Raw genomic sequence first — 115,343 nt, 5'->3', positions numbered from 1 at the left:
ATCTATTGGTTATGTTCCTCAGCAAGTAGATTTAGACTTGACTTTTCCAATTACAGCACGTCAAGTTGTAGCTATGGGCTTAAGTAGGAAAACAGGATTTCTTGGTTTGCTTAAAAAAGATCAGAAAAAAGCTGTTGAGGACGCTCTTAAACATGTTGGATTGTTTAATAGAGCTGATGTAAGATTCGGTGATCTTTCAGGAGGTCAACGCCAGAGAATTTTGCTTGCTAGAGCTATTGTTGCACATCCAACGCTTATATTACTTGATGAGCCTTTTAATGGGCTTGACGAGCCAAATCGTAAAGAATTACTTAACATAATGAAATCAGCTAAAAAAGATGGTATTTCGTTTGTTGTTTCAACTCACGATTTAGTTATTGCTGATGCGATTTGCGAAAAAGCTTTGCTTTTAGCTGGGCGTCAGGTTGCTTTTGGATCTCTTCATGAAGTAATGACTAAAGAGAATATTTCTATTGCTTACGGTGGAAGTATTCCTGCTGATAGTGCTGGTCTTACGCTTTATAAGCTAGCTGAAGAGGATTCTAAGATTAGTGATTCTAAATCCGATTTCCCGCAAATTTCCAAAATTACAGAAGTCTGACACATATGCTTGCACAATTAGTTGAGTCGTTAAGAAAAGTTCTTGAATCAATACCCGGCTTTGACTTTATTGCATCTGCGCCTTACATTTTCCGTCCTTTTTGCTTGCTTATAGTTCTATCTATAGCTAGTGGAATTGTTGGAGTATTCGTGAATTTACGATGTGCAGAGTTTAATGCTGAAGCGATAGTTCATGGAATTTTTCCAGGAATTGTGGTTGGTGCTTTATATGGTGGAATAAGTCAAATTATTCCGGGAGCTTCAATATGTGCGATCTTTTTGGTTGCTGCACTAGTTTGGGCTTCTCGTTCTACTCGTATAAATGAGTCTATTATTGCTACTGTTTTAACTACTTTTTTCGCTCTAGGTGTTGTAATTTCTCTTAAAAAAGGAGATATGTCTGGCCAGCTTGAAGCGCTTATGTTTGGTAGACTTCTTGATGTTACAAATGAGCGCATGAGTCAAGCTATCTGGATTTGTTTATTTGCAATTGTTGTTCTTCTAGCAACTTGGAAGAAGCAAATTATAGTTGCGTTTGATAGAGCTTCCTCACCTCTTATGGGTGCAAATACTTTGCTTGTAGATATTGTGTTAAATGTTGGTATTGCTGCTGTTGTAGTTTCAGCATCTTCTGCTGTCGGCGTTTTACTTGTTATTGGATATCTTGTAATTCCTGCTTCTAGTGCTCGATTGGTATCTAGAACTGTAGGACGAATGGTTGCTGTTGCTATTACTGTCGGTATTTTAGGTGTGATTCTTGGAATGTATGTTATGAATCTTGAGCTTGATCATCCTATTTCTCCGCAAGCTGCTGTTGCTTTAAGTATGTGTGCGATGTTTGTAATTGTGTTGATATTTAGATTCTTCTATAGAGTTTTCTGTGCAATGTTGGATTCTAATAGAAATAAAGTTCATCGTGTACTTAAAGAAAATGAAACTAGTGCAGATAGTGCCGATAGTGCAGATAGTTCTAGTGTTTCTTGCTCTAGTGAATCTGATTTTAATAAAGGTATGTGCAAGTAATGGTAAGTATTTGGCAAATTATTGCGCTTCCTATTGTAGAAGCAATTGCTGTAGGAGCTTTATGCGGATTAGTAGGGTCTTTAGCATTGCTAAATCAGCGCGTATTTTTTACAGAATCTATTACGCATGCAGCTTTTCCTGGAGCTGTACTTGGCGTTGTTTGTACATCTTTGTACACAATTGATCAAAATGTGATGTCTACAGGTCTTTTTATTGGTGCAACTTTATCTTGTATTTTTCTTTCTCTTGTTATGCATTTTGTTTCTAAATTAAAAGGTATATCTTCTCAAGCTGCTGCAGGAATAACTTTGACTGTTGGTTTTGCTAGTGGATACTTTCTAAACAAATGGTTTTCTCCTTTGCCTCTTAAAATTGAAGGATTTTTAACAGGTTCGTTACTTAATTGCACTCCAGTTGATGTGACTTTAGCTATATTGTCTTTTGTAATTGCTTTAGGTGTATGGAGTTTTAATTGTTCTAATCTTATTCATTGCTCATTTGATCCTATTGATTACAAAGCATCCGGTGGAAGATATGGTTTAATGCAAGTTGTTGTATTGGCGTTAATTATTATCACAGTTTCGGTTATTATTCCTGCTGTTGGAACTGTTGTGTCTGTATCTTTGATTGCTGCTCCTGCTGCAGCTTTGAAGAATAGGATATCTTCTATAAACAAGTTTGTTTTTACTTGCGTAATTTCATCTATTTTTATATCGCTTGTTGGATTAGCGTTATCAGTAATCTTAAAGCTTTCTGCAGGAGGAACTATTGCAATTGTTGCTGGATCTTTCTTCTTGATTATGAAATTTAGTGAATGGTTTGTTTTTAGTGTATTTAAGAAACAAATTAAATCAGCGTAATATTTAAGTCTTAAGAGTGTCATAGAGTATCAATGAATTGTGCGTGAACAATGCGCATGATTGACGTCGTTTAGCGATTTAATCTTAAAATTTAACCGCATTAAATTCGACGCCACGCAAGTCCAGGTCTGCACATTAGTAACGCAAGACCCCGATAGAAAAGGACAATTATGGCTGAAAATACCATCTCCATCACCGTAAACGAGGAACGCAAGGAGGTGGATGCAAGCTTCACTGGCGTTGAACTTTTCGCGGAAGATAAAAATATTATTGCCGTGCGTTTAAATGGCGAGTTGCGTGATTTGTACACGCCTCTTCATGACGGCGATACCGTGGAATCAGTAGCCCTTGATAGTGAAGATGGCATCGCAATCATGCGTCATTCCGCTACTCACGTGATGGCTCAGGCTGTTCAAGAAATTCGACCAGACGCAAAGTTAGGCGTTGGCCCTGTGATTAAAGACGGCTTCTACTACGATTTTGATGTTGATACTCCGTTTACGCCGGACGATTTGAAGCAAATCGAAAAGCATATGCAGCGCATTATTAAAGAGTCGCAATCCTTCCATCGCCGCGTTGTAACTGAAGATGAAGCGCGAGCTGAAGAAGCAAATCAACCTTATAAGTTGGAGTTGATTGAAGATAAAGAAGCTGCTCTTGATCCTGCTGCCTCTGGAGAAATCAGCAAGCATGAGCTTAGCATGTACGACAACTTGGATCGCGAAGGCAATAAAGTTTGGAGCGATTTGTGCAGAGGTCCTCACTTGCCAAACACGCGTTATATTAAAGCTTTTAAGCTTGAGCGTGTTGCTGCTGCTTACTGGCGTGGCTCTGAGCATAATCCTATGCTTCAGCGAATTTACGGCACTGCATGGCCTAGCAAGGAAGAGCTTAAGGCTTATACAACTCGTATGGAAGAAGCTGCTAAGCGCGATCATCGTAAGCTTGGTCAAGAGATGGATTTGTTCTCATTCCCAGATGAGATTGGCCCAGGATTGGCAGTATTCCATCCAAAGGGTGCTGCGATTATTAACGCAATGGAAGATTATTCTAGAGAGCAGCATCGCAAGCATCATTATAGCTTTGTGCAAACTCCTCATATTACTAAAGGTGGTTTGTATGAAACTTCAGGCCATTTGCAATGGTATAAGGATGGAATGTATCCTCCGATGAAACTTGATGAAGAATGTGACGAAAATGGTAACGTTACTCGTCAAGGTGCTGATTACTATTTGAAACCAATGAATTGCCCAATGCATAATTTGATTTTCAAATCGCGTCAGCGTTCTTATCGTGAGCTTCCTTTGCGCTTGTTCGAGTTTGGTACTGTATATCGTTACGAAAAGTCTGGTGTTGTTCATGGTTTAACTCGTGTGCGCGGATTAACTCAAGATGATTCGCATATTTATTGCACTCGTGAACAGATGCGTGATGAGTTAAAGAGCTTGCTTAACTTTGTGCTTGGTCTTCTTAAAGACTTTGGTTTGAATGATTTCTATTTGGAGCTTTCTACTAAAGATGAGCACAAGTTTGTTGGTTCTGATGAGATTTGGCAAGAAGCAACTAGCACTTTAGCTGAGGTTGCTAAAGAGTCTGGTTTGGAACTCGTGGACGATCCAGGTGGAGCTGCATTCTATGGTCCTAAGATTTCAGTGCAAGCTCGCGATGCAATCGGACGTACTTGGCAGGTTTCTACTATTCAGCTTGATTTCAACTTGCCTGAGCGCTTTAAGTTGGAGTATATTGCAGCTGACGGTAGCCATCAGCGCCCTGTTATGATTCACCGTGCACTCTTTGGATCTATTGAGCGTTTCTTTGCTATTTTGCTTGAGCATTATGCAGGCGCATTCCCAGCATGGCTTGCTCCAGTGCAAGTAACTGGTGTTCCTGTTGCAGACGAGTTTGCTCCGCATTTGCAAAAGTTTATTAGTGATTTGGAAGAGAATATGGTTCGTTGCGAAATGGACAGTTCTGACGATCGCTTTGGTAAGAAGATTCGTAATGCTTCTAAATCTAAAGTGCCATTCACTATTATTGCTGGCGAAGAGGATGTTAATAATAATGCTGTTAGCTTCCGATTCCGCGATGGTAGCCAATTGAATGGTGTTCCTGTTCAGCAAGCTAAAGAGTGGATTTTATCCATTATTAAGCAGCGCGTTCAGGTGAATACTTCTGAAGATTTCGAGCGCTATACTAAATGATTAAGTTATCTAACTTAATAAATAGCTTAATCTTTTGTATAAGTTGAATCTTAAATAACAAAAGCCCACGCTTCTTAACGTTGTGTGGGCTTTTGCTATCTTTTTGCTATTTTCTTACATACTCACGGTACTATAAAAGTGTTAACTGAACACAAGTTTTACTTGTGAATGAGCTAGGAAGGTTTCATTTAATGTTGGAATCATTGCGAAGCGGCTTTAAGCGCATTATTGCTCCGGTTGCAAAATTGCTAGTTCGCCTAGGTGTAAGTGCTAATTCTGTAACAATTGTTGGCACGTTAGCAGTAGTTGTTACAGCATTTGTGACGGCTTTTACGGGTCAACTTATTATAGGAACTATATTACTTACTATTTTTGTACTTGCAGATGGTTTAGATGGCTCTGTTGCATCATTGACAACTGGTGGTACAAAATTCGGTGCATTCCTTGATTCAACTCTTGATCGCATTGCAGATTGGTCATTATTTGTTGCAATAGGGATTTGCTTGTATCGTGCTAAAAATTCTTACGTATGCATTTTCCTTCCATCTGTACTTGGAATTTCATTAAAATATATTGGTTTACTTAGTTGCGCAATTGCTCTAATGGCAGCTTTCGTAACTTCGTATACTCGCGCTCGCGGTCAGTCAATTTCAGTTGATCCTAAAAGTGGATTGATTACTAGAGCAGATCGAGTTGCTGTGATACTTATTTCTATGGCTATTTCTGGTTTAACTAATCAGCTTTTTTGGCTAAGTTGCGCTATGATATTGCTTTCTATTGGTGGTATTGTGACTGTTGTTCAGAGAATTATTGAAGTAAAACAAGGTCTTAAATAAAAATAATAATAAGATTTGTCGCTAAAGTGCATTAAAATCGTCACGTTTGTATAACTGTACATTTGTTAGGAGCATCATGTCAGGTCATTCCAAGTGGGCGACCACAAAGCATAAGAAAGCTGCTATTGACGCTAAGCGTGGTAAGCTTTTTGCTAAGCTTATTAAGAATATTGAAATCGCTGCACGTTTGGGGGGTGGCGATCCTGATGGTAATCCAACATTGTATGATGCCATCGTTAAAGCTAAAAAGGCTTCTATGCCTGCTGATAACATCAAGCGCGCTGTTAAGCGTGGCTCTGGTGAGGAAGCTGGCGGCGCAAACTATGAGGAGATTGTTTACGAAGGCTATGCTCCTGCAGGCGTTGGTTTAATTATTGAATGCCTCACAGATAATAGAAATCGTGCTGCTGCTGACGTTCGTTCTACTCTTACTAAAGGTAATGGTTCTTTGGCAACAACTGGTTCTGTGAGTTTCAACTTTGAGCGTAAAGGCTTGATTGAGGTTTCCTCTGAAGGCGTTGATTACGATAAGCTTTTCGAGGTTGCTGCTGTTGCTGGTGCTGAAGATGTTGCTGATGACGGCGATGTGTATTCTGTATACACTGATCCAAGTGATTTAGTAACAGTTCGTAAAGCTTTGCAAGAAGCCGGTTTTGATTACGATTCTGCAGATATTATTATGCATCCGAATAATGAAGTTGAGCTAAGTTTTGAAGATGCTCAAAAGGTTTCTCGTTTGATTGATAATCTTGATGACCTTGATGATGTCCAGAATATTTATAGTAATTGGACTGCATCTGATGAAGTTATGGCTCAGCTTGAGGAAGCAGAATAGTTTCATATGATGATTTTTGGCGTTGACCCCGGGCTTACTCGCTGTGGGGTTGGCGTGATTGAAGCCGGCGTTTCGCGTCGGCTTTCTTTTATTCACGTCGATGTGTTGAGATCTGATCCGGATCTTTCTCAGGATTTGCGACTATTAAAGATTTACAATGGTCTAGTTGAAAAGATTGAGCGTTTTTCTCCAGACGTTGTTTCTATTGAGAGAGTGTTTGCTCAAGAGAATCGTAATACTGTTCTAGGCACTGCTCAAGTAGCAGGTATTGCTATGCTTGTTGCTGCTCAGCGAAATATTCCAGTTGCTTTACATACTCCTACTGAAGTAAAACTTGCGGTTGCTGGTAATGGAAAAGCTGAAAAAAAGCAAGTTGAGCGTATGGTTGCGCGCCTTCTTGGTCTTAATGTTTTGCCAACTCCAGCTGATGCTGCTGATGCCTTAGCTCAAGCTATTTGTCATGCTCTTCGTCCATCTGGAGCATTGCAAGGAGGAGAGCGAGAGCAGCATCTAACAAATGCCCAGAAACAATGGGCTTTAGCTTCGCGCGCGGCACGCTGCAAATCAAGTGTCGCTCGAGGCATGTAGTATACAAAATAGAACAGATGTTCTACTGCGATTGTTTTCAGAATGTTTGTTGCAACTTTTGTTGTAATTGTTTTGTTGCGATTGTGGCGGCTTTTAGATGGTTTTACAAGTTCTTAGAAGACGAAGGTGAGCGTTTATGATTGGTATGCTTGTTGGGCAAGTTGTGTCAGTTGATTCTCGTACTGCGCTTATTCTTGTTTCGTCAGTTGGCTACGAAACTTATATGTCGTCTCAAGATTTGTCTTCTTTGCATGAAGGGCAGGAAGTTCGTGTTTACACGTCAATGCAAGTTTCTCAGGATGCAATAACTTTATATGGTTTTACATCTCAAGCAGCTAAACGCATGTTTTTGCAAGTTCAAAAAGTTAGTGGTATTGGTCCTAAAGTAGCTCTTTCTTTACTTTCAACTCTTAATGTTGATCGTTTAGTTAAAGCAATTGCGGATGGGGATGTAACTTCGCTTTCAGCTGCTCCTGGTTTAGGTAAGAAGGGTGCTCAGAAGATTATTTTGGAACTTAAAGGGTCGCTTGATTCTGCTTTATTTGCTAGTGATAATAGTGATACTTCTAAGTTGCAAAATAAGAATGTTGATTCCGCAAAGCAGTCTGTTATTTATGGTCTTGTATCTCTTGGTTGGCGCCAAGTAGACGCTCAAAAAGCTGTTGAACAAGTTTGTGCTGAAAATAATATTGTTGCTCCTATAACTGAAGCAGATATGCCTAATGTTTTGCGCATGGCATTGACTTTGCTAGATAGGGGTAGATGATTATGTTGCTTAATAATTATAAAGTATTGGGGGAGTTGAAGTGAGTGATGAATATACTTCTGCGGTAAATACTGGCGTTGCTGAAGAATCATTGCGTATGGTTTCTTCATCTTCTTTAGGAAATGAGCAAGTTAGCGATGAGGAGCTTCGTCCGCACGCTTTAGAAGGTTTTATTGGACAGCCTCTTTTAAAAGCTCAGTTGCAACTCTTTTTAGATGCTGCGAAAAAACGTGACGTTCCGCCTGATCACATGCTTTTAGCTGGTCCTCCAGGTTTAGGTAAAACTACTCTTGCAATGATTGTAGCTAACGAATTGCAAGTTCCTATTCGTATTACTTCTGGTCCTGCTATTCAGCATGCAGGTGATTTAGCGTCAATTTTGAGTTCTCTTGATGAAGGAGAAGTATTATTTATTGACGAGATTCACAGGTTGCCGCGTGCTGCTGAAGAATTGCTTTATATTGCTATGGAAGATTTCCGCGTTGATGTTATGGTTGGTAAAGGTCCGGGAGCGTCTTCTATACCTTTAACTCTTCCACGTTTTACAGTAGTTGGTGCGACCACTAGAGAGGGTATGCTTCCTTCTCCATTGCGAGCGCGTTTTGGTTTTACTGCGCATTTGGATTTTTACCCACACGAAGAGTTGGAAAAGCTTGTTAAACGTTCTTCGTCTGTTCTTGGAGTAAAGCTTCAAAATCAAGCAGCTAAAGAGCTTGCTGTCCGCTCTAGAGGAACTCCTAGAATTGCAAACCGTTTGCTAAGACGTGTTAGAGATTGGGCTATTGTTCACAATCTTAAAGAAGTTAATTGTGATGATGTAATAGAAGCGTTATCTTTGTATCAGATTGATACTCAAGGGCTTGATCGTTTAGATATTTCTGTACTAAAGGCTATTGTTTGCCAATTTAATGGAGGTCCTGTTGGGCTTAATAATCTTGCAGCAATGGTTGGTGAGGAATCAGAAACCGTTGAAACAGTTTGTGAGCCGTATTTAGTTCGTGAAGGATTCTTAATTAGAACTCCTAAAGGTCGTGTTGCAACGCCTAAAGCTTGGAAACATTTAGGTTTAAAAGAGCCTGATAATGTCAGCTCGCTATTTTAAAATAATCATTTTGGACGGCATTTCGCCCGTCTTAGGGTTGGATATTTAAGGAGTTAGTTGTGCCTTCAATCTTTAATAACTATGGTCTTATTATTTTTTTGGTTTTTGCTATTGGCTTATTGTTCTTCCAATCGAGAAGCATGAAAAAACGTCAAGCTGAAGCACGTTCATTCTATGATTCTTTGAAACCTGGTACTGAAGTTATCACTATTGGTGGCATTATTGGAAAAGTTGTTAGCGTGGATACGAAGTATGAGGAAATCGTTATTGATTCTGAAGGAAGTTTATTGCGATTCTCATTCCGCGCTGTGAATAGAGAATATACACGTCCTGCTTTTATTAGCGATGAAGAGTCTGAAGACGATAAAGCAGAGTCCAATGCAGAGTCCAATGTAGAGTCCAATGTAGAGGATTCTAATAAGAATGCTGAAAACTCTTCAGAAAATACTCATGAATCTAATGAAATAGAATCTAGCTTAGAAGTAACTAATAAAACTAGTAAAGATGAATCTATTGAAGATTCTAATGATGACAATACTGTCAGTGAGGAAGAATAGTAGGAACTAATAATTCTTACAATCTTAATAAAAGCATAAAGTATATCTGAATTTTCAGCATTATTCCCTTCGTTTTAATGCAATTGATTAAAAGTTAAGAGTTTTAATATATAGGTTGTTGAAAGTCGAAACAATAATGCTGTTTGATTCCAATTGTGAGAATAAATGCATATTGGAGCCAGTATTCTTCATTAGTTGATATATATGAATTGTTTTCATCAAAATGTTTGAGAGAAAAGAATAGTAGGATTATGCAAATATCGGATGTAAAAGCGGGCAAAACAGCTGATATAACAGTAAAGCCACTTAAAACAATAAGCAAAGAAGATTCTCAATATTTGGCTTCTCTGATTCGTACTGTTCCAGGATTTCCTAGTCCAAATATTATATTCCGTGATTTTCTCCCTATATTTTCTTCTACTCGTGGAATGAATATATTAGTAAATTCTCTTATTGATGCTTTGCCTGTTCCAGTTGATTCTTTTGATTTGGTAGCAGGATTAGAAGCTAGAGGATTTTTATTTGGCCCTCTTCTTGCTGCGCGATTAGGCAAGGGTTTTATAGCTGTTCGTAAAGCAGGTAAATTACCTCCTGATGTTATTAGTGAATCTTATTCTTTAGAATATGGTGAAGCTAAAATTGAGATTGAGTGTAATCTTGTTAAGCCTGGTCAAAGAGTTCTAATTGTTGATGATTTGATTGCTACAGGTGGAACTGCTAAAGCTGCTGCAAAATTGATTGAACGCTCTGGCGGCGTTGTTGCAGGTTTCTCTTTTGTAATGGAACTTACTGGTATCAGCGGTATGGATGATTTGAGATCATATAATTGTTCAAGTTTAATGACTATGCCAGCGTAGATTTTATTTATAATATAAAAATAGTAGGTTGTTGGATTTGTTCGAATGCGACCGAAGAAAATAGGAATAGTTTGTAGTATTCGGAGGCAATTATGGAAAGATTAAAATCTTATGTTATAACTTTCCTTAAAGGAATTGCATCTCCTATTATTACTATGATTGTGTTTGCATTAACAATCGGATTGTTTTTGTCTTTAACATTACTTGTTATTTCTATAGAAGAAGGAACAGGTAATTTTTCTGATTCTGCTATGTCTATTACTTGTGCCACTTTAATGCTTGCTCAAGGTGTTGGGCTAGGATTTGATGGTTTCATTTTAACTATAATTCCGCTTGGATTAACTTTTCTACTTATAGCATTTATGTCTTGGCTTATTAGTCGTTTTAAAGGAAGCATACCTGTTTATATTATTGGTTTAGTTTGTTGGATTATTTTAAATGGAATTATTTCGCGTAATACTTCTATTGAATTGTTAGACTCACTTCCAATATTATTAGTAAAAAGTTCTGTTATATACATAATTTCTTTACTATTTGCTGTAATTCCAAATAGTAAAATTATGAATTTTGTTAAAGATTGGATTAAAAAATATATTCCTTCTATTGCTTGTAAAGCTATTAGACTTTCAGTAATTGGTACTTTAGCTGTAGTAATTGTTTATGCTGTAGTTTCTTGTGTTTTTATTGTACTTTTCTCTGTGTTGGGTGCTGAAAACGTTGAGTCGTATTTTGTGACTTTAGATATGCAACAAGGTTCTAGAATTCTGACTACTATTGCTTGCTTAGCGTGGCTACCTAATGTTGTTTTATGGATTTTGTCATGGATATGTGGTGCAGGTTTTTCGTTTGGCAGCGTTGCTTCTTTTGCACTGAATCATGCATCTTATAAACAAATTCCTCCAGTTCCAGTGTTTGGAATATTTCCGCATGCTGTCACGGGGAATTTACAACAATTGTTGATATTAGGTGCGATTCCTGCATCCATGTTTATATGTGCTTTATTTATATTATTCCTTAAAAATGGATGCAATATACGTTTGCGTTGTAGTTCAAATAAGATTGATTATAAGCAAACTTTTATCGATTTTTCGTTTTCTGCTGTCTGCTTAGTTGCTATTGCATCATGTACAACAATTGTTATGACAATTATTTTTAATTGTTGTAATGGTTCTCTTGGGCAATATCGCCTTAAGAATGTAGGTGTTAATATTATTGAAAGTGTTCATGCTGTTGGCCAATCTACTTTGTTGCCTTTTATTTCAGCATGGCTTGTTTCTTTAATTGGAATCGTATTATTATGCTTAATTCGTCTTTTATTAGACTTTATTAAGAATAAATATTTTCCTCATAAAGATGATAATAAAATCAATTCTTCAGCTTCAGATGAAGAAAAAACTATTATTAGTTCTTCAAGTAATACTAGTGAAAAAAGTTCGAGTGGCTCTAACAGTTCTAACAGTTCTAACAGTTTGAGTACTTCAAGCAATTCGAGTAGCTCAAACAGTTTGAGTAATGCTAATAGTTCAAGCAGTTCGTGTAATACTAATAGTTTGAGTAGTTTTAGTAATACTAATAGTTCGTTTAAGTCACGCGAAAATAATAATGAAGATGTTTCTAAAGAATCATCTGATAATCCACCTTTGTCTTCAAAGCATAATGTTCCTAGAACAGTACGCTCGAAGACTGTAAAAGAATAAACCTCATCCAATATAAGGAGGGAAGACCGCCGTGCAACAGATACAGCGCCATGAATCAGAGGCAGATGTGCTGATAACCACAGGTAAACGGTCAATCAAACGAGTACTGGTTTCAGTGTTTCGTAAAGAGGGACTTGATACGCTTGCAAAAGCGTTTATCCACGAAGGTACTCAGGTGGTATCTACAGGTTCAACAGCTGCATATCTTGAAAAATTAGGTGTTCATGTTGTTGAAGTTTCTACAGTTACAGGTTTCCCAGAAAGCTTGGATGGTCGAGTAAAAACTTTAGATCCTCATATTCATGCTGGTATCTTAGCTGATATGAATAATGCTGAACATGTTCGTCAGCTTAAAGATTTAAATATTGATCCTTTTGATGCAGTAGTTGTTAATCTTTATCCTTTCGTAGACACTGTTAAAAACGGTGGAAATGAATCTCAAATTATTGAAAAAATTGACATAGGCGGACCTTCTATGATTCGCGCTGCAGCAAAGAATCATGCGACAGTAGCTGTTATAACAGATCCAAATGATTATACTTTGCTTGCTCAAAGAGTGCTTTCAGGTGAAGGTTTTAGCTTGGATGAGAGAAAATACTTAGCTCGTAAGGCTTTTGCTCATACTGCTGCATATGATGCTGCTATTTCTCAATGGACTAGTGATAATTGGCTAAAGCCTGAGAGTTTATGTGATGAGTCTTTGAAGGATCAAGAAACTCATGAGAATAATTCGATTATGCCGCATGATTTTACTCGCACGTATCGCATAGAAAATGTTTTGCGATATGGTGAGAATCCTCATCAACAAGCTGGATTATATGTAGATCCTTTGCGAAAAGGTGGATTAGCGCAAGCTGAACTTTTAGGTGGAAAACCTATGAGTTACAACAATTATGTTGATGCTGATTCAGCTTGGCGTGCTGTGTGGGATTTTGCTCCGCGAATCGCTGTTGCTGTTTGCAAACATAACAATCCTTGCGGATTGGCGATTGGCGAAAGTGCGGCTGAGGCTCATAAAAAAGCTCATGCTTGTGATCCTGTTAGTGCTTATGGTGGTGTTATAGCTACTAATACGACTGTTACTCTTGAAATGGCGCAAAGTGTTCGTCCTATTTTTACAGAAGTAATTGTAGCTCCGGATTATGATCCAGAAGCATTAGAATTATTGCGAACTAAAAAGAAGAATCTTAGGATTTTGAAAGTTGCTAAACCGCCTGTTTTTGGTTTGCAACTTCATCCAATTGATGGTGGTGCGTTAGTTCAAACCGCAGATTTGATTGATGATAAAGGTGATAGTCCAGAAAATTGGAAGCTTGTTTCTGGAGATCCAGCAGATGTTGATACTATGCGAGATCTGTTCTTTGCGTGGCGTTCTCTTCGTTGCGTAAAATCAAATGCTGTCTTGTTAGCTAATAACAATGCAACTGTTGGTATTGGAATGGGACAAGTAAATAGAGTTGATTCTTGTAATCTTGCTGTTGAACGTGCAAATACTTTAGCTGATGGAGTTGAGCGAGCGCGCGGATCTGTAGCTGCTTCTGACGCATTCTTCCCATTTGCTGATGGTCCTAAGATTCTTATTGATGCTGGAGTTCGTGCAATTGTTCAGCCAGGTGGATCTATTCGCGATGATGAAGTTTTTGAAGCTGTGCGTAATGCCGGAGTGACAATGTACGTTACTGGTACTCGTCACTTCTTCCATTAAAAAGCATGAAAGAAAAATACTCTTAAAAATTAGTTTGTAAAATTAGTTTGTAGAATTAGTTTTTCGGGTGTTGGTAGTTTCTAGTTGATATTGCTTATTTAAGAGAGCATATTTCAGCGCGAATCTTTTCGACACCCGATTATTTTATATATTTCTACTTTAGTGATTTTATTTTAATTTATATAATTTTTGGGTTGTACTAACCTAATTTTTTGTTGTTTTTGCTTTATAGATTTTCGTTTTGTTGATTTATAGATTTACAACATATTGTATTCTGTATCTTGTTGTAAAAGTATAATATGCATAAATTGTTAGGCGTAATTGTTATGCATAATTGTTAGAGAATAAAAATTATAAAAATATGGTAAGTGGCAATCCTATGAAGCATTTAAATAAGATAGTGAAAGATGAAGCGCAATCAAATAATACTCATCCCTATGTTTCTGAGAAAAAGGAAGGTAAGCCTTACGCAGAGTGGATTGTAGCGTGCTTAGTTGTTTTATGCGCTCTATTAGCTTTTTGTGGATATACATTGATTGCTACTGTTATTATCTCTGTGACTTCTATAGTTCTTGGAATTATGCGAATAATTCTTCAAAAACGCAGCCCTTGGAAAGTAAGAAGTGTTTTATTTGATTCTGTGATTTCAATATTTTTAGGTGTTGGATTGCTTATAACATATTTTTCTATTACGCTATTCTTCTAATTAAACGCTATTTAATAAGTTTTAGTTTAGTTTTAGTTTAGTTTTAGTTTAGTTTTAGTTTAGTTTAAGTTATGCGATTTATTAAACTGATTTGATTATTTAATTGCACTGTATTTTTTAAATAGAGATTTTAGATAAAGTAAATATTAAATTAGCCATTAGATACTTAAATATCTAATGGCTAATTTCGTTTTTGAGAATTTTAGCGACTTTTGCTATCTCAATTTTATCTAACTTAGTTTAATCTAACTTAGTTAGACTTATCTTCGTTTGTTTCAGTGTTGCTATCTTTAGTATCGCTAGATTTAGCGTCATAGAATAGTTCATTGTTTGCTGATGAATCTAATTCTTCGATACGCAAATTTGAATTTGCATCACTTACGTTTGCAACTGTATTCATTGAATAGTCTTTTATCAATTTGCCAAGTAATATTACAAGTCCAACGATTGCAGATGCAAAAATAGGCGCTACCCAGAATACCCATAATTTACTTGATGGAGATTCGAGAAGTGTTTGGGTGAATACTTTGAAAGACTTGAATTTCAGCATATTGCAAGTTATTACAAATGCAATACCAGTTGAGCGAGCAGGATTTAATCCGACTCCTGTAATAGGGTACGTAATCAAAGCGCCTAATGCGTAAACAATACCCATTGTGCTTGAGAAATTCTTTTTGTATTTTCCATTATTTTTAGTCAAAATAATATAAGCTGAAACAATTAAGATAACTGCAATTATTTCTATTACTATAGCTGTAGTAACTTCAAACGATAGATTTACGCTCTTAAGCAGGTTTGCAGACATAGAAGAGCTTCCATAGCCGTTTGCTACTGAAGAGAACCATGTTTTAATCGGTAAAGAATTTGAATGAGGGAGAATCAAAATAAGAACTAAGGCTGAGAATATTGATCCTAATACTTGAGCTACGATGTAAAGTAATTCAATAAGACGGCTTCTGCCAATAAGTATAGAAGTAATAGTTATTGCAGGATTAAAATGCCCGTTTGAAATTCTTCCGAAAGTTCCAAGTACTGCAGCGTATGCGATTGCTGTTGTAACAACAGTAAAAAGAACTCCAACTCCAGTTAAGGACGTGTTAAGACTGTTGAAAACAAAAATAATAGTTGAGAAGAAGTAAATTGTAAAAGTTATAAAAGCAGTTCCAATAAATTCTACACCAAAACGAGTTAAAATATCGATTTTATTTGGTGATTTTTTTGAATCTATAGTGTCCATAAAAATCCTAACTTTCTAATGTGCGATATTTCGCGCGATTGTTAAACGATTGCTATAGTATCACGGCTATGCCATAGGCTAATATAGAAACTCATGATAATTTCATATTTTTAATGAAATTATTACAAATATAATTACAAATATAATTAAAAATAATAAAAATCATGTTTATGAGTAGTAGTTCTGTTGCACTATTTGCTGATATTTATAGATATGAATAATGCAAATAATGCAAAGTGTTACTATTCTTGAGGTCACGTTGGGAGAACGATGCCAAACGCATATTCCCGCGCCAATCAGGCGCAACAAGAAGCCACAAACGCCATTCGACTGCAAAAGCTACTTGCTGAAGCGGGATTTGGTTCACGCCGCAAGTGTGAAGAAATTATTCTAGATGGTCGTGTTGAAGTTGATGATGAGCTAGTTACAACACTTGGTACAAGAGTTGATCCTAAGCGTCAAAAAGTGCGTGTTGATGGTTCGCGAGTTAAATTTAATACAAAACTTGTGACACTTGCGTTACATAAGCCGAAGCGTGTTTTAAGCGCAATGGATGATCCTAAAGGTCGATTTACGCTCAGAGATATTGTTGGTGACAAATACGATCGAATTTTTCATATGGGTCGTTTAGATTACGATTCTGAAGGTCTTATTTTAATGACTAATGATGGTGAGTTAAGCCAGCATGTTATGCATCCAAAATATGAAGTTGAGAAAACTTATATTGCAACAGTAGAAGGAAAAATTAACGGTCTTGTGTGCAGACGTTTAGTTTCACAAGGTGTTAATCTTGAAGACGGTTGGATTAAATTAGATCGTTGTGCAATAATCGATCAAAATCATGATACGACAATTGTAAAAGTTGTATTGCACTCTGGTAAAAATCGTATAGTACGCAGAATTTTTGGTGCTGTAGGTTTTCCTGTAAAGCGCTTAGTTCGCACACAAATAGGTCCTATTAAACTAGGGGACTTAAAAGCTGGATCTTATCGTGTGCTTTCGCAAACTGAAGTGCGCTCGCTTTCTAAGGAGGTTGGTCTGTGATTTGTGTAGCTATTGATGGGCCAGCAGGAGTAGGTAAATCTTCAACTTCTCGTGCTTTAGCTAAATACTATGGTTTTGCGTATTTAGATACAGGTGCAATGTATAGAGCTGCTGCATGGTGGTGTTTGAAGAATGGTATTGATCTAAGTGAACAACTTTCTTTAGACGAAGAAGGTAAGCCAACAAATTCTGCGGATATTGAGCGTTTTAACAAAATAGTTGAATCTGTTGGTGAGTTATTTACAGATGATCATGTGAAGTTTAACGTTGATCCTGAAAATCCTATAGTTGTAGTTGATGGTGAAGATATTAGCGATAAATTGCGTCTTTGCGAAGTTTCTTCTACTGTTTCTACTGTTTCTTCAATACCTTCAGTTCGCAGAATGCTTATTGCTGCTCAGCGTGCATATATTGCTGAACAGTCAGAAGAAGACTCTTTTTCTAAAGGTGAAGGAATAGTTGCAGAAGGTCGTGATATTACTACTGTTGTAGCTCCTAATGCTCAAGTTCGAGTATTGCTTACAGCGCGTGAAGATGTGCGTCAAGCTAGGAGGAATAAACAAGATATTTCGCAAGAGAATTTGCAAAATAACGAGTCTGAAGAAGACAATATTAGCGCTCGCGATGCTAAAGATTCTAAAGTTACGAGTTTCCTCTCTGCTGCAGACGGTGTTACAACGCTTGATAATTCTGATTTAACGTTTGATGAAACTTTGAATGCTCTTGTTGAAATAGTTGATGATGCTATTGAGCAGGATGAGTATGATCGTTATGTAGCAAATCTTGAAGGTTATGATCTTGACGATGAAGATCGTGAGCTTCTTAGCGGAGATTTTGCAAGTAGTGACGAGCAAAAGGATTCTCAAGCTGTTGGTGTAATCGCCGTAATTGGTAGGCCAAATGTTGGAAAATCAACACTAGTAAACAGAATTTTAGGTCACAGAGTTGCAGTTGTTGAAGATACTCCAGGTGTGACTCGTGATCGAGTAAGTTACGATGCTGAATGGGCTGGAACTAACTTTAAGTTGGTTGACACTGGAGGATGGGAAGCTGACGTTGAAGGTATAGATTCCTCTATAGCTCAGCAAGCTCAAGTAGCTGTACGCTTAAGTGATGCTATTATTTTTCTAGTCGATGGTCAAGTTGGTTTAACAGCAACAGATGAGCGTATTGTTTCTCTTCTTCGCGCTGCAGGAAAACCTATTACGTTGGCTGTTAACAAAGTTGACGATGCTAGAAGTGAGTATTTGACTGCAGAGTTTTGGAAGCTTGGAATGGGTGAGCCATATGGAATCTCTGCAATGCACGGAAGAGGCGTTGGTGATTTGCTTGACGCAGCTCTTGCATCTTTGAAGAAAGCTAATAAAACTTCTGGATTCTTAACTCCGCAAGGTCTTCGTAGAGTTGCTTTAGTCGGGCGTCCAAACGTTGGTAAATCGTCGCTTTTAAATCATTTAGCTAATGAAGAACGTGCTGTTGTAAACGATTTAGCTGGAACTACTCGTGACCCTATTGATGAAGTTGTGCGAGTTGATGGCGAAGACTGGCTTTTTATTGATACTGCTGGCATTAAGAGAAGACCGCATAAGCTTACTGGAGCAGAATACTATTCTTCACTTCGTACGCAAGCTGCAATTGAGCGCTGTGAACTTGCTTTAATTCTTTTTGACTCTTCTCAGCCTATTGCGGAGCAGGATTTGAAAGTTATGAGCCAAGCAGTAGATGCAGGTAGATCAATCGTACTTGTGTTTAACAAGTGGGATTTAATGGATGAGTTTTCAAGACAACGTATGGAACGCTTGTGGAAAACTGAATTTGATCGTGTAACTTGGGCTGAGCGCGTGAATCTTTCTGCAAAAACTGGATGGCATACAAATCGTCTTGCGCGCGCTATGCGAACTGCTTTAGACAGTTGGGATAAGCGTATTCCTACAGGAAAATTAAATGCTTTCTTAGGACGTATTCAGTCTGCTCATCCTCATCCTCTTCGTGGCGGAAAGCAAGCGCGAATTTTGTTTGCAACACAAGCTTCAACTAAGCCTCCTCGTTTTGTGATTTTTGCAACAGGATTCCTTGAGCATAGTTACCGCCGTTTTATTGAGAGGTCTTTGCGCGAAGAATTTGGATTCGAAGGAACACCAATTCAAATCTCTGTGAAAGTTAGAGATAAGAAGAAACGTAAATAGCAAATAAAATAAGTGGATATTGTGTGATGTAATTTGCGTGATATCCACTTGCTAATTTTGCAAAATAAATATTTCATAAAGCGTGGGGTAAAGGTGAAATATGACTGTGTTAAGCGAGTTAGCTCTTGATTTGCATCATGCTAGCGAAGATGAAATTTTTCAAGCATTCGTTGATTGGGTTAAAACTAATAAGCATGTAGATTTGTGGCAGCATCAAGAAGAATCCATTATGGATTTACTTGCAGGAGATCATGTAATCTTAAACACTCCAACTGGTTCAGGAAAATCATTAGTTGCACTTGGAATGCATTTTGCTGCACTTGCAACAGGCAGACGCTCATACTATACAGCTCCAATCAAGGCACTTGTATCTGAAAAATTCTTCGATTTAGTATCGATTTTTGGTCGAGATAATGTTGGTATGATCACAGGTGACTCGCATATTAACACAGATGCTCCAATAATTTGTTGCACTGCAGAAATATTAGCGAACCAAGCTTTACGAGAAGGCGCAAACGCTGAAGTTGATTGCGTTGCAATGGATGAATTCCACTATTATGGAGATCCAGAGCGCGGATGGGCTTGGCAAGTGCCGCTACTAACACTAGCTAACACTCAATTTTTACTTATGAGTGCAACTCTTGGAGATGTAACAGATATTGCTGAGCGCTTAGAGAAAACAACAAGACGAAGCGTTGATATTATTGCGAACGCTCCTAGACCAATTCCGCTTGAATATGAGTACACTGATAAGCCTCTTGCTACAACTGTTGAATTATTATTTAATAAAGGTTTAACACCAATCTATGTAGTACATTTTTCGCAAGATTCAGCTCTTGAAACTGCTCAAGCACTCGCTAGTACAGGAGTTTCAAGTAAAGAACAGCGCGATAAAATCGCACAAGCTATTAAAGGCACAAAATTTACTACAGGTTTTGGAAAAATTCTGCAAAGAATTTTAAGGACTGGTGTTGGTGTGCATCATGCAGGCATGCTTCCGCGCTACCGTAGACTTGTTGAACAGTTAGCGCAGCAAGGATTACTTCCTGTTATTTGTGGTACAGATACTTTAGGTGTTGGAATTAACGTGCCAATTCACTCTGTTGTTTTAACTTCTCTTACAAAATTTGATGGAAATCGTAGTCGCAAACTTCGCGCTCGTGAATTTCATCAAATTGCAGGCCGTGCAGGCAGAATGGGATTTGATACTGAGGGCTTAGTAGTTGCAGAGGCTCCAGAGTTCGAGATTGAGAATGCTCGCTCTGTTGCAAAAGCTGGAAATGATCCTAAAAAGCTTAAAAAAGTTAAGAGAAAGAAAGCTCCAGAAGGATTTGTTGTCTGGAGCGAGCAAACGTTTAATAAGCTTATTGAAAGTAATCCTGAAACGTTGAATCCTCATATGGTTGTTACTCACTCAATGGTGTTGAATGAAGTTACTCAAGGTGGGGATGCTCGCGCTAGAGTAGAAAAACTTATTGAAGATAGTGCGCAAAAGATACAAGATAAAGAGAAACTTCTTGAGAGGTGCGATAATATTTTCCAAACTTTATTAGATACAAAAGTAATTGAATGTTTTAAGCGTCAAGATGGAACTTATGATTATGAGCTTGACGTTACTATTCCAGAAGGATTTGCGCTAGATCAGCCGCTTTCTCCATTTTTGCTTGCTGCTTTAGAACTTCTTGACCCAGAGTCTCAAAGTTACTCTCTTGATGTTATTTCTATTGTTGAATCTACTTTAGATGATCCTAAGCCTGTTTTGCGCTCGCAGGAGCGTAAAGCGCGCGATGCAGCTATGTCCTCTATGAAAGATGATGGCATTGATTATGAAGAGCGCATGGAGCGTTTAGCTGAAGTTAGCTATCCTAAGCCACTTGAGGATTTGCTAACTCCTGCTTTTTTGCAATATCGTAATGATGTTCCGTGGGCTAATGATTATTGGATTAAGCCTAAATCTGTTCTTCGAGATATGGTCGAAACGGCTTGCGATTTTAATGGTTATATTTCGCGTTATGGCATTGCTAGAAGTGAAGGAACGTTGTTGCGTTATCTTTCAGATGCTTACCGTTCTCTTGCGCGTACTGTGCCAAAAGACAAGCTTAATGATGAATTGCGAGATATTATTTCTTGGCTTCGCATTGTTGTGCGTTCTATTGATTCTAGTTTGCTTGATGAGTGGGAGAGTGCAGGTGGATCGGATGCTGAAGCTAATGCTGTAACTACGGCAGCTCCATCAACTTCAGAATCTGTGGTTGAAGATCGAAGAGGACTTATTGTTCTTATTCGAAATGCTATGTTTCGTAGAGTTCAACTTATGGATCTAGAAGATTCTGATACTCTTGGTGAGCTTGATAAAGCTTGGGGTTATGGTGTTCACGAGTGGAATGATGTTCTTGATGAATACTATGAGGATCACGAGTATGTTGGTATTGATGCTAAAGCTCGTAGTGGTGACTTGTTTATTTTGGATGATTCATTAGAGAAAAGTGAACATACTTGGAAAGTTCGACAGATAATCGATGATTCAGACGGCGATCATAATTGGGCTATTACTGGAATTGTAGATTTAGATGCTACACAAGATACAGGCGAAGTTGTGTTCTTTGACTACAGTGTGTCGCATGTATAGCATTGTTTTATATATGTTTTTAGTAAAATCTAAAAAATATCGAACGTTTGTTCTATAGATTGTGTATACTTAGATTATGGTTCAGGATTTGTTTTCGTCAATGAGCGCGTCTAGTGATGTAACTCGCCCTCTTGCTGTTCGTATGCGTCCAAGTGCAATTGAAGATGTGCTTGGTCAATCGCATGCTCTTAAGCCCGGTTCTCCTTTGCGTAGACTTGCTGATCCTCAATCTGAATATTGTCTTACTTCTCCAAGTTCTATTATTTTGTTTGGACCTCCGGGAGTTGGTAAAACTACTCTTGCTCATATTGTCGCTCGGCAATCTGGACGTGTTTTTGAAGAGCTTTCTGCTGTAACTTCAGGAGTAAAAGATGTGCGAGAAGTATTAGATCGAGCTCATGAGCGTTTAGTTAGCAAAGGTCTAGAAACAGTACTGTTTATTGATGAAGTGCATCGTTTTTCTAAATCTCAGCAAGATGCTTTGCTTCCAAGCGTAGAAAATCGTGATGTAACTTTTATTGGAGCTACTACAGAAAATCCAAGTTTTTCAATTATTAAACCACTACTTAGTAGATCTGTAGTTGTTAAGCTTGAATCGCTAAGTGTTGAAGATTTACATGAGCTTATTAAGAGGGCTATTGTTAGCGAGCGCGGTTTTAATAATCAAATTGAAATTGAAGATGATGCAATAGATTTTATTATTCGCTTGAGCGCAGGGGACGCTCGTAAGACTCTTACTATTTTAGAAGCTGCAGCTGGAGCGATTACAGGAAATTCTATTCACAAGCCTGGTGAAAATAAGCCTGTAATTAGTGCGGATATTGTTTCAAGAGTAGCTGACGTAAATATTGTCAGATATGACAAAGATGGTGATGACCATTACGATGTCATTTCTGCTTTTATTAAGTCAATGCGAGGAAGTGACGTAGATGCATCTTTGCACTATTTAGCTCGCATGATTAGAGCAGGTGAAGATCCTCGTTTTATTGCAAGACGAATTATGATCGCAGCTGCTGAAGAAGTTGGTATGGCAGCTCCGCAAATTTTGCAAGTAACTGTTGCTGCAGCTCAAGCTGTTGCGCTAGTAGGTATGCCTGAAGCGAGAATTATTCTTTCAGAGGCTGTTATTGCTGTAGCTACAGCTCCTAAATCTAATGCTAGTTATAATGCTATAAATCAAGCTTTGCAAGATATTGATTCTGGCAATATTGGTCAAGTCCCACTTCATTTGCGTAATGCTCCAACAAAATTGATGAAAACTTGGGGTAATCATGAAGGTTATAAATATGCGCACGATTATCCTGGAGCAATAGTTTCACAACAATACTTGCCTGATGAATTGGTTGGTCGCAAATATTACAATCCTTCAGATCGCGGATATGAACATGAACTATTACAACGTGTATCTCAAATCCGTAATATTCTTAATAAGAGTGATGATTCTGATTAAGCATGTTGGATACTGATATTTGTGTAGAATATTTTATAGTTTTAATTATGCAAAATGTTTCAATGTTTTGCATAAGTGTATTTTATACTTTTAAGCTCGCTTTATAGAAGTGACGAAAGAGAGATGTGGCAATGAAGAAGCACGGTTTTATAATTTATTGCGTTGTTCCTATCGTTTCTATAATTCAAATAGTTATTTCTGCTCTCGTTTTTCGTTCTTCAATAATTTTCTTCGGTGATTATCCGTATTTTATGAGGAGTTTAATAACAAATCCTATTTTAAGCAATCTAAGAGGTCGTAATCCAGAAGATTTGGCTATTGCTGCCGGTAAGGAATATAAGAACGTATTAGAGAATATAAATCAATACGAGTTTAGCGGAGTTCCTCAAGGCGATTACAACTATGCAATATGGGACGTAAATAGCGATGGAATAGATGATTTAATATTAACTGATTTTTATAAAGTAAAAAATGATTCAGGATATTATGTTACTAGATCTGCTACAAAAGTATTTTCTTATGATGGTAAAAAATTGAATGTTATGAATGGAGTTATACATTCAATTCAAAACAAGTTTGAAAGTTCCACTTTGTTCTTTTATAGGAATCATAGAGGATTAGTTCTTTATATTCCTGAAAGTGAACAGTGGTATGAAAAGATGAAGAGTAATACTCTTGGGAAAAATGAAGTATTCCCATGGAGAGAAGTTTCGTATAGATTCTTTGGAACTAAGATTAAAACTAAGACTAAAGTTGTTAAAAATCCTCTTCCTAAGAATGAGAATGATGAAGCTGAAATGTCTGATGTAACTGCGCCATCTTATATTCCAGTTTCTGATTTAACAGATGTAAATAGTCTTATAAATATTAAAAAACGTGATTATTGGACTCAAGTTAATGCTAAACAAAAATTGAAATGGCAAGAAGATGGATACCAAGTTTTTACTGGAGTAGTTGAAAAAATTAATATGTATCAATCGTATGATTTCCCTGGTACTTCTCCTGAAGACTCTGGGATTAGTATTGATAATTATATGAGTTCTTCTTCTGGTTCTAGTAATACTATAGTTTTGACTTTAGATTCTCCTCGCTCAGCTGCATCACATTGTAACGGTACTGAATGCGGGTATAGACCTATGCAGAATGAAATTCGTAAAGTTGCAATAGTGCTTAGTAATAGTAGTAGTGATAAGAATGATGATGATTTCACTCGTTATATTGGCAAGAAAACTATTGTTGCAACTAAAAATATGTATGTTACAGCAGCAGATTTTCCTTGGAATCAGCCAATAATTAGTTCTTCTGAATACACAATAGTTAAGTTAATGAATCCTGTTGAAGATTCTACAGTTTACAATAAGTAGTTTCTACAATAAATGAATTTGCTAAATTTGCAACAGATTCATTGAAGTATTCTATTACTTACCTTATAGAGTAGCTCACAAAGTATCAGTCTATTCTTTAATAAGCATAATATGATTAGTGTTTTCTCGAGGTGATACTCTAAACAGCACAAAACGATTTCCGATAACTTGTACAACTTCAGCTTTAAGTTTTTCTGCTAACTTTATTGCTGCTTCTTTTGCGCTTAATCCTGAACCATCTTGTACAGCGCATTTCATAAGTTCATGATATTGCATCGTTTCATCAGCTTGTTTTATTGCAGCTTCTGTAATATCGTTTTTGCCAATATAAAGCATAGGACTTAAAGTGTTTGCTAAAGCGCGCAATTGTTTAATTTGCTTTTTAGTTAATGGCATATGTCCTCCAAAAGTATACATAATTGGTTTTAAATAATCATGTTAATTTCAATGCTTATCGGATTATACATCTAACCATGCTAATCCAATATTCTATTGTTTTTATTAAAAGTAATTTTGTAAATTTGTATTCATAAAATATTTGTAGTTTTAGCAATAAGAATTGTAATAATTATGCTAAAAATTGCTAAAGCAATATCTCTAAATCTTATTTTTAAAACGTGAAAGTGTGTGCGTGCTTCTTGCGGAATGTAGCATCTAGAATCTAAAGCTAATCCAAGATTATATGCATGCCTAATTACACCTGCAAATCCTGGAATAATAAGAGATGTCATTGCTTGAAGTCTTTTTTTAAGCGATCCGTTTTTTATGCTTCCACCTCTAGCTGTTTGCGCAATTGAAATAGCTTTTGCTTCTTTTGAAAGAGTTGGAAGAAATCGTAATGCTAAAGTCATAATAAATGCTATTTCTTGCGTAGGTAATTTGAATACTTTAAGTGGAGAAATAATAGATGCGCATGCTTGAGTTAGTCTTGTCGGAGTGAAAGTTAATAGAACAGTTAATCCAATAAGCATTGCTAAAGAAAGTCTAGTAGAGAAAAGTATTGTAAAGTTTACTCCATCAAGTGTTATAGGTATTGAAAAAAGATAAAAAAGTATGCGACCTGTTTTCGCGATAAAGATATTTAGAATACTCGAAAATATGAATATTGATATTAGAATATGCAAAAACGATATTAGTTTAGAAAACTGTATTCTTGCAAAAATTGTGAGAATAAGAGTTGCAATACTAAGAATCCCAAGTTGGCTGTAATTAGTGACTCTAAAAGCGCTGAATATTAGAATAAAGCAAGAAATTAATGTGACTCTAGGGTCAAAAGAGCTTAGAAAAGGGCTTGTGGAAGAGCTGTGAGAATAGCTTGTGGAAGAGCTGTGGATATTGCCCTTAAAATGGCTATTTTCTTTAATAGTTGATTTTTTACTTTCATCATCTTTTTCTGTTTTAATTGTAATTATTCTAGCTTTAAGAGCTTTTGCTTCATTCATATCATGCGTAATAAGCACAATAGTTATGCCTTTTTTATGTAAATCTTCTAATATTTTTCTCAATCGCATAGATGATTCAAAATCTAAACCTGCACTAGGCTCGTCTAAAACAAGTATTTTTGGATTATATGCTAAAACTCCAGCTATAGCTACTAGACGTTGCTGTCCTCCTGAAAGTTCAAAAGGAGAAAATTGTGCTAAATGTTCAATATGTAGCATTTTCAAAGTTTCGTTTACTTTAGTATTAAGTTTTTCTCCTTCTAAACCAAAATTTTTAGGACCATAAGATACGTCTTCAAATACTGTTTGCGCGAAAAGTTGCTGTTCTGGGCATTGCATAACGTAGCCAATTGTTTGCCGCAGTTTTTTAGTATTTGTTTTGTTTTCTTTAGCGTTCAAAGGAATACCTTGTATTAGAACAGTTCCAGAATCATATTTAAGTAATCCGCATATTGTTTTTGCTAAAGTTGATTTTCCTGATCCATTTTCTCCTGTAATTGCAACGATTTCTCCATGCTTTACTTTGAGAGAATAGTTATTTATTACATGTTTGGCGCGTTTAGAGTAACTAACGTTAAGATTAGATACTTCGATTGCAAATGTTTCATCATTAGTTTGATTTTGCAATAAATCTTGATTTTTTTCAGTATCAGTTTCTTTTTCGTTATCAGGTTGATTTTCGCATTTTTTAGCGTATTCGGTATCTATCGCATTTTTATAATATTCTTTTAATTCATTAGAACTTATATCGCGAATTTGACCTTTATTTACTAGAAGTATTCGATCTGCGTAAACGCATTCATCAAATTTATGTGTTATGTGAACTATTGTGAATCCGCGTTTTTGCAAATCATCAAATAGTGAATTAACGTATTGCAAAGATTTATAATCAAGCATTGATGTTGGTTCATCAAATATGAGAAGTTTTGGCTTTGTAACAATAGTACTTGCGAGCGCAATTTTTTGTTGCTGTCCTCCGCTCATATCACTAGGGTCATCATACCTGTGGTTTTCCATGCGAACAGATTCTAATGCATTTAGAATCATTTCATTCATATTTGATTGTTTTACGCATAAGTTTTCTAGTCCAAAAGCTATGTCGTCTTCGCTGATCGTTGTTATTATTTGATCTTCTGGATTTTGGAAAAGAGTTCCAATAGATTTTCTTGCAATTTTATACGCATTGGAATCAGCGTGATCTAAATCGAAAACTTTATTGCCGCATAATTGCACGAGTCCTGAATCAGGAGCTATTAAACCTGATAGTATTTTAGACAGTGTAGATTTTCCTGAACCGTTAAGTCCTACTATTACAACTCTTTCTCCATATTTAATTTTAAGATTTATTCCATTAAGAATCCATGTTTTCCCGGAATCATACGAAAAATATACGTCTTTTAATATTGCAGCAAAAGATTCTTGTTTGATATTGTTTTCTTTATTCATTATTTTAAGTTCTATTCTATTTATTAAAGCTTGCAAAAAATATTAAAGAAAGTGAAATTTATTAGATATATTATATTTAATCTAATAAATTTCACAAATACATAAAATTTAATGTTATTTTACTTATAACGCTTTAACAATTTTGAAATCGGCTTATAAATAAGAACAGTCAAAACTATATGAAGTAAAATTTTTGCTGCATTGAACGGTAATAGGATTGGAATAATAATTGATGCAACATCCGCGATAGTAAATTGAGGTAGATACAAAGGAGTAATAATCAAATTTCCAATAATTGCAATTGCAATAGATACTATGGATCCAGCTATAAGACTTAATAAAGCTCCTTTTTTAGTGCGCATTTTCTTATAAATAAATGATGCTGTAACAGATAATCCTAGTGATACTGATATAGCAATAATTGAGCCTAAAGGATTGCTTAGAATGTGTGGAGCAAATCCTAATATGCTTACGATTGCTGCTGCAGCTGGTCCGTAAGCGTATCCTGCTATCAAACAAACTATGCCTGAAGGATCGTATTTAAGATATGAAAATTGTGGTCCAGGAATAATTGGGAATTCAATAAAACTTAAAGCCATAGATAAAGCTACGAAAAGAGCATATTGTGCGATTCTTTTCGTTGACCAATAATTTGAAGTATTAGTATCTGTGCTGTGCTGTGTGTCTAAATAACCCATTAGGGCCTCCGTTTCTTCTATCCGGACTTTAACCGTTGGCTTCGGAATTTGACCGAATCAGCAGATTTTATCCGCTCGCGGGCTTCAAGATTGATCTTGCTACCGCCAGTAAGGATTTTCACCTTCCCTGAAACTACTTTTCCTTTTTATAACATGGAGTGAACAATATAAAATTTGTTAAATTTTTCTGTGGCGAGGGTAAGTGCAAAAATAGGCATTATGAGCAATATGAGTAGTAGTAAATCTAGTAGTAATAACACTAAGACTAGTAGTAATAACACTAAATCTAGTAGTAATAACACTAAGACTTTACTTAAAGATTCAAATAAGAGTATGAACAATAAAGTAAGAGAAAAAATGTTGCAAAGTATTGAACGATTAGCTGTTGTTGTAGTTACATATAAAAGGCAAGAGTTGTTAAAACGTTTATTTGCTTCTTTTGAGAAATTAAAAGAGTGCCCATGGCGCATTATTGTAGTTGATAATGAGAAAAGCGAGCGAACGCGTCAAATGGTTGATTCTTTAAACAAGAGTTTGACTATAAAATGGGGTAGTGCTGATGGGGATGATGACGGTAATTTTGAGCACGTTCTTTATGAGCCTCAAAAAGATAATTTAGGCGGAGCTGGTGGATTTTCCGCTGGTGTTAAAAAAGCTTATGAGATTGGTGCTAAATGGTTCTGGGTTATGGATGATGACGTAGAAACAGTTCCTGAATCTATTTCACGCTTGAGTAAATGGACTAAGAAACATTCTGTGATTCAAGGTAGTAGATTGGATTACGATGGCGGTAAATTCTATTGGCAATATGAGTTTTTAGTTCCAATGGGTATACCAAATCCATTTGCTCCTGCAGCTTTTAGTAAAGCTGGTTACAGAGTTATGAATACTATGTGCTTTGAAGGCGGATTATTCCGCAGAGATGTAGTTGAAAAAATAGGTTTCCCTGATCCTCGTTACTTTATTTATTGGGATGATACAACTTATGGTTATCTTGCTAGTAAAGTCACTAATCCTATTGTAATTCCAGATATCGTTCTACGCCGTACTCGTGATATTCCTAATTGGGATATTGCTGGAATACGCCAATTAAATTCAACATCCGATATGAATAGATATCATATTATGCGTAATCGTGGTTTTATGGCGCGATATTTTATGATTCATGGAGATTATCATCCTCTTATGTTTGCAATAGGCACTATTGCAACAGCTGCAAAAGAGTTTATTCGTTTGCTTGCTGTTGATAGAAAGCACATCATACCTGGATCAATAAGATTATTTAGTGGTTGGATTGCTTCAAGAAAGATTTTGCATGATTCTAATTGGAAACCAATGCCTTCTTTAAAGTAAATCTATAATTTAAAGGATTATCCTGTTTGTTGTTGCTGAGCTCTCGGAGTTTCTCTCATCGCAAGATTTTTACATTGCTCTAAGAGAAACTCCGATAGCTCTTGGCATGTTTAGTCTTTTAATCTTCGGCTAATCACCGAGATTTTTCGATTTTTCTTCTTCATTCGATGAATCACCATCAAAGATGCTGAGGTTCATCTCATTCAGGGCGAAAAATCTTAAATCTCTGCCTAACTAGTAGCAAAGCGTGCGTTGTAAACAAAATCATAATTTTTTTGTAAATGGTTTGCATTTTCGTATAATTTTTGGTTATTATACTGAGAAAAACAGTATTGCAATCGTTGGCAATAATTAAATTTGTTTTACGCGTGTCGTTCTGACGATATTGTAGAATGAACTTGATATTCCATTGTCAACACATTCAGAGGAGAGGTGTTAGCGATGATTAACACTGCACAAGCTTTCGGCGTAGATATCGGTGGTTCAGGCATTAAGGCTGCACCTGTCAATCTCGAAAAGGGTGAATTTGCTGAACCAAGGTATAAAATTCTTACTCCAGCGGTTTCTACACCTCAAGCAGTTGCGGATATTGTTCTTCAGCAACTTGAGCATTTTGAAGTAACTCCTGATATTCCTGTTGGTATTGCTTTCCCAGCTCCGATTAAGCCTGGCAAGAAGCTTGAATATATGGCAAATCTTGACCAGTCTTGGGTTGGTGTTGATGTTACAGAAGTTTTCAGTGAAGCTTGTGGAAGACCTGTTACTGTTGTAAACGATGCTGATGCTGCAGGTTTAGCAGAACAGCATTTTGGTTCTGCAAAAGATAAAGACGGTTTAGTTATTGCTACAACACTAGGAACAGGTATTGGAACAGCGTTGATTTATAACGGAGTTCTTATTCCTAATACTGAGCTTGGTCACATTCAGCTTGAGAAAGGTAAAGGAGATGCAGAAAAGTATGCTGCTTCTTCTGTTCGCGAAAAGTTGGATATGGGTTATAAGAAGTGGGCTAAGCGTTTAACAAAGTACTATGGTTTGATGGAAAAGTACTTCAATCCAGATTTGTTCGTTGTAGGCGGTGGAGTAAGTAGAGTAAGTGAAAAGTTCTTGCCGCATATTGATATAAAGACGCCAATCGTTGTTGCTTCTTTGCATAATGAAGCTGGTATTATTGGCGCTGCATTTTATGCTATGCAACAGCGAGAAAAGTAATGATGTTATCGTAAACGTATTGTGTTTATGTAATAACGCATTATTGAATGTCTTTTTAAGATAAATATTGTTAGCGCTAGGCGTATTCGATTTTTAGTTTTACTAATTGATTTCGTCTAGCGCATTTTTATTAGATTAAATAGAAAATGTTGCGAAATAACCCAAAATAACACAGATTTTGTGTTATTTCACGAAAATTTTAAATCTAATGTTTAAAAGTCTAAACGTAATAGCGATGCTTTAAATTCATATTGGTGCAATGTGTATTAGCTAAAAATAATATATCTTTAATATAAGCTAATGTAGTCATGTGAAATTTTCTTCTCGAGTAGATGTAAGCGAACCTAATCCTATTATCGTAGCTGAAAGGGATGCTTTAGCTTGCAATATCAAATTAACTAAGCTTAATGATTCTAATCCAACATCTCATAATCTTGCTCCTATTTGTTTATCTAGTAAGTATGTTGCAGATCCTCGAGGGCCTATTGAAACTCGCAAAATGCTAGCAGATTTTATAAATAAGCGTGACAATCGTGGTATTTATTCAAGCGAATCTAATGCAAATACAAAAAGTGAAGTTATAATTAAAGATCCTAGTTGTAGTGCTTATTGTGCTAGTGCTCTTAATCCAGAAAATATTTATGTTCTATCTTCTACATCTCAAGCTTATGCATGGCTTATGATGCTTTTATGTGATGCAGGTGATGCTGTTCTTGCTCCAAAACCTGGGTATCCTTTAGTTGAATCTATTGCTCGTCTGAATCTTGTAAAAACAATTCCTTATTCTTTGAGATACGATGGTTCTTGGACTATTGATTTAGCTAATGTACGTTCTTTAATAGAAGATGAATCGAATAATATTAAAGCTTTAGTTCTTATAAATCCCAATAATCCAACAGGTTCTTATATAAAGATGCAAGAAAGAGAAGTGTTGTTGGAATTATGTCATAAGCATGGTATTGCTATTATTGCAGATGAGGTTTTTTATGATTACTCACTTGAGCCTTTTGATTTTAATGCTCGCTTAGCAGGTGAAACTTCGACTCTTGTTTTTGCTTTAGATGGATTTTCTAAAATGCTTGCTGCTCCTCACGCAAAAGTTGGTTGGATTGAAGTTTCAGGACCTGTTGATGACGTTTGTGAAGCAAAAAAACGTCTTGATGTTATAGCAGATGATTTTCTTCCTATTGGTGCGACTGTTTCAGATCATATTCATGAATTGCTTGATTGCGCGTGTGAACAGACGAATAAAGTTCGTTCGCGTATAAAATCAAATCTTTCTACTTTACGCAAAACACTTGCTCAATGGCCTAATTGTTGCGTTGATGCTTTAAGAGCAGAAGGAGGATGGAACGTATTATTGCGAGTTCCATCTTGTATTGATGATGATGTACTCGCGTTGCGTTTGATTCGCGATTATAAATTAGTTTCTCAACCTGGATACTATTTTGATATGCCAAATAATGGATATCTTGCGCTATCTTTATTGCCTGAACCGGATCAATTCAGTAATAATCTTAAGCTAACGCTAAAAACAGTTGATACTTTATTAAATGAGATTATAAGAGATTAAACCAAGCTCGTACGCTATACCATAATTCTGGATTATATTGTATTAGCGAATCTTCTCTACCTATAATAAACCAGCTTAAAAATGTTATAACAAGAGAAAACACAAGTAGAATTGCGATTAACCCTCGTATTGAATAAGAACATGCTTTAGTTAAAATAGTGTCTTGGCTTGTTATTATTGCAGCTTTTTCTAAGAATAATGCGATTCCGATAACAGCGCTTAATCCTATAAGCCAGCTGAAATCTGCTATATATCTCCATCCAATTCCTGCTTTTAAGCTATCGAATATTATAACTATAATCCCCAAAACAATTGATGTTATTGCAAATTCGTTTACATATTTGTTTTTATTACGTTTATAAAAAATGAATGATGCGATTTGACCGAGTAAAGCTAGTGGAGATATGCTAAATATTCCTCCGATCATTGGCTCTGCATATTGCCATTTGCTAAAAGAAATAGGTTGAATTGCAATCCAAGGGAATTTTGTAATAGTTCGTAAAGGTAGAATTAAATAACTAAATATAGAAGGCAATATGTTTTCTGATGGTATATGCATTCTAGTCATATCTGTTACTGTTATTTGATATTCATTTCCAAAATTAAAAGGAGAGCCGAAACGAATCGCATTATAAAAACCAAGTGGTAATGCGATTATTGCTATAGGTATAAGTGTTATCGAAGTAAGTCTAGCTAATTGTTTCCAAGAAGATGGATCATAATATTTTGTAAAAGTATTATATAAAGTATTGAAAATGTAATGTCTGAAAAGTGGTAAAGCTAAAAGTAAAGCAATTGTAAAAGTAGGTCTACATCCTAGATTTAGTGATATGAAAAATGTTCCTAAAGAAAAATAGAATGAGTTTATTGTTATATCGTCTTTGCGCGCTTTAAGCCAACAGCATAATCCTATAGTTGTAAACATTAAAGAAGAAACTATAGGAATTGAATAAAATGATGGTCTAAACCATAAATAAGTTATGTTAGAAGTTATTAAGAATAATGCTACGCATATTACTGTTGTTGCAAGAAGTGGAGATTCTTTAATCTTTTTTATTAAGTTAATTATCAATAGAGATCCTGCTATAAGGAATACAATAATGCAGAATAATGCGACTGCGCTTGTTGGTAGCATTTTTCCATTTGGAACTAAAAGCATGCTTATAGCTCTATATGGTAGGAAGAAGAAGATTGTTGGAATAACGCCAAAGTAAGAATACCAATGTCCTTGATAATATGCGTGATCCCAATAAATATTTCTAACTCCGTTTGATAAAAGTGTATTTCTTGCTGAAGGATCGTATGGGTTAGATAATTGTCGAAGTTCGTGAGGAACAGGCAAATTCAAGTAGGTTTGTCCGCGCAAAATCGCTTGAGCTGTGTGATCGTATTGATCAAAATCGTACGTATAGTTTCCAATTACATCGAAGTGTAGTGGTGTTGAATATATAAAGCTATCAATAATAGATATGAAAGCGTTTATTATAAAAGGCGAAAGAATTACTATAAAAAGTAATCGTTGATAAATACTTGATGTATTAAGTTTTATTTTCCAAAGATGTGACCATGGGTTTAATAATGCAATAATAAATGCTGCTATAGCTAGCATTGCTACGCGACCCCAAGACCAACTGAAAGGTGCTCTAACGTTTGCTCTAGCATCTTCTAAATCTATTATTGAATTAAAAGGATGTTGTATCCAGATTCTTAAAATATTAGGTTTTCCAATAGCTTCTTCTGGTACTGGTATTAGAGCATTGTTTGTAGCTCTTGGATTAGCGCTAGTTAATTTTCCTGCTATTCCATTTACGTCTACTCTTACGTGAATATCGCTAATAATTGGTGTTGTACCAACGTTTTTAGGTTGTTTTATAGCAGGTTGTAAACGTATGTAAGGAGATGAACCGTCTGAAATAACTTCAATATATGCTTCTGAAGGATCTACGATTCTCAATCCTCCTGAGTGCAAACGTTGGATTCCTGCTCCGATGTGATTATGAGCTGAAAAGCTATCTGTGCTACCTGCAACGCTTTTCCAAAATGGTATGTTTCCTATAGTGCATTCAAACAAGACTATAAGTAGCAAAATTGCTAATGGCATGCGCAATATTCGTAGTATATACTTTCTGCGAAAGTATTTTCTTTGCAATGATTCTTGCAAAGTTTGAGATAAAGAAATTGCCATCACATATCCATTCTAACGGATTTTGGCTCTAGCGTTCGCTTAATTATTCTTCTGCAACAAGATCCAAATATTCATCGTTCCATAAATCTTCATCGCCATCTGGCATAAGAAGAACACGTTCAGGTTTTAACGCTTCAACTGCTCCTTCATCGTGCGTAACAAGCACAATAGCGCCTTCATACTTCGATATAGCTTTAAGAATTTCATTTCTAGAAGCTGGATCTAAATTATTGGTTGGCTCATCAAGTAAAAGTACGTTAGCTTGTGAAGTGACTAGAGTTGCGAGCGCAAGACGTGTTTTTTCGCCGCCTGAAAGTACTTTAGCTGGTTTCATTGCATCGTCACCAGAAAATAGGAAACTTCCTAACATTGAACGAGCTTGTGTGTCGTTTAAGTTTGGAGCAACATGTTGAAGATTTTCTAATACTGTTGCATCTAAATCAAGAGTATCGTGCTCTTGTGCAAAATACCCGATTTTGCATCCGTGACCGTATTGTACTTCACCTGTATCTGCTGTTTCTTCTCCTGCTAGAATACGTAGTGTTGTAGTTTTTCCAGCTCCGTTATATCCGAGTATAACTACTCGCGAGCCTTTATCTATAGCAAGGTTAATTCCTGCAAAAACAATATTAGATCCGTATGCTTTAGAAATATCTTTTGCCATAATAGGTGTTTTTCCGCATGGGGATGGTTCTGGAAAACGTATATCTGCAACTTTTTCGCTTCTTTGCGCTTCACTTGTTTCGCTAAGTAAACGTTGTGCTCTTCGCATCATATTTTGAGCTGCAACTGCTTTAGTTGCTTTTGCATGTAAGCGAATACCTTGTTTCATAAGGCGTTCTGCTTTCTTTTCTGCTACTTCGCGTTCGCGTCTTCTGCGTTCTTCGTCAACAACTCGTTGATGTAAGTATGCTTTCCAACCCATAGAATACATGTCTATTTTCGCTAATTGCGCATCTAAATGCCATACTTTATTAACTACTTCATCAAGCAATTCAGTTGAGTGGGATATTACAAGGAATCCACCTTCAAAGCGCTTAAGATAGTTTCTAAGCCATATTATTGAGTCTGCATCAAGGTGATTTGTAGGTTCGTCAAGAATTAAGGTATCTGCATCAGAAAAAAGTATTCGCGCTAGTTCAATGCGCCTGCGTTGACCGCCTGAAAGAGTTCCAAGAGATTGTTGCATAACTTCTTGTGGAAGACCAAGACTACTTGCCATTGAGATTGCTTCAGATTGTACAGAGTATCCTCCTGCTTTCTCGTAATCTTGCATTGCTTTATCGTAACGATTCATTGCTTTCGTCATAACATCCGGATCTGGATCTGTCATTTCTTTTTCAGCTTTGCGGATTCTAGATACGATAGATGCTATATCTCTTGCGCTCATAATTCTGTCAATAACGCTTTGCTCTGGATCTGCAGCATGGGTATCTTGTGGCAAATAACCTAATTTTCCACTGACTCGAACTGAGCCTTGTGATGGGAGCATATCGCCTGTTATTACGCGTGTTAATGTTGTTTTTCCGGCGCCGTTCCTGCCAACTAGACCAATTTTATCGCCTTTAGTAACGTGAAAATCAGAAGAGTTTAATAGCGTACGCGCACCAATTTGTATGGTTAATGCTTGTGCGTCAATAGGCATATTTGTATCCGTTTCATTAAAATAAAGGCTCATAATATATTGGCTAAATAAAATATTAAGCCAAGTGAGAAATTATATCGCGTGGGGTAACGAATTTTCGTTGAGAACTTTACTTTTTCGAACAAGTGTTCTATAATAAAGTTCTTATCTTGTAAGTTGTTCATTTTTATATGTGAGGTGCTAATGAGTGAGGTACAAAAATCAGATGCATTGCAAATATTGCTAGATAAAGCTCCACTGTGCTCATCTCATGGAATTCTTATATCAGATTTGTCTAATGTTCCGTCTGAATGGAAGATAACTATTCAAGGTGCTAGAGAGCATAATCTTAAAAACGTTAGTCTTTCTATCCCTAGAAATCGTATGGTGGTTTTTACTGGTCTTTCTGGATCAGGTAAGTCATCTCTTGCTTTTGATACTTTATTTGCTGAAGGTCAAAGAAGATATGTTGAATCTCTCAGTGCTTATGCTAGACAATTTTTAGGTCGTATGGATAAACCTGATGTTGATTTTATTGAAGGTTTAAGTCCTGCAGTTTCTATAGATCAAAAAACAACTAATAGGAATCCTCGTTCTACAGTTGGTACGATTACAGAAATTTATGATTATTTACGTCTTCTTTTTGCTAGAGTTGCAACACAATATTGTCCTGAATGCGGCAGAAAGGTCAGTGCTCAAACTACTCAACAGATGACTGATACTTTGCTTTCTTTGCCGATGCACACGCGATTGCAAATTTTGTCACCAATAGTTAAAGGTCGTAAAGGTGAATTTAAAGACACTCTTGAACTTTTACGTTCAGATGGTTACGCTCGTGTGATTATTGATAATCAAATGCATGAGCTATCTGAAGATATTAAACTTGCTAAGCAAAAGAAACACACTATTGAAGTAGTTATTGACAGATTAGTTATTAAAGATGGCATTAGAGTGCGTCTTAATGATTCTATTGAAACTGCATTGAAATTATCAAATGGAGTTGTGGTTGCTGATTTCGTTGATGAGCCTCAAGACTCTTCGAATCGTAGGCAGTCTTTTTCAGAACATAGAGCATGCCCTAACAATCATCCTCTAGAGCTTGACGAGATTGAGCCTAGAACTTTTTCTTTTAATGCTCCTTATGGTGCTTGTAAAGATTGCTCAGGAATAGGATATAACTTGGAGATTGATCCAGAATTAGTTATTCCGAATATTGAAAAATCACTTGCACAAGGTGCTATTGAGCCATGGGCTATGAATAAATCTGCTGGCATGTATTATCAACATGTTCTAAAAGGACTTGCTAAAGATTTAGGCTTTAGCATGGATACTCCATGGAAAGATTTGCCTGAAGATGTTAAACATGCTGTTTTGTATGGTCATGATTTTATTGTTACAGTTTCGTATAAAAATAGATGGGGAAGGCAGCGAGAGTATTCTACTGGATTTGAAGGCGTAATTCGCACTCTAATGCGTAAGCATGATGAAACTGATTCAGATCAGATGCGACAATACTACGAGTCTTATATGCGAGAAGTTCCATGTAGAGCTTGCAAAGGTAAACGTTTAAGACCGGAGGTTCTTGCTGTTAAAATTGGAAATTGTTCTATTGCAGATGTATGTGACATGCCTGTTTGTGAGAGTTTGAATTGGATTAACTCGTTGCAATTAAAAGGTTCTCAGGCGCTTATTGCTGGTGAAGTTTTAAAAGAGATTCGCGCTCGCCTTGGATTCCTAAATGATGTTGGCTTGAGTTATTTAACTCTTTCTAGAGGAGCGAAAACATTATCTGGAGGTGAAGCGCAACGTATTAGATTAGCTACGCAAATCGGTTCAGGTTTAGTTGGTGTTATGTATGTTCTTGATGAGCCTTCTATTGGTTTACATCAAAGAGATAATGAACGTTTAATTTCAACTTTACATCATCTTAGAAATCTCGGTAATACTCTTATAGTTGTTGAGCACGATGAAGATACTATTCGTAAAGCTGATTGGCTGGTTGATATTGGTCCTGAAGCTGGAGAGCGTGGAGGAGAAGTAGTATATTGCGGACCGTCTTCATCTATTGCTAATGCAGAGCGTTCTATCACAGGAGATTACATTTCTGGTAGACGTTCAATTCTTATTCCTAAGATGCGTAGAAAAGTAGATCCTCTTCGCATGTTAAAAATTATTGGTGCGCGCGAACATAATTTGAAAAATATTGATGTTTCTATTCCTCTCGGGGTTTTTACTTGCATTACAGGAGTTTCTGGATCTGGAAAGTCAACTTTAATAAATTCAATTCTTTATCCAGTTCTTGCAAATAAATTAAATGGAGCTCGTATAGTTCCTGGAAAGCATAAAGATATAAAAGGTATAGATAAATGCGATAAAGTCGTCCACGTTGATCAAAATCCTATTGGTAAAACTCCGCGTTCTAATCCTGCTACTTATACTGGTGTATGGGATAAAATTCGTTCCTTATTTGCTCAAACATCCGAAGCAAAAGTTAGGGGATATGGTCCAGGGCGATTCTCTTTTAATGTTAAAGGAGGTCGTTGTGAAGCTTGTCATGGTGATGGCACTTTGAAAATTGAGATGAACTTCTTGCCGGATGTTTATGTTGAATGTGAAGCTTGTCATGGTAAAAGATACAATCGAGAAACGTTGGAAGTTAAATATAACGGAAAATCAGTTTCAGATGTTCTAAATATGCCTATTTCGGATGCTGCAATTTTCTTCAAATCGTATCCATCAATATCGCGTTATTTGAAAACTTTAGTAGATGTTGGTTTAGGGTATATCCGATTAGGACAGTCTGCTCCAACGCTTTCTGGTGGAGAATCGCAGAGAGTTAAGCTTGCCACTGAATTGCAACGCAGATCTACAGGTAAAACAGTATATATTCTTGATGAACCTACAACTGGTCTTCATTGTGAAGATGTTAGAAAATTATTGATTGTTCTTCAATCTCTTGTTGATAAAGGCAATACGGTGATTGTTATAGAGCATAATCTTGATGTTGTAAAGTCAGCGGATTGGATTATTGATTTAGGTCCAGAAGGAGGAGATGGAGGAGGAAGTGTTGTAGCACAAGGCACTCCTGAAAGCGTTGCTGAATGTGACTCGAGTTGGACTGGTAAATTCTTAAAGCCAATGTTAAATATCTAATACACGTAAATTTAAATTGATGGAATTTTTAGAAAATTAAAAGAAGGAGGTGAATAAATAATATGGAGGATTTAAGAAATTATGAGGATTTGAATTATTCTTTAGATTCAAACATTTTTAGTGCTTCTAGTGATAGTTATAGTGATAGTTCTACTGATAGCTCTAGTGATATTTCTACTGAATACGCAGCCAATTCTTACAATAGTTCAAGCAGTAGTTCTGTTAGTGCTTCTAGTGATAGTGTTCATTGGCATAAGACTAAGAACGTGTCAGATTCAAAAAGTAGTTTAGGTTTAAATTCTTTAGGAGCTCCATTGCTTTCAGATAGTCGTGATTTATTCAGACCTGCTTCTCGCGATATACCACCTAAACCAGGAGTTTATAAATGGCGTGACGGGGATGGCCGAGTAATTTACGTTGGAAAAGCAAAGAATTTGAGAAATAGATTAGCAAATTATTTTCAACCTTTAGATCAATTGCACCCTCGCACTCGATCAATGGTTTTGTCTGCTCGTAGTTTAGAGTGGACTGTTGTAGAAACAGAATTTGAAGCGCTTACACTTGAATATACTTGGATTAAAACATTTAATCCAAGATTTAATGTTGTTTTTAGAGATGATAAAACTTACCCTTATGTTGCAGTATCTGTTGAAGAAGAATTTCCTAGAGTTTGGATTACTAGAAATCGCTCTTTCAAACGTGCTCGTTATTTTGGACCTTATGCAAAAGTATGGCCACTAAAACATAGTCTTGATTCACTGTTAAAAACTTTTCCTGTACGAACTTGTTCTTCTTCAGTGTTTAGTAGAGCTCATAGAACTGGGCGTCCATGCTTATTGGCTTCTATTGGAAAATGTTCTGCTCCATGTATTGATAATGTTTCTCAAAGTGAGCATAGAAATAACGTAGAACATTTAGTCGGTGTTCTTACTGGAAGTATAGGCTCATCGTATATTTCAAATCTTAACGCTGAGATGAAAAAAGCTAGTGATAATTTAGAATTTGAACGCGCTGCAAAATTGCGTGATGATATTTCATTATTAAATACTGTTTTGCAAAAAAATTCAGTAGTTTTTGATGATGATGTTGAAGCGGATGTATTTGGCTTATCTTCAGATAATCTTGAAGCATCAATTCATGCATTTTTTGTAAGATCTGGAATGATTCGTGGAGAGAAAAATTGGTATGTTGAACGAAATGATGAAGTTGACGATAGTGATCTTCTTGCTGATTTGTTGACGAATGTCTATGCAGAATATGGAAATTCTTATGATTTAAAATCACATAATTGTGCTAACATCAAGCAAATTCGTGATGCGTTTAGTGATATTAAAAATGCTAGTGCAATTGATTCTGTTCTTAGAGCTAAAGCTACTAGAACACGTCATGAGCGACAAGAATCAACAGGTCGCGAAGATTTATTAGCGCCTATATCTCCTGTACCTCGTGAAATTATAATCCCTATAGAATTATGCGAAGAACGACAGAAAGAATTAGAACTTTTATTAAGTAATATACGTGGATCTAAAGTAACTATTCATGTTGCGTCACGTGGAAGTAAGCATGATTTAATGAATCGTGCTAACGAAAATGCGAATCAGGCTTTAGTGCGCATGAAATCAAGTCGAATCAATAGCATTGAAATGCGTACTCAAGCTATGAATGAGATAGCTCAAGTGCTTGGATTGAGTAACGCTCCGTTGCGTATTGAATGTTACGATATCTCTAATACTATTGATGGAACGTATCAAGTTGCATCAATGGTTGTATTTGAAGATGCAATAGCTCGTCCAAGCGAATATAGACGATTTTCTATTCATGGTGAAGATGGAGCTGGTCAATTAGATGATTTAAGTGCTTTATATGAAACTATTAAAAGAAGATTTACATACAATGAAATTGATTCTGGGGAATCTAAAAATAATAGTTCTAACTCTGATAGAAATAAAGTAAAACGACGTTTTGCTTACAAGCCTAATCTCATTATTGTAGATGGCGGCAAACAGCAAGCGATTGCAGCTAAACAAGCTATGTTGGATTGCGGTGTAAATGATGTTTTTGTATGCGGTTTAGCAAAGAAGTTAGAAGAAGTATGGCTTGCCGATGATGATTATCCTATTATTTTTAAACGTGACTCAGAAGGATTGTATTTACTTCAAAGAGCAAGAGATGAATCTCATAGATTTGCTATTGCATATCATCGTAATAAAAGAAGAAAAGGTTTATTGAAATCTACTTTAAATTCAATTCCTGGAATTGGCTTAGCTTACTCTAAGAGATTATTATCTGTTTTCGGAAGCGTTAAGAAAATTTCATCTGCTTCATTAGAAGAATTACAAAAAGTTCCAGGTATCGGATTAGAAAAAGCGAAAAATATATATAATGTTTTTCATAAGTAATCTAAATATTGTTATATTCCGACATTTGTATTCTTTTTAGTCAACATCGAGCATTAGCCTAATAAGTATGTCACAGGAAATTGAAATAGGTTTGGGCAAAAAGGCCCGCGTAGCGTATTCGCTTGATGATATTGCTATTCTTCCTTCTCGCCGTTCGCGCGATCCTCAAGCTGTTTCTACAGCTTGGCAGGTTGATGCATACAGCTTTGATGTTCCAATTATTGCTGCTCCTATGGATTCAGTTACAAGTCCAGATACTGCAATTGCAATGGGACAGATGGGTGCTTTAGGTGTGCTTGATTTGGAAGGACTTTGGACTCGTTATGAGAATCCTGAGCCTTTATTGAAAGAAATTTCTGAATTGCAATCTGAACAAGCTACAAAACGTATTCAAGAGATTTATTCAGAACCTATTAAGCCTGAACTTATTGTTAAGCGTTTGCACACTATTAGAGATGCTGGTGTTACTGTTGCAGGCGCTCTTTCACCACAACGTACTCAAGAATTTTATACTACAGTTCTTGAAGCAGGTGTTGATTTGTTTGTTATTCGTGGTACAGCTGTTTCTGCTGAACACGTTTCTAAAGATCATGAGCCTCTTGATTTGAAGAAATTTATCTATGATTTAGATGTTCCAGTTATTGTTGGCGGTTGCGCTGATTACACATCCGCATTGCATTTAATGCGAACTGGAGCTGCTGGAGTTTTAGTTGGATTTGGCGGTGGAGCTGTTTCTGCAACTATGAACACTTTAGGAGTTCAAGCTCCTTTAGCAACTGCTATTGCAGATGTTGCTGAGGCGCGCCGCGATTATTTAGATGAATCTGGCGGTAGATACGTTCATATCATTGCAGATGGTGGAATGGGTAATTCTGGAAACTTTATTAAAGCTTTGGCAATGGGAGCAGATGCTGTAATGCTTGGAACTCCTTTGGCTCGTGCTACTGAAGCTCCAGGTCGTGGAATGCATTGGGGTGCTGAAGCGCGTCATTCTTCTCTTCCTCGTGGTATGCGTACGAATGTTGGTACTGTTGCTCCTCTTGAAAACATACTATTTGGTCCAAGTCATAAAGCGGATGGAACTACTAATTTTGTTGGTGCATTGCGCCGTACTATGGCTTCTACAGGATATGTTGATGTTAAGAGCTTCCAGCGTTGTAGCGTAGTGTTTAATCCTTTTCATCAAGATATACGATAAGTAATAAACGATTCTTATGGCTGAAATGGTAATTACTGTTTCAGCCATAAGTTTTATATAGGATTTGTTTTACTATAATTTTAAATTTGACTGTTGGTTTATTCTTTGATTTGTCTATTTGTTGGTTTTACTGTTAGCTTATTTGATTTTTAGTTTGACTGTTAGTTAGTTTGACTGTTAGTTTATTTATTGGTTTACATTGTCTTACATTTCAAGACTATCTATAAAGTTTATATATTTTTATACATTTTTATATATTTACATAAGTAACAACACACATTTATAACATGCGTTACATCTTATATACTTGACGATAGTGTTTAAAATACACGTTAAATGAATCTGATTGGGGCTATACATATCGGTTCATTGTATCTATTTGGAAAGAATGGGGATTATGGTTGATAACATGCCACTAAATGCAAGCTATGAGCGTGACGATGAAGTTAGCGAACAAGCAGTATCTAAAAGCATGACTTCATCAAATAATTCTTCTAATTATTTTAATTCTTCAATAAACAATGATTCATTAAGCACAAATCAAGATACGGATGTAGATGTAGATGTAGATGACGAAGATGATTCTTCTGATGATATTTTTGTAAAAGTTCCTATCCTTGCTAAAAAGCATATTTTTAACGATATAAAAGGCTTGCCTGATGGAATAAAATACGGTTGGATTCGTTATTGTGATGTAAAACATAGTAAATCTGAAAATGGCTCTAAGAATATTTTTAGTAGTAAGAATTCTAAGCCAATGATTTCTTTAGGATTATTTGAAGATAATAATAGGAAATTTAGGCAATTAGCTATTGCTGATTATGAAGGTAGAGTTTATTTAGGCAATGATATGACTATTGAAGATATATATTATCGTTTTACGTCACTTTACCTTTTAAAACAGCAAGAAATAATTCTTGAAGATAAATCTAGATTCTACGGGAATAAATTACCTAATAAATTTAGTGCTTTTTGTAAAAATATAAATGAAGCTTTCAAGGAAACTTATGATCCTAAAAGTGATGATAATTTAGCATTTGAAAATTATAAAGATAGTGAAAGTATGGATAAGGAGATTGAAGAAATTTGCTCACAATCTCCTGAACTTATTCACGAAGTAGAAAAAATATCTAAGTTATATGATGCTCCAGATAGATATGACTTCCCATTTTATGACGACACAGATGGTGATTGTGTAGATATAGATTGTGTTGACGAAGATAATGATTTGATTATTACTGGAAGTAATAAAATCGTAGCTTGCGATTGTGCTAACAGTGATGATGAAGATGACTCTATTTATAATAATTTTGACGCGAATCAATTCTTTCAATCTCATGAACTTAATGAAGAAGAAAAAGCTCGTAAAGAGGGTCAAGAAAAAAATAAACTTGAGATAAAAAAATCTCATACTTTTTGGGGTAGAATCAAGTTTTTCATGCATACTTTTTCTCAATTGTGTAAATCTTCAACATTCCGGGTTTTGCGCGGAGATGTTGTTATTCATACAGGTCCTTTTGAAGGTCCAAGATGGGTTGCTTCGTGGCTTTGTGCAGAAAATAATGGTCGTAAATCATATACTATTGAGCAAGCACGTACGCCTTTAGCAGGGTCTCTTAGATATAATCTTGAATACAAAGATGCTATAGCTATAGTATTTTTTGCTACTTATTTAATTCCAAATATTTCAGAGATTTTAACAAGTTTTGGTGTTGAGAATATTTTCCATAGACTTCATACGCAAGCACCTTTGTGTGCTATTAGAAACAGTGTAAAAGATATACAAAATATTCGAGTTGCTGGTCTTAGATATTCTGGATTAGAAGCATATTTTGAGCGTTTAATGCATGAGTCTGGAGCTCTTAATCCTATACGATCTTTAGAGCAAAAGCATGGAGCTGAAGTTTTGCATTTGAATGAATCTAGTGTTTCCAGAAATTATGAGATTTCTTGGGATAATGCTCTTGATCCAGAATCAGCTCTTGTAGTTTTGTCTATTGAAGGTGCATTGAATAGGATTCATGCTATTAGCGATTGTATAGAAGAAAGTTCTTCGTCTGGCAGTAATTTTACAGAAAATGAAGTCACGTATAAGCAGGCAGCACAAATAGATTTTGCTTTGATAGAGGATCCAGCTTTTGGTGCTTACTTAAAATTCATAAATGATTTTGGAAGTCCTTTACAAGACGATAAAATCAAGCCTCTTGAAACTATATGGAAGCAAATTCGTTATGAGAGAAAAAGTTCTATGATCAAAGACTATAGAACTAATAATGAATGGGCGTATAGGCAGAGATTATCGCATTGGATTCGTACTATGCGCACTCCCTTTAGATTCGATGCTGATTTTCGTTCTAATATTGAAGATGGAAATGTTGCTATAGGATTTATGGCTGTTGGACCTTCAGTTATGCCGCGCCGCTCTTACGATGCTTTTAAAAAGCATTGGGTTAATTTGAGCGCTTCAAAAATAGCTACTATGACAACAGAATACAATTTGCGATTGGGAATTATATTAGCTTTAATAGCTTTTGCTGCAAATCCTGCTGTAAAAAATGTATCTGTTAGATTAGATTCGATTTGCTTAGAGGAAATGGTTGCAGCTAATAATAATGCTATTGATAAGCTTTTGAATCGTACTTTAAGCGCGTTAAATGATTTAGTAAATCAACAAACGCATATAAAAGGTGAGCCGAAAGATGGAGATGTTCATGGTAATCCTGAACAAATTCATGAAGCAAAAGCATATGATTCTTCTTGTGATTCTAGTTCTATTAGCTCACGCACTGAAAGCGCTAATAATATAAGCTCTTCTAGCTCTTCTAGTGATTCTACTATTTCTAGTAGTAGTGAATTTGATGATAAAAATAATTCAGATGAATCATCGCGCTCTTTGTTAAATGAAAAATCTCGTAAAACTTTAATGACTGTTACTTTTACTCGTAAAAAATTCGTTGAATATTTACGCTCTAATGGTTTAAAAAATCCAATAAAAACATATAAAGAGTTTTTTGCAAACATGAATATTGATTCTTCTGGTGCATTAAAATCAGTTGATCCAACATTTGATTTAAGAGATACTAAGTTTGCTCCTAGAGGAGCTCAAGAAGAGCCAGAATTCTCAGATCGTCAATTTAATGATTATTTAGAATCAATATTAGGAACTTCTTGTGCTAAAGGTCTTGCAATTCAGAGAGAGGATTTATTGCAACAAGCTGTTTCTGACTTCCATCATATTGCATCAGAGCTTATGCCAACAACTGCTGAAAAAGCTCATATGGCGATGGATATTATCAATTCAATAGATGATCCTGAGTTGAGCGAAAAATCTGGAATTATAACTAAATCTCTTATAGATGAGGATCCTATTCCTGAGCTAGACTTTCATATTTCTAAAGATATAAGAAATATGCGTCTTAAAGCTCATACTCAATTAGAAATGGGTGAAATATCACAAGGTATTGAAGAATATGAGAAAAATGTAGCATATTATGATGCGATGTTTTCTGAAGGTAAATCAATACCAAGGTATTTCAATTCATATGCTGAGAGAGTTATTTATAATCGTATGTTTGCTAATAATAACGAGTCTATGCGTTTAATACCAGATGGTCTATTTTATTCTCATATGGAATTAGCGGACATATACTCGCAATTGCACGATAGCAATAAAACTTTGCAGCATTTGCGCTCAATGGTTGTTTATGCTCCTACATATGCTCTTTCGCATTTGCGTTTAGCTACTGAGTTATCTCGTCATGAGGATTGGGATTCAGTTTTCGCAGCATGTTTGAATGCTTTGAGAGTTGCTCTAGATCAAGATGATGCTGCATTCGCATACTATAGATTAGCTTATGCTGAGTGGATGCGAGATCATTTTGATAGTGCTTTAGCTTCTTATCAAATGGCAGAAAGTATTGCTCCAGAACATATTGAAACTTTAAATATTGAAAAAGAAGAGCTTTTAACGAGAATGAAATCTCAAGGCATGCAAATATTTGACGAGATGGACGATATAATTAGGATTCTTAAAGCAAGAAACATACCTTATTGGCCAGATACAAATGCTCGCTCTATTATAGATTCAGCTGCTAAAGAAACAGTAAATAATGGGATGTTTGTTATCGCTAGGACACTATGCGTTGCTTCAGCTAGAATGAATTATTCTAAAGAAAATAATGACGTTAGCAATGCAATACAAATGCAATTCTTGCGATCTCTTAACGCATAGTAGATTTGCGATTGTAATGCACAGTAATTTGCGATTGTAATGCACAGTAGATTCTAAAAATTGATAATGTGTTTTTATCTAATAATGTGATTTATATAATGATATAACGTTACTTGCGTTGAATTATCATATTGTATAAACGATAGTAATTTGAAAATTGAACTTGTTTATTTATTGGATTTTTTGATAAGAAAGGGATTAGATATGAGTATAAGCAAAAAAGATGCTGCTAATTCAAGTATTCAGCCTTCGCTTTTTGATTTTGATAATAAAACTTATACTCAAGATTCCTTTGATAGTCCTTCTAATGCTGCAGATAGTTTATCTAATGCAGACGGTATTCCTTCTAACGATGCAGATAGTTCTTCTAGTGATGCAGATAGTTCTTCTTCACGCAAAGCTCATATATGGAATCCTAATTTAAATAATGATGAATGGATTGCTAAGTTAGAGCCTACAGATGCAGATGCTCTCGCATTAGAAAATATTCAACTTTCATTCTTTACAACTGAGCAAGCTGCTAAATTGTGGTCTAAACTAGCTGCTTGGGCTCAATCAGATCAAATTGCTTATTATGTTGAAGATTGCCCTACGAGTTCAGATGCAGCTTATGATGCGAGAATGAGAATGTTAAATTCTTTGGAATCTGCTTTTCCGACATTAGACAATCCTCAATCTCCAACACATAGAGTTGGTGGTACTTTTTCAAATGATTTTACTCCTGTAAAGCATCCATCTCGGATGATGAGCTTAGATGATGTGTTTTCTTTCGAAGAATTACATGATTGGTACAATAGCGTGTTAAGAGATTTGCATTGGTCGCAAAATGAACCATTGCCTATGACATGCGAAGTAAAGATTGATGGTTTAGCTTTAAATTTAATTTATCGAAATGGTACTCTTGAGCAAGGTCTTACTAGAGGCGATGGAGTAACTGGTGAAGATATTTCGTTAAACGTTAGAACGATTGATGCTATACCTACGCAATTAAATGCAAATGATCCAGAAGATATACCGGAATTTGTGGAAATTCGTGGCGAAGTTTTTATGTCTTGGAAGGATTTTTATAAGCTTAACGAAGAACAAGAGAATTCAGGTAAATCGCCTTTTGCTAATCCTAGAAATGCTGCAGCTGGATCATTGCGTCAAAAAGATCCTAGAATTACATCAACAAGACATTTAAGTTTTTTTGCTCATGGTTTAGGTCAATTGCGTTGGAATAAATCTACTAGACACGCAAATAGTGAAACAACGTTCAATCAATCAGATGCTTATGAACTTTATAAAAAATGGGGTGTTCCAGTTTCTCCTTATACTCGAAATGTAAATAATTTTGAGCAAATTCAAGATATGATTGATTATTATGGAGAAAATCGTTCTTCTATAATTCATGCTTTAGATGGAATTGTTGTTAAAGTAGATAATCGTGCTTTACAGCGTAAACTTGGTGCAACATCTCGTGCTCCAAGATGGGCTATTGCGTATAAGTATCCTCCTGAAGAAGTTAATACTATTTTAAAAGATATTATTGTTCAAGTAGGTCGTACAGGCAGAGTAACTCCAGTAGCTGTTCTTGAGCCTGTAACTGTAGCTGGTTCTACTATATCTCGTACTACTTTGCATAATCCTTATGAAGTTGAACATAAGGGCGTTTTAATTGGAGATACTGTTGTTGTTCGTAAAGCTGGAGATGTAATTCCAGAGCTTGTAGGACCTGTTTTAGGTGCTCGCAAGGGTCGTGAGCAAAATCTAAGAAGATTTGTGATGCCTGAATTTTGCCCTTCATGTGGAACAAAGCTTGCTCCTGCAAAAGAAGGGGATAAAGATATTCGTTGTCCTAATGTTGAAAATTGCCCTGCACAACTTACAGAGCGAATTATTCATTTAGCATCTAGGCAAGCGTTCGACATTGAGAATTTGGGTGATGCTGCTGCATTAGCATTAGCGAATCCAGAGGATTCTAGGCCTACTACTTGTGAAGTTTATCGCCCTGATATAGATAAAATTACTATTGATAGAGGTTCGTCTTCTAAGCCGAATATTCCGGAAGCTCACTTTAATCTTCCTGATTATCAATCTCCAATTCTTCACAGTGAAGCTGGAATTTTTAATATTAAAGCAGAAGATTTACAAAATGTTATGGTTTGGAAAGAAATTCCTCTTGTTGAACAGTGGAATGAATTAGGGGAAGATGGAAAACTAAAGAAAAGGTCTAAAAAGATTGGCGGATCTGGATTATGGAAACAGGTTTCAGCTTTTTGGACTCGTGAGTTAGAAGCTAAACGTAATTTGTCGAACTTTTCGTCTACTGATTCTCAAGATGAGTTTAATAGTGATTACCCAGATTTTGAAGTTCCTTTAGATGCTTTTGTAACTAGAGTTAAAAATAAACAAGTGCGCAAAAATGGTGATCTTTTGACTATTAGCGTTCCTTGTTATAGGCGTCCGAGTGAAACAACTAGAAGTATGCTAGATGAAATTTCGCAAAAAGGGAAAAATGCTGCATTATGGCGTGTTCTTGTTGCGCTTTCTATTCGACGTTTAGGTCCTCCTACTGCACGACTGATTGCTCAACATTTCGGGTCGTTAGATAATATTTCTAATGCTTCTATTGAAGAGCTTACAAATATTGATGGTGTTGGATCAGAAATTGCAAAAGAAGTATTCGAGTGGTTTGATAAAGCAAAGAATATAGATGATTGGCGATATGAGATATTATCTTCTTGGAAAAATGCTGGCGTTGTTGGCAAATCTGATTCTTCTAGTAGCAATCAGACACAGACTCTTATTGGCAAGACTGTTGTTGTTACAGGTTCTTTAGAGGATTTCACTAGGGATTCTGCTAAAGAGGCAATTATATCTAGAGGAGGTAAAGCTGCTTCTTCAGTAAGTAAAAATACTTATTGTGCGATTGTTGGTGCTAATGCTGGTTCTAAAGCTACTAAAGCTATAGAACTTGGTATACCTACATTAAATGAGAGTCAATTTAAGATTTTACTTACAACAGGTGATGTTGAATTGGCTTTGCGTAACGATATTACGCTTGATTTGCAAAGTGAATCATAGAATATGAGTAATAAGTTGATTGAATTAGAAACTCGTATTTATGATTTGTTGGGTAGTGTTATTGACCCAGAATTAGGAAAATCTGTTACAGAATTAAATATGGTAACAGGTGTTCGTGTAGTTGCGAATCATGATTATTTAGCTAATTTTAATCATTTAGATAATGTTGATAAAAGCTTTGCTAATTCAAATTGCGCTATTGAAAGCTGCGCTATTGAAAGCAATAGTAATAAAAATCGTGTAGCTTATGATGTTTTTGTTGACATTGAGCTTACTGTTCCAGATTGCCCGTTAGCTCAAGTTATTACGCAAAAAATTAAGTCAGCTGTAGAAAAATATCCCTCTGCTCATCTGATTCCTCATGTAAATATAAGTGCTATGAGTAAAGAAAAGCTTTCAAAACTCGTATTGGATTTGAAAGCTGAGCGTAAAGAAAATCCTTTTAATAAAAATGGTAATACTACGCGTATTTTTGCTATCGCATCTGGAAAAGGTGGTGTTGGTAAATCTTCAATAACTGCTAATCTTGCTGCAACTTTTGCATCATTAGGATACGATACTGCAGCTATTGATGCAGATGTTTATGGTTTTTCTTTGCCTGGTATGTTTGGCATACATTCTCAGCCAACTAATCTTAATGGAATGCTTATGCCTGTTGTTTCTTGGGGAGTTAAGCTTATTTCTATTGGAATGTTTGCTGGAACAGATCGAGCGATTCTTTGGCGAGGTCCTCGTTTGCAACGATCTCTAGAACAATTTCTTTCAGACGTCTGGTGGGGTAGCCCTGATGTTCTTTTACTTGATTTAGCGCCTGGTACAGGAGATATGGCATTAGCTGTTGCTCAATCATTGCCCAATGTTGAGCTAGTTGTTGTTACTACTCCTCAGCCAAGTGCTTCAGATGTTGCTGTTCGAGCAGGTCTTATGGCGTTGCAAATTCCTGTTAATGTGCGTGGCGTTGTTGAGAATATGAGTTGGTTTGATAACAATGGTGAGAGATTAGAAATTTTTGGTTCTGGCGGAGGCAAGCGTGTTAGTTCTCAGCTTTGTAGAGCTCTTGATAAAAATGTTCCTCTTCTAGCTAAAATTCCTTTAAATACTTCTATCAGAGAATTGGCAGAGAGTGGGCGTCCTGCAGTTCTAACTAAAGAAGGTAAATTAGCGGATTCTTCTTTAGCTAATACTTTTATTAAGCTTGCTAAAGATTTAATTGAAAAATCTTAAAATTTTTTCAAATCGTGTTTTGATTTAATTTGTTATTTTGATTTTATTTAATCATTATTTGCATAAGTAATTATTATTTCTTTGAGTATTGTTGGTTATTGTTGAGTTTTGTTGAGTCTTGCTTATTTTTCTTGATTTAATATAATGTTTAGCAATAAAAAATGAGGCTACGCGATAACTTGCGCAGCCTCATGAGTTTATATTTTATTTAATAGCGTTGAGCCATTGTTCTTTTGTTGCTTTTTCTGCTTGAAGTTTTGCTTTTCTCTTAGAATCTTTTTCGTTTGCGATTCTTTCATCTAGTTCGTCAAGTTGAGCTTTCAATTGCAAGGCAAAGCTTGATTTACGAGCGTTAGCTTCTGGATCTTTATCTTTCCAAGCAGCTTCTTCAACAGCTTTAATCTTTTTATCAACTTCATTCAAACGGCTTTCAATGCGGCGCATATCATCGCGAGGAACGAATCCGATAGCATCCCACTGTTCTTGAATTTCAGATAAAGCTTTTCGTGCTTGTTTTGCTGATTCTTCATTTTCAACAGGCAGCAAAGCTTCAGCTTGTTTGAGTAGTGACTCTTTTTTAGCTAGATTCTCTTTCTCGCTTGCATTCATCTTTTCACGATCTGCTTGACGAGCGTGATAGAATACGTCTGCAGCTTCACGGAACTTAGTCCATAATTCGTCATCGTGTTGACGTCCAGCATTTCCAGCTTTCTTCCAACGATCCATTAAGGCATTAAACTTCATGGAAGTTTCACGCCAATCTGTAGAAGTTTTTAAGCTTTCTGCTTCTGCAATAATAGCTTCTTTAACATTCTTAGCATTATCGCGTTCGCTATCTCTTTGTTTAACCCAAGCATTACGTGCTGTTGTAAAAGCAGAGCGAGCTTTAGAGAATCGTTGCCATAGTGCGTCTGCATCTGCTTTAGCTAAATGAATACTTGTACGCTGATGTTGCTGCCACTTGTCAAAAAGCGAGCGCAACTTATCTCCTAAAGAGCGCCAATTAGTTGACTCTGTCATATTCTCAACTAACGATTCAGCTTGTTCAACTATTGCTGTTCGCTCTTTAAGAGCTTTTTCGATTGCATCTTTGCGAGCTTTTGCAATTTCTTCTTTTTTATTTTCTCCACGAGCCTTTAATTCGGCGTGTCGCGCTCGTAAAGCAGCGATATCTCCAACAACTGCAGGCTCACTTAATTCGGATTCTAAAGTGTTGACTGATTCGTCAATTTCTTTAGGTTTCACATTTGTTGATGCGAGTCTTTTTTCAAAAAGATCAAGTTTAATCTTTAAATCTAAGTAGCGGTGCACGTAGAAAGTAAGGGCATCTTCTGGTGTACCAGTAGAGTATTGTCCTACTTCACGTTCAGTGTCACCTTCTCGCACGTAAACGGTGCCATTTTCATCAACTCTGCCAAACTTTTCAGCGTTTTTTACGTCTTCCTCACTATAAGAAATAGTAGGGGTTTGAGCTACAACTCGAGTTTTATTAGCAAAATTCGCAGGCGACGGCGCATGCGGTTTTGGTGTAGCATTGAGTTGAGTAGTTTCTTCTGGTTTAGTCTGTTCGCTCACGGGACAACTCCTTACAGCATATGCACGGTAACAGTGTTACGAATAGTATAACTTTTGGTCACAATTTTCCGTAACATCACCTATTATAGTGGACATGGTACAAGGCTCATCAATATCTGGTTTCCCTGAATGGCTTCCTAGTGAACGTGCTGTTGAGCAACGCGTGATTGATACACTTAGAGAAGTCTTTGAACTCAACGGTTTTATTGGCATTGAAACGCGAGCTGTTGAGCAAGGTTCAAGTTTATTAAAAAAAGGTGAAACAAGTAAAGAAATTTATTTATTATCTCGTTTGCAAGAAGTTGGTAATGAATCTAAAACTCCTGTTGAAGAACGTATAGGATTGCATTTTGATTTGACTGTTCCGCTTAGTCGTTATGTTGTTGAGCATACAGGCGACTTGGCGTTTCCGTTCAAGCGTTGGCAAATGCAAAAGGTTTGGAGAGGGGAGCGTCCGCAAGAAGGTCGTTTTCGCGAATTTGTACAAGCGGATATTGACGTTGTTTCTAATGGCGATTTGCCATCCCATTATGAAGTTGAATTACCGTTAGTTATGGTTGAAGCTCTTGAGCGTTTGCGTGAGTTTGGACTTCCTAAAGCCACTGTTCATGCTAATAATCGTAAGCTTTCAGAAGGTTTCTATCGTGGGATTGGTTTAAGTGATATTGAAGGAGTTCTACGAGAAATCGATAAATTAGATAAAATTGGCTACGATGAAGTATTTAAACTTCTTGTAAAAGAATGCGGTGCTACAGATTCTCAAGCTGCTGCTTGCTTAGAATTAGCGCAGCTTCGCGCTAAAACTGGTGAAGAGCTTAAAGAGCGTTTTAATTCTCTATGTGATAAGCATAATATTGTTCGAGATGAAGATAACGAATCATATGCTCTATCTTTACAAGGAGTTGAAACGTTATCAATGATCGTTGATGAAGCATCTAAGATTCGACCTGGTAGTGTTGTTGCTGATTTGAAGATTGCTCGTGGTCTTGATTATTACACTGGCTCAGTTTATGAAACTTTCCTTGATGGTGTGTCATCTTTAGGATCTATTTGCTCTGGAGGACGCTACGATAATCTTGTTTCTCAAGGTAAGAAAAAGTATCCTGGAGTTGGTCTTTCTATTGGATTATCTCGTTTAGTTTCTTATATGCTTCACACGGCTCACGCAACTGTTTCTAGAGTTTCTCCTGCAGCGGTACTTGTTGCAGTGTGGAATGAGGAAGATCGTCCTCATTGCAATGCTATCGCTAAAGCTTTGCGTGATCGTGGTATTGCAACTGATGTTGCTCCTACTGCAGCAAAACTTGGAAAGCAAATAAAGTACGCTGACAAGCTTGGTATTCCTTACGTTTGGTTCCCTGCAGATAGTACCGAATCTGAGTCTTGTCAAGATGAAGTAAAGAACATAATTACAGGAGATCAAGAATCAGCAAATGTCACGTCGTGGCAACCAGATACTGTGTATGCCCGGCAGACAGTTTCCTGTGCTAAATAGTTTGCGCGTATTTTTACTTGCGTAAATAAGCACAGATTTGTGTCAATGGAAAAATGATTACATCATTATTAGAACATAGAGGAAGTGGACTTATGAGCCAAACGGCGTATCGTACGCACCATGCCGTTGAAGTGACTGAAGCATTGGTCGGGCAAAAAGTAACCATCGCAGGTTGGGTTGATCGTCGCCGTGATCACGGTGGCGTTGCCTTTGTTGATGTTCGAGATAATACAGGATTAGTACAAGTTGTTATCTATGACGAAGAAACAGCTAGACCATTAAGAAGCGAATTTGTTGTGCAAATAACAGGCGAAGTTCGTCTGCGTCCAGATGGTAATGAAAATGATCACTTGGCAACAGGTAAGATTGAGATTGTTGCGCAAACAGTTACTGTTCTTTCAAAGTCAGATGCATTACCATTCCAAGTTTCAACAGCTTTGGAAAACGAGTCAGAAAACAAGCTTCCTAGCGAAGATGTACGTTTAAAGTATCGTTATCTTGATTTGCGCCGCCCGTCTATGCAACGCAATTTAAAACTCCGCTCTGATATGGCTAAGGCTGCTCGTCACGCTTTGGAAGATATGGACTTCACTGAGGTTGAAACACCAACATTTATTAAGTCCACTCCAGAAGGAGCGCGTGACTTTGTTGTTCCAGCACGCTTGGTTCCAGGCTCTTGGTATGCTCTTCCACAGTCTCCGCAGCTCTTAAAGCAGCTTCTTATGGTTTCTGGCGTTGAGCGTTACTATCAGCTTGCTCGCTGCTATCGCGATGAAGACTTCCGTGCAGATCGTCAGCCTGAATTTACTCAGCTCGATATGGAAATGAGCTTTGTAAGCCAAGAAGATGTTATGGCTATGGCTGAGCGCGTTATTGCTGCAATTTGGAAGGAAGCAGGACATGAAATTACTCTTCCTTTGCCTCGCATTACTTGGCAAGAAGCAATGGATAAGTATGGTTCTGATAAGCCAGATTTGCGTTTTGGAAACCCACTTATTGAGTTGACTGACTTCTTTAAGGATACTCCATTTAGAGTATTCCAAGCGACATATGTTGGTGCTGTACTCTTTAAGGGTGGTGCTGCAACTCCTCGCCGTCAGTTTGACGCTTGGCAAGATTGGGCTAAGCAGCGCGGAGCTAAGGGATTGGCTTACGTTGTGTTTGGTGAAGATGGCGAGCTGAAAGGTCCTGTTGCTAAGAATCTTTCTGAAGAAGAGCGCGCAGGTCTTAAGCAAGCTGTTGGAGCAGAGGATGGCGATGCAGTGTTCTTCGCAGCAGGAAGCCGCGAATCTTCACAGCTTTTGCTTGGTGCAGTTCGTGTTGAGCTTGCAAGCCGTGCAGGATTGCTACATCCAGATGAATTTGCTTTTACTTGGGTTGTTGACTTCCCACTGTTTAAGCGTACTGATGATCCAGATGATGATGATGTTGCTGTCGGTCACTCAAAGTGGACTTCTATGCATCATCCGTTTACAATGCCATCTGCTGATTGGATTGATAAATTCGATAAAGATCCTGAGCATGCAATGAGTGATTCTTACGATATTGTGTGCAATGGTAATGAAATGGGTGGCGGTTCTGTGCGTATTCACAGAGATGACATTCAAGATCGCGTGCTTAATGTTCTTGGAATTGATAAAGAAGAAGCAGATGAAAAGTTTGGATTCTTGCTTGAAGCTTTTAAGTATGGTGCTCCACCTCACGCTGGTATTGCTTTAGGATGGGATCGAACTGCTGCTATTTTGGCAGGAGCTAGCTCTATCCGCGATGTTATTGCATTCCCTAAGGCTGGTGGCGGTCGTGATCCTCTAACTGGTGCTCCAGCCCCAATTTCAGACGAACAACGTGCAGAAACTGGCGTTGATTACGATCCTGATGAAGAATAAAAATATTTAGTATTTAGCAGATTTTTCATTAAATAATCTGCATATGTTACGAAAAAGTATGCCGTTGATAACAAGAAGTATTGATTCTTCTATATCAGCGGCATATTTGTAACTTAAGAGTTACAAAAAGTAACTGCGTTGATAACTGTGTGTAACACAAATATATTAAGCTCTTTCATATGAGTAAAGAAGAATTAACTACAAATCATATTGAAAAAGATACAATTCAAAGCGACAATCAACCGCGTGAAAATTCTATGCCTTTAGTGGAATTAAGTCATGTTGAAAAATATTTTGGTAAGCTTCATGTTCTTAAAGATATAAATCTTACAGTTAATAAAGGTGAAGTTTTAGTTATAGTAGGTCCTTCAGGATCTGGAAAATCCACTATGTGCAGAACTATAAATCGCCTAGAACCAATCGATTCAGGTGATATACGTATAGATAGTAAGCCTCTTCCTCAAGAAGGTAAAGAACTTACAGCATTACGTGCAGAAGTTGGTATGGTATTTCAATCCTTTAATTTATTTGCTAATAAAACAATTCTAGAAAACGTAACTTTAGCTCCTATTAAAGTTCGACACATGGATCAACAAAGTGCGCAGAGTCTAGCAATGGATTTGCTTAAGCGAGTTGGTGTAGATAGTCAAGCGAATAAAATGCCTTCTCAGCTTTCAGGCGGTCAACAACAACGTGTTGCTATTGCTAGAGCTCTTGCTATGCAACCTAAGGTTATGCTTTTTGATGAGCCAACTTCAGCTCTTGATCCAGAAATGGTCAATGAAGTATTAGACGTTATGGTTGAACTTGCAAAAGAAGGTATGACTATGATTTGCGTTACTCATGAAATGGGATTCGCGCGTATCGCTGCAGATCGTATTGTGTTTATGGCAGATGGTCAAATTTTAGAGCAAGGTACTCCAGAAGAATTCTTCGAGCATCCTAAAACCGATAGAGCAAAAGATTTTCTTTCGAAGATTCTCACTCACTAATAGCGCTTTCATTTTCCTTTTAGCTTAAATACTAAAACTTATAAAAACAGTTCTTCTGAAGGGGAATATATGAAATTATTACATAATCGTATTTTTCGTGCGATATTAGCAATGCTTTGTGCTCTATGTTGTGTTATTCCGCTTACTGCTTGCGATCGTAGTGATGGTAAGAAAGTAATACGCATTGGAATTAAATTTGATCAGCCTGGTATCGGTTTTAAAAAATCTGGAACTTATGTTGGATTTGATGTAGATGTTGCAAAATATATCGCTAGGGAATTGGGTTATTCTGAAGATCAAATTGTTTGGAAAGAATCTCCATCTAAACAGCGTGAAGCAATGTTACAGAATGGCGATGTAGATATTATTGTTGCTTCATATTCCATTACGGATGCTCGTAAGAATACAGTATCTTTTGCAGGGCCTTATTTTGTTGCAGGACAAGATTTATTAGTACGAAAAGATGAAACAAATATCAATGGACCTGAAGATTTAAACGGGAAACGTTTATGCTCTGTAACCGGCTCAACGTCTGCGATAGTTATTAAAGAGAAATTCTCTTCAAAAGTACAACTTATGCAACAGCCTGGTTATGCTGAATGCGCTACTGCATTATTCTCCGGAATAGTAGACGCAGTAACAACAGACGATATTATTTTGGCAGGTTTAGCTACTGCATCAAGAGGACGACTTAGGTTAGTCGGAAAACCTTTTACGGCTGAATATTATGGCATTGGAATTAAAAAAGGGAATAAGAAACTAGCTAAACGCATTAACGAAGCGTTAAAAGGCATGATTAAAAATGGATCATGGAAACGAGCTTTAGATGATAATTTACGTGGAACTAATTTCAAACCAAATTCTACTTATAATCCGCCAACTCCTAAGGAAGGTGAGTGATAATGCAAGATTTTATTCAACTTTTTTCGTCATATAATATTCTTTCTGCTTTCCTTGTTAATATCGAAATAACATTGTGGAGCATATTATTTTCTGTGATTATTGGCATTATTTTGGTAATTATGAGAATAAGCCCTATTGCATCACTTCGTATTGTTGCAAGTGTTTATGTTGAGTTTTTCAAAAATATGCCGCTTACAATAATCATGGTTTTTATGGTTCTTGGAGTTTATGCACAATTAAAACTTGGTTTTTCTAAAATCTTTGATGTTAATTTCTTCTGGCTTGCTATTACAGGATTATCGCTTTATACAGCAGCATTCGTATGTGAATCTTTGAGATCTGGATTGAATACTGTTCCTATTGGTCAAGCTGAAGCGTGCAGAGCTTTAGGATTAAATTTCTTCCAATCTGCTTTTAATGTAATACTTCCACAAACTTTTTGCGGATCTGTTGCTCCTTTAGGAAATACGTTTATAGCATTATTGAAAAATTCAACTGTTGCAGCTGCTGCTTCTGTTGCAACAGAAACTTCAACAATGATGAGTGAGATGATTGAAAGACATTCAGATTTGATTATTCCAATCTTCCTTATTTTTGCTTTTGGCTACATTATTTTGATTATTCCAATAGGTATTCTTACAACGTATCTTTCTAATAAACTTGCTGTGAGAAGATGACAGAAGGTGAATATTATGTCTAATAAAGAACAATCGCTTTTATTTGACGCTCCTGGTCCTAATGCATCTAAAAAAATACGTATCGCTAATATTATTGCGGGTTTCGTGTTTGTTTTAATTGTTATTGCTATTATTGCGCGTTTAACTAATCCTCCTCATGGTGAAAATCAATTATCTTTAGAACTTATCAAACCTGCTGTTGAGTCTGAAGCTTGGATTGATTTTTATCTTCCAGGCTTATGGATGACTTTAAAAGCTTCATTGCTTGCAATAGTAGGGTCTATAGTTTTTGGATTATTCTTTGGATTATGTCGTCTTCTTCCTAATTTTCTTATTAGAAGTGTTTCTGCAATTATTGTAGAATTTTGCCGAGCTGTTCCAGTTTTATTGCTTATGATTTTCTTGTGGAGAGGATTTGCTTTTTCTGGAATAAAAAGCGCATCGTATTGGGCTGTAGTGCTTGCTTTAATCTTATATAATGGTTCTGTTGTTGCGGAATTAGTGCGTTCAGGCGTAGGTAATTTGCCTAATGGTCAGCGTGAAGCATCTCTGGCTCTTGGATTAAGTCATTATCAATCTTTAACTCAAATTGAGATGCCACAGGCTGTTATTGCTATGATGCCTGCTGCTGTAACTCAAATTGTAGTTGTTCTAAAAGATACAGCTTTAGGTTCAATCATTATGTATACAGATTTGTTACAAGAATCTAGACGATTAGGATCTATGTATTTCAATATTTTGCAAACTCTTAGTATTGCTGCAATAATCTACTTCTTGATTTGTTGGGCTCTTTCATGGTTTGCACAATGGTTACCATCTCATATTAAGAATAGAACTGCAGCTCCAACTGAAGCAGAGCCTGTTGCTCCTATTGCAATTATGGATCCTTCTAACGTTAATCAGATTGCTGTAGCTGAAGAAGTTGAGGAATTGCCTCATGGTGGAACTCCTAGAAAGTATCACGTGCATCATCGCGGAACTAATGCTTCTATTCATCATTGGCGTCAAACTCGTTATTTGCAAGGATATGACGAGCATCATTATGGCATGAATGATGATAAAGAGGTTGATAAAGATAGTGCTAAAGATACTAATAAAGAGGTTGATAAAGATATGTAGTAGTAAGCACAGATAGATTGGGTGCTAGAGAGATATAAGAAAAAGGTTACTAAATATAGGTATAAGATAGTGATAAAGATAGATAGTATTTAATGCAATATGCATTACGAATTTAACTAGATTAGTTATAGAATAAAACGATTGTGGATGTTAGCTTGTAAAAATTCTGCAATCGTTTTATTTTTGTTTTAATACAAAATGTCGTGTTATTTCCCAAAAAGTTTTTTGTTGTTTTATGCTTTTTAGTTGCAGTTTTAGTTGTTATTTATTGTGTGTTATGTTTTATGTTTGCGTGAGTTTATATAAAAAGATAAACTATTAAAAGTCATATTTGTAAATGGGGAGGCTAGTTGCTATGGATGAAACATTTGAGTTGTCTGCTTCAAAGATGCGCGATGCTGGAATGAGCGATACTGCAATAGCACAGTTTTCACATTTATATGAAGTATGGCGTAATAACGAAAAAGGATCTTTTATTCGCGAACATGATGTTGAGCCGATTAAAACAGTTCCTAGTTTTCACGAGATTTATGAAACTATCGATCACGATAAAGCAGTTAAGGCGTTTGCAAAAACAGCTTTTATAAAGCTGAACGGTGGTTTAGGAACTTCAATGGGGCTTTCTTGTGCGAAATCCTTACTTCCTGTGCGGCGGCACAAAGCGCGTCAAATGCGTTTCATAGATATTATAATTGGTCAAGTTCTTACTGCTCGTCAACGTTTAGGCGTGGATTTGCCTTTGATTCTTATGAATTCTTTCCGTACTTCTAAAGACACTTTGCAAGTATTGAAAAGAAATCGTAAATTTGTTCAAAACGATATTCCTGTTGAGATTATTCAACATCAAGAACCAAAAATTTTAGCACAAACTGGTGAGCCAGTTTCTTATCCAGAAGATCCGACTTTAGAATGGTGTCCTCCTGGACATGGTGATTTGTATTCAACTATTTGGGAATCAGGCATATTAGACAAATTGTCAGAGTGTGGCTTTTCTTATTTATTCATTTCAAATTCAGACAATTTGGGTGCTCGTCCGTCTAGAACTCTTGCGCAATATTTCGAAAATACTCACGCTCCTTTTATGATTGAAGTTGCTAAACGCACTCAAGCAGATAGAAAAGGCGGACATATTGTTCGAGATATTGAAACTGGACGTATGTTATTACGCGAAATGAGTCAAGTTAATCCTGAAGATAAACGATCTGCTCAAAGTATAAATAAGCATCCGTATTTTAATACAAATAATATTTGGATTCGCATTGATGCGTTGAAGAAAATGTTAAAGAAATATAACGGCGTATTGCCTCTACCTGTTATTTGCAATAATAAAACAGTAGATCCAACTAATCCTGAAAGCGCTAAAGTTGTTCAATTAGAAACAGCTATGGGTGCTGCTGTGTCGCTTTTTGATGATGCAATTTGTGTTGAAGTTGATCGAATGCGTTTTCTGCCTGTAAAGACCACGAATGATTTGTTTATTATGCGATCTGATAGATTCCATTTGACTGATTCATATGAAATGGAGGATGGAAATTACATATTTCCAGATATAGATTTAGATCCGCGTTATTACAGAAATATAGATGATTTTAATGAAAGATTCCCGTATTCTGTTCCTGCTTTAGCTGCTGCTAAGTCTGTTACTATTAAAGGAGATTGGACTTTTGGTAATCAAGTATCTATGTTTGCGGATGCTGTTTTACAAGATTCAGGTGAGCCTAATTATGTTCCTAATGGTAGTTTTGTTGGACCTCAAGGGATTGAGCCGGATTCGTGGGTGTAATTTTTAGTTAGAGTATTTTATTCCCGATTTTTCGCTATTGTTTATTGTGTTTTATTAAATAAATAAGCAATTTTACGTTTGGATTTCAATATTTTATTTGAATAAACAGTTGAAAATAAACGCTAAAAGTCATTTTTATAATAAAATTTATAGTTATTGTTTATTATTTAGGTTTGGGCGTGTCGCAAAAAAAGGGCTTTATATCAACGTTTTTAGCCTGTTTTATTAAAAATATTCAAGAAAAATATAATGATTTTCAAAAATGTCCACACGTATAGGAAAAGCCTATTAAAATAGAGAAGGCATGCTTATGAAGAAAAACCATAAAAAGCTAGTGAAGTTTAGTTTTCTTCTTCCGTGTTAGAGCTTTTTATAGTAGTTTTTTGTTAAGCATGTAGAATATAAAAAGATATCAAGCAACGAGACGTGAGGAATAATGGCAGAAGGAACTAACGGAAGGCGACGTTTTTCCGATAAATGGGGTAAGCATGAGTTAGATGTGCTTGCTGTATTATCTTCCGCGTTTCCGCAATGGCTTACTTCAAGGCAAATAGCTCAACGAGTCAAAGCATACGCTGACTCTTATGGAGAGCTTGCAGATCAAGCTGCTAAAGCTGCATTTGCAAAGCAGTTCCAAAGAGATCGCGCTAAGCTTGCTGCAATGGGAATCGCTATTGAATCTCGTCAACCTGAATATTCTTCTAAATCAGAAGGTCAGGATTTTGCTTCATACCGTTTGCAACTCGGTGATGAGCCTCGTGTGCGTCTTCGTTTTAAGCAAGAGGAGCTTCCTGTTCTTGCTGCAGCTAATTATTTAGCTCGCTCAATGTCGATTTCTTCGTCTGAATCTAATCAACACGAGCAGCAACATACTTCTAGAACAGCTCCTAGAGTTCCACAAGCGCCTATTCCTGGATTAGGTTTAGATTCAATTGCACCCGGATTAGGTACTCAAGTTATTCCAGACGATTTAGTTAAAGTTATTGATTCTAGAAGATTTGCTGCAACTGTTGATGTTGATGGTGAGCATTTGAATGTTGCTTATACTGATTCTGATGATTTAGCTATGTTTGTGCTTGAGCATCCTGGATCTTCTGTTGTAAGCCCTCAAGAAGCTGTAGATGCTTTTAATAGACGTCTTCATGCTGCTTTGAAATTCGAGTCATGCGATGATGAATCTGTTATAGAGCAAGATGAAGAAAGCTCTATGAATAATTGCGAAGATTCATTATCTGAGTGCGAAAACGATAAGCCACGCGCTAAAAAATCCTCTTCTTTCCAAACTGGAAGCGAAGTTGATCGTCGTTTGAGATTGATGTTATTCCTTTCTGCTCATTTAGGCGAAGAATTCCCACTTGATGAGCTTGCTGTTCGTTTTATTGGTAATCCTAAAAATGAAGAAGAGTTACGTCGTTTTGTAGCTATTTTGCAAAAAGATGTGAGCACTCTTCTTACTGTTTCTGACGATGGAGAAATGGCTGGAAGTCAGTTCTTTGAAATTGACTGGTCGCTTTTAGAGGATGAGGGAATAGTTTCTGCAACTAATTCATTGGGACTTGAACGCTTAGCTGGAATATCACAGCAATATATGAGTATGCTTACTGCATCTGTAAATTATCTTGCATATTCTCCATTATTGCCTGATGCTCAAAGAGCTATTGCAGAGTCACTTTATATGCGTTTACGCAAGCATGTTCGTCCTGGTGAAACTCCTTGGTTAAGTCTTACAGGTTATGAGATTGAGCCGCGTAATTGCTCTATTGTTCGTAGCGCTATATCATCTAAATCATTGCTTGATATGGAGTACACTGACGGAGCTGGAAGAATTCGTCGTAAAGTTGTAGCTCCTTCTAAAGTCTTTGTTGATGAAGGTGTTTATTACGTTGCTGTATGGACTGACGTTTTAGAGCAAACTCCTGAAGAAAAGCGTTCTTTAGTTGTTAAAGATACTTCAATTAACAAAGCTAACGGTTTGCCTCGAATTTGGCAAGTTTTGCGTGTAGCTAGAATTGAGCATGCTGAAGTATTAAAGCCGCTTTCTGAAGTTGATATACCTGATATTCCTGTTAGTGAATTGCGTACTTGGAGCTTTGATAACGGTACTGAAACTTCGTTTATAACTGATGAAACAGAGTTGAACTTTGTTAAAAATCTTTCTGGTGCAAGAGTTGAACAGTATGGCGATGGATTGAAAGTTCATTTGGTAGTTTCATCTGATTCTTGGTTCGTTGCTTTTTGTATTGCTCATGCTCGTCATATTAAGGCTGTTTGCCCTGAAACATTGCGTACTATGATTCTTGCTAGAACTAAGCGCGAACTAAGTATTCAACAGGGTAGTGATGAATCTTTTGAAGAAGGTTCGGAGGTATATTGATGCCTTGGTGGATTTGGCTAATTTTAGCTATATTTTTCGTATCAATGTTTTTAATAGGTTCTGTTTATGCATTCATTAAGTTGAATAAAGGTCTTGTTGTTGTATCTGAAAGTGCAGATAAAATATCGGATATTTACGATAGATTCGATACTTTAGATAATAAAACAGTAGATGATAAGCCGTTATTTACTCAGCCGATTGCTGTTGCTGCTCGTAGGTATGAAGAGGCACATAAACGAGTTATTTTGCGCGATGAGCGTAAAAAAGAAATACACAAATTGGTTTGGCAACATTGGAGCAATAAGTCTTTGCGAGAAGAAGAGCTTAATTCTAGCGATTCTAGCGATTCTTCTAATTTACACGATTTACACGATTGATTTTTAATGAGTAGTGATTCATATAATTTATCTAAGTCTTATAATTCATCTATGACATGTGAAAATAGTCTTTCTCCTTCAGCGCGATACGCATCTTTCCGCAAAAATCAGCAATATAAGCAAACAATGGCATCGAAATTTGAAGAAACATTGCCATTTGAACTTGATGATTTTCAAAAAGAAGCGAATGAAGCATTAGAAAATGGTAATAATGTATTAGTCGCAGCTCCTACAGGTGCAGGTAAAACTGTTATAGCTGATTTTGCTGTTTTTCTCGGTCTTACTAGGGGAGTGAAAACCTTTTATACTACGCCTATAAAAGCTTTAAGCAATCAGAAATATCACGATTTATCTGAAAAATTAGGTTGTGACAAAGTAGGTTTGCTTACAGGAGATACATCAGTTAATCCTGAAGCAGATATTGTAGTTATGACTACTGAAGTTTTACGCAATATGCTTTATGAGCGTTCTATTACATTACAGTCACTTGGATATGTAGTTCTTGATGAAATTCATTTCTTAGCAGACAAATTCAGGGGAGCTGTTTGGGAAGAAGTAATAATTCATTTACCTAAATATGTTACTATTATTGGTCTTTCTGCTACTGTTTCTAATGTAGAAGATTTTTCTGCTTGGATTTCTTCTGTGAGAGGAAAAACGCATTTAATTGTAGATGAGCATCGTCCAGTTCCGTTAGAGCGTCATGTAATTATTCAAAAAAACTCTAAAAGTGAGCCTGAAATATTTGATCTTTACGATAAGAAAAAATCTGATAACAATCATGTTAATCCTGCTTTGATTCGTGCTATTTGCGATTTGGAAAATCGTGCTAGCAGAGTAAAACTAAAAAGTTCTAAGAATTTTCGTTCGTCTAAAAAAGTAAATAGTCATTTATTAAAGAGGCAATATCGGACGCGAAAAAATGATGAAGAATCTAAAAGTTTAGCTTTACGTTATACTCCTAAGCGTTGGGCTGTAATTGATGAGTTAGATTATCTTGGAATGCTTCCAGGAATTTATTTTATTTTTTCAAGAGCTGGATGCGATCAAGCTGTGCGTCAATGCATAAACGCTGGTTTAACTCTTACGAGCGACGATGAAATGTATGAAATACGCAAAATAGTTGATTCGATTGTTTCTAATCAATTGAGTAAAGATGATTTGCGCGCGCTTAATTTTGAGTCTTTCAGATATGCATTAGAGCAAGGTTTTGCACCTCATCATGCAGGTATGATTGCATTATTTAGGCATATTGTTGAAACTCTTTTTGAGCGTGGTCTTATTAAAGTTGTTTTTGCGACTGAAACTCTTGCTTTAGGTTTGAATATGCCAGCTAGAAGTGTAGTTGTAGAAAAACTAGTTAAATTTGATGGTACTGGTCATGTTCCTTTAACTCCTGGAGAATTTACTCAATTAACTGGTCGTGCAGGAAGACGTGGAATTGATACGATTGGTCATGCAATTTTAGTAGATTATTCTGATTTTAATCCTTCTAAAGCTGCGTCATTATCAAGTAAGCGTGTCTATCCTTTGCATTCTAGCTTTGTACCTACGTTTAATATGGCTGTTAATTTGTTGAATAATAGTGATGCAGCTACAGCTAGAATAACTTTAGATTCATCATTTGCTCAATGGGAAGCTAATGAGCATGCACAAAGACTTCATTCTAGAATGATTGAATTAACTCAAGCTCTTAAAGCTTATGAAAAGGCTTTTTATTGCTCCTGCGGCGATTTTGCAGAATTTATGTCTTTAAGAATGGAACTTAAAAATGCTCAGTTGATTGGGCGTAAAAAGCTTAAGCATACGATTTTTGAAACTGAAAAAGAAAGGTCTTTAGCGTTTCAAAATTTAGATAATATTATTGCTAAATTGCGCGAGAAAGAAAGAGAGCATCCATGCGCTGGTTGTAAAGATATACAAGATCATTTGCGTTGGGGATATCATTGGGTACGAGAGAAAAAAGAATTACAACAAGTTCAACAACGTTATGAGTCTAGAACTGGTTCTGTAGCTCGTTGTTTCGATAATATTTGTGATGTTCTATATGCCTTAGGCTATTTATCTTCTGGTGACAAAACTAAAGAATCATATTTTGCTGTTAATGAAAAGAACATTGAAAATAGTTCAAATACTAGCATTAGTTTAACTAATAAAGGTCAATTATTGCGTAGATTATATAACGAGCGCGATGTTGTTTTTGCTCAAGCTATTTGTGAAGGATTATTTAACAATCTTTCTGCAATAGAATTAGCATCATGTTTATCTTCATTAGTTTATGAGCCTAGAGGTATTTCTTCTTCAGAGCCTAGAAGATATCCAGGTGGACAAAATGGAGCTGTTTTTAGAACTATTGGAAAACTTAAAGCTTTATTTATGGAAGTAAATAATTTATGTGTTAAGTGTAATTTAGATCCTTTAATGCCTCTTGAATGTGGAGCTTTAGACATGATGTACGATTGGGCGCAAGGTGCAGATTTGTCTATAATTCTGCAAAATTCAGACATTACTGGAGGTGATTTTGTACGTCAAGCTAAGCGTTTAATAGATATTCTTATGCAATTATATTCTGCTGAAGATTATCTTAACTCTATTGAAAGCGTAGATAAATCACTAGCTAGCAAAGCTCGTCAAGCAGCTGAATTATTAAATAGAGGAGTAGTTGCATATTCTGACTTGTAGATAAGTGTTATAAGTGTTATAAGTATCATATTTATTGTATTTATTATATTTATCTTATTTTATGAATTGCAAAAATATGTGCTAATTATATAGAGTTTTTGCTAATAAAAAAGTATTGTATATTAGTCTATAGTTGACTTAGATAACTCGTCCGGCGTAACATTACTCTAGTTTGTATCAGAGTAATTTGTAGATTATAAATTATAAGGAGAAAAATGGCAGAGCGCAGTTTAAGAGGCATGAGTATTGGAGCAAAGTCTTTGGAATCAGATGACAATGTTGATTTTGCTGCTCGTGTTGATATTGCATATGTATGCCCTAAAGGTCATAGAACTATTCTTCCTTTTGCTAAAGGAGCTGATGTTCCTGAAGAGTGGGAATGCAGATGTGGAAATATTGCGCATCGCGAGGGTGATGAAGATAATCAAGATGATGAATTTAATAAGCCATCTAGAACACATTGGGATATGCTTTTAGAACGTAGAAGCGAAGAAGAATTGAAGGCTCTTCTTGAGAAGCGTTTGAAGATGCATAAAGAAGGTTGGATTCCAGATTACGAGTGATTGCTTTCGCAATTTGATTTCAAACTATTGATTATGAGAGTAGTATTATTAGATTTAGACGGGACTATTACTCAGTCTCATCAAGGTATTATTGCATGTGCTAAGAAAGCTATGAAAGAGCTTAACATGCCTATTCCAGATGATGCTGAAATGCGAAGATTTATTGGCCCATCGATTCTTGAGTCTTTTCAGCGAAATCATATGCCTAAAGATTTGCAAGATTTAGGAGTTCAGTTATATCGTAAGTATTATTCTCAAGTACCTACCTTTGAAGATCCGAATAATTCAGGTACGCTTATTACAGGTAATTTTTTAAATCGCCTTTATGATGGAATTGATGAGCAGCTTAATATTCTTCGTGAATCTGGTTTTTATTTGGCGATTGCATCTTGTAAGCCTGAATATCAAATTGAGCCTATAGCTAGGCGTTTTGGTATTGATAAAATGGTTGATGCAATTTACGGTGCTAGTCGTGATATGTCGCGAATTAAAAAAGCTCAAGTTATTCGTTATGCGTTTGAAAATATGAAGTTTGAGCTTAATGAAGATAAAGCTTTAATGGTTGGTGATCGTTGGACTGACGTGGACGGCGCTAAAGAATGCGGAATTGATTGTTTAGGATGCGGATGGGGTTATGCTGAGCAAAATGAGCTTCATTTGCATGGAGCATACCGCATTATAAATAATGTGAATGAACTTGCTTATGCAGTTATTGAATATTTTGATGAATGTAAGTAAATATATCGTTATTTGTTTTGCTTGATTCTATTAGATATTTCCGATAATGTACGTTATGTCAAATTGGATTATAAAATAGCTTTTAATTTTTAACTTTAATATCGTTAAGTTGCATACTTTCTTTTACGCGAATTTGTTTATTCGTTTGTAAATCAGATCCTCTTGCTTTGTAGCAAACGACAAATGGATTATTATAACAGCAATACTAATAATCCATAAAATAATAAAAATGATTACTGAAGAAATAAAAATAAATTCTATTGTTTGTGCAATTTTTGAAGGTGCGACAACACAGCTTTGAAGTATTCTATAAACCATCCCATATGCCATTGCAAATGGCAATGCAAAACAATGAGCTATAACACTAGTCCAGCTAAGTTTTTTTACTTTAACGTCTTCTTTAACGTGTACTTTTGTATGTTCATTTATGTTTTCTTTGACGTCTTTATTTGTATATTGCTTAAGATTTTTAATATTGAATAATAAAAATAAAGATTCTAAAGAACTGGCGATAAGCAATACTATAGAAATAAGCCACATTACGCTTGGGATAGCATATAGTAAAACGCTCATATCTTACCTTTATCTACCTTCTTACCTCTTACCTTTATCTACCTTCTGACGTTAAATTTTACTGATTTAATTCATTAAATGGAGTAAATATTTCAGATTGTAAGTCAGATTCCACGCGTTTACATATCCTACCAACATCAATTGCAAAAACTGCTGAACCAGCTTCAAGCATATCTAAAATATTATTTTTATCACTATCGTATTCTTTTACTGTATTCCCATCGCAAATAATAGTCATTTTATTAAGTGATTCTTCACAATGGCAATAAAGAAAAACAATTGCATTAGTTACATTTTGCAAATTTACGCCAGCATCTAGCAATTTTTTTGCAACTGACATGATTGATATATCTTTGAACGAATACAATCTTCTAGAACCAGATCCATGAGAAGGTGTAATAGAAGGCTCAATAATATGTTTTCTTGCCCAATAATCGAGCTGTCTATACGTTATTCCTGCAATTTTCATAGCAACAGTGCCACGATACCCCCTATCGCTATTTACATTTGTAGAAAAGCTAAATAAAACACCTTGAATAGAAGATTGAGCGGAATATTGTGGATAGTATGTTTCATCTACCATATAATCCCCCAATCGCAAAGATATTTTTACACAAGCGTATATTTTTACACAAGCGTATATTTTTACACAAGCGTATATTTAAAAATGTAATATGTTAGCAATAATCATCATGAAGTTTGAATTATGCTTAATATATGAATAAAGAATTCATGCGCTAAATAGAATAATTCAATATTTTCGCTTATCTATTTAGAAATAGAATCACTTCCAAAGAAAACTAAACGAAACTTTCCAATCATGATTTCATCACCATTATGTAAGACTGTTTCATCAACACGCTCTCTATTAACATAAGTGCCATTCAAACTACCAGAATCTGCGATAGTAAACACATTTCCATTTCTACGAAAAACAGCATGCGCTCTAGAAACAGTAGAATCATCTAAGAGAATATCTGCTCGAGAATCACGGCCTACAGAAATAACGTCTTCATCTAAAAGGTATCGTGATCCTGAAACTGCTCCCCTAGTAGAAATTAGTAATGCTGTTCCAGGAACTAATTTAGAAATAGTGTCTAAATCATCTTTTCTTAAAGGACGATCTTCAGTTGCAGTAATAGGGATATGAATTGCTGGCATACCAATAATGGTTGTTTCTCCAGCTGTAGGAATCGGTTCTGTCATAATTTTTATTGTACATTGTTACTCGACTTGATGAGCATATTGATATTGTTTTGGCTCGCGTGTCGCTTTAATTTCCACTTCGTCTGGTGTCATAACATGAACAAGAGCACCAAATTTAACTTTCAATCTAGATCCTACGCCGCCAGCAATAGTAACAGCATTTTGTAAGTTTTGAGGATCTCCTATTGCTTTAACAATATAAGGCGGATCCATTTCTATACCGTCACAAATTAAGCCATGCTTAGAGTCAGAAATATAACTTGATGTAATAATTCGAATATCGTTAATAGAAATAACTTCAACTCCAGCATTGCGTAATTCTTCAATAAGCCCAAACATTGTGGAGGAATCTATTCGTTCTTTTTCTCCAGCAGTAATATGAATTATTATTCCTTTTCCTATTGCTGGTAGTCTTCCAGATAACAATCCGTTAGTTTCAGCGTTTTGACGAGCGATACGTCTTGCTTCCTCTTGCTTATTAACAGATGCACGCAAAGAGTCTAATTGACCGCTTAATTCACTTTTACGTTGCTCAAGATTTTGTATCTGTGAATTAGTTTCTGTTATAAGTCTAGTTAATTCGTCTTCGCTTAAAGTTTCATATAAAGAAGAGCTGCGATTTACTTGAATCATATAAGCAAACCCCAATAATGCGCACATAAGCATAATAAGAAATCCTGTAAAAATGCGCGCTCTTGTGATTTGAGAGCTTAAAGAATGTTTCGAACGCTTAGGTACAACAGGAAAAGAACCAGTTTGTGTTTGATCGCTTTCGCGATCTTTTGCATGCTGTTGATGTAATTTTCCAATAATATTCTCATCATTTTGCTTATTAGGAAACGCCATAGACTAACTCCTAAATATGAAGCGTCTAATAGCAGACACATTAGAGAATATTCGTATTCCGAGCACTACTATAACTGCAGTTTGAAGTTGAGCACCAACACCAAGCTGATTCCCCAACAAGACTAAAAGAGTAGCTGCTATAACATTAGAGAAGAACGATATAACGAAAACTTTATCCGAAAAGTTTCGTTCAAAATAAGCTCTTGCAGCGCCTAGAAGTGCATCAAGAGCAGCAACAACCATAATAGGAAGATACGGCTGAAGAACTATAGGTATATCTGGATGAACAACAATACCTATTAGCACGCCCAAAATTAAACCGAGAATAGCTGTCATATTTTTTATTCACCTATCTTTCTTCTTTGAGCGAACTGAATATCTCCAGTGCTTGCTACAGATAATTTTAATACATTAGAAGATGAAACTTGCGGATTGATACCAGCGTTTGTAAGAGATGAATACCATGAAGAATATTTTTGATCGGAAATTTTTTTATATAATTTCCCACTATCTCCAATAGCTTCAATAGTATACGGGCTTTGAGTTTGATTTACTCCAATAAGTATTGATTGACCTGCAGTTCTTATAGAAGTTTGAACTCCTAAGCGATGACCATTTACAGCAATAGCTTCAGCTCCACCTTCCCATAAAATTGAAACAAATCGTTGAATATCTCTATCAGTAATTACTCGCATGCGAGCACCAGATGATTCTCTCGGCAGGTTTCCTTCAGAAGAACCGGCTCCTGCAGAAAAAGGATTAGCTAAAGTTATAACTATTCCTGGTCCTTCTACAGGATTGATTCCGTTAGTCATATCATCGTTTTTTGTAACTTGATTTTCTTCAGGAGTTGTAATACGTTTTGATTCGCGATCAACGCTGTTGTGTAATTTTGTTACTTCTTTTAGAAGAGAGTTGAATTTAGTAGTATGACCAGATAATTCATTTGCTAATGACATTCGTATTGTTTTACGCGAGTCAACGTGTAATTTGCGAACAAATTGAGTTCCAATAGTGCCTACAGCTATGCAAACAATAAAAACAACTACTCTAGTAGTCCATAAGCTTAGTGGACTAACTTTTTGAGTATTTAATCTAGAATCCATAAATAAAGGATCAACAGGACGATTGATTAAATCATCAATCAAACGTAGAGAATAATCATCAACATAGCGTCTTCTATCGTGATGTCTAACTAAGCGATTGCGATTATTAGAAGCATGGTGAGAAGCGATATTAAAAATAGATTTAGAGAATGTAGCTCTTCTTCGAATCAATTGAGAACCATCTAAAGCAGGGAAAGATGGCGCTTGGTTGATTATACTCTCATCAAGTGCCTTAATATCGTTAGAATCAATCCCACCCTGTGACATGCAAATAACTTATTCTCTCTCGCTAATAACATTACTATTGCTAAGCAACATGCATGCTTGTTTCACATACAAAAAGCCTGCAATCCAATATAGTACTATTCCCCATATTCCACATGCTATTGCGAAAGCATAAATTATTTGAGTATGCATAAAAGATGTGGAATAAATCATTAAAAGTACTATGAAAAGCATCAATAATGCTGTACCAGTTTTACCCATAAAGTTGACAGGTAAAGGCCCGTAATCGTATTGCGCAAGAATAACAATAAGAACAGCCATAATAACATCTCTAGCTAAAACTAGGAATAAAGTCCACCAAGGTATTATTGATGTAAAAGTTAACGCTAGAGTGCTACAAACAATTAACAAACGATCTGCAATAGGATCTAATATTTGTCCGAGTTTGCTGACTTGATTAAATCTACGAGCTATATATCCGTCAACACAATCTGAAAGAGCTGAGATAGCAAGAACTAAAAGAGCTAAAACCATATTATGTTTTGCAATAAGCCAAGCTAAATATGGTATAGAGCAGATGCGAAGAAAACTTATAAGATTAGGTACAGTGAAAACTCGATTAAGCGCAGCAGGACTATATTCCCTACTAGAAGCAAACTTAACCATTTCATACTTCCCTTAATTTTAATAAAAGTTAATAAAATCAAAATTATATTCGCTGTTTTAAAAATATAGATCGCAACCGAGTTAGCATTAAAACTAAAAAATTTACAAGACTATAAGATTGCGAACAATATAATAAATGTGGGGATCAGACCCCCACATTTATTAAAATATCAATCTTTCCAAGCAGCTTGTGCTATTTTACGTATTGATTCAATAGCTTCACTTGGGCTTTCTGCTCCATAAACAGCAGAGCCTGCAACTAAAACATCCGCTCCAGCTTCAGAAACTGTAGCTGCTGTAGAAGGACTCACTCCTCCATCTACTTGAATATGCGTTTTTAAGCCACGTCTTGTGATTTCATCTCTTAAGCGACGTACTTTACCCATTTGATTACTTAGGAACTTCTGTCCGCCAAATCCTGGCTCAACTGTCATAATTAAAACCATATCGAATTCATCGAGAATATCAAAAATAGGTTCTACAGGTTCTGCAGGACGTACAGCGAAACAAGCTTTGCAACCCATGCTACGAAGCTGACGAGCAAGGCGTACAGGAGCATGTGTTGCTCCCATGTGGAAGCTAACTGAGCAAGCCCCGAGCTTTGCATATTCTGGAGCCCAACGATCAGGATCTTCAATCATTAAATGAACATCTACTGGAAGATTTGTTACTTCACAAATACGCTTAACGATCGGTTCGCCTAAAGTAAGATTAGGAACAAAATGATGATCCATCACATCTACGTGAACAAGATCGGCGTTGGAAATTGCAACAAGATCACGCTCGAGATTGCAAAAATCTGCTGAAAGTATGCTAGGTGCTATCTGTATATTCATGATTCCCATTCTAAGAAAAGCAAAAGACTACTAATTGAAATTGTACTTTTATTTGGATTTTATACTATTCTTCTCATTCTCATAAGACGTAGTATCTAAAAGTTTTTCGCTTAGCGAATCAGTAAAATCACTGTGTCTTTGAAGAAGTATAAAAGCAATCGCAGCGCACATAAATACTCCTATAGAAACCCACACGTTGATTCGAATTCCACAAAAAACATGTGAAAAATCAATACGTAAACATTCAATCCAAGTTCGTCCTAGCGTATACCACATAACATAAATGATAAAAATTGATCCAGCTTTACACTTTTTGAGAATTTTCTTAGAAAGAATAATAATTAAAGCTGCGCCAATAAAATTCCATATCATTTCATATAAGAATGTTGGGTGGAATAACGTTCCTTCAGGGCATGAAAGACCATCGTAACAACTCTCTTTATTTCCAATTGCTCCACCCATATTATTTAGTTTAAGACCCCATGGAAGTGTTGTAGGAGCACCGTAAAGTTCTTGGTTAAACCAATTTCCTAATCTGCCAATTCCTTGAGCTATAAGTAAAGCTGGAGCTGCAGCATCTGCAAGTAATGCTGTAGGATAATGACGATGCTTGCATACTGCCCATGCTGCAAGCGATCCTAAAACCACTCCTCCCCAGATGCCGAGTCCGCCATTCCATATTCTAAACATCTCGACCCAATCACCTGAGTGTGAGAAGAATTTTTCAGGAGTTGTAATAACGTGATAAAGACGCGCTCCAATAATTCCGCATGGAATGCTTATTAAAGCTATGTCTAATATTTGATCAAAATTTCCGCCTCTACGTTTCCAAGTACGAGTAATCATGTACATTGCTAGTAATATTCCTATGAGAATGAAAATAGCGTAAAAACGTATAATAAAAGGACCAAATTTGATATAAGAAATAGTTGGTGATGGAATATAAGCTACAGTCATGGGATTGATACTACACTTAGACCATGATTCTTAAGTTTTCAAAGAAGAATAATTCAATGCGCAAATTGTAATTAGGAAATTGTAACTAGAGAATTATAATTAGAAATTTATATGTCAAATTCCCATGAATTTCATAATTGCCATAAGAACTGGTCCACACAATAAGATTGAGTCAACTCTATCCATAATGCCGCCGTGTCCTTTAAGAAGGTGACCCATATCTTTAATTCCAATATCTCGTTTAAGCATTGAAGCACATAAATCTCCAAATGTTCCAACTATTCCAGAAACTATGCCCATAATCGCTGGAAGCCACCAGAAATCAAGAAACTTCATTCCATAGAAACTAATAACAATTATGTATGCTCCAATTACAGCTAAGAGCATTGATCCTATTAAGCCTTCAACGGATTTTTTCGGCGAAATTCTTGGAGATAATTTATGTTTTCCTAGCCATGCTCCAGCGAATAATCCACCAGTATCACTTAAAGCAGGCAAAAATACTAATAGCATAGCGTGAGCAAAATCATATTTACTTCCTGCTATAGATAGAACAATGCAAGAAGCTAAAAGAGGTATATAAAGTATTACAAACATTGATGCAGCAGTATTAGTAAAAGTACTACTGTTAATTGTTGATTGCGAAGATTTTTGTAATTTCTTTTCAACAGCTTGAAGAGTGCGAGCAGAAATAGTGCTATTAAATGTTGCAAATACAACAGTAAGAATAAGCGATGCTGTGATTCCGCTAGCCATAGCAATAGCATGCCATTTTGAATAATATGTAGCTAAAATTGTTACAACAGAGCATATTGATAGAACTACAAATGGTATTCTTAATCCAATTGTTGCGAAATCAACGTGCAATTCCCATAATGCTCCAACCATAAATAATGCAATCAATATAATAAAAGCATCTCTACTTATTATTAAACATGCAATAATAACAACTACAAGCAAAGCAGCAGTAGCAATAGCTTGTGGCATATTACGTCCTGTGCGTCTGTTTATATCTGTTAAAGTTTCATGCGAGCTATTATTGGAATTATTCTGGGTGTTGCTATTATTCTCACAAGAGGATTCATTATTTGACGATGAAGAAGATACTAATTTTTCATCTATACTTCCTTGAGCTATATTGCTTTTAGAAGATTCAACTATCCCATCACTCTGCTGTTCCATGCAACACCCATCTTCAGAATATATCTAAATTATTAGATGAACTCTACAGTTTATTCTTTATTTTATTCGTAGATAAAGAATCAAACTTCCATGATTTCTTTTTGCTTTCCTTCAAGTAAAACATCAAGAGAATCTGTTACTTGCTTTGTGAGTTTATCTAATTCCTTTTGTAAACGATCGCCTTCATCTTCGCCTAATTCACCATCTTTAACTGATTTATCAATGGATTCTTTAGCTTTACGGCGAATGTTACGGACTGCAACTTTTCCTTCTTCTGCTTTCGTCTTAGCAAGCTTGACGTATTCTTTACGACGTTCTTCAGTAAGTTCAGGCATTGTAACACGAATAACATTACCATCGCGATTAGGGCTTACGCCTAAATCAGAATCACGTATTGCCTTTTCAACAGCATTTGCCTGTGAAGCGTCAAAAGGAGTAACTGCTAAAGTGCGAGGTTCTGGAACACCAATTGATGCAACAGCTTTAATAGGAGTAGGAGCACCATAATAATCAACCATAATTCCATTTAGTAAAGCAGGGTTCGCTCTTCCTGTTCTAATGCCCATAAAGTTTTCTTTAGTAGCTTCAACAGATTTATTCATTTGTTCTTGAGCTTGATCAATAATTGCAGACATGAATTCTCCTTTGTAAATCTCATGCTAATTGTTTTTTAAAAGTATTTTAACTGTTTAGTAAACATCGTGTTTTAATTTTATTCAGCAAATTTGGCTTGAGCGTCAGAAACAAGTGTTCCTATTTCTTCACCAATCAATGCACGTGTCACATTTCCTTTGCCTTCTAAGCCGAAGACTCGGATTTTCTGTTTATTATCTCTAGCCATAGAAAGTGCAGATGCGTCCATAACTGCTAGACCATCAACAAGTGCGCGTTGGTAACTAAGAGTTATGAATTTTTTAGCATTGGAATCTTTACGAGGATCAGCACTATAAACTCCATCAACACCGTTCTTGCCCATTAACACTTCATCGCAATGTATCTCTAATGAACGTTGAATAGACACAGTATCAGTCGAGAAATATGGCATACCTGCACCTGCTCCGAAGATAACAACGCGCCCTTTTTCAAGATGTCGAATAGCTTTTAATGGGATATAAGGTTCTGCAACTTGACCCATAGTAATAGCTGTTTGAACACGAGTAGCTTGTCCGGATTGCTCAAGGAAATCTTGAAGAGCTAAGCAATTCATAACAGTACCAAGCATGCCCATGTAATCTCCACGACTACGATCAATTCCAGCTTGTTGAAGTTCAGCTCCTCTAAAGAAGTTTCCGCCTCCAACAACAATTGCGACTTGCACACCACTACGTACTGCAGTCATAATTTCTTCTGCAATCCTACGAATAATGTGAGTATCAATACCAACGGCACCGCCGCCAAATGCTTCGCCTGAAAGTTTCAAGAGAACTCTACGAGCACCATTATTCTCTTGTTCGATAGTCATACTATTCCTCCTGCTCTATCAGCGAATGCAAGCATATCTTTGCCAGTCTATCTATAAATCGCGACACTGAAAAACTTAAGCTTAAATGCTTAAATTAAGTGCATATAATCGTTGCGCATGCGCTATTTATTAAAAAACTAATATATAACGAAATATGCAAAGTAAGATTATATAGTTATTTGTATAAAAGTTCGATTGATAAAAACAAAATAGGTTGCGCACATTTAAATACGCAACCTATAAATAATATGATTTTATTGTAAGTAATGCTTATTCAGCTGAACCCTTACCAACTTCAAGACGAGCAAAAGCTAAAGCAGTTCCGCCAACTTCCTTGAATAAGTCACCAACTGTTTTAGAAGGATCTTTCACATATGATTGCTCAAGAAGAACTGTTTCTTTGAAGAAAGCGTTCATACGACCTTCAACAATCTTTGGAACAATCTTCTCTGGCTTTCCTTCGGCTAATGACTTTTCAGTAGCAACACGGCGCTCAGATTCCAAAACTTCTTCTGGAACGTCTTCGCGGCGAAGCCACTGAGCACCCATAGCAGAAATTTGCAAAGCTGCTTCATGAGCAACCTTTGCGCCAGCTTCATCAGTAGCAATCATAGAAACGATGCTTGGAGGCAATTCAACAGACTTCTTATGAGCATAAATTTCAACATGTGGTCCGCTTACAGTTGCAACCTGACCAACTTTTACATGCTCTCCGAACAAAGCTGCTGCTTCTTCAACTGCTTCTTTAACAGTTGCGTCATTAGCTTTAGATGCAAGAACTTCTTCAGTAGTAGATGCTGATGCTTCAATAGCATATCCAAGTACAGTTTCAGAAAACTCCACGAACTTTGGTGTTTTTGCAACAAAGTCTGTTTCAGAATTTAATTCGACTGCGTAGCCAGTTTCGCCTTCGCTAGACTTAACTACCTTAGAAGCAATCGTGCCTTCCTGGGCTTTACGACCTTCACGCTTACCAGCTGCTTGGATACCCTTCGCACGAATAATTTCCTTAGCGCGGGCAACATCGCCTTCAGCCTCAGTAAGAGCTTTTTTAACGTCCATCATGCCGGCGCCAGTTTCTTCGCGCACCTGCTTAATCAACGCTGCAGTAATTGCTGCCATTTTGTTCTCCTCATATTATGTACGGCTTTGTGGTATAAGCAAAAACCTATACCACAAAACGCCTTACTATTAAATTTATAGAGTTAAGCTCTATTTGTCACTCAGACTTTTCAGATTCTTCAGATTCTTCCGCTTTTTTGCTTTCAGCAGATTTATCGGAAGTTTCGCCTTCATTAGTAAGTAATTCCTTTTCCCAAGCTGCCATTGGCTGAGCATCAGCACCTTCGGACTTAGAATTCTTACCTGCATGCTCAAGCAAACCCTCAGCTACAGCGTCAGCAATCAAGCTTGTAAGCAATTCGACACCGCGGATAGCATCATCGTTTGCTGGGATTGGATACTCTACAGAATCTGGATCTGTATTAGTATCTACAATTGCAACAACTGGAATGCCGAGCTTGTGAGCTTCTTCAACAGCGAGAGCTTCTTTGTTTACGTCAACAACGAACATTGCAGAAGGAGTGCGATTCATGTTGCGAATACCGCCAAGCTGCTTTGCAAGCTTGTCTTTTTCGCGCTCTAAAAGAAGGAGTTCCTTCTTAGTTAAGCCAGAGCCACGAACGTCACTGAAGTCCATTTCTTCTAGTTCCTTCAAACGCTTAACGCGAGTAGAAACAGTTTGGAAATTGGTCAGCATACCGCCAAGCCAGCGTTCGCAAACATAAGGCATGTTTACGCGAGTAGCTTGATTTTGCACTGCTTCTTGAGCTTGCTTCTTAGTTCCTACGAAAAGAACGGTGCCGTTGTGAGCAACAGTCTGCTTGATGAAATCATAAGCCTTATCGATCATGTCGAGAGACTTGAACAAATTGATGATATGAATACCATTGCGCTGAGTAAGAATGAACTGCTTCATCTTTGGATTCCAGCGACGAGTCTGATGGCCAAAATGTAAGCCAGCCTTCAGCATTTCGCTCATGGTAATTTGCGACATATCTTTTACCTTTCTTGTCGGTTCTTGCCTGGCCATGTCTATTCGCATGCAACTTGAAGATTTTCAAAATCTAAATCAAGCCGACCGACACGAATGGACGCGTACATGGCGCGTATTTGCTTGTCCGGTAGACAATAAAAACGAGCAATCATATAACGCGACATTACTCATGCTCATAATGGACACGCGAAACAGGATTATAACAGAAGAGCGATACTAAATAAAAGAAAATATATAAATTATTTTATGCTTATATTATCTCTAAGTTCTTTTAGTGCTTTCGCGCGAACATCTTTTTCCAAACGATCTAAATAAATATGTCCATCTAAATGATCACATTCATGTTGCAACATTCTAGCCATCAAACCTTCACCTTCGAGTACTAAGGTTTTACCATTAAGATCAATACCTTTAACTCGAGCATATTGCGCGCGGCGAGTCTTGTACCATAATCCTGGAACAGATAAACAACCTTCATCGTCGTATTGCTCTCCACGAGTTTCTTCAATAACAGGATTAAGAATGTAACCGATACGACCATTTATATTATATGAGAAAGCTCTAAGACTTACTCCAATCTGATTAGCAGATAATCCAGCTCTACCAGGGTCATTTACTGTTTCCAATAAATCTTCAACAAGATTATGAATTGAAGGTGTAATCTCACGAATTTCATCGCATGGAGTGCGTAAAACAGGATCTGGCACTACACGAATTTTACGAATAGTCACAATTCTCCTTAATTGCTGTTATTTATTCTAATATTTATTACGTTATATATTGTTTTATTGCGTTATATATATTGTATGTTTCTACTCTTCGGCAGACGAATTTGAATTAGACTCATCTTGCAAGTTAGCGCGAGTTACATCGTGCTTTTCTAACGAAGATTCATCACCAAAATGCATTATTTGACTAGCTGCTTGATCAATTGCTTGACGAACTCTTGGCGTTACAGCTTCTTGAGCTTGACGCATTGTTTCAGTAGTTCTATCAAGGATTTTTACAGTAGCTGGGAATGGTTTTGTATTTGGTTTAGGAGCATACAATTGGGAGTCTATGATATTTGCATAGCGTTTCAATACTTTTGGACGCACAACTTTCATACTTGGAGTAAGAGTTCCAGCATCTTGGGTAAATTCGTCCTCTAAGATAACGAATTTACGTACAGATTCAGCTCTTGAAACAGTGCTGTTAGCTTGATCAATGAATTGTTGTACAACAGAACGAACTGCTTCATTGCTTGAAACTTGGCTCATAGGCATATCTTCAGGCAATCCTTGAGTTTTAAGCCACGAGCGGACCATATCAGGTTCAAGTTCTATAAGCGCGGAAATAAATGGCTTACCATCTCCAACTACAACGGCATGAGAAACAAGAGGGCATTTTGCAATAATACCTTCTAATGGAGCTGGGCTTATATTTTTCCCGCCTGCTGTAATAATAATGTCTTTTTTACGACCAGTGATAGATAGGAATCCTTCATCGTCAATTTCACCAATATCTCCAGAATGAAGCCATCCTTCATCGTCAATTACTTCCGATGTAAGTTCTGGTTTATTGTAATAACCAATAAATACGTTTGGTCCTTTAACAAGAACTTCATTATCTTCAGCAAGGCGAATAGAAATTCCTGGTCCAGGTCTACCTACAGAACCTACTTGATTTGCATGCTCAAAATTAACTACGCACGGCGCAGCTGTTTCAGTCATGCCATATCCCTGAATAAAAGTTATGCCATCAAGTCCATTGAAGAAATGAGCTAAATCTGCACTAATAGGAGCACCTCCGCATGCTAACCAAGCGAGATTAGGTCCTAAAGCAGAGCGAATAGATGAACCAACTGTGTGCATATAGAAATTGTGTTGCATTCTAGCAGATAACGAATGAGCCTTCCCATCTACTTCATCACGCGACCACTCAATAAAATGTCTTACTGCTTTAGCAAAAATTCGACCTCGTATACCTGCTCCAGCTTTTTGAGATGCAGCATTATAAACCTTCTCAAATACTCTAGGTACGCCAAGCAAATATGAAGGTTTGAAACTTCGCAAATCAGCCAATAAGTGTTTAGCGTTAGGAACGTATCCAACTACTCCATTAGATCCAATAGCAACGTATTGTATATAACGAGCAAAGCAATGCGCTAATGGCAAGAATAGCAACAGTCTGCTTGGTTGATACAACATCTCGTTCAAGACATCGTATCCTGCAAAAACTATATGTGTAAAGTTGCGATTTGAAAGCATCGCACCTTTAGGTTTTCCAGTAGAACCAGAAGTATATACAATCGTAGCTAGATCATCTGCTTTAACTTTTTTAACGGCTTCATCTAGCTCATTAGTGTCAACAGATTTACCAAAGTCAATAACAGCTCCTAATCCTCCAGCTTTAAAGTTGAATGTCTTGAAAGCTACTTTATTATTATCATTGCGAACTATTTCTAGTTTTTGCGCATGTTCATCGTCACCTGCAAAAGCGATAACAGGTTTTACTTCCGAAATAATATCATTCGCTTGTAGAGCCGAATCTGTTTCATAAATCGGAACAGACACAGCGCCAATTGACGCACATGCAAAGTCAACTATGCCCCATTCGTAGCATGTTGCTGAATAAATAACTACCTTTGAGCCGTGTTTTACACCAAGTGCAAGCAAGCCTTTAGCGGTAGCGCGTACCTTGGAAAGCATGTCGACAGCAGTAACGTCATGCCATTGGCGCGTATCTTCGTCTTGCCATTGAGCAACAACACTTTGAGGTGCGCGCAATGCTCTATTAGCAAGAAGTGAGTAAATTGTGTCACCGTCTTGAGTTGGGTGAATGGCTTCTACAGTAAATTCTCGGAGCATACTTGTAATTGTACTTTATTGTTTCGTTCAACACGAACGAGTTTCCTACAAAAAATATATTTTTATATTGGAAACTTCTACAAAAGAAAATACCACTTACAGAATTTTCGTATGCTTGCAGAATTTATTTACCCAATATCAACATATGTGCAAATCCATTTACCGAATTTGTATTTCAAAGTCAACGATGTCCAATATTGCTCAGAGCCAGTATTCATTCTTATAACACATTCTAATTGTGTTGGTTTAACCATAACTCCGTTAACTAGGTGAGGATTCGCTGGAAGTCTGCATATTTCGAAATTGAGTACAGGATTATTTATTGCTTGAAGACGCTCTCCTACCATAACCCACATGTTATGTAATTTATCTATGCATTCTTTTGAAATCATCCTACTAGTCGATGGCAAAATAGGATGACCTCTTGCAACATCTAATGCAGCACAAGCAACTCTGCAAGCATGCATTGCAATATGGAACATTTTCTTATCAGAATTTGGATCTTTATAAACAAGGCTTATACGATAAGGAACTTTTCTATTTGAAGATCCAACTAAAAATACCCCATTGTATACGGATAAATTATCTTGATCCTCGTTTACAGGTGGTGGAGCTGTATTATTTTTAGACGAATCATTGTTTTGTGTGTCATTACAATTCTCGTTAGATTCTACATACTCAGAATCATCGAAAGGATCAGAGTCCGCAAAACAAATTTTATTCATTTTTATTCCTCTCTCTATGTGTTGTTTTTATATTTGTTTATGTTTCTAATTTCATTTTTATTTATAATTCCATATTTATTTTTTGTTATTAAATCATATTAAGTTTTTTGAATAGGTATAGCATACACCTAAATGAACAAATAGTAGAGTAAAAAGTAAAATGTGGATAACTAATTACATAGATTTTGTTTTTCCTTGAAATTTCAACGTTTTAGACAAATCACTTATGCACATTTCTATTTTAGTAGCTAATTTTAATAAAATTTTAGCGAATTTTATGACAATTTTATCTTATAACTGTTTTTTATTTTGTATTATGCACAAAAAATAAATATAATTACTTATAAATCAAATTTTTTTAATTAAAATATTCAGTAAGCATTAAAATATTATAATAATTGGAACATGTAATTATTATATATTTTTTGCTTATTACATGCATTTTTTAAGTCAATTAAACTAATCTGAAAAAAATAATAACAAAATTAAAGTAAAAAACACAAAAATTTCTAAATAAATGGAGCGGACAACGGGACTCGAACCCGCGGTCTCGACCTTGGCAAGGTCGCGCTTTACCAACTAAGCTATGTCCGCAAACAAATGAAAATTATAGCTTTATTTTTACTACTACGCAAGTTTTACGTAAAAATTTTTCAAACTTTTTTAATTTCTGCATCATATGAGCGATTTTACGCCAAACTTGTTGTTGTATTTCTATCAATAATTTATGAATATAATAATTATTATCATTATTATAAACTTTTTTATAAAATTTTTTAAATAAAATATCTAATTTTTAACTAAAAAGAATAAAATCATGTAGAATAAAAAATAGCTTTTGCTCAACGTAGGAGCGAAAGGCACTAAAAACATTGTTAAATATAGAACGAGGAGGTATCTATGAAGGCAATTGTTGCTACTAAAGATAAGAAGGCTCAAGTTATTGAGAAAGAATTACGACCACTAGAGTTTGGTGAAGCACTACTTGATATGGAGTGTTGCGGTGTTTGCCACACTGATTTACATGTAAAGAATCAAGATTTTGGAGATAAAACAGGTGTTGTCCTTGGACACGAAGGAATTGGTATTGTTCGCGAAGTAGGTCCAGGCGTAACTACATTAAAGCCTGGAGATCGTGCTTCTGTGGCATGGTTCTTCAAAGGATGCGGACATTGCGAATTCTGCACAACTGGTCGTGAAACTTTGTGCCGTAGTGTTTTAAACGCAGGATATACTGCAGATGGTGGTATGTCTGAGCAGTGCATTGTTGCTGCAGACTATGCTGTAAAAGTTCCAGAAGGCTTAGACCCTGCACCAGCAAGCTCTATCACTTGCGCAGGCGTTACAACATATAAAGCAATTAAAGAGTCTGGCGTACATCCTGGTGAATGGCTCATCCTCTTCGGTCTTGGTGGCTTAGGCAATCTTGCTTTGCAATATGCTAAGAATGTTTTTGGCGCTCACGTTATTGCTGTTGATGTGAACGAAGGACAGCTTGAATTTGCTGAAAAGTATGGCGCGGACTTGTGCGTTAATCCATTAAAAGAAGACGTTGCTGAATTTGCAATGAAGAAGGTTGGCGGTGCCCACGGCGCTGTGGTTACCGCTGTAAATAAAGCAGCATTTAATGCAGCTGTCGATTCTGTTCGTGCTGGCGGAACTATTGCAGCTGTTGGTCTTCCACCAGAGGATATGGAATTAAGCATTCCTCGTTTGGTTCTTGATGGAATTCGATTGGTCGGTTCTCTTGTAGGTACACGCAAAGACTTGGAAGAAGCATTCCAATTTGGTGCTGAAGGAAAGGTTTTGCCACAGTGCCATATGCGCAAAATGGAAGATATTAACGACATCTTCGATGAAATGCTTGCAGGCAAGATTCGTGGACGTATGGTAATAGATCTTTCTCACTGAATAATTTAATATTGCTTGAAATAGTGGCCACTTCCCTACTATAAGGATTTGGTCACTATTTTTTTTAATACTTTTAGAATAAATGTTATTTGAAGGTTATTTCGTAGGATTCTGTACGATTCTGTACGATTCATCAGTAGTTATTTGGGTTATTTACTAAATAAGCGTGAGTAACAAAATAAAGTGTTATTTGAGGGTTAGATGAATGTTATTTGAAGGTTATTTCACAAAATAAACATGAAGACTAGTTCAATATAAGCATTACGATGACTTCTAAATAGATTGAGTGAACGGGTAGCATATCTACACTTTTAACTTTTAGCACTCGCTAAGCCTTGCTACTCAAAGCCTTAAAACTAAAGCAACTAGACTGTACACAATTAGATGCCATCAAAACGCTATTTTAAAACAGTCACGATTTGTAAAGGAGATATACCGATTCCGTATGGACAGGAAGCACAATCAAGAATAAAGAAATCACAGAAAGACAAATGAAAAAAGGAATTAAAAAACAAAAAACGCAGAACTGGTGATTCTGCGTAGCGCGTGGGTGATATAGGAATCGAACCTATGACCCCTTCCGTGTGAAGGAAGTGCGCTAGCCGCTGCGCCAATCACCCGAAATTTTTTTAATTATGCGTGAAAGGCAAACCTCTCGAGTGGGCGATACAAGGTTCGAACTTGTGACCCCTTCCGTGTCAGGGAAGTGCGCTACCACTGCGCCAACCGCCCGGTTGTGATGATAGAAGGAAAACCTTCTAACTTCGAGGTGGGTACGAGAGTCGAACTCATCTATACGGCTTTGCAGGCCGCTGCCTAACCGCTTGGCTAACCCACCGTAAGGTCGAATAACTCATCGGACCTAGAGCGGACAACGGGACTCGAACCCGCGGTCTCGACCTTGGCAAGGTCGCGCTTTACCAACTAAGCTATGTCCGCGATGCTTTTTACTGAAAACTCAGCTCACAAGCACGAGTAACTACTATACTCGAAATATTTGCAAATGCAAGTTATTTCATGTTCTGGCGTGTCGCTATATGTATTTTTCTGCTGATATATCCATATCTAGTTTAAGTATTGCAGTTCACTACTCCTTGTGATTACTCCAATATGATTATCATTTACTACTTCATATGATTACTTATGCACTAATAATTGTTAAAACACTCTAAGAGAAAGACTATAAAAATCATTGTTTTCGGATTTTTAAAGTGAATATAATTATATAGAAACGAAAAAGAAGAAGAGAAAGCCGCGAAAATAAACACTCGTAAATGTTAAGAAGAGAGGAGAAAAAATAATGGACATAATGAAACTTTGTTATGAAATGGCTGAGAAACTTCGTCCATATGGTGAGCCATATATGAGTGAATTTTCCAAAGAATTTGCTAATGATGCTATTGACGCAGGAGAACCGTCAGTTGCAATTGATATTTATTTAGTAGACGCATGGCTGCACAAGAGCGCGCCTAAAGAGTTGTTAATAGAAGCCTATAACCTGCTAGAGCCTTATGAGTGCGGCGATATACATGACGATATAGCAGATGATTTAGGAGTCCAGCGTAAAGTTCATTCCCCAGATGAATAAATAAATTTTGGTCTATAATACAGTAACACTTAAATTTTATATTAAAAACATGTGATATAGACCAAAATAGGGTTATTCCGGGTTATTTCCCTAGAAAATAGTCTTAAACGAAAATTGCGAGGGGACCCCTCGACTAACAATCTGACGTAAACGGCAGCTGCGAGGCCCTCGCGTTAGTTTTATAATAACTCGTACTATATATAAATAAAAAATAAAAGATAACTCTTTACATCGAAATTGGATAAATAAAGAGTTATCTTAAATTTTTAATTAAATGAATTTATTTACTTAATCGTTTGATTTATCAGTAGAAGAATCCTCATTACTATAAGATTCTGGATGCGTTTCGCCACTAGACTCACTAGACTCGCCAGAATCATCAGAATCGTTTGATTCACTAGAATCATCAAGTTCACTCGAAGAATCATTAGAGTGAATATCACAATCCTTCTTCACATCATCAAGCTTAGACTCATCGTCGCTGAAAGGCACTCCTTTAAGAGTAAACTCCCCCAGCAATCCTTCACCTTCAGAATCAACCATAATGCGCTCGCCATCAACAAGATTTCCGCGAAGAATCTGCTCGGAAATTGAATCCTCAATTTCTCTTTGAATAACTCTACGCAAAGGACGAGCACCTAAAAGCGGATCAAATCCTTTTTGTGTAAGCAAAGTCTTAGCATTATCAGTAAGTTCAATCGACATATGATGATCAAATAATCTATCATTAAGATTATTCAAATCCAAATCAACAATTTGTCGCACTTCAGATTCTGTAAGTTGACGGAACACAATAGTATCATCCAAGCGATTAAGAAACTCTGGACGGAAGTGTTTCTTCAACTCAGAATTAACTTGAAGCTTCATGCGTTGATACGTAGAATCATCGTTATTACCCAAAGTAAAGCCAGTTGTAGCAGCTTTAGCAATATCTCTAGTACCGAGATTTGTTGTTAGGATAATAATCGTATTTTTGAAATCTACTTTACGACCTTGTCCATCAGTTAAATGACCATCGTCTAATACTTGTAACAAAGTATTGAAAATATCCGGATGAGCTTTTTCAATCTCATCAAAAAGTACTACTGAGAACGGCTTCCTACGAACTTTTTCAGTTAATTCTCCACCTTCTTCGTATCCTACGTATCCTGGAGGAGCACCGAAAAGACGTGAAGCTGCGTACTTTTCAGCAAATTCAGACATATCAACACGAATTAAAGCATTCTCATCATCAAACAAGAATTGTGCTAAAGTTTTAGCCAATTCAGTTTTGCCAACACCAGTAGGACCTGCAAAAATAAACGAACCAGCTGGTCGTTGAGGATCTTTCAATCCAACTCGAGCACGTCTAATAGATCGTGATAATGCAGAAATCGCTTCGTCTTGTCCAATAATACGCTTATGAAGTTCATCTTCCATATTAAGCAGTTTCTTAGATTCAGCTTGAGTCAACTTAACAACAGGAATACCAGTTGTACTAGATACAACAGATGCAATAACATCTTCATCAACAACCATATTCACGCGTGATTCACCTTCACGCCAAGCTTTTTCTTTAGACTTTCGATCTTCTTCAAGCTTTTCTTGCTCATCTCGCAAATCAGCAGCATGTTCAAAGTCTTGATTTTTAATTGCTTCATCTTTCTTTTTAGAAAGTTTAGAAATCTTATTATCAAGTTCTTTCAACTCAGGAGGCTCAGTTAAACGCTTAATACGCAAACGTGCTCCAGCTTCATCGATAAGATCAATAGCTTTATCTGGTAGATGACGATCTTGAATGTATCTTGCAGACATTTCTGCTGCAGATTGCAAAGCGTTATCAGTAATAGTCACATGATGATGATTCTCGTAACGATCACGCAAACCTTTAAGAATCTCAATCGTTTCAGCAATAGTAGGCTCATGAACCTGAATAGGCTGGAAACGACGCTCTAAAGCAGCATCTTTTTCAATGTACTTTCTATATTCATCTGTAGTAGTAGCACCAATTGTTTGAAGTTCACCACGTGCAAGCATAGGCTTTAGCATATCGGATGCGCCTAATGCGCCATCTGCAGAACCAGCTCCAACGATAGTGTGAATTTCATCAATAAAAAGAACAATATCTCCACGAGTTTTGATTTCTTTCAAAACTTTTTTCAATCGTTCCTCAAAATCGCCTCTGTATCTAGAACCTGCAATCATTGACCCTAAATCAAGTGAATAAACTTGTTTATTTTTTAGAGTTTCAGGAACATCTCCAGCAACGATTTTTTGCGCTAAACCTTCTACAACTGCTGTTTTACCAACACCAGGATCTCCAATAAGAACTGGATTATTCTTAGTTCGTCTAGATAGAACTACCATAACACGTTCAATTTCTCTAGAACGACCAATAACAGGATCGAGTTTAGATTCGCGAGCTTCAACTGTGAGATTTCTACCAAATTGATCTAATAATGCGGATCCGGATTGATTTGCTTTATCTTGCACTCCTCCAGCGTTAGCCAAATCTTTATCGTTTTCAGAAGGAATGCCAGAATTGCCACGAATCATGTCCATGCATGTTCCGCGAAGATCATTGATATCGACTTCCATCTTAATAAGAACTTGAGTTCCTATTCCTTCGCCTTCGCGAATAAGCCCGAGTAAAATATGTTCAGTGCCAATATAGCTATGACCTAATTGCAAAGCTTCTCGTAAACTTAATTCTAATACTTGTTTAGCATGAGGAGTGAAAGGTATATGGCCATTCGGGGATACTGTACCCTTGCCAATCATTTCTTCAACCTGTTTACGAGTACTATCTAACTCTACGCCTTTAGCACTTAAAGCTTTAGCTGCGATTCCTTCGCCTTCGCGAATAAGCCCGAGTAAAATATGTTCAGTACCAATGTAATTATGCTGAAGTGCGCGAGCTTCTTCTTGCGCTAACACAATTACGCGTCTAGCGCGGTCAGTGAACCTTTCAAACATAATTGCCTTTCGTTGTTATCGTTCGTTCTATCGTAACGACTTGCCATGACTCATTATTAACATTTTACAGTTTTGCATGAGTAAGATGACTTTTTATATTGACGTTTTAACAATGATTATCATCGTATCATCAATGTTTTGATGATGTTTTACGTCTTATGCGTTTATTTTCCTTACTATCTTCAATAGCTTCTTCTATTAACTCTACGTCTGCACGTTCTTCTCGTTCAGATTGCTCAATAACATCAATATGGTAGTCGTCATAAGCAGGATCAGATTGAATCCAAAGCTGAGACGGTTCAGGAGGTTCTATATCTGAGTGTTCGCCACACCCGTGATTAAGAGCAACTACTTTGCCATCGTCAGGACTCCATGCATTTGCACAAACACCAAACATATTTCCTAATGCTCCTGCAAGAGGAATCATAAATCCACATGTAGAGCATGCGCTACCGTCTGCAATTCTAGTAGATAATGACTTTGGACCGTGCTGACCTGAATACCATCGTTTAGCTGTTTGCGCTATTGCTTCAGGAGTCATAACTTTTCGTCTAGAAAGATGGAAAGTTTTTATTGCGTCTTCTATATCTTCTAATGAAGTAACACTTTTTTCACAAGCATTAGAGTTTTCACTATTATCGATATTTTCACTGCCGCTATTTTCAGAAGATTCGCTATTCTCATTAGAAGATTCATCACTATGATTATCTTCAGTATTATCATCATGATTATCTTCAGGATTGACTCCACGACTCTCTACTTTTTCGCAATTACTATCAATACTTGAAATATTGCTATTATCTGAATCATTTTCAGATTTACTTTCAATATTGTATTCTCTTTTAAACTCATCATTAGATTCAATATCTTCTATTGATAAGCCATTTTCAAGACGAGAATCATCTTCAGGTGTTCCAATTGAATCTGTAACAGATAAATCAGATGGCTGTAATCTATCTTTCCATGGAATCCATTTAGGCGGCAAAAGTGAATCATCTGTAGGAATAAGAGTTGACTCATTCACAGTCCATTTATCTAATTCCTCATCGTGATACAAAGTAACAGACCATTGCCAACCTTCGTAACCGCGCATAGTACTTTCAAAGCGAAAATCAGTAACATTATCGCCCAAATCTATAGCGCTTACAAAATTCCCAACAGCATTTGCACACTCTGAAGATTCAAGTGCAACTTTATAAGCCAACTCTTTAGGATCCAAAACGTCAACCGACATAAACTAATCCTGAACGTCAAAATTGTCTGCTACAGCTCTTAGTAATGTAGCAAGTTTCTTACTTTCCGCAGTTGAAGGGTAATGCTTTCTACGTAAGCCATTACTTGCAGAATCGAGAAGCTTAATAAGATCTTCTACAATAGCTGCCATATCTTCTGCTTTAGGGCGTGTTGCTTTTACTAATGATGGCGCAGATGCTAATACAGTTAAGCCCATTGCTTGAGGTCCTTTACGACCTTCAACTACTGAAAACTCAACTCGAGTTCCCTTACGTAGATTCTTAACATCATCTGGCACAGCTGCAGAAGGCAAGAAAACATCTTTGCCATCGTCATCTGCAATAAAGCCGTAGCCCTTTTTTGCATCGTACCAACGAATACGCCCATTGGGCATAACACACCTCACTCAATCAATAAATCAATCAATGAAAAAGTTCATGTACATATCTGTAAGATTATACACACTTGTTCTATTGTAGCGCATCATAAAATTATGAGCACGCACAATAATAAATTTATTAGTTTTCTTCTAAAGTTTGTATAGGTAACACAATAGTAAGAGTTAATCCATGAGCACCAGATAAATCTAATTTAGCAGTGCCATTCATTGTATCGTCAATATTTGTGTCACTCGTGTCCCCTACACCACTTTTAGCAGTAGGCGAAATTCCTGGAGCAGATGTAGTCGCGCAAATAAATCCATTATGAGCTTTTACTACAGATTGCACTATAGCCATTCCTAAGCCTGTTCCACCTTTTTCTCTTGCTCTAGAAGGATCAGCACTATAGAATCTCTCAAAAATATGAGGCAATGATTCTTCAGGAACACCTTTACCATGGTCTATAACTCTAATAACAGCATAAGGTATACCGCTTCCAGTTGTCTGGCTCACTTCTATTGCTTCTAAGAATTCCTTTAGAGATTTAGATACAGAATCCATATTAGCTACTTTTTCAGGTTCAATTGAAGCCTTCATTATGCTTATTCCTACTTCGACAGGCGAATCGATAGGAGTATAGCGATGAATATTACCTACAATATTCGTCATAACTTGTCTTAGGCGAGCACCATCAGCTAAAAGTACGACTTTTGGCATATTGCCAGGCTTAAAAATAAGCTTATGCTCACATTGACCAGTATTTGAATCTCTAGTTTTCCAATCATCTGGAAGAGTTAGATTACCTAATTGCACAATTCGAACAGGATCTAAAGCATGCAAATCATTTGCTGCATCGCTTACAATAGAAGAAAGATTAACATTTTGAGATATATCAATACCTCTTCCCTCGTCTAATCGCGCTAACGACAGCAAGTCTTCTACAAGTTCTGTCATCCTCTCAGTAGAAGACTTAATGTGTGATATAGCATCATCTACTTTATCTTCAGAACCTGGAATCTTCCTCCACATTTCATAAAGCTCTACATAGCCATGGATAATTGCTAAAGGAGTGCGTAATTCATGGCTAGCATCTGAAACAAATCTCTTCATCTTCTCCGTCATAAGCTCTTGCTCATTAAAGCTTCTTTCAATACGAGAAAGCATAGAGTTCAGTGATGCTGCAAGAGAGCCTATTTCTGTATTTTCTGGAGCTGACTGTACACGTTTACTTAAATCACCTGACGCAATTTTTGAAGCAGTTTTTTCAATTCTTTTTAATGGTATAAGAGTTGATTGAATTATTAGTATTGAAATAAATATTCCGAATAAAATAACAGCAATGCTCACCATAAGGCAATATTGTGTAAGAGTATTGATCGTATCTAATTGATCACTTAAAGATAGAGCTATATACACATAACCTTGAGTATTAACACTAGATGAGTTATCTCTATTTTTTTGACCCCAAGTAAGAACAAGCACGCGCCATGGAGCTGAAGCTATTTTTGCAGTTGCGTCATCGATGTTGCTTAAATTTCCATGTACTTGCGCAGGAGTAGTAAAAGGTTTATTCGGCGAAACATTACCTAAGCTACCGTCTTCAGGAAGAGTAGGAACTGAAGTTACGTTACCTTTTAATGGTGGAACAAGAGGAGTTGCAAGAATCCTATTGTTTATATCTCGAACTTGTAGAAAGTAATCATTAGGACCAACAGTTGATTGTCTTGCATCTCTACTACGTAAGAAATCAATATTGTCATAAACAAGTTGTGCTTGATCAGTAAGCTGAGCATCTGTTTTTTCTAGTAGATAATTTCCTACAAGCTGACGAATAGACAGAGATATACAAAAAGCAGCTACAGTAAGAACAACTAAAGTGCATGCTACTAACTTAGTACTCAAAGGAATTGAATCTACATGTTTGCGTATAAATCGAGTGATGAATCCAGACTTTTTATTATCTTGAGATTTATTTGTAGCAGATGAATATCGAACAATCTGTTTTGAGATTTCATTATTGCGTGCAGATTCAGATTTTATTGTTTTCTTAGAAGATTTACTTACATTTGCGGATTCTAATGAAAGCTCATGAGAAGATTCATTAGAAGGCTCATTAGGAGGCTCGTTTGAATCATGTGGATTTTTTGAATTTTTAACTTCCATAGATACACACCTCAATTTTTCGTACAACAAACCAACATAATCGCATCAATGCAATGCATAACATTCACTAGTTGAAATTATAGATTATATAAAGAGAATCTAAATAATATTCTTTTGCGCTGATTTGTTTTAGTTTTAAGCTGCTTTAGGCTCTCGAATCATATATCCAATACCGCGCTTTGTTTCAATGAGCGGAACTACTTTAGTGAGATTGCCAGATATGTCTTCAGCTTCAATGCCGTCAATCTTCTTTCGCAAATATGAAATATATGATTCAACGATTGCAGCGTCACCGCCCCAATCGTATTGCCATACGTGATTAAGAATTTGATTCTTTGAAAGAACTCGTCCTTCATTTTCCATTAGATAGTGTAAAAGCTTATATTCTGTAGGACTTAATTCAATAGGAGTTCCAGCTCTAGAAACATCATGAGAATCCTCATCTATTTCCAAATCTGCTACACGCAAAATATGTTTATTATCTTCTTCATGATTATTTGTTCTTCGCAAAATAGCGCGAATGCGAGCAACTACTTCTTCAAGACTAAATGGCTTCGTAACATAATCGTCACCGCCAACTGTTAATCCCATAATCTTATCTTGCATATCATCTCTAGCAGTAAGGAATAGCACTGGAACTGTAATTCCATTCTGCCTAATTCTACGTGTTACAGTAAAACCATCGATGTCTGGTAGCATAACGTCCATAACAATAAGATCAGGTTTAACTTGTTCAATAACTTTAACTGCTTCAGAGCCTGATGCAGCTGTGCTTACATCAAAACCAGAGAAATGCAATGATGCTACAAGAAGTTCACGAATCGAAGGTTCGTCATCGACAACAACAATAGATGCTTCTACATTCTTACTCATAATTTCAAGCTTTACTTATTTAAAATGTTTCTCGAATATTTCTGAAAGACAAGCATAATAGAAAACACAATTATCCACAACTTAAATACGTATAATTCTATTTCTATTTAAATTAAAATAATAAAAATATAATAAAAATTAAAGTTAATCGATAATTTTATATTATTCGTTACTTCGCATGTCTTCTTCTAGGTTTACGTTTTCCAGATGCCAATTCTTTCTTAACTTTATTTTTATGAACAAGAATTAGCGTAACAACAATAGCTATAGCAATAAGTATTGAAATCATAACAATAGTTGAAACAATACTTGTGAAAGTTGTTGTTGAAGTTTTCTTAGACATATTTATTTGCTTCATCATAGCTAAAGCAGACTCCGACCATTTAGGATTTGAAGGATCCATTAAAGCTTTTGACGCAGCATCAGATATTGCGTCTACTGTTGATTTGCGTTTAAGCCATTCATCTGAGTTAGACGATACTGCTACAACTAATCTTCCATCTTGACTTGCAACAGCTAATAGCAAAGTATTAGGAGCAGGATTTGTGCTTGTAAGTAATTCGCTTGCCCATTTAGAAGGGTCATTAGTGTTTCCAAATGTAGATATATATAGCAATCGAACAGAAACGCCTGTTTGCTTTTTAGTTTGATCAATTGCATCTGAAACACGATTTACACTATCGCCTAACAAATTTTCTGTATCAGTTATTGAATCAGTAGCAATAATATTATCTGATGAATGTTTAGATTTCGTTACTTCTTGTGCAAATGCATTAGGTGCAGAACATGAAAAATTACAAGAAGAAATTAAAAAAACACATGCAAACACAGCTATTATTACAAAAGCAAGCGAATTGCATGAAATTTTCTTCTTTTTCATCCACATAATTTAACCCACCTAAAATACGTTCGCATAGATTTTTCTCATTAGAAAACTTCTGACCACAATGGAGAAAAACATTATGATTTTTTCCAAATATGCCATATATTTCATAATACCGTGTGAATACGCCATGTACAGATATTAAAAGTTTATAAGAATATTTACGCGGACTAAAACAAAAATACATAATATTGGGGGTAAAATGGCACATTTTCAAGTTGATTGCGAATCTTTAGCGCAATCTGCGTCTGCTGTTGGCGCATCAATCAATGCAATTCGTGATGCTGTGAATGGAATGTACGCTAATTTGCAACAATTGCAGAGCGTTTGGACTGGTCCTGCATCTGTTCAATTTGCTTCTACTGCTCAACAATGGAGAGCTGCTCAACAACAAATGGAACAATCATTGCAAGCAATTCAACTTGCAATGCAACAAGCATCTAACGTTTATCTTGATGCTGAAACTCAAGCTGCAGCATTATTCCATAACTAAGAAAAGATTTAATTGAAAAACATATTAAAAGATGTGAAAACATAAAATTAAATAACCTGTTACAAATAAAATGCTAAATATAGCTATATATAAAATTTTGCATTAAATAAGCTAAATAAATTTGAATAACATTTATAGAATTAAATAAGAATAAATGACGGCACTAGAATAATTTGATTAAAAACCAAATACTCTAGTGTCGTCATTTAATAGAATAGATTAAAACTTTAAGAATAAGTTATACTCTATTATTTTCAATACTACTTTCTATTTTTTTTTTAATAGCCCATGTCAGCGCCGGCTTGTGGTGCAGCAGCTGGCTTTTCTGGCTTATTTGCAACTACAGCTTCAGTAGTTAAGAACAAGCCAGCAATAGAAGCAGCATTCTGAAGAGCAGAACGAGTTACTTTAACTGGATCAGTAACGCCAGCAGCCATCAAATCTTCATAAGTGTTCGTTGCAGCATTGAAACCTTGACCTTCTGGAAGTTCACGTACTTTGTTAAGTACTACATCTCCAGAAACGCCGCTATTTTGTGCAATTTGCTTAATTGGAGCTTCAACAGCACGGAACACAATCGCAGCGCCAGTTGCTTCTTCACCTTTAAGGCTTGTAATCTCAGAAGTCTTCTCAATCTTTGCAGCAGCTTGTACAAGAGCTACGCCGCCGCCAGGCAACAAGCCTTCTTCAATAGCAGCTTTAGCATTACGAACTGCATCTTCGATGCGATGCTTGCGTTCTTTAGCTTCAACTTCAGTAGCAGCGCCAACCTTAATAACAGCAACGCCGCCAGCAAGCTTAGCAAGACGTTCTTGCAATTTTTCGCGATCGTAATCAGAATCAGTATTCTCAATTTCGCCACGAATCTGAGCTACGCGAGCTTCAACATCTTCCTTAGAACCAGCACCAGAAACGATAGTGGTTTCATCCTTAGAAACGATCACTTTAGCTGCATGACCGAATACTGAAGCGTCAATAGAATCAAGCTTCAAGCCAAGGTCATCAGAAACAACCTGAGCACCAGTCAAAATAGCCATATCTTGCAACATAGCTTTACGGCGATCACCAAATCCTGGAGCTTTAACAGCTACAGTATTGAAAGTTCCACGAATCTTGTTTAGCACGAGTGTTGGTAATGCTTCGCCATCAACATCTTCTGCAATGATGAGCAATGGCTTACCTGACTTCATAACAAGTTCCGCAACATGAACAATATCTTGCTGGCTTGAAACTTTACCAGATGTAAGCAAAATGTATGGATCTTCAAGAACAGCAGTTTGATCTTCTGCGTTAGTGACGAAGTAAGGGGAAATATAACCCTTATCAAAACGCATGCCCTCAGTGAATTCCAAATCAAGACCAAACTTATTGTTGTCCTCAACAGTAACAACACCATCTTGTCCAACTTTATCCAAAGCTTCAGCAATCTTTTCGCCAACCTCAGGATCTGCTGCAGAAATAGTAGCAGTTGCAGCAATTTGTTCCTTGGTTTCAACATCCTTAGCAGATGCTAACAATTCTTTAACAATTGCTTCAGATGCTTTTTCAATACCTCTGCGCAAAGCAATAGGATTGCTACCTGCAACAACATTCTTCAATCCTTCATGAACTAAAGATTGAGCCAATACTGTTGCTGTAGTAGTGCCATCGCCTGCGACATCATCAGTCTTCTTTGCTACTTCTTTTACTAATTCAGCACCGATACGCTCATAAGGATCTTCAAGATCGATTTCTTTAGCGATTGAAACGCCATCATTTGTAATAGTTGGAGCGCCGTAAGTCTTATCTAAAACAACATTACGACCCTTTGGTCCAAGTGTAACTTTCACAGTGTCTGCAAGCTTATCCAAACCGGCGAGCATACCTTGACGGGCGTCTTCTTGGTAGGCAATAATCTTTGCCATAATTCCTCCAGATCTTTACTATTGAATACTCACTTATAGCGTGGGATATCTAATCGTCAGCTGTTAGTTATCACTCACAACCTTTAAGTGCTAATCTGAAGATTAGCACTCTCGAGGCATGAGTGCCAACTTTTATGAAAAAATTCTTCATAAATACACTTATTTAGGCGATTCTTCCAATAAATTACATTTCTTGGCAATTTTTAAAAGTAATAAAATTATTTTTTACATTACAAATAATTTGAGCGCCGATTTTATTCGACGCTCAATACTTAAAAATAACTACTCTAAAAATATGCACACAAAAATGCGCACGTTAAAATTATTTGCAAAGAACAACAACTATAGGAGATTTAATACCTTGCTCTGATTCTACAGAACTAATTCCTAAAATCTTTGCAATATCTTCTGCACTAGCTTTATCTTCATCGTTTTTATACCAAACAACAGAGTTACTTGGAACACTTCCAGAAGGATTTGATGAAGTCACATTTGCATATCCTGCTTGCTTGAGCTTAGACGCATTAGATGCTGCATATCCATTTATTTTTGTTGCATTAACAACTTTTACAGCTACATTCTTGTTTACAGATGCTTGAGGTGCAGAATCATTTGACGAGTTAGAATCATTCTTACCGTCTTTAGAATCTGAAGAAGACTTACTATCTTTAGAATCTTTTGAATCCTTTGAATCTTTATCTGTAGAAGAATTACCTGCGCCAAAATCATCATCACTATCATCTTTACTTGCAGAATCACTATTACTCTTGTTTGAAGTATCAGTAGTATTCTTACTTGCAGATGTATGTGTTTGACTTGAATCAAAAGATGAGATCATATGAGAAAGATTTCCTGAAACAGATGCCCACACACCTAAGCCAAATACAACAGCGATAACAAGTACCAAGAAGTAAGGGAACAAGACTGCATACCAAGCGCGATTACCGCGATGTACTCCTACAGGACCTTCTGGTGGCTCATCAAAAGCATCTGGTGTGTATGACGCGTAATTCTGGCTTTTTCGTGCCATAATGGCATCCCTCCAAGAAATATATTCACAACAATATGAACCTATATTACATAATGGCGCTCCCAAATAAATTTAATAAAGAATTTTAAGTAGAATATTTAGCGTTTTGACAATTTTGTCATAGAGTGTTCGTATGAGTGTTACAAAAATAAAACCTTTAGACGAACTTATGGAAACTAACTGGGCTTTAAGCATGAAATCAAAAGAGCCATGCATTCGCGCTATGGGTGATTTTTTGCGAGCGCAAATTAGACAAGGACATCATATTCTTCCAGATGCGCATAATATTTTGCGAGCATTTACTATTCCTCTTAATAGCATAAAAGTTCTTATAGTAGGTCAAGACCCATACCCTACTCCAGGTCATCCTGTTGGATTGAGTTTTAGTACAGAAAAAAATGTGCATCCGTTACCTAAAAGTTTAATAAATATTTATAAGGAATTAGTTAATGATGTTCATGTTCCAATGCCTACAAATGGAGATTTGACTCCTTGGACTAAACAAGGCGTCATGCTTCTTAACAGATGTCTTACTGTTGAAGCAGGTTTACCTAATAGTCATCAAGGAAAAGGATGGGAAGAAATTACAGAGGAAGCTGTTAAAGTTCTAAATAATAGAGTTGACGAAAACGGTAATTATTTACCTTTGGTTGCAATATTATGGGGAAGAAACGCTCAAAGCCTTGCTCCACTACTTACTCATGCAACTCTGATTGAATCTGCGCATCCAAGTCCTCTTTCTGCATCGCGAGGATTTTTCGGATCGCATCCATTTTCAAGAACTAATGAAGCATTGATGGCTATTGGCGCAACTCCTATTGATTGGTCTTTAACGTAAGAAGAATGACGAAAATATTGACAAAAATAGATAAAATTTAAATTTACACAAATAACATATAAAATACAGAACATACAGAAGATGCGTAACATACAGAAAATACAGAACACATATATGTCATAAGTTATCATAGAAATTATGGCATTATTCCCACCAGAACCACGTAAAAAAATATCGCCACTAAATGTAAACAATGGCGATGATATAAAAATATCTAATACAGATGTAAAGTCCACAATAAAATCTGGCGTTACTATAGAAGATCTTAGAAGATCACAGCAAATTGTGAATGTTTTGCGCTCTCGCTTTAAGAATACACTTGTTGGACAAGATTCTCTTCGTGAATCTTTGATTTTAACGCTTATAGCAGGCGGACATATTCTTATAGAATCTGTACCTGGATTAGCAAAAACGACTGCTGCACAAACTCTTGCAACTGCTATGTCTGGAACTTTTCGAAGAGTACAATGCACTCCAGATTTAATGCCATCTGATTTAGTAGGAACTCAAGTTTTTGACTTTTCAACTAAACGTTTTACTACTCAAATTGGTCCTATACATGCAAATGTTGTTTTATTAGATGAAATAAATCGTTCTAACGCTAAAACTCAATCAGCTCTTCTTGAAGCTATGGCAGAAAACGCAACAACAATTGGAGGAGAACGAATTGCGCTACCAAATCCGTTTATGGTCATAGCTACACAAAATCCTATTGAAGAAGAAGGAACTTTTAATCTTCCTGAAGCGCAAATGGATCGCTTTATGATGAAGTCAATCTTAACTTATCCTACTTTCGATGAAGAAATTAAGATGTTAGATATGCTTAGCGATCGTGGATCTGATGTCATAAATGTAGAATCGCTAAAGAAGCAACAAATAAGCTTAAATGACGTATTATTCTTACGTTCATCTTCAAGGCGTATTCATGTTTCTAAATCAATAATGCAATACGTTGTTGATTTAGTTGCAACTACTCGAGGAGCTGGCTCAAACCCATTATCAACACTTCCTTCACTAGTTAGAATCGGAGCAAGCCCTCGTGCGTCTATTGCATTGGTTCGTATTGCTCAAGCTCACGCTCTTATTTCTGGTCGAGATTACGTCATACCTGAAGATGTTAAAAAGTTTGCTCATGAAGTTTTACGTCATCGCATTCTTCTAACTTTTGAAGCTTTAGCTAATTCTATTACGAGCGATCAAATCATTGATGCGATTGTTGAAACGGTTCCTGTACCATGATCGATTCATTTGTGAATCGTAATGCGAATAACGATCCCAAAATCAGAAATACTATGCCTTTGATTAGCGTAAAACAAAATAACAATCGTATTTATTTATCTAAGAAATCTCGTCTTGTTCGCAAAAAAATAGAGATTCTTGATTATAAGATGACTCTCCCATCTGCTCGCACAACATTAGGATTATTAGAAGGCGAGCATTCATCCAGAGCACGCTATGGAAATGGTGATATTGTCGATATTCATCAATGGCAGCCTGGCGATGAAGCTCGTATGATGAATTGGTCTGCAAGCGCTAGAGTTGGTCAACCTATGGTTTGCGCACGCGAGCGTTTGATTGCATCTTCTACGTGGATTATTTGCGATGCAAGTATCTCGATGAACTCTTCCTGTAAATCTGGAGAATACGCATATGAAGTCGCAGCTAATGCAATATGCTTATTCGCTTCATTAAGCATGAAACGTAATGATACAGTAAAATTAGTTATGGCTGATGGCGATTGCGTAAAACAAATGCCTGAAGTGTCAAATATGCCAGATTGCGAACGAATTATTGATACATCATTGTTAAAGTTTCGTTGTAACAGTAAAAATATTGATTCAATATTGGATTTTATAAGAAATATTCAATCTAAAAACGATCTTATAGTTCTTATTGCAAATAGCGAAATGTTTTCTTCTTCTAAATTGGATGAGTTGCAAGAAATCATTTTTAAGCACAAGCTAATCGTTGTATCTATTAACACTATAAATTCTTGCGACTCTTCTTTGAAATCACAGATTTTTGACGGTATTACTTTACGACAAATACCAGCTTTTCTAATGGAAGACACGATCAAAAAAGAAATTGATTCAAGACGTTCTTCTACACTAAATCTTCTTGATGAAACAATCACAAATATGAGCGCTAGCATCATTCACGCTGATTCAAGCGAATCTATGCTTCGTGATGCATTTAAAACTATGTCTAGAAAGGTGTTGCAATGAATTTATCCAATATTCAGCCACATCTTGATAATCATATGCTCTACGCAATAGTTATTTGTATTATTGCAATTACAATTTGTTTTTCAATTTGCATATTTTATTTATCTTTTAGAACTAAAAAATTTGCAAAATTAGTCGATTCTTCCTTACCATCTCATAAAGTCGACTCTAATAAAAGTCAATGGAGAAAAAGTATAGATTCTATTGTTGATGACTATAACAATAACCTTATTTCTCATGACGAAGCTTGTGCGAAACTCGCATCAATAGCAAGAAAATACGTATCTTTGCTAGCTGGTAAAGATATAACTACATTTACTCTAAAAGAATTAAGTTCTTTACGTAATAAGTGGAATAATAAAATTGGTGCAGATAAATTACGTCAAACTATTACAGCTCTTTATCCATGCGAATTTGCAGATAGGAATATAAATAATCAAGCTCAACAAACAAGCGTTGAACAAGCAGCTCATTGGGTTCTTATACTACTTGAAAGTTGGTCTAGTAACGATAGAAACAGCAAAAGAAAAAGCAGAAGAAACAGCAAAAGCAAGAGCAAAAACAAAAAATAAGAATTTAAAATAGCGTATTTGCGAAAAGACTTACACAAAAGTTAAATCATAAGGGGCTGAAATTTATGAATGGAAGCTGGGAAATATTATTCCAATGGAAACTGAAATGGCCAATTGTTATAGTACTTGGCCTGCTCTTATGCATATTAACTATTTCATGCGTTCTACTTATTAACTTAGTTTTGCAAAAAAATCGCAAGAAATCTTGGGAATCATTGATGCTTAAAGCAGATAATGATTTGTTAAAAAAACTTGAAAACAGTGAAAGCAACAGTAGCATCAGAAATAACAACGCTCTATACACTTTTAATCTTGACAACGATTTGCAAGGAACTATAACAAGTAGAGCTTTAAGAAAGTGGATTATTCTAAAAAGAATTTCTACAATATTATTAATTTTTTCATTTATTATAGCTACATTTTTAATTGCAAGACCTTCAAAAATTTATGATGCTAAAGAACAAGCTAGCACTAGGGATATTGTGTTGTGTTTAGATGTTTCTGGATCTGCATTACCATACGATCAAGAAGTATTGCAATCGTATTTAACTTTTGTCCAACATTTCCAAGGCGAAAGAATAGGATTGAGTATTTTTAACTCAACATCTAGAACTGTGTTCCCTTTAACTGACGATTATTCTCTTGTTAAAAAACAACTTTCATACGCATCTAAACTTCTTAATGGAGTGCAAACACAAAGTAGCATAGATAAAATGCAACAGCGACAATATCAGCAAATATCTGATTGGCTTGAAGGAACTCAAAATCGCAAAGAAGCTACTTCTTTAATAGGCGATGGATTAGTAAGCTGTGCTGCTATGATTCCTGGATTTATTTATGGAAGTTCAAATAATGGAAAACAAAAAGCAAATAGATTACGCAGGAATGCTTCTATTGTTTTAGCAACCGATAACGTTGTTTCTGGAAAACCTGCTTATACTTTGGAACAAGCATTAGATTTAACTAAACAAGCTCATATTAGTGTTGATGGACTGTATTCAGGTGCTAAAGAAAACGAAAATAACGATAGTACTTTGCAAATGAAAAATCTTATTGAAAATCATGGAGGAACATTCCTAACTAGAAATAATGATTCAGTATTAACTCTTGTTAGAAAAATTGAGCAATCTCGAGGAACACTTACGAGAAATAATACGCAATCTGCTTTAAGCGATGATCCAGACATATGGATTTTGCTATTGATAATATGCTTTATTTCATGGCTTACAATAGCTTGGAGAATGAAGAGATGAAACTAATATACTTTGATGCATTTGATAATATTTTCGCTAAAATAACTTTTTCATCATATGAATACAACAATTTTTCAGAAGGTCAAATAATACTTAAGCCTGTTTTTGGATGGATTTTTGCAACTGTTTTGATTTTAGTAATAATAGCTTTTGCTTTTAAAGAGTTTAAGTTTTTTATAAAAAAATTATCTGAAAAAAAGTTAATTAAAAAATCTGATAAGTCGAAAACAGAGCAAACAAATGAAAAATCAATTGATAGCATTTTATCCTCTAATCAATCGATTAGCAAAGAAGTAACAGATGAAACAATATCAATGAGCATAAGAAGGCTAATAATGTGCATCTTAATATCAATATGCATATTATGCCCTTGCATCATGCGAAACACTACACATCGTTCTATAAGCGCTACGAACGTAATATTCGTTCTAGACGTAACAGGATCTATGAAAGTGAAAGATGCAAATTATGCAAGTAGCAAAAACATAGAAAGAATTCGCGCTGCAAAACTAATAATAAACGATGTCACAAAATCCTATAATAACGCAAGCTTTACTGGAATACGATTTGGTACTTCAACATCTATTGACGTTCCGTTAACTCCGGATGCTAATGCAATAGAAAATTGGGCTAATACTATTCAAACAGAACCGACTGGAATTTCGTCAGGAACAAGTCTAGATGCTCCAATTGATCAAACTTTACTAGTTTCAAAAGCAATACATGATTCACATCCTGAAGATATTAACGTTTTGTACTTAATTAGCGATGGAGAAGAAACAACTAATCGCAAACGGCGTACATTTTCTTCTCTAAGAGCTTATATTAACAATGCATTTGTTATTACAGTAGGATCTAAAGAAGGCGGAAAAATACCTTTATCTAAAAATGCTTTAGATAGCGATGAAAATAACGATGAAGATAAAAATGCAAATTCACAAGACGATGAAGATAAAAATGAAAATTCAAATTCTTGGGTTATTGATCCTTCAACAGGTAAACCTGGAATTTCAAAGGCAGACGATAAAAATATGAAAAATATCGCTGACGAGTTAAGCGGATCTTTTATACATGCAAAATATGAAGATCGCATCGGAAGTGAAGCTAAAAATATTATGTCTAAAAAATGGAGAGATAATAAAACATTTAAAGCGCGTTTAAGACCAGAACCTATAGTATGGCCTTTTGCTTTAATGCTATCTTTAGTAATGTTATATGAACTAGCAGTATGGGTTTTAACGTCAGGTAAGTTGTTATGAAAACAATAGAGAATAAAAAATCAACGAAAGTTAAAATTCACACTTCTATTTTCCGTATTCTTACACAAATATTTGCAATTCTTCTTACAATTTTTTCTCTGGTATTACTTTACTTAACGATTTTAAATATTCATTCTGAAGTTTCATATAATGAAGCTACTGATAAGTTAATCAGCAATGCTAAATCTTATAGTAAAAGTGATGCAGATATACATATTTTGCATACTCAACAACAACAAACAGATTCTCAATTTGAAGACGCTTACTCAAATAATGCATTTTTATTACCTAATATTAAGAAAAAAATTGAAATCAACGCAAAATTATCTCGCGATTTTACTAAAAAATTAGAAAAACTAATTGTTAAAGAAAATTCCATGAACAAACCAAACAATTCCAATAAAAATTCATCTAGCAATTCTAATAATTCTAGTAATATTACCGAAAATAACAAAAAAGATTCTAATTCAGAAAATAATACTGATGGAAATAATACTCAACTTAGTAATGATCAAAAGCAAAAAATTGAAAATCTTCTAAATAACAATAATCACTCAGAGCATCAATATGACAGTGATAAAACTGTTCATAATTCTAAAACGCAAAATGATTCGAACAATAAGCCTTGGTAATTTTTGAATACGCATTATCAACTTCTAACCACATTCATTAAAAATACGTGACTTTTAAACATATTTTGTGTGTAATAACAAATATGTTTAACGATAATTATGATGAATTCGCGTGGCTTAAACGCAATACGTATTACAGTGCAATGGATTTACTCGCACTTGTTCGTTCGTATGAATTAAGCGATTGGACTGGTAAAGCTGCAACTCTATATAAAAATGACTTGCAAAATTTAGCAAATAAAGCATGCTCAATTTCATATACTTATGGAGGTGCATGATGCCTTGGAAAGTTCAATCAACAATAATAGGTGGAAAAGCATTATCTGCTTCTAAAGAACAAGAATACTTATATTGCTCTAATCAATTGAAAAATCTTTCATATGATTTTAATTATCTAAGTGAAAATTGGCTTCAAGCTTATATGAGAATTATGAGCATAACTTTAGCTAAAAATTCCTGCGATGGTCCATTTTGCAATATAAGCGATTCTATAAATACTTCACTTAGCTATGAAGAATGTAGAATCAATTCACAAGAATGTAAACTTATTTCAGAAAAATTATTAGATTTAAGCGAGCTTATCGCTAGAGCAAATAGTTTATATTCTAATGCAGAATTATCAACACGTAATTTTTTCGACAATACAGTATATTTATGCTTTACTTTAATTCCTTCTCTATCTATACCAATGCTAATTTCTGCTGGAATTTCGTTAAATTCAGACAAAAACAACAGTATGACTAATTTTGCTAAATGGTCTAATGCAACTGCTCCTTTGCAACAAGGTTTTATAAGGGGAATATCAAATAATATTCTTATTAACCCTATTACTGGATTTGCAATTCATGGCTTGAATTTTATGAAAAAAGCTAAATTATTATTCAATAATGGCAAACAAGATAAAAGTATTATTTTCAATAATTTTTCAAGATCTTCTTTATCTGAAGTTTCTGCTGGATTAAGCTCAATAACTTCTCGCATAAACAATTATTCTCAAGGGAATAAATTAACAGTTAGCAAAATAAATATTCCAAATAAATCTAAAACAATATTGCCAAAAAATGGACAAAGCATTAAAGAAGCTTTAACAAATATTACAGAATTAAGCAGCGGAAATATTGGAGTTCATCCTCCACTTGCTAATAGTGAAGCTGCAACAATAGCTATACAATGTTTCAAAAAGAAAGATGGATCTAAATCGTGGTTAGTTACAATACCTGGAACAGATGGTAAGCCTCATTCCCCTTTCGGATGGGAACAAAACGCAGAAGTTATGAGCGCATATAAGTCAGATAGAGTAAAAGCAGATAGCGCTCGCATGGTAATAAATGCAATGAAGAAAGCTGGAATTCAAAAAAATGATCCTGTTGCGCTTATAGGTCATTCACAAGGTGGGATTGTTGCTGCAGCAATAGCTAGCGATTACTCTAAAGAATACAATATTCAACATGTTGTAACAGCAGGATCTCCTATAGCTAATCATAATATTCCAGAAAAAACTTGGGTAACAAGCATAGAAATGGAAGATGAACTTGTAGCAAATCTTGACGGCAAATCAAATCCCTCAAGAAGTAATTGGGTAACGATTCGCGCAAAAGCGACACACTTTGATAGAAAAAATATTAAGAATTCTAAAAAATCTAAGGAAAATAATGAAAATAATGAAAAGTATGATATTTCAGGTGTAACAGTTAAAGGAATTGACGAAAAAGGAACTTTAACACATGATTTACATTATCACCAAGCTGCATATGAAGATGCTTCAACACTAGGATCTAGCGCAATTCTAAATCAAGAGAATCATTTCAAGAATATTGTTGATGGAAAATTAGAAAGTACAACACTATGGCAAGGCGTTATGAACAAATAATCATCTGTAATTAACCTATAGTTTTATTTACAGTGTATACTTCCCAATTAGTTTAGGCAGAGATTTAACTTATAGCAAACTAAAACTTGTTAGTCTAATTCCTAGTTTGATGTAAGGTAAAACTATGAAGCTTACTGATATTTCTCCCTCTATTGCTCTTACTCCACTTGATGGACGCTATCATACACAAACTTCTCCTCTAGTTGAATACTTAAGCGAACCTGCATTAAATCGCGAACGTATGAGAGTGGAAGTAGAATGGATGATTCTTTTAGCAAATGGTTATAAAGAAAATAACTTTATGCCAATTGTTAAGGGCGTTGAACGTTTAAGCGATGAAGAATGTGAATATTTGCGTTCTATTCCAGAAAATTTTGATAAAGAAGGAATTGCACGTCATGCAGCTCATGAAGCTATTACTCATCACGATGTAAAAGCTGTTGAATACTACATTGATGACGCTTTAGACGAAGCAGAAGAAAAGTTAAATCATAAAACTCAACTTTCTTCGCTTAAAACTCTTGTTCATTTTGCTTGCACAAGTGAAGATATAAATAATCTTTCTATTGCTCGATGCGTAAAAAACGCTGTGAAAAATGTTTATAGAAAGCAATTAGACCAAATAGTGGATTATCTAGTTAAAAAAGCACGAGAATATCGCGATATGCCTCTCCTTTCGCTTACTCATGGTCAGCCTGCAACTCCAACTACTTTAGGAAAAGAACTTGCTGTATATGCTTATCGCTTGCAAAGACAGCAAAAGCATTTAGATAATCAAGATTATCTTGGGAAAATAAATGGTGCTACTGGAACTTTTGGAGCGCATGTAGTAGCATTTCCGGAAGTCGATTGGATTAGCGTTTCAAAAGAATTTGTAACAAATCGCATGAATCTTGATTTCAATCCTTTAACTACGCAAATAGAAAGTCACGATTGGCAAGCTGAATTATATAGCACTGTTAGCCACATCAACCATATTTTACATAATCTTGCTGTTGATATATGGATGTACATTTCTAGAGGAGTATTTGTACAAGTTCCAGTTAAAGGCGCAACAGGATCTTCTACTATGCCTCATAAAGTAAATCCTATTCGTTTTGAGAATGCTGAAGCAAATCTCGAAATTTCTTGCTCCTTACTCGACACTCTTTGTGCAACTCTTACTGAGAGCAGATGGCAAAGAGATTTAACAGATTCAACAACGCAAAGAAATATTGGTTCAGCGTTTGGATATGCAATACTTGCTCTTAACAATCTATTTGGAGGATTACAATCAATTCATCCTAATAGTGATTTTATGAAACAAGAATTGAATAACAATTGGGAAGTTTTAGGCGAACCAATACAAACTGCTATGCGAGCTGAAGAGATTGCTGGAGTTGAGGGTATGGAACGCCCTTATGAACAAGTTAAAGAACTAATGCGAGGAAACAAGATTAACCAAGAAGACGTTGAATCCTTCATTTCTTCTAGAAACTTTGATTCTGAAACATCTAAACGTTTAACTTCTTTAAAGCCAGAAACTTATACAGGATTGGCTTCAAAATTAGTTGATTTTCTTGAATAAGGAATATTATTAAGAATCATGTAAACTATGCATAGTGTGTTATACAATAGCACGCTATGCATTCCTGTTCTAATTTGAGCAGAATAACATTAAACACGCATACAATTGATGGTACGTTCAAATGCAAACGCAAGTAGTTTCACATACAGATGTTGTTATCAATGACACTCAGCCTAGTAGAGTGAGAAATCTAGCAGATTTACTTTATGCGATTTTGTCATTGGTTTTAAGCTTTGTTGTAATTCTTTCAGCAATGTATCTTTCTGGTACTACTGCAGGCGTCGAGCACGATGCTAGAAATGCTGGCAAAATTATTGTGTGGATTATAACAGATGTTCCTTCATCTCTTATGCAACAAGGTTTAACTATTATAATCGTCACAGTTGTTCTTGCGAGTATGATTAGAGCAAAAAGATGGGTTGATATATCAATATCAACTATCACTTTGCTTTTAACATATTTAATTTCATGGGCAATTTCTTATATGCTTGCAAAATTAAATAGTCCTTCTCTTTTCGCATCCCTTACTTCAATTTCTAATTCTCAAGGTATAGAAGTATTTGAATTATTGCCAGATATGTATGCAGTACTAGTAGCTTTCCTTACTGTAAGTGGTCCTAGAAGAGATAATAGAATACTGAAAATATCTTGGAATACTTTGATTGTTACTGCTCCTATTTTGATCATGACATCATGGAATTCTTTAACTGGAGTACTAGCATCATGGTGTATTGGCAGAACTATTGGAACTTTAGTTAGATTTATTAAAGGAACTAAAAGCAAAGGTGCTTGGGGTGACGATATTGTTGACGCTTTAAGCAATATAGGAATCAATAATTTAGTGCAATTAACTAGAAGAAACCAACAAGCAGATCATTCTGGAATGCTTCGCTCTAGTTTAGATGACGACTTAATAGAAAATTCTCGTATGTATGATGCGACCGATATTCATGGCAATCGTTACGTAATTTCTGTTTTAGACAATCAAGTTCACTTACCAGGATACATAAATCAGCTTTGGCAATGGATTAGACTTATTGACGTTCCTGTTAGAAGAGACCCTTCAGCTCGTCATACAGTTCATCATCATCTTTCAATGCTACTTGCATTAAGAAATCTAAGATTAGCAACAGCTAATTTTTATGGAGTTACAGATTTTGAAAAGTCATCAATGATGGTTTTTAACTCTAATAACACTCCTAGCCCATGCAATCTTAATACTATGACTATTGATGATGCTGCTAGATTTATGAGATATCTTGATATTGCTAATAGTAGAGGTATTACTCATAGGAGAATTACTCCAGAAACTTTAGCTAGATTAGAAGATGGAACGCCAATTATAGCTGGATGGCATAATGGCGATGTTGCTAGTGATAAAAACAATATTGCTTTAGATAAAGTACAATTATTAACACTTATTGCAGCTTTAATTGGCATAGATAATGCGATTCAAGCAGCAATTGAATCATGGGGACGTAACACTTTAGCTGATTTGCTGCCTTTTATGCAAAAAGCTGCTATACCTGCATCTACAAGAGCATTGCCTTCAGTTAATAAGAAAATGCTTGAGGAATTAAATAATAAAATAAGCGCGAATGTTATAGAGCAAGTGAACGAAGAAGATGTAACAGCAATCCGTCTTTCTCGTTTCAATATTCGATTCTTTGTAAGTATAGTTTTAGCAATTATTGCTGGTGTAGTTATAATCACGCAATTACATTTACAAGAATTAGTTAAAGCTATAAGAATGGCGAACCCTCTACTAGTTTTAATATGCTTATTATGTAGCATTGCAGCATGGATTGGTTCAGCAATAACATTAAGCTCATTCATGGATGACGCTAAGCCTTCTGCTTGGGTTTTATTCTGCTCACAAGTAGCATCAGGTTTTACAGCTGTTTCTATGCCAGCTGGAGTAGGACCAGCGTTTGTAAATCTTCAACTTCTAAAAAAGCAAGGCTACTCTCCTACTGCAGCTACAGCTATTACAAGTGCAACTTGGATGATCCAAGCTATTATGACAACGCTTGTTATGTTCGCAATCGGTATTTTTACTGGAAGAAATGTACTTTCAGGAATGATCCCAACACATATGTTTATTACAGTAATTGGATTAGTTACATTGATTGTAAGCATATGCATGGCAATTGCTCCTATTCGTAAAAAAATAACAAAGCGCTATTTACCAATTCTTTTTGCTTATGGACAGCAAATTAAAGAAATGATTTCTAAGCCGATACAACTTTTTATCAGTATTTTTGGAGCAATCATATTAGTTATAGCAGTTGGATTAGGATATTGGATTTCACTTCTTGCTTTCGACTATTATGCAAATCCTTTAGAAACAATATTGCTATTCTTAGTTGCAAATGCTGCAGGCTCTGCTATACCAACTCCTGGAGGATTAGGAGCTGTAGAAGCATCATTGACATTCGCATTTACATCAGTTGGAGTTCCGCCGACAATTGCATTATCTGCAACACTTCTTTATAGATTGATGTTTTATTGGTTAAGAATACCTTTAGGAGCTATGTCTATGAGATGGCTTAGTAAAACTGGCAATATATAGAGAAAAACGCAATTTAGAACACTAAATAATAGTTTTGCTATTTACTAAAGACTCATTTTTGAAAAAAATATTAAAAAAGTTTAAGAAATCATCAAAAATGGCTACATTTGTAGGGAAAATGTACTAATATCAAGTATGAGTGTGGCCTTTGAAAGAGAAAGGCCCCTGACACAAAGGATGCTGCATGGCATACAACAAGTCTGATCTCGTTTCGAAGATCGCACAGAAGTCCAATTTGACCAAGGCACAGGCCGAAGCCGCCGTCAACGCATTCCAGGATGTGTTCGTTGAGGCTTTGCAGTCCGGCGAAGGTTTGAAGCTTACTGGTCTTTTCTCTGCAGAGCGTGTAAAGCGCGCTGAGCGCACTGGTCGTAACCCACGCACCGGTGAAACCATCAAGATTCCTGCATCCTACGGTGTGCGTATCTCTGCTGGTTCTTTGTTGAAAAAGGCTGTAACTGCCTGAATCACACTTTTACACTAAAAGCGTAAAATAAAAAATATTGAAGGGACATTTCGCTGTGTTGCTATGTCCCTTCAATTTTTTCTAATGTAAGTATTGTTGTAATTCTTTAATAACTAAACCATTAGAGGCAACTACATCATTTTCTCTACGCCAATGTATAGAACTTCCATCCCATTGGCATACAGTTCCTTGTGCTTCCTTTACAACAACTGCACCTGCAGAAACACCAGGAATATCCCAATAATGAAGATGCGGCTCGAAATATGCATCGTATGTACCGTCTGCAACTTTACACAAATCAAGAGATGCAGGGCCTATACGTTTAATATCTGCAGGTCCACCTTCTAATGAAGACACAACATCTAAAGCTCTCTTAGATTCTTCTGGAATATACGACATTCCGTAACACACAACAGATCCTTGTAAGGTTGATGTTGTAGAAGGAGTAATTTTTTCGCGTTTTTCACCATTAGGAGTACGACGTATTCGAATAGCACCTTGACCTTTAGCTGCTAAATATGTAAGACCTAGAGCAGGAGCGTGAACAACACCTAAAACAGGTTGAGCTGAGCTTTCTTCATTAAATTCAAACAAAGAAACAGTAAGAGTCCACTCTGCCATATCTCTATTAAAATTGATTGCTCCATCAATACTGCCAACGCACCAAAAGCGCTCCCCAGGCTTACAATGCTCATGACGATTGCGCCAAAAACCTTGGAATGCGTTAATGTATGTTAAACGATTCTCAATAAAACGAATAAGTTTATCGCCAAACTCTGATGATGACTGCGTTGGATCCCCAAGAGCTAAAGAGCTCATATCTCTAGGACTTAATTGATCTTGATAAGCGTGTTTCCCAACATCCTCTAAAATTCTAGCTACTTCTAATGCTGCTTCTCTTAAATTTATTTCTGACATATTCTCACCTCTCTATCGTCTGTATCTCATCTGTATCCACATATTCTCTTAAAATCTTGCATCTATTTTACTCAAGTTTTAGCATGTTACAAAGCGTATACACATTATATTTCAAACACTCCAATAAAATTTCACAATTATCACAATAAAAACATATAAAACATATAAAACTAAGTTTTACTACAAGTAAGACTTACATCCATTCATAAAACTCATAAGAATAAACATATAACAATCAAAGATTCTTATTTGATTTGTTGTACATCATATATACAGTATCAGATATGGATGAATATAAAAAGTGCCAAACTCAAGCTTTTAGACACGGGCTTTTAGTTATGGACGTTGATGCAACTCTTATTGACGAAGAAGTAATTGATTTGCTTGCGCAAGAGTCTGGAGTAGCAAAAGAAGTAGAAGATATAACACATAAAGCTATGCAAGGAGAAATCGATTTTAATACTTCACTAGTTAAAAGAGTTTCAATGCTTAAAGATACAGATTCATCAATATTAACTAAAATACGCGAAAAAATACATGTAACTTATGGAGCTAAAGAATTGATTGAGATTCTTCATTCATATGGATGGAAAATTGGAGCTGTTTCTGGTGGATTTCATGAAGTTATAGATGATATATTATCTTCTATTTCTATAGACTTTTGGGCAGCAAATCATTTAGAAATTGTAAATGGGAAATTAAGTGGACGCGTGGTGGGGCAAATCGTAAACAAAGATTATAAATCTTATATGCTGAAAAAATGGGCTTATGAAAATAACATAAGCATAGAAAACACTGTTGCAATTGGAGATGGCGCTAACGATATTAAAATGCTAACTTGTGCAGGAACAGGAATCGCATTTTGTGCTAAAGAAATAGTTAAAAACAAAATTCCAAACATCATAGATAAGCGAGATCTACGTGAAGTTTTGAAGTTTATTAGCAAAAAAATATAGCTTATTATTCACAATGTGCTTGATCGCTTAAATGCGCTCCTCTAGCCCAATCTGCAGCGTTCATAGACTTTTTCCCTTGTGCTTTTACTTCTAGCAACTCTAAAACTCCATTAGAAGTACCAACCCAAACATGATGCTTATCTATAAATAATCTTCCAGGTAAAAGATTTACAACTCCCCTTTTTTGTAAATCATTGTTATCAGCTAAAGCACACTTAATAATATGCAACTTTAATTCTGATTCATTATGTGTTGGATCAACTAAATTACACCAAGCACCAGGATTTGGAGTGCAAGCACGAATTTGACGATCGAGAGCAAAAGCTGGAATATCAAAACGAATATGGGCATCTTCAACTGTGATTTTTTGAGCTACTTCATACGATCCTAAAGCTTGCTCTATTGGAATAATAGTTCCAGATTCAACTCCTTTAAGAGAAGCACAAAGCAAAGGAGCGCAATCTAAACTTAGTCGTTTTAACAAATCTCCAGAAGTTTCATGAGATCTGATTTCAGTAGTGTATTGAGAAAGAATAGGACCAGAATCCATACCTTTAGTAATACGAAATACTGTCGCTCCAGTAACATCATCTCCAGCCCAAATGGATCTTTGAACAGGTGCAGCTCCACGCCATTGAGGCAAAAGTGAAAAATGAAGATTATACCATCCTAAAGGCAAAGCATTTAATACAGGTTCACGTAAAATCTTTCCATATGCTACTACTGCAGCAGCTTTAATACCGGAATCCTTTAATTGCTTAATAAATAGCTCTTCTTCACTAGGATCTGATTGCCATACAGGTAAACCTAATTCTAAAGCTGCCTGTTTTACAGGACTTTGTACTAATTTTCTTCCTCGTCCAGTTGGCGCATCAGGGCGCGTAAGAACAGCGCGCACATCAAAATGTTCATGATCTTCAGCTAATAAGCGAAGAGATGGCACTGCAACTTCAGGAGTACCAGCGAATAACAATGGTAATACCATAAACACTCCATTGAAAAACCAACTAAAACTAACTAAAACTAATATAAAACCAATATAAACTAGCTAAAGCTAATCTATAAAAGCATCTTTAAGCTTACTAAAGAAACCTTTACGATTTAAATTCTCTTTTACTGAAGTTTGCTTTATACCTTTAACTTCTAAATCGTGAATCTTTGCAAATTGCTCAATTAGCTCACGTTCTTTAGAACTCAATTTAGTAGGAATATTAACGTTTACATGAACAAGTAAATTGCCACGTTCTTTATTTTCAGAACGCATTATTCTAGATCCTAAGCCTTGTAAAGTAATAACATCCTCATTTTGGCAGCCTTGAGGAATAGCAACTTCTTTATCTCCGTCAAAAGTGTGAATTGTTGTATTGTGTCCTAATACAGCCCAGCTCATAGGAACTTCAATCCAGCAATGTAAATCATCACCTTCTCTAGTAAATTGTTTATCATTTCGGATTAAAACATCAATATACAAATCTCCTGCAGGTCCGCCACACTCGCCTACTTCGCCTTGAGATGCTAAACGAAGTCTAGATTGATTGTTAATTCCAGCTGGAATATTTACTCCAACTTCACGAACAGTGCGAACGCGACCAGTTCCACGGCATTGAGAACAAACGTTTTTAATAATAGTTCCATGACCTTCACACATTCCACAAGGCATAGAAGTCATCATTTGACCTAACAAAGTATGAATAACTTTTTGAGTTGAACCAGTTCCATGACATTGTGGGCATGTAACAGGAGAATTTCCATCGCTAGAGCCATTTCCATTGCAATCTTTACATAATCCAAAAGTGGATACTTTAATCTTTACAGTTCCACCGAAAACTGCAGTCTTTAAGTCGATATTAGCTTCTGCTAACGAATCAGAACCTCTTTGAACTCTCGAAATTGGTGAGCTAG

At 36.1% G+C, this 115,343-nt stretch carries 90 protein-coding genes, 5 tRNA genes, 1 pseudogene and 1 riboswitch (2 of these 97 cut by a window edge); of the genes and pseudogenes, 56 read left to right on the top strand and 40 right to left on the bottom strand.

The window, feature by feature from the left end:
* From Q0X59_RS00715 to Q0X59_RS00650, 14 genes are all read left to right on the top strand, one after another.
* Nucleotides 1-601 carry the 3' portion of a metal ABC transporter ATP-binding protein gene (locus tag Q0X59_RS00715; protein WP_075523201.1) on the top strand. 182 nt of this gene lie to the left of the window's left edge, so only the last 601 of its 783 coding nucleotides appear in the window; its start codon lies beyond the left edge, outside the window; its stop codon occupies nucleotides 599-601.
* A gap of 5 nt (nucleotides 602-606) precedes the next feature.
* Nucleotides 607-1,623, top strand: a complete 1,017-nt coding sequence (locus Q0X59_RS00710; RefSeq protein ID WP_103043010.1) for a metal ABC transporter permease — start codon at nucleotides 607-609, stop codon at nucleotides 1,621-1,623.
* Nucleotides 1,623-2,483 carry a metal ABC transporter permease gene (locus Q0X59_RS00705; RefSeq protein ID WP_075523200.1) on the top strand — a complete coding sequence of 287 codons (861 nt, stop codon included), beginning with the start codon at nucleotides 1,623-1,625 and terminating at the stop codon, nucleotides 2,481-2,483. The genes Q0X59_RS00710 and Q0X59_RS00705 overlap by 1 nt, the downstream gene beginning before the upstream one ends.
* A 170-nt stretch (nucleotides 2,484-2,653) precedes the next feature.
* Nucleotides 2,654-4,684, top strand: a complete 2,031-nt coding sequence (gene thrS / locus Q0X59_RS00700) for a threonine--tRNA ligase (protein WP_297642450.1) — start codon at nucleotides 2,654-2,656, stop codon at nucleotides 4,682-4,684.
* A gap of 191 nt (nucleotides 4,685-4,875) precedes the next feature.
* Nucleotides 4,876-5,520: a CDP-alcohol phosphatidyltransferase family protein gene (locus Q0X59_RS00695; RefSeq protein WP_297642449.1), complete on the top strand. Its 645-nt coding sequence runs from the start codon at nucleotides 4,876-4,878 to the stop codon at nucleotides 5,518-5,520.
* 76 nt (nucleotides 5,521-5,596) lie between these two features.
* Nucleotides 5,597-6,355, top strand: a complete 759-nt coding sequence (locus Q0X59_RS00690; protein ID WP_075523197.1) for a YebC/PmpR family DNA-binding transcriptional regulator — start codon at nucleotides 5,597-5,599, stop codon at nucleotides 6,353-6,355.
* A 6-nt stretch (nucleotides 6,356-6,361) separates the two neighbouring features.
* Complete coding sequence (gene ruvC, locus Q0X59_RS00685) at nucleotides 6,362-6,943, top strand: crossover junction endodeoxyribonuclease RuvC (protein WP_075523196.1); 582 nt, start codon at nucleotides 6,362-6,364, stop codon at nucleotides 6,941-6,943.
* Nucleotides 6,944-7,079: 136 nt separating this feature from the next.
* A complete protein-coding gene (ruvA, locus tag Q0X59_RS00680) occupies nucleotides 7,080-7,709 on the top strand; it encodes a Holliday junction branch migration protein RuvA (RefSeq protein ID WP_103043014.1) in 630 nt (209 codons plus the stop codon).
* 40 nt (nucleotides 7,710-7,749) lie between these two features.
* Entirely contained in the window at nucleotides 7,750-8,811 is a 1,062-nt protein-coding gene (gene ruvB, locus Q0X59_RS00675; RefSeq protein ID WP_075523194.1) for a Holliday junction branch migration DNA helicase RuvB, read from the top strand.
* 59 nt (nucleotides 8,812-8,870) lie between these two features.
* Complete coding sequence (yajC, locus tag Q0X59_RS00670; protein WP_103043015.1) at nucleotides 8,871-9,368, top strand: preprotein translocase subunit YajC; 498 nt, start codon at nucleotides 8,871-8,873, stop codon at nucleotides 9,366-9,368.
* Between the two features lie 251 nt (nucleotides 9,369-9,619).
* Complete coding sequence (locus Q0X59_RS00665; protein ID WP_075523192.1) at nucleotides 9,620-10,225, top strand: adenine phosphoribosyltransferase; 606 nt, start codon at nucleotides 9,620-9,622, stop codon at nucleotides 10,223-10,225.
* Nucleotides 10,226-10,317: 92 nt separating this feature from the next.
* Nucleotides 10,318-11,922, top strand: a complete 1,605-nt coding sequence (locus Q0X59_RS00660) for a DUF6350 family protein (protein ID WP_297642444.1) — start codon at nucleotides 10,318-10,320, stop codon at nucleotides 11,920-11,922.
* 31 nt (nucleotides 11,923-11,953) lie between these two features.
* On the top strand, nucleotides 11,954-13,627 hold the full coding sequence (gene purH, locus Q0X59_RS00655) for a bifunctional phosphoribosylaminoimidazolecarboxamide formyltransferase/IMP cyclohydrolase (protein WP_103043017.1): 1,674 nt from the start codon (nucleotides 11,954-11,956) through the stop codon (nucleotides 13,625-13,627).
* Nucleotides 13,628-14,006: 379 nt separating this feature from the next.
* Entirely contained in the window at nucleotides 14,007-14,333 is a 327-nt protein-coding gene (locus Q0X59_RS00650; RefSeq protein ID WP_075523280.1) for a rod shape-determining protein RodA, read from the top strand.
* Between the two features lie 250 nt (nucleotides 14,334-14,583).
* Here Q0X59_RS00650 and Q0X59_RS00645 read toward each other — a convergent pair whose 3' ends face one another.
* The gene (locus Q0X59_RS00645) at nucleotides 14,584-15,570 is read right to left on the bottom strand and encodes an aquaporin (protein WP_075523190.1); all 987 of its coding nucleotides are present in this window, start codon (nucleotides 15,568-15,570) and stop codon (nucleotides 14,584-14,586) included.
* A 270-nt stretch (nucleotides 15,571-15,840) separates the two neighbouring features.
* Between Q0X59_RS00645 and Q0X59_RS00640 the strand changes: the two genes are divergently transcribed.
* The 5 genes from Q0X59_RS00640 (at nucleotide 15,841) to Q0X59_RS00620 (ending at nucleotide 24,243) form a co-directional block, all read left to right on the top strand.
* Nucleotides 15,841-16,614 carry a pseudouridine synthase gene (locus tag Q0X59_RS00640; RefSeq protein ID WP_075523189.1) on the top strand — a complete coding sequence of 258 codons (774 nt, stop codon included), beginning with the start codon at nucleotides 15,841-15,843 and terminating at the stop codon, nucleotides 16,612-16,614.
* Nucleotides 16,611-18,800 (top strand): bifunctional cytidylate kinase/GTPase Der, encoded by a 2,190-nt coding sequence (gene der / locus Q0X59_RS00635; protein WP_297642440.1) that lies wholly within the window; start codon nucleotides 16,611-16,613, stop codon nucleotides 18,798-18,800. The genes Q0X59_RS00640 and der overlap by 4 nt, the downstream gene beginning before the upstream one ends.
* Nucleotides 18,801-18,900: 100 nt before the next feature.
* Nucleotides 18,901-21,429, top strand: coding sequence for a DEAD/DEAH box helicase (locus Q0X59_RS00630; RefSeq protein WP_296157334.1), 2,529 nt, complete (start codon nucleotides 18,901-18,903; stop codon nucleotides 21,427-21,429).
* 76 nt (nucleotides 21,430-21,505) lie between these two features.
* A complete protein-coding gene (locus Q0X59_RS00625; protein ID WP_075523186.1) occupies nucleotides 21,506-22,879 on the top strand; it encodes a replication-associated recombination protein A in 1,374 nt (457 codons plus the stop codon).
* A 125-nt stretch (nucleotides 22,880-23,004) separates the two neighbouring features.
* Nucleotides 23,005-24,243 carry a hypothetical protein gene (locus tag Q0X59_RS00620; RefSeq protein WP_297642437.1) on the top strand — a complete coding sequence of 413 codons (1,239 nt, stop codon included), beginning with the start codon at nucleotides 23,005-23,007 and terminating at the stop codon, nucleotides 24,241-24,243.
* A 90-nt stretch (nucleotides 24,244-24,333) separates the two neighbouring features.
* Here the strand turns inward: Q0X59_RS00620 and Q0X59_RS00615 are convergent, their stop codons facing one another.
* The 3 genes from Q0X59_RS00615 to Q0X59_RS00605 all read right to left on the bottom strand — a co-directional run bounded on the left by Q0X59_RS00615 (nucleotide 24,334) and on the right by Q0X59_RS00605 (nucleotide 27,829).
* Nucleotides 24,334-24,639: a YhbY family RNA-binding protein gene (locus tag Q0X59_RS00615; protein ID WP_075523184.1), complete on the bottom strand. Its 306-nt coding sequence runs from the start codon at nucleotides 24,637-24,639 to the stop codon at nucleotides 24,334-24,336.
* Nucleotides 24,640-24,770: 131 nt separating this feature from the next.
* Complete coding sequence (locus tag Q0X59_RS00610; RefSeq protein WP_297642435.1) at nucleotides 24,771-27,131, bottom strand: energy-coupling factor transporter ATPase; 2,361 nt, start codon at nucleotides 27,129-27,131, stop codon at nucleotides 24,771-24,773.
* A 119-nt stretch (nucleotides 27,132-27,250) separates the two neighbouring features.
* Nucleotides 27,251-27,829, bottom strand: a complete 579-nt coding sequence (locus Q0X59_RS00605) for an ECF transporter S component (RefSeq protein ID WP_075523182.1) — start codon at nucleotides 27,827-27,829, stop codon at nucleotides 27,251-27,253.
* 5 nt (nucleotides 27,830-27,834) lie between these two features.
* Nucleotides 27,835-27,968: riboswitch (FMN riboswitch) on the bottom strand.
* A 194-nt stretch (nucleotides 27,969-28,162) separates the two neighbouring features.
* Here Q0X59_RS00605 and Q0X59_RS00600 point away from each other — a divergent pair.
* The 3 genes from Q0X59_RS00600 (at nucleotide 28,163) to Q0X59_RS00590 (ending at nucleotide 31,967) form a co-directional block, all read left to right on the top strand.
* Nucleotides 28,163-29,182 (top strand): glycosyltransferase, encoded by a 1,020-nt coding sequence (locus Q0X59_RS00600; RefSeq protein ID WP_075523279.1) that lies wholly within the window; start codon nucleotides 28,163-28,165, stop codon nucleotides 29,180-29,182.
* 441 nt (nucleotides 29,183-29,623) lie between these two features.
* Complete coding sequence (ppgK, locus tag Q0X59_RS00595; RefSeq protein WP_297642432.1) at nucleotides 29,624-30,394, top strand: polyphosphate--glucose phosphotransferase; 771 nt, start codon at nucleotides 29,624-29,626, stop codon at nucleotides 30,392-30,394.
* A gap of 310 nt (nucleotides 30,395-30,704) precedes the next feature.
* Nucleotides 30,705-31,967, top strand: coding sequence for a pyridoxal phosphate-dependent aminotransferase (locus Q0X59_RS00590; RefSeq protein ID WP_297642430.1), 1,263 nt, complete (start codon nucleotides 30,705-30,707; stop codon nucleotides 31,965-31,967).
* Here Q0X59_RS00590 and Q0X59_RS00585 read toward each other — a convergent pair.
* Together Q0X59_RS00585 and Q0X59_RS00580 are read right to left on the bottom strand one after the other, a co-directional pair.
* On the bottom strand, nucleotides 31,954-34,152 hold the full coding sequence (locus Q0X59_RS00585) for a beta-carotene 15,15'-monooxygenase (protein ID WP_297642428.1): 2,199 nt from the start codon (nucleotides 34,150-34,152) through the stop codon (nucleotides 31,954-31,956). The genes Q0X59_RS00590 and Q0X59_RS00585 overlap by 14 nt on opposite strands.
* Nucleotides 34,153-34,195: 43 nt before the next feature.
* The gene (locus Q0X59_RS00580; protein WP_075523179.1) at nucleotides 34,196-35,797 is read right to left on the bottom strand and encodes an ABC-F family ATP-binding cassette domain-containing protein; all 1,602 of its coding nucleotides are present in this window, start codon (nucleotides 35,795-35,797) and stop codon (nucleotides 34,196-34,198) included.
* A 183-nt stretch (nucleotides 35,798-35,980) separates the two neighbouring features.
* Here Q0X59_RS00580 and uvrA point away from each other — a divergent pair, with 183 nt between their 5' ends.
* From uvrA to Q0X59_RS00550, 6 genes are all read left to right on the top strand, one after another.
* A complete protein-coding gene (gene uvrA / locus Q0X59_RS00575; RefSeq protein ID WP_297642426.1) occupies nucleotides 35,981-38,929 on the top strand; it encodes an excinuclease ABC subunit UvrA in 2,949 nt (982 codons plus the stop codon).
* A 62-nt stretch (nucleotides 38,930-38,991) separates the two neighbouring features.
* Nucleotides 38,992-41,328 carry an excinuclease ABC subunit UvrC gene (gene uvrC, locus Q0X59_RS00570; protein ID WP_297642424.1) on the top strand — a complete coding sequence of 779 codons (2,337 nt, stop codon included), beginning with the start codon at nucleotides 38,992-38,994 and terminating at the stop codon, nucleotides 41,326-41,328.
* Nucleotides 41,329-41,395: 67 nt separating this feature from the next.
* Nucleotides 41,396-42,526, top strand: a complete 1,131-nt coding sequence (locus Q0X59_RS00565; protein ID WP_103043028.1) for a GuaB3 family IMP dehydrogenase-related protein — start codon at nucleotides 41,396-41,398, stop codon at nucleotides 42,524-42,526.
* A gap of 397 nt (nucleotides 42,527-42,923) precedes the next feature.
* Nucleotides 42,924-46,757 carry a tetratricopeptide repeat protein gene (locus tag Q0X59_RS00560; protein WP_297642422.1) on the top strand — a complete coding sequence of 1,278 codons (3,834 nt, stop codon included), beginning with the start codon at nucleotides 42,924-42,926 and terminating at the stop codon, nucleotides 46,755-46,757.
* Nucleotides 46,758-46,961: 204 nt separating this feature from the next.
* Nucleotides 46,962-49,823, top strand: a complete 2,862-nt coding sequence (gene ligA / locus Q0X59_RS00555) for an NAD-dependent DNA ligase LigA (RefSeq protein WP_297642420.1) — start codon at nucleotides 46,962-46,964, stop codon at nucleotides 49,821-49,823.
* A gap of 3 nt (nucleotides 49,824-49,826) precedes the next feature.
* Nucleotides 49,827-51,047 (top strand): Mrp/NBP35 family ATP-binding protein, encoded by a 1,221-nt coding sequence (locus tag Q0X59_RS00550; RefSeq protein WP_297642418.1) that lies wholly within the window; start codon nucleotides 49,827-49,829, stop codon nucleotides 51,045-51,047.
* Between the two features lie 204 nt (nucleotides 51,048-51,251).
* Here the strand turns inward: Q0X59_RS00550 and Q0X59_RS00545 are convergent, their stop codons facing one another.
* Complete coding sequence (locus Q0X59_RS00545; protein WP_297642416.1) at nucleotides 51,252-52,622, bottom strand: DUF349 domain-containing protein; 1,371 nt, start codon at nucleotides 52,620-52,622, stop codon at nucleotides 51,252-51,254.
* Between the two features lie 94 nt (nucleotides 52,623-52,716).
* On the opposite strand from Q0X59_RS00545, the gene hisS reads away from it, so the two are divergent.
* The 12 genes from hisS (at nucleotide 52,717) to Q0X59_RS00485 (ending at nucleotide 68,211) form a co-directional block, all read left to right on the top strand.
* A complete protein-coding gene (gene hisS / locus Q0X59_RS00540) occupies nucleotides 52,717-54,117 on the top strand; it encodes a histidine--tRNA ligase (protein ID WP_075523172.1) in 1,401 nt (466 codons plus the stop codon).
* Nucleotides 54,118-54,209: 92 nt separating this feature from the next.
* Nucleotides 54,210-56,003, top strand: coding sequence for an aspartate--tRNA ligase (gene aspS, locus Q0X59_RS00535; RefSeq protein ID WP_075523171.1), 1,794 nt, complete (start codon nucleotides 54,210-54,212; stop codon nucleotides 56,001-56,003).
* A gap of 257 nt (nucleotides 56,004-56,260) precedes the next feature.
* Nucleotides 56,261-56,995 carry an amino acid ABC transporter ATP-binding protein gene (locus Q0X59_RS00530; RefSeq protein ID WP_075523277.1) on the top strand — a complete coding sequence of 245 codons (735 nt, stop codon included), beginning with the start codon at nucleotides 56,261-56,263 and terminating at the stop codon, nucleotides 56,993-56,995.
* A gap of 69 nt (nucleotides 56,996-57,064) precedes the next feature.
* Entirely contained in the window at nucleotides 57,065-57,895 is an 831-nt protein-coding gene (locus Q0X59_RS00525; RefSeq protein ID WP_297642414.1) for a glutamate ABC transporter substrate-binding protein, read from the top strand.
* A gap of 2 nt (nucleotides 57,896-57,897) precedes the next feature.
* The gene (locus Q0X59_RS00520) at nucleotides 57,898-58,575 is read left to right on the top strand and encodes an ABC transporter permease subunit (protein WP_297642412.1); all 678 of its coding nucleotides are present in this window, start codon (nucleotides 57,898-57,900) and stop codon (nucleotides 58,573-58,575) included.
* Between the two features lie 15 nt (nucleotides 58,576-58,590).
* The gene (locus Q0X59_RS00515; protein WP_297642410.1) at nucleotides 58,591-59,694 is read left to right on the top strand and encodes an amino acid ABC transporter permease; all 1,104 of its coding nucleotides are present in this window, start codon (nucleotides 58,591-58,593) and stop codon (nucleotides 59,692-59,694) included.
* Between the two features lie 355 nt (nucleotides 59,695-60,049).
* On the top strand, nucleotides 60,050-61,477 hold the full coding sequence (locus tag Q0X59_RS00510) for a UTP--glucose-1-phosphate uridylyltransferase (RefSeq protein ID WP_297642408.1): 1,428 nt from the start codon (nucleotides 60,050-60,052) through the stop codon (nucleotides 61,475-61,477).
* A 436-nt stretch (nucleotides 61,478-61,913) separates the two neighbouring features.
* Nucleotides 61,914-63,851: a WYL domain-containing protein gene (locus Q0X59_RS00505; protein WP_297642406.1), complete on the top strand. Its 1,938-nt coding sequence runs from the start codon at nucleotides 61,914-61,916 to the stop codon at nucleotides 63,849-63,851.
* Nucleotides 63,851-64,228 (top strand): hypothetical protein, encoded by a 378-nt coding sequence (locus tag Q0X59_RS00500; RefSeq protein ID WP_297642404.1) that lies wholly within the window; start codon nucleotides 63,851-63,853, stop codon nucleotides 64,226-64,228. Before Q0X59_RS00505 ends, Q0X59_RS00500 begins: the two co-directional genes overlap by 1 nt.
* Nucleotides 64,229-64,354: 126 nt before the next feature.
* Nucleotides 64,355-66,910, top strand: a complete 2,556-nt coding sequence (locus tag Q0X59_RS00495; protein WP_297642507.1) for a DEAD/DEAH box helicase — start codon at nucleotides 64,355-64,357, stop codon at nucleotides 66,908-66,910.
* Nucleotides 66,911-67,125: 215 nt separating this feature from the next.
* Nucleotides 67,126-67,473, top strand: coding sequence for an RNA polymerase-binding protein RbpA (locus tag Q0X59_RS00490; RefSeq protein ID WP_075523163.1), 348 nt, complete (start codon nucleotides 67,126-67,128; stop codon nucleotides 67,471-67,473).
* A 33-nt stretch (nucleotides 67,474-67,506) separates the two neighbouring features.
* Nucleotides 67,507-68,211: an HAD hydrolase-like protein gene (locus Q0X59_RS00485; protein WP_297642402.1), complete on the top strand. Its 705-nt coding sequence runs from the start codon at nucleotides 67,507-67,509 to the stop codon at nucleotides 68,209-68,211.
* 123 nt (nucleotides 68,212-68,334) lie between these two features.
* Here the strand turns inward: Q0X59_RS00485 and Q0X59_RS00480 are convergent, their stop codons facing one another.
* From Q0X59_RS00480 to Q0X59_RS00395, 18 genes are all read right to left on the bottom strand, one after another.
* Nucleotides 68,335-68,784 carry a hypothetical protein gene (locus tag Q0X59_RS00480; RefSeq protein WP_103043035.1) on the bottom strand — a complete coding sequence of 150 codons (450 nt, stop codon included), beginning with the start codon at nucleotides 68,782-68,784 and terminating at the stop codon, nucleotides 68,335-68,337.
* A gap of 58 nt (nucleotides 68,785-68,842) precedes the next feature.
* Nucleotides 68,843-69,367 (bottom strand): MerR family transcriptional regulator, encoded by a 525-nt coding sequence (locus Q0X59_RS00475; protein ID WP_075523161.1) that lies wholly within the window; start codon nucleotides 69,365-69,367, stop codon nucleotides 68,843-68,845.
* Between the two features lie 185 nt (nucleotides 69,368-69,552).
* The gene (locus tag Q0X59_RS00470; protein WP_075523160.1) at nucleotides 69,553-69,990 is read right to left on the bottom strand and encodes an FHA domain-containing protein; all 438 of its coding nucleotides are present in this window, start codon (nucleotides 69,988-69,990) and stop codon (nucleotides 69,553-69,555) included.
* A gap of 18 nt (nucleotides 69,991-70,008) precedes the next feature.
* Complete coding sequence (locus Q0X59_RS00465; protein ID WP_075523159.1) at nucleotides 70,009-70,836, bottom strand: DUF881 domain-containing protein; 828 nt, start codon at nucleotides 70,834-70,836, stop codon at nucleotides 70,009-70,011.
* Between the two features lie 3 nt (nucleotides 70,837-70,839).
* On the bottom strand, nucleotides 70,840-71,172 hold the full coding sequence (locus Q0X59_RS00460; RefSeq protein ID WP_075523158.1) for a small basic family protein: 333 nt from the start codon (nucleotides 71,170-71,172) through the stop codon (nucleotides 70,840-70,842).
* A gap of 5 nt (nucleotides 71,173-71,177) precedes the next feature.
* Nucleotides 71,178-72,209, bottom strand: a complete 1,032-nt coding sequence (locus Q0X59_RS00455; protein WP_297642396.1) for a DUF881 domain-containing protein — start codon at nucleotides 72,207-72,209, stop codon at nucleotides 71,178-71,180.
* 9 nt (nucleotides 72,210-72,218) lie between these two features.
* Nucleotides 72,219-72,833: a CDP-alcohol phosphatidyltransferase family protein gene (locus tag Q0X59_RS00450; protein WP_075523156.1), complete on the bottom strand. Its 615-nt coding sequence runs from the start codon at nucleotides 72,831-72,833 to the stop codon at nucleotides 72,219-72,221.
* 170 nt (nucleotides 72,834-73,003) lie between these two features.
* Nucleotides 73,004-73,669: a ribulose-phosphate 3-epimerase gene (gene rpe, locus Q0X59_RS00445; RefSeq protein ID WP_075523155.1), complete on the bottom strand. Its 666-nt coding sequence runs from the start codon at nucleotides 73,667-73,669 to the stop codon at nucleotides 73,004-73,006.
* Between the two features lie 48 nt (nucleotides 73,670-73,717).
* Nucleotides 73,718-74,626: a prolipoprotein diacylglyceryl transferase gene (lgt, locus tag Q0X59_RS00440; RefSeq protein ID WP_075523154.1), complete on the bottom strand. Its 909-nt coding sequence runs from the start codon at nucleotides 74,624-74,626 to the stop codon at nucleotides 73,718-73,720.
* A 114-nt stretch (nucleotides 74,627-74,740) separates the two neighbouring features.
* Nucleotides 74,741-75,808 (bottom strand): phosphatidate cytidylyltransferase, encoded by a 1,068-nt coding sequence (locus tag Q0X59_RS00435; protein ID WP_297642391.1) that lies wholly within the window; start codon nucleotides 75,806-75,808, stop codon nucleotides 74,741-74,743.
* A gap of 80 nt (nucleotides 75,809-75,888) precedes the next feature.
* Nucleotides 75,889-76,443: a ribosome recycling factor gene (gene frr / locus Q0X59_RS00430; RefSeq protein WP_075523153.1), complete on the bottom strand. Its 555-nt coding sequence runs from the start codon at nucleotides 76,441-76,443 to the stop codon at nucleotides 75,889-75,891.
* Nucleotides 76,444-76,520: 77 nt separating this feature from the next.
* The gene (gene pyrH, locus Q0X59_RS00425) at nucleotides 76,521-77,270 is read right to left on the bottom strand and encodes a UMP kinase (RefSeq protein ID WP_075523152.1); all 750 of its coding nucleotides are present in this window, start codon (nucleotides 77,268-77,270) and stop codon (nucleotides 76,521-76,523) included.
* 270 nt (nucleotides 77,271-77,540) lie between these two features.
* Complete coding sequence (tsf, locus tag Q0X59_RS00420) at nucleotides 77,541-78,392, bottom strand: translation elongation factor Ts (protein ID WP_075523151.1); 852 nt, start codon at nucleotides 78,390-78,392, stop codon at nucleotides 77,541-77,543.
* A gap of 97 nt (nucleotides 78,393-78,489) precedes the next feature.
* The gene (gene rpsB, locus Q0X59_RS00415; protein ID WP_297642505.1) at nucleotides 78,490-79,326 is read right to left on the bottom strand and encodes a 30S ribosomal protein S2; all 837 of its coding nucleotides are present in this window, start codon (nucleotides 79,324-79,326) and stop codon (nucleotides 78,490-78,492) included.
* A 239-nt stretch (nucleotides 79,327-79,565) separates the two neighbouring features.
* Nucleotides 79,566-80,057, bottom strand: coding sequence for a peptide deformylase (gene def, locus Q0X59_RS00410; protein ID WP_075523149.1), 492 nt, complete (start codon nucleotides 80,055-80,057; stop codon nucleotides 79,566-79,568).
* Between the two features lie 81 nt (nucleotides 80,058-80,138).
* A complete protein-coding gene (locus Q0X59_RS00405) occupies nucleotides 80,139-82,175 on the bottom strand; it encodes an AMP-dependent synthetase/ligase (protein ID WP_297642386.1) in 2,037 nt (678 codons plus the stop codon).
* Between the two features lie 128 nt (nucleotides 82,176-82,303).
* Complete coding sequence (locus Q0X59_RS00400) at nucleotides 82,304-82,900, bottom strand: hypothetical protein (protein WP_103043044.1); 597 nt, start codon at nucleotides 82,898-82,900, stop codon at nucleotides 82,304-82,306.
* 518 nt (nucleotides 82,901-83,418) lie between these two features.
* A tRNA-Gly gene (locus Q0X59_RS00395) sits at nucleotides 83,419-83,494 on the bottom strand.
* A 306-nt stretch (nucleotides 83,495-83,800) separates the two neighbouring features.
* On the opposite strand from Q0X59_RS00395, the gene adhP reads away from it, so the two are divergent.
* Nucleotides 83,801-84,811 carry an alcohol dehydrogenase AdhP gene (gene adhP, locus Q0X59_RS00390; protein ID WP_075523146.1) on the top strand — a complete coding sequence of 337 codons (1,011 nt, stop codon included), beginning with the start codon at nucleotides 83,801-83,803 and terminating at the stop codon, nucleotides 84,809-84,811.
* A gap of 547 nt (nucleotides 84,812-85,358) precedes the next feature.
* On the opposite strand, the gene Q0X59_RS00385 is transcribed toward adhP, so the two are convergent.
* From Q0X59_RS00385 to Q0X59_RS00370, 4 genes are all read right to left on the bottom strand, one after another.
* Nucleotides 85,359-85,431, bottom strand: a tRNA-Val gene (locus Q0X59_RS00385).
* A 40-nt stretch (nucleotides 85,432-85,471) separates the two neighbouring features.
* Nucleotides 85,472-85,543 (bottom strand) — tRNA-Val (locus tag Q0X59_RS00380).
* A gap of 35 nt (nucleotides 85,544-85,578) precedes the next feature.
* Nucleotides 85,579-85,649 (bottom strand) — tRNA-Cys (locus Q0X59_RS00375).
* Between the two features lie 28 nt (nucleotides 85,650-85,677).
* Nucleotides 85,678-85,750 (bottom strand) — tRNA-Gly (locus Q0X59_RS00370).
* 361 nt (nucleotides 85,751-86,111) lie between these two features.
* On the opposite strand from Q0X59_RS00370, the gene Q0X59_RS00365 reads away from it, so the two are divergent.
* Nucleotides 86,112-86,399 (top strand): hypothetical protein, encoded by a 288-nt coding sequence (locus Q0X59_RS00365; protein WP_297642383.1) that lies wholly within the window; start codon nucleotides 86,112-86,114, stop codon nucleotides 86,397-86,399.
* 288 nt (nucleotides 86,400-86,687) lie between these two features.
* On the opposite strand, the gene Q0X59_RS00360 is transcribed toward Q0X59_RS00365, so the two are convergent.
* From Q0X59_RS00360 to Q0X59_RS00335, 6 genes and pseudogenes are all read right to left on the bottom strand, one after another.
* Nucleotides 86,688-89,354, bottom strand: coding sequence for an ATP-dependent Clp protease ATP-binding subunit (locus tag Q0X59_RS00360; protein WP_297642381.1), 2,667 nt, complete (start codon nucleotides 89,352-89,354; stop codon nucleotides 86,688-86,690).
* Nucleotides 89,355-89,514: 160 nt separating this feature from the next.
* A pseudogene (locus Q0X59_RS00355) lies at nucleotides 89,515-90,588 on the bottom strand (DUF3027 domain-containing protein); the annotation flags it as partial.
* A 3-nt stretch (nucleotides 90,589-90,591) separates the two neighbouring features.
* Entirely contained in the window at nucleotides 90,592-90,981 is a 390-nt protein-coding gene (locus Q0X59_RS00350; protein WP_075523142.1) for a cold shock domain-containing protein, read from the bottom strand.
* Between the two features lie 124 nt (nucleotides 90,982-91,105).
* Nucleotides 91,106-93,130, bottom strand: coding sequence for a HAMP domain-containing sensor histidine kinase (locus tag Q0X59_RS00345; protein WP_297642378.1), 2,025 nt, complete (start codon nucleotides 93,128-93,130; stop codon nucleotides 91,106-91,108).
* 135 nt (nucleotides 93,131-93,265) lie between these two features.
* Complete coding sequence (locus tag Q0X59_RS00340; protein ID WP_075523141.1) at nucleotides 93,266-94,003, bottom strand: response regulator transcription factor; 738 nt, start codon at nucleotides 94,001-94,003, stop codon at nucleotides 93,266-93,268.
* 169 nt (nucleotides 94,004-94,172) lie between these two features.
* Entirely contained in the window at nucleotides 94,173-94,889 is a 717-nt protein-coding gene (locus tag Q0X59_RS00335; RefSeq protein WP_297642376.1) for a hypothetical protein, read from the bottom strand.
* Between the two features lie 199 nt (nucleotides 94,890-95,088).
* On the opposite strand from Q0X59_RS00335, the gene Q0X59_RS00330 reads away from it, so the two are divergent.
* The gene (locus Q0X59_RS00330) at nucleotides 95,089-95,379 is read left to right on the top strand and encodes a WXG100 family type VII secretion target (RefSeq protein WP_075523139.1); all 291 of its coding nucleotides are present in this window, start codon (nucleotides 95,089-95,091) and stop codon (nucleotides 95,377-95,379) included.
* Between the two features lie 278 nt (nucleotides 95,380-95,657).
* On the opposite strand, the gene groL is transcribed toward Q0X59_RS00330, so the two are convergent.
* Together groL and Q0X59_RS00320 are read right to left on the bottom strand one after the other, a co-directional pair.
* Entirely contained in the window at nucleotides 95,658-97,283 is a 1,626-nt protein-coding gene (gene groL / locus Q0X59_RS00325; protein ID WP_075523138.1) for a chaperonin GroEL, read from the bottom strand.
* A gap of 322 nt (nucleotides 97,284-97,605) precedes the next feature.
* Entirely contained in the window at nucleotides 97,606-98,313 is a 708-nt protein-coding gene (locus Q0X59_RS00320; protein ID WP_075523137.1) for a LytR C-terminal domain-containing protein, read from the bottom strand.
* Between the two features lie 133 nt (nucleotides 98,314-98,446).
* On the opposite strand from Q0X59_RS00320, the gene Q0X59_RS00315 reads away from it, so the two are divergent.
* The 12 genes from Q0X59_RS00315 (at nucleotide 98,447) to Q0X59_RS00260 (ending at nucleotide 111,567) form a co-directional block, all read left to right on the top strand.
* Complete coding sequence (locus Q0X59_RS00315; RefSeq protein ID WP_075523136.1) at nucleotides 98,447-99,151, top strand: uracil-DNA glycosylase; 705 nt, start codon at nucleotides 98,447-98,449, stop codon at nucleotides 99,149-99,151.
* 138 nt (nucleotides 99,152-99,289) lie between these two features.
* The gene (locus Q0X59_RS00310; RefSeq protein WP_296157463.1) at nucleotides 99,290-100,390 is read left to right on the top strand and encodes a MoxR family ATPase; all 1,101 of its coding nucleotides are present in this window, start codon (nucleotides 99,290-99,292) and stop codon (nucleotides 100,388-100,390) included.
* Nucleotides 100,387-101,376: a DUF58 domain-containing protein gene (locus Q0X59_RS00305; RefSeq protein ID WP_082266217.1), complete on the top strand. Its 990-nt coding sequence runs from the start codon at nucleotides 100,387-100,389 to the stop codon at nucleotides 101,374-101,376. Before Q0X59_RS00310 ends, Q0X59_RS00305 begins: the two co-directional genes overlap by 4 nt.
* Nucleotides 101,373-101,948: a hypothetical protein gene (locus Q0X59_RS00300; protein ID WP_297642372.1), complete on the top strand. Its 576-nt coding sequence runs from the start codon at nucleotides 101,373-101,375 to the stop codon at nucleotides 101,946-101,948. The genes Q0X59_RS00305 and Q0X59_RS00300 overlap by 4 nt, the downstream gene beginning before the upstream one ends.
* A gap of 65 nt (nucleotides 101,949-102,013) precedes the next feature.
* The gene (locus tag Q0X59_RS00295; RefSeq protein WP_297642370.1) at nucleotides 102,014-103,201 is read left to right on the top strand and encodes a VWA domain-containing protein; all 1,188 of its coding nucleotides are present in this window, start codon (nucleotides 102,014-102,016) and stop codon (nucleotides 103,199-103,201) included.
* Complete coding sequence (locus tag Q0X59_RS00290; RefSeq protein WP_297642368.1) at nucleotides 103,198-104,460, top strand: vWA domain-containing protein; 1,263 nt, start codon at nucleotides 103,198-103,200, stop codon at nucleotides 104,458-104,460. Before Q0X59_RS00295 ends, Q0X59_RS00290 begins: the two co-directional genes overlap by 4 nt.
* The gene (locus tag Q0X59_RS00285; RefSeq protein WP_297642366.1) at nucleotides 104,457-105,092 is read left to right on the top strand and encodes a DUF6466 family protein; all 636 of its coding nucleotides are present in this window, start codon (nucleotides 104,457-104,459) and stop codon (nucleotides 105,090-105,092) included. Before Q0X59_RS00290 ends, Q0X59_RS00285 begins: the two co-directional genes overlap by 4 nt.
* Before the next feature lie 83 nt (nucleotides 105,093-105,175).
* A complete protein-coding gene (locus tag Q0X59_RS00280; protein ID WP_075523131.1) occupies nucleotides 105,176-105,370 on the top strand; it encodes a hypothetical protein in 195 nt (64 codons plus the stop codon).
* A complete protein-coding gene (locus Q0X59_RS00275) occupies nucleotides 105,370-106,962 on the top strand; it encodes an alpha/beta hydrolase (RefSeq protein WP_297642503.1) in 1,593 nt (530 codons plus the stop codon). Before Q0X59_RS00280 ends, Q0X59_RS00275 begins: the two co-directional genes overlap by 1 nt.
* A gap of 124 nt (nucleotides 106,963-107,086) precedes the next feature.
* Nucleotides 107,087-108,529 (top strand): adenylosuccinate lyase, encoded by a 1,443-nt coding sequence (gene purB, locus Q0X59_RS00270; RefSeq protein WP_297642363.1) that lies wholly within the window; start codon nucleotides 107,087-107,089, stop codon nucleotides 108,527-108,529.
* Between the two features lie 121 nt (nucleotides 108,530-108,650).
* Nucleotides 108,651-111,101 carry a lysylphosphatidylglycerol synthase transmembrane domain-containing protein gene (locus Q0X59_RS00265; RefSeq protein WP_103043055.1) on the top strand — a complete coding sequence of 817 codons (2,451 nt, stop codon included), beginning with the start codon at nucleotides 108,651-108,653 and terminating at the stop codon, nucleotides 111,099-111,101.
* A gap of 184 nt (nucleotides 111,102-111,285) precedes the next feature.
* Entirely contained in the window at nucleotides 111,286-111,567 is a 282-nt protein-coding gene (locus tag Q0X59_RS00260; protein WP_004119480.1) for an HU family DNA-binding protein, read from the top strand.
* A gap of 81 nt (nucleotides 111,568-111,648) precedes the next feature.
* Here the strand turns inward: Q0X59_RS00260 and Q0X59_RS00255 are convergent, their stop codons facing one another.
* On the bottom strand, nucleotides 111,649-112,485 hold the full coding sequence (locus Q0X59_RS00255; RefSeq protein WP_082266235.1) for an inositol monophosphatase family protein: 837 nt from the start codon (nucleotides 112,483-112,485) through the stop codon (nucleotides 111,649-111,651).
* Nucleotides 112,486-112,769: 284 nt separating this feature from the next.
* On the opposite strand from Q0X59_RS00255, the gene serB reads away from it, so the two are divergent.
* On the top strand, nucleotides 112,770-113,441 hold the full coding sequence (gene serB / locus Q0X59_RS00250; RefSeq protein WP_297642360.1) for a phosphoserine phosphatase SerB: 672 nt from the start codon (nucleotides 112,770-112,772) through the stop codon (nucleotides 113,439-113,441).
* Between the two features lie 4 nt (nucleotides 113,442-113,445).
* On the opposite strand, the gene fmt is transcribed toward serB, so the two are convergent.
* Nucleotides 113,446-114,426 (bottom strand): methionyl-tRNA formyltransferase, encoded by a 981-nt coding sequence (gene fmt, locus Q0X59_RS00245; RefSeq protein WP_297642358.1) that lies wholly within the window; start codon nucleotides 114,424-114,426, stop codon nucleotides 113,446-113,448.
* 69 nt (nucleotides 114,427-114,495) lie between these two features.
* Nucleotides 114,496-115,343: the 3' portion of a molecular chaperone DnaJ gene (dnaJ, locus tag Q0X59_RS00240; protein WP_103043058.1), read on the bottom strand. 289 nt of this gene lie beyond the right edge of the window; the window shows 848 of its 1,137 coding nt (coding positions 290-1,137); the start codon falls outside the window, past its right edge; the stop codon is at nucleotides 114,496-114,498.

Source organism: uncultured Gardnerella sp. (genome assembly GCF_947280595.1).
Taxonomy (GTDB): domain Bacteria; phylum Actinomycetota; class Actinomycetes; order Actinomycetales; family Bifidobacteriaceae; genus Bifidobacterium; species Bifidobacterium vaginale_A.
The sequence above is the reverse complement of the archived record's forward strand: the minus strand, read 5'-3'. Positions and strand labels throughout refer to the sequence as shown.

Excerpts from the sequence above, each read along its gene's own strand:
- Q0X59_RS00710 (WP_103043010.1), top strand. The coding sequence starts at position 607 with ATGCTTGCACAATTAGTTGAGTCGTTAAGAAAAGTTCTTGAATCAATA.
- Q0X59_RS00705 (WP_075523200.1), top strand. The coding sequence starts at position 1,623 with ATGGTAAGTATTTGGCAAATTATTGCGCTTCCTATTGTAGAAGCAATT.
- thrS (WP_297642450.1), top strand. The coding sequence starts at position 2,654 with ATGGCTGAAAATACCATCTCCATCACCGTAAACGAGGAACGCAAGGAG.
- Q0X59_RS00695 (WP_297642449.1), top strand. The coding sequence starts at position 4,876 with ATGTTGGAATCATTGCGAAGCGGCTTTAAGCGCATTATTGCTCCGGTT.
- Q0X59_RS00690 (WP_075523197.1), top strand. The coding sequence starts at position 5,597 with ATGTCAGGTCATTCCAAGTGGGCGACCACAAAGCATAAGAAAGCTGCT.
- ruvC (WP_075523196.1), top strand. The coding sequence starts at position 6,362 with ATGATGATTTTTGGCGTTGACCCCGGGCTTACTCGCTGTGGGGTTGGC.
- ruvA (WP_103043014.1), top strand. The coding sequence starts at position 7,080 with ATGATTGGTATGCTTGTTGGGCAAGTTGTGTCAGTTGATTCTCGTACT.
- Q0X59_RS00665 (WP_075523192.1), top strand. The coding sequence starts at position 9,620 with ATGCAAATATCGGATGTAAAAGCGGGCAAAACAGCTGATATAACAGTA.
- Q0X59_RS00660 (WP_297642444.1), top strand. The coding sequence starts at position 10,318 with ATGGAAAGATTAAAATCTTATGTTATAACTTTCCTTAAAGGAATTGCA.
- Q0X59_RS00650 (WP_075523280.1), top strand. The coding sequence starts at position 14,007 with ATGAAGCATTTAAATAAGATAGTGAAAGATGAAGCGCAATCAAATAAT.
- Q0X59_RS00645 (WP_075523190.1), bottom strand. The coding sequence starts at position 15,570 with ATGGACACTATAGATTCAAAAAAATCACCAAATAAAATCGATATTTTA.
- Q0X59_RS00640 (WP_075523189.1), top strand. The coding sequence starts at position 15,841 with ATGCCAAACGCATATTCCCGCGCCAATCAGGCGCAACAAGAAGCCACA.
- Q0X59_RS00630 (WP_296157334.1), top strand. The coding sequence starts at position 18,901 with ATGACTGTGTTAAGCGAGTTAGCTCTTGATTTGCATCATGCTAGCGAA.
- Q0X59_RS00625 (WP_075523186.1), top strand. The coding sequence starts at position 21,506 with ATGGTTCAGGATTTGTTTTCGTCAATGAGCGCGTCTAGTGATGTAACT.
- Q0X59_RS00615 (WP_075523184.1), bottom strand. The coding sequence starts at position 24,639 with ATGCCATTAACTAAAAAGCAAATTAAACAATTGCGCGCTTTAGCAAAC.
- Q0X59_RS00610 (WP_297642435.1), bottom strand. The coding sequence starts at position 27,131 with ATGAATAAAGAAAACAATATCAAACAAGAATCTTTTGCTGCAATATTA.
- Q0X59_RS00605 (WP_075523182.1), bottom strand. The coding sequence starts at position 27,829 with ATGGGTTATTTAGACACACAGCACAGCACAGATACTAATACTTCAAAT.
- Q0X59_RS00600 (WP_075523279.1), top strand. The coding sequence starts at position 28,163 with ATGAACAATAAAGTAAGAGAAAAAATGTTGCAAAGTATTGAACGATTA.
- ppgK (WP_297642432.1), top strand. The coding sequence starts at position 29,624 with ATGATTAACACTGCACAAGCTTTCGGCGTAGATATCGGTGGTTCAGGC.
- Q0X59_RS00585 (WP_297642428.1), bottom strand. The coding sequence starts at position 34,152 with ATGGCAATTTCTTTATCTCAAACTTTGCAAGAATCATTGCAAAGAAAA.
- Q0X59_RS00580 (WP_075523179.1), bottom strand. The coding sequence starts at position 35,797 with ATGCCTATTGACGCACAAGCATTAACCATACAAATTGGTGCGCGTACG.
- uvrA (WP_297642426.1), top strand. The coding sequence starts at position 35,981 with ATGAGTGAGGTACAAAAATCAGATGCATTGCAAATATTGCTAGATAAA.
- uvrC (WP_297642424.1), top strand. The coding sequence starts at position 38,992 with ATGGAGGATTTAAGAAATTATGAGGATTTGAATTATTCTTTAGATTCA.
- Q0X59_RS00565 (WP_103043028.1), top strand. The coding sequence starts at position 41,396 with ATGTCACAGGAAATTGAAATAGGTTTGGGCAAAAAGGCCCGCGTAGCG.
- Q0X59_RS00560 (WP_297642422.1), top strand. The coding sequence starts at position 42,924 with ATGGTTGATAACATGCCACTAAATGCAAGCTATGAGCGTGACGATGAA.
- ligA (WP_297642420.1), top strand. The coding sequence starts at position 46,962 with ATGAGTATAAGCAAAAAAGATGCTGCTAATTCAAGTATTCAGCCTTCG.
- Q0X59_RS00550 (WP_297642418.1), top strand. The coding sequence starts at position 49,827 with ATGAGTAATAAGTTGATTGAATTAGAAACTCGTATTTATGATTTGTTG.
- hisS (WP_075523172.1), top strand. The coding sequence starts at position 52,717 with ATGGTACAAGGCTCATCAATATCTGGTTTCCCTGAATGGCTTCCTAGT.
- aspS (WP_075523171.1), top strand. The coding sequence starts at position 54,210 with ATGAGCCAAACGGCGTATCGTACGCACCATGCCGTTGAAGTGACTGAA.
- Q0X59_RS00530 (WP_075523277.1), top strand. The coding sequence starts at position 56,261 with ATGCCTTTAGTGGAATTAAGTCATGTTGAAAAATATTTTGGTAAGCTT.
- Q0X59_RS00525 (WP_297642414.1), top strand. The coding sequence starts at position 57,065 with ATGAAATTATTACATAATCGTATTTTTCGTGCGATATTAGCAATGCTT.
- Q0X59_RS00520 (WP_297642412.1), top strand. The coding sequence starts at position 57,898 with ATGCAAGATTTTATTCAACTTTTTTCGTCATATAATATTCTTTCTGCT.
- Q0X59_RS00515 (WP_297642410.1), top strand. The coding sequence starts at position 58,591 with ATGTCTAATAAAGAACAATCGCTTTTATTTGACGCTCCTGGTCCTAAT.
- Q0X59_RS00510 (WP_297642408.1), top strand. The coding sequence starts at position 60,050 with ATGGATGAAACATTTGAGTTGTCTGCTTCAAAGATGCGCGATGCTGGA.
- Q0X59_RS00505 (WP_297642406.1), top strand. The coding sequence starts at position 61,914 with ATGGCAGAAGGAACTAACGGAAGGCGACGTTTTTCCGATAAATGGGGT.
- Q0X59_RS00500 (WP_297642404.1), top strand. The coding sequence starts at position 63,851 with ATGCCTTGGTGGATTTGGCTAATTTTAGCTATATTTTTCGTATCAATG.
- Q0X59_RS00495 (WP_297642507.1), top strand. The coding sequence starts at position 64,355 with ATGGCATCGAAATTTGAAGAAACATTGCCATTTGAACTTGATGATTTT.
- Q0X59_RS00490 (WP_075523163.1), top strand. The coding sequence starts at position 67,126 with ATGGCAGAGCGCAGTTTAAGAGGCATGAGTATTGGAGCAAAGTCTTTG.
- Q0X59_RS00485 (WP_297642402.1), top strand. The coding sequence starts at position 67,507 with ATGAGAGTAGTATTATTAGATTTAGACGGGACTATTACTCAGTCTCAT.
- Q0X59_RS00480 (WP_103043035.1), bottom strand. The coding sequence starts at position 68,784 with ATGAGCGTTTTACTATATGCTATCCCAAGCGTAATGTGGCTTATTTCT.
- Q0X59_RS00475 (WP_075523161.1), bottom strand. The coding sequence starts at position 69,367 with ATGGTAGATGAAACATACTATCCACAATATTCCGCTCAATCTTCTATT.
- Q0X59_RS00470 (WP_075523160.1), bottom strand. The coding sequence starts at position 69,990 with ATGACAGAACCGATTCCTACAGCTGGAGAAACAACCATTATTGGTATG.
- Q0X59_RS00465 (WP_075523159.1), bottom strand. The coding sequence starts at position 70,836 with ATGGCGTTTCCTAATAAGCAAAATGATGAGAATATTATTGGAAAATTA.
- Q0X59_RS00460 (WP_075523158.1), bottom strand. The coding sequence starts at position 71,172 with ATGACAGCTATTCTCGGTTTAATTTTGGGCGTGCTAATAGGTATTGTT.
- Q0X59_RS00455 (WP_297642396.1), bottom strand. The coding sequence starts at position 72,209 with ATGTCACAGGGTGGGATTGATTCTAACGATATTAAGGCACTTGATGAG.
- Q0X59_RS00450 (WP_075523156.1), bottom strand. The coding sequence starts at position 72,833 with ATGGTTAAGTTTGCTTCTAGTAGGGAATATAGTCCTGCTGCGCTTAAT.
- rpe (WP_075523155.1), bottom strand. The coding sequence starts at position 73,669 with ATGAATATACAGATAGCACCTAGCATACTTTCAGCAGATTTTTGCAAT.
- lgt (WP_075523154.1), bottom strand. The coding sequence starts at position 74,626 with ATGACTGTAGCTTATATTCCATCACCAACTATTTCTTATATCAAATTT.
- Q0X59_RS00435 (WP_297642391.1), bottom strand. The coding sequence starts at position 75,808 with ATGGAACAGCAGAGTGATGGGATAGTTGAATCTTCTAAAAGCAATATA.
- frr (WP_075523153.1), bottom strand. The coding sequence starts at position 76,443 with ATGTCTGCAATTATTGATCAAGCTCAAGAACAAATGAATAAATCTGTT.
- pyrH (WP_075523152.1), bottom strand. The coding sequence starts at position 77,270 with ATGACTATCGAACAAGAGAATAATGGTGCTCGTAGAGTTCTCTTGAAA.
- tsf (WP_075523151.1), bottom strand. The coding sequence starts at position 78,392 with ATGGCAGCAATTACTGCAGCGTTGATTAAGCAGGTGCGCGAAGAAACT.
- rpsB (WP_297642505.1), bottom strand. The coding sequence starts at position 79,326 with ATGTCGCAAATTACCATGAGCGAAATGCTGAAGGCTGGCTTACATTTT.
- Q0X59_RS00405 (WP_297642386.1), bottom strand. The coding sequence starts at position 82,175 with ATGCTCCGAGAATTTACTGTAGAAGCCATTCACCCAACTCAAGACGGT.
- Q0X59_RS00400 (WP_103043044.1), bottom strand. The coding sequence starts at position 82,900 with ATGAATAAAATTTGTTTTGCGGACTCTGATCCTTTCGATGATTCTGAG.
- adhP (WP_075523146.1), top strand. The coding sequence starts at position 83,801 with ATGAAGGCAATTGTTGCTACTAAAGATAAGAAGGCTCAAGTTATTGAG.
- Q0X59_RS00365 (WP_297642383.1), top strand. The coding sequence starts at position 86,112 with ATGGACATAATGAAACTTTGTTATGAAATGGCTGAGAAACTTCGTCCA.
- Q0X59_RS00360 (WP_297642381.1), bottom strand. The coding sequence starts at position 89,354 with ATGTTTGAAAGGTTCACTGACCGCGCTAGACGCGTAATTGTGTTAGCG.
- Q0X59_RS00350 (WP_075523142.1), bottom strand. The coding sequence starts at position 90,981 with ATGCCCAATGGGCGTATTCGTTGGTACGATGCAAAAAAGGGCTACGGC.
- Q0X59_RS00345 (WP_297642378.1), bottom strand. The coding sequence starts at position 93,130 with ATGGAAGTTAAAAATTCAAAAAATCCACATGATTCAAACGAGCCTCCT.
- Q0X59_RS00340 (WP_075523141.1), bottom strand. The coding sequence starts at position 94,003 with ATGAGTAAGAATGTAGAAGCATCTATTGTTGTTGTCGATGACGAACCT.
- Q0X59_RS00335 (WP_297642376.1), bottom strand. The coding sequence starts at position 94,889 with ATGTGGATGAAAAAGAAGAAAATTTCATGCAATTCGCTTGCTTTTGTA.
- Q0X59_RS00330 (WP_075523139.1), top strand. The coding sequence starts at position 95,089 with ATGGCACATTTTCAAGTTGATTGCGAATCTTTAGCGCAATCTGCGTCT.
- groL (WP_075523138.1), bottom strand. The coding sequence starts at position 97,283 with ATGGCAAAGATTATTGCCTACCAAGAAGACGCCCGTCAAGGTATGCTC.
- Q0X59_RS00320 (WP_075523137.1), bottom strand. The coding sequence starts at position 98,313 with ATGGCACGAAAAAGCCAGAATTACGCGTCATACACACCAGATGCTTTT.
- Q0X59_RS00315 (WP_075523136.1), top strand. The coding sequence starts at position 98,447 with ATGAGTGTTACAAAAATAAAACCTTTAGACGAACTTATGGAAACTAAC.
- Q0X59_RS00310 (WP_296157463.1), top strand. The coding sequence starts at position 99,290 with ATGGCATTATTCCCACCAGAACCACGTAAAAAAATATCGCCACTAAAT.
- Q0X59_RS00305 (WP_082266217.1), top strand. The coding sequence starts at position 100,387 with ATGATCGATTCATTTGTGAATCGTAATGCGAATAACGATCCCAAAATC.
- Q0X59_RS00300 (WP_297642372.1), top strand. The coding sequence starts at position 101,373 with ATGAATTTATCCAATATTCAGCCACATCTTGATAATCATATGCTCTAC.
- Q0X59_RS00295 (WP_297642370.1), top strand. The coding sequence starts at position 102,014 with ATGAATGGAAGCTGGGAAATATTATTCCAATGGAAACTGAAATGGCCA.
- Q0X59_RS00290 (WP_297642368.1), top strand. The coding sequence starts at position 103,198 with ATGAAACTAATATACTTTGATGCATTTGATAATATTTTCGCTAAAATA.
- Q0X59_RS00285 (WP_297642366.1), top strand. The coding sequence starts at position 104,457 with ATGAAAACAATAGAGAATAAAAAATCAACGAAAGTTAAAATTCACACT.
- Q0X59_RS00280 (WP_075523131.1), top strand. The coding sequence starts at position 105,176 with ATGTTTAACGATAATTATGATGAATTCGCGTGGCTTAAACGCAATACG.
- Q0X59_RS00275 (WP_297642503.1), top strand. The coding sequence starts at position 105,370 with ATGCCTTGGAAAGTTCAATCAACAATAATAGGTGGAAAAGCATTATCT.
- purB (WP_297642363.1), top strand. The coding sequence starts at position 107,087 with ATGAAGCTTACTGATATTTCTCCCTCTATTGCTCTTACTCCACTTGAT.
- Q0X59_RS00265 (WP_103043055.1), top strand. The coding sequence starts at position 108,651 with ATGCAAACGCAAGTAGTTTCACATACAGATGTTGTTATCAATGACACT.
- Q0X59_RS00260 (WP_004119480.1), top strand. The coding sequence starts at position 111,286 with ATGGCATACAACAAGTCTGATCTCGTTTCGAAGATCGCACAGAAGTCC.
- Q0X59_RS00255 (WP_082266235.1), bottom strand. The coding sequence starts at position 112,485 with ATGTCAGAAATAAATTTAAGAGAAGCAGCATTAGAAGTAGCTAGAATT.
- serB (WP_297642360.1), top strand. The coding sequence starts at position 112,770 with ATGGATGAATATAAAAAGTGCCAAACTCAAGCTTTTAGACACGGGCTT.
- fmt (WP_297642358.1), bottom strand. The coding sequence starts at position 114,426 with ATGGTATTACCATTGTTATTCGCTGGTACTCCTGAAGTTGCAGTGCCA.